This window comes from Thalassospira profundimaris WP0211, assembly GCF_000300275.1.
Lineage (GTDB): Bacteria > Pseudomonadota > Alphaproteobacteria > Rhodospirillales > Thalassospiraceae > Thalassospira > Thalassospira profundimaris.
On record NZ_AMRN01000007.1, the window covers coordinates 172,850 to 284,540 of the forward strand.

104 protein-coding genes and 1 tRNA gene (1 of these 105 only partly in view) are annotated in these 111,691 nt (G+C 54.8%); 25 read left to right on the forward strand and 80 right to left on the reverse strand.

Features of this window, described 5'->3' with window-relative positions:
- On the forward strand, nucleotides 1-503 hold the 3' end of the coding sequence (locus TH2_RS14220; protein ID WP_008891132.1) for a threonine ammonia-lyase. 718 nt of this gene lie to the left of the window's left edge; the window shows 503 of its 1,221 coding nt (coding positions 719-1,221); the start codon falls outside the window, past its left edge; it ends in the stop codon at nucleotides 501-503.
- A 91-nt stretch (nucleotides 504-594) separates the two neighbouring features.
- Here TH2_RS14220 and TH2_RS14225 read toward each other — a convergent pair whose 3' ends face one another.
- On the reverse strand, nucleotides 595-1,077 hold the full coding sequence (locus TH2_RS14225; RefSeq protein WP_008891133.1) for a flavin reductase family protein: 483 nt from the start codon (nucleotides 1,075-1,077) through the stop codon (nucleotides 595-597).
- A 256-nt stretch (nucleotides 1,078-1,333) separates the two neighbouring features.
- Here TH2_RS14225 and motA point away from each other — a divergent pair, with 256 nt between their 5' ends.
- From motA to TH2_RS14245, 4 genes are all read left to right on the forward strand, one after another.
- Nucleotides 1,334-2,188 carry a flagellar motor stator protein MotA gene (gene motA / locus TH2_RS14230; RefSeq protein WP_008891134.1) on the forward strand — a complete coding sequence of 285 codons (855 nt, stop codon included), beginning with the start codon at nucleotides 1,334-1,336 and terminating at the stop codon, nucleotides 2,186-2,188.
- A gap of 40 nt (nucleotides 2,189-2,228) precedes the next feature.
- Nucleotides 2,229-3,203: a flagellar motor protein MotB gene (locus tag TH2_RS14235; protein ID WP_008891135.1), complete on the forward strand. Its 975-nt coding sequence runs from the start codon at nucleotides 2,229-2,231 to the stop codon at nucleotides 3,201-3,203.
- Nucleotides 3,204-3,322: 119 nt separating this feature from the next.
- A complete protein-coding gene (locus tag TH2_RS14240; RefSeq protein ID WP_008891136.1) occupies nucleotides 3,323-4,063 on the forward strand; it encodes an arginyltransferase in 741 nt (246 codons plus the stop codon).
- Between the two features lie 184 nt (nucleotides 4,064-4,247).
- A complete protein-coding gene (locus TH2_RS14245; RefSeq protein WP_008891137.1) occupies nucleotides 4,248-5,342 on the forward strand; it encodes a TRAP transporter substrate-binding protein in 1,095 nt (364 codons plus the stop codon).
- 147 nt (nucleotides 5,343-5,489) lie between these two features.
- Here the strand turns inward: TH2_RS14245 and TH2_RS14250 are convergent, their stop codons facing one another.
- From TH2_RS14250 to folK, 15 genes are all read right to left on the reverse strand, one after another.
- A complete protein-coding gene (locus tag TH2_RS14250) occupies nucleotides 5,490-6,863 on the reverse strand; it encodes a TRAP transporter large permease (RefSeq protein ID WP_008891138.1) in 1,374 nt (457 codons plus the stop codon).
- A complete protein-coding gene (locus TH2_RS14255; protein ID WP_040823968.1) occupies nucleotides 6,863-7,408 on the reverse strand; it encodes a TRAP transporter small permease subunit in 546 nt (181 codons plus the stop codon). The genes TH2_RS14250 and TH2_RS14255 overlap by 1 nt, the downstream gene beginning before the upstream one ends.
- A 237-nt stretch (nucleotides 7,409-7,645) precedes the next feature.
- Complete coding sequence (gene parC, locus TH2_RS14260; RefSeq protein WP_008891140.1) at nucleotides 7,646-9,889, reverse strand: DNA topoisomerase IV subunit A; 2,244 nt, start codon at nucleotides 9,887-9,889, stop codon at nucleotides 7,646-7,648.
- Between the two features lie 130 nt (nucleotides 9,890-10,019).
- Entirely contained in the window at nucleotides 10,020-10,775 is a 756-nt protein-coding gene (gene recO, locus TH2_RS14265; protein ID WP_008891141.1) for a DNA repair protein RecO, read from the reverse strand.
- Between the two features lie 9 nt (nucleotides 10,776-10,784).
- A complete protein-coding gene (locus TH2_RS21295) occupies nucleotides 10,785-10,952 on the reverse strand; it encodes a hypothetical protein (RefSeq protein ID WP_156518943.1) in 168 nt (55 codons plus the stop codon).
- Nucleotides 10,952-11,182, reverse strand: a complete 231-nt coding sequence (locus tag TH2_RS14270; RefSeq protein WP_008891142.1) for a hypothetical protein — start codon at nucleotides 11,180-11,182, stop codon at nucleotides 10,952-10,954. The genes TH2_RS21295 and TH2_RS14270 overlap by 1 nt, the downstream gene beginning before the upstream one ends.
- A 49-nt stretch (nucleotides 11,183-11,231) precedes the next feature.
- Nucleotides 11,232-12,170 (reverse strand): GTPase Era, encoded by a 939-nt coding sequence (gene era / locus TH2_RS14275; RefSeq protein WP_008891143.1) that lies wholly within the window; start codon nucleotides 12,168-12,170, stop codon nucleotides 11,232-11,234.
- Nucleotides 12,163-12,846, reverse strand: a complete 684-nt coding sequence (gene rnc / locus TH2_RS14280; RefSeq protein WP_008891144.1) for a ribonuclease III — start codon at nucleotides 12,844-12,846, stop codon at nucleotides 12,163-12,165. The genes era and rnc overlap by 8 nt, the downstream gene beginning before the upstream one ends.
- Nucleotides 12,846-13,592: a signal peptidase I gene (lepB, locus tag TH2_RS14285; RefSeq protein ID WP_008891145.1), complete on the reverse strand. Its 747-nt coding sequence runs from the start codon at nucleotides 13,590-13,592 to the stop codon at nucleotides 12,846-12,848. The genes rnc and lepB overlap by 1 nt, the downstream gene beginning before the upstream one ends.
- Nucleotides 13,593-13,617: 25 nt before the next feature.
- Entirely contained in the window at nucleotides 13,618-14,013 is a 396-nt protein-coding gene (gene acpS / locus TH2_RS14290; protein WP_008891146.1) for a holo-ACP synthase, read from the reverse strand.
- A complete protein-coding gene (locus tag TH2_RS14295; RefSeq protein WP_008891147.1) occupies nucleotides 14,014-14,763 on the reverse strand; it encodes a pyridoxine 5'-phosphate synthase in 750 nt (249 codons plus the stop codon). It lies immediately after the preceding gene.
- The gene (locus TH2_RS14300) at nucleotides 14,760-15,422 is read right to left on the reverse strand and encodes a DUF2062 domain-containing protein (protein WP_231959728.1); all 663 of its coding nucleotides are present in this window, start codon (nucleotides 15,420-15,422) and stop codon (nucleotides 14,760-14,762) included. Before TH2_RS14300 ends, TH2_RS14295 begins: the two co-directional genes overlap by 4 nt.
- Before the next feature lie 179 nt (nucleotides 15,423-15,601).
- Complete coding sequence (locus TH2_RS14305; RefSeq protein WP_008891149.1) at nucleotides 15,602-17,746, reverse strand: RelA/SpoT family protein; 2,145 nt, start codon at nucleotides 17,744-17,746, stop codon at nucleotides 15,602-15,604.
- A 141-nt stretch (nucleotides 17,747-17,887) separates the two neighbouring features.
- On the reverse strand, nucleotides 17,888-18,220 hold the full coding sequence (gene rpoZ / locus TH2_RS14310) for a DNA-directed RNA polymerase subunit omega (protein WP_008891150.1): 333 nt from the start codon (nucleotides 18,218-18,220) through the stop codon (nucleotides 17,888-17,890).
- A 109-nt stretch (nucleotides 18,221-18,329) separates the two neighbouring features.
- Nucleotides 18,330-18,878, reverse strand: a complete 549-nt coding sequence (gene folK / locus TH2_RS14315) for a 2-amino-4-hydroxy-6-hydroxymethyldihydropteridine diphosphokinase (RefSeq protein ID WP_008891151.1) — start codon at nucleotides 18,876-18,878, stop codon at nucleotides 18,330-18,332.
- 200 nt (nucleotides 18,879-19,078) lie between these two features.
- Between folK and TH2_RS14320 the strand changes: the two genes are divergently transcribed.
- The 3 genes from TH2_RS14320 to recQ all read left to right on the forward strand — a co-directional run bounded on the left by TH2_RS14320 (nucleotide 19,079) and on the right by recQ (nucleotide 22,265).
- Complete coding sequence (locus TH2_RS14320; protein WP_008891152.1) at nucleotides 19,079-19,687, forward strand: LabA-like NYN domain-containing protein; 609 nt, start codon at nucleotides 19,079-19,081, stop codon at nucleotides 19,685-19,687.
- An 84-nt stretch (nucleotides 19,688-19,771) separates the two neighbouring features.
- A complete protein-coding gene (locus TH2_RS14325) occupies nucleotides 19,772-20,413 on the forward strand; it encodes a uracil-DNA glycosylase (protein WP_008891153.1) in 642 nt (213 codons plus the stop codon).
- 19 nt (nucleotides 20,414-20,432) lie between these two features.
- Entirely contained in the window at nucleotides 20,433-22,265 is a 1,833-nt protein-coding gene (gene recQ / locus TH2_RS14330) for a DNA helicase RecQ (RefSeq protein WP_008891154.1), read from the forward strand.
- Between the two features lie 41 nt (nucleotides 22,266-22,306).
- Here the strand turns inward: recQ and TH2_RS14335 are convergent, their stop codons facing one another.
- Both TH2_RS14335 and TH2_RS14340 read right to left on the reverse strand, forming a co-directional pair.
- Entirely contained in the window at nucleotides 22,307-22,798 is a 492-nt protein-coding gene (locus TH2_RS14335; protein WP_008891155.1) for a glutathione peroxidase, read from the reverse strand.
- A gap of 64 nt (nucleotides 22,799-22,862) precedes the next feature.
- Nucleotides 22,863-23,522: a sulfite oxidase-like oxidoreductase gene (locus TH2_RS14340; protein ID WP_008891156.1), complete on the reverse strand. Its 660-nt coding sequence runs from the start codon at nucleotides 23,520-23,522 to the stop codon at nucleotides 22,863-22,865.
- A gap of 116 nt (nucleotides 23,523-23,638) precedes the next feature.
- Here TH2_RS14340 and TH2_RS14345 point away from each other — a divergent pair, with 116 nt between their 5' ends.
- Nucleotides 23,639-24,538, forward strand: a complete 900-nt coding sequence (locus TH2_RS14345) for a DUF2971 domain-containing protein (protein WP_008891157.1) — start codon at nucleotides 23,639-23,641, stop codon at nucleotides 24,536-24,538.
- 137 nt (nucleotides 24,539-24,675) lie between these two features.
- Here TH2_RS14345 and smpB read toward each other — a convergent pair whose 3' ends face one another.
- Both smpB and dapA read right to left on the reverse strand, forming a co-directional pair.
- Nucleotides 24,676-25,152, reverse strand: coding sequence for an SsrA-binding protein SmpB (smpB, locus tag TH2_RS14350; RefSeq protein WP_008891158.1), 477 nt, complete (start codon nucleotides 25,150-25,152; stop codon nucleotides 24,676-24,678).
- 17 nt (nucleotides 25,153-25,169) lie between these two features.
- Entirely contained in the window at nucleotides 25,170-26,051 is an 882-nt protein-coding gene (gene dapA / locus TH2_RS14355) for a 4-hydroxy-tetrahydrodipicolinate synthase (RefSeq protein ID WP_040823975.1), read from the reverse strand.
- 208 nt (nucleotides 26,052-26,259) lie between these two features.
- On the opposite strand from dapA, the gene TH2_RS14360 reads away from it, so the two are divergent.
- Together TH2_RS14360 and TH2_RS14365 are read left to right on the forward strand one after the other, a co-directional pair.
- Complete coding sequence (locus TH2_RS14360) at nucleotides 26,260-28,296, forward strand: lytic transglycosylase domain-containing protein (protein ID WP_008891160.1); 2,037 nt, start codon at nucleotides 26,260-26,262, stop codon at nucleotides 28,294-28,296.
- Nucleotides 28,297-28,391: 95 nt separating this feature from the next.
- Nucleotides 28,392-29,090 (forward strand): haloacid dehalogenase type II, encoded by a 699-nt coding sequence (locus TH2_RS14365; protein ID WP_008891161.1) that lies wholly within the window; start codon nucleotides 28,392-28,394, stop codon nucleotides 29,088-29,090.
- Between the two features lie 136 nt (nucleotides 29,091-29,226).
- Here TH2_RS14365 and TH2_RS14370 read toward each other — a convergent pair whose 3' ends face one another.
- Both TH2_RS14370 and TH2_RS14375 read right to left on the reverse strand, forming a co-directional pair.
- Nucleotides 29,227-29,682, reverse strand: coding sequence for a bactofilin family protein (locus tag TH2_RS14370; RefSeq protein WP_008891162.1), 456 nt, complete (start codon nucleotides 29,680-29,682; stop codon nucleotides 29,227-29,229).
- Nucleotides 29,642-30,967: a M23 family metallopeptidase gene (locus tag TH2_RS14375; protein WP_008891163.1), complete on the reverse strand. Its 1,326-nt coding sequence runs from the start codon at nucleotides 30,965-30,967 to the stop codon at nucleotides 29,642-29,644. The genes TH2_RS14370 and TH2_RS14375 overlap by 41 nt, the downstream gene beginning before the upstream one ends.
- 222 nt (nucleotides 30,968-31,189) lie before the next feature.
- On the opposite strand from TH2_RS14375, the gene TH2_RS14380 reads away from it, so the two are divergent.
- On the forward strand, nucleotides 31,190-31,684 hold the full coding sequence (locus tag TH2_RS14380; RefSeq protein ID WP_040823978.1) for a phosphatidylglycerophosphatase A family protein: 495 nt from the start codon (nucleotides 31,190-31,192) through the stop codon (nucleotides 31,682-31,684).
- 30 nt (nucleotides 31,685-31,714) lie between these two features.
- Entirely contained in the window at nucleotides 31,715-32,215 is a 501-nt protein-coding gene (locus tag TH2_RS14385) for a CinA family protein (RefSeq protein WP_008891165.1), read from the forward strand.
- A gap of 3 nt (nucleotides 32,216-32,218) precedes the next feature.
- Here the strand turns inward: TH2_RS14385 and TH2_RS14390 are convergent, their stop codons facing one another.
- The 12 genes from TH2_RS14390 to tpiA all read right to left on the reverse strand — a co-directional run bounded on the left by TH2_RS14390 (nucleotide 32,219) and on the right by tpiA (nucleotide 45,786).
- The gene (locus tag TH2_RS14390) at nucleotides 32,219-32,683 is read right to left on the reverse strand and encodes a type II toxin-antitoxin system RatA family toxin (protein WP_008891166.1); all 465 of its coding nucleotides are present in this window, start codon (nucleotides 32,681-32,683) and stop codon (nucleotides 32,219-32,221) included.
- A gap of 49 nt (nucleotides 32,684-32,732) precedes the next feature.
- Nucleotides 32,733-33,731 (reverse strand): lipoyl synthase, encoded by a 999-nt coding sequence (gene lipA, locus TH2_RS14395; RefSeq protein ID WP_008891167.1) that lies wholly within the window; start codon nucleotides 33,729-33,731, stop codon nucleotides 32,733-32,735.
- A gap of 125 nt (nucleotides 33,732-33,856) precedes the next feature.
- Entirely contained in the window at nucleotides 33,857-35,254 is a 1,398-nt protein-coding gene (gene lpdA / locus TH2_RS14400; RefSeq protein WP_008891168.1) for a dihydrolipoyl dehydrogenase, read from the reverse strand.
- 95 nt (nucleotides 35,255-35,349) lie between these two features.
- A complete protein-coding gene (locus TH2_RS14405; RefSeq protein ID WP_008891169.1) occupies nucleotides 35,350-36,687 on the reverse strand; it encodes a pyruvate dehydrogenase complex dihydrolipoamide acetyltransferase in 1,338 nt (445 codons plus the stop codon).
- Nucleotides 36,688-36,751: 64 nt separating this feature from the next.
- Complete coding sequence (locus TH2_RS14410) at nucleotides 36,752-38,206, reverse strand: pyruvate dehydrogenase complex E1 component subunit beta (protein WP_008891170.1); 1,455 nt, start codon at nucleotides 38,204-38,206, stop codon at nucleotides 36,752-36,754.
- Nucleotides 38,207-38,259: 53 nt separating this feature from the next.
- Nucleotides 38,260-39,273, reverse strand: a complete 1,014-nt coding sequence (gene pdhA, locus TH2_RS14415; protein ID WP_008891171.1) for a pyruvate dehydrogenase (acetyl-transferring) E1 component subunit alpha — start codon at nucleotides 39,271-39,273, stop codon at nucleotides 38,260-38,262.
- A 558-nt stretch (nucleotides 39,274-39,831) separates the two neighbouring features.
- Nucleotides 39,832-40,191 (reverse strand): FtsB family cell division protein, encoded by a 360-nt coding sequence (locus TH2_RS14420; RefSeq protein ID WP_008891172.1) that lies wholly within the window; start codon nucleotides 40,189-40,191, stop codon nucleotides 39,832-39,834.
- A gap of 316 nt (nucleotides 40,192-40,507) precedes the next feature.
- Nucleotides 40,508-41,779 carry a phosphopyruvate hydratase gene (gene eno / locus TH2_RS14425; RefSeq protein WP_008891173.1) on the reverse strand — a complete coding sequence of 424 codons (1,272 nt, stop codon included), beginning with the start codon at nucleotides 41,777-41,779 and terminating at the stop codon, nucleotides 40,508-40,510.
- 104 nt (nucleotides 41,780-41,883) lie between these two features.
- The gene (kdsA, locus tag TH2_RS14430; protein ID WP_008891174.1) at nucleotides 41,884-42,741 is read right to left on the reverse strand and encodes a 3-deoxy-8-phosphooctulonate synthase; all 858 of its coding nucleotides are present in this window, start codon (nucleotides 42,739-42,741) and stop codon (nucleotides 41,884-41,886) included.
- A 58-nt stretch (nucleotides 42,742-42,799) separates the two neighbouring features.
- Nucleotides 42,800-44,428: a CTP synthase gene (locus TH2_RS14435; RefSeq protein WP_008891175.1), complete on the reverse strand. Its 1,629-nt coding sequence runs from the start codon at nucleotides 44,426-44,428 to the stop codon at nucleotides 42,800-42,802.
- Nucleotides 44,429-44,554: 126 nt separating this feature from the next.
- Nucleotides 44,555-44,896: a preprotein translocase subunit SecG gene (secG, locus tag TH2_RS14440; RefSeq protein WP_008891176.1), complete on the reverse strand. Its 342-nt coding sequence runs from the start codon at nucleotides 44,894-44,896 to the stop codon at nucleotides 44,555-44,557.
- A gap of 134 nt (nucleotides 44,897-45,030) precedes the next feature.
- Nucleotides 45,031-45,786 carry a triose-phosphate isomerase gene (tpiA, locus tag TH2_RS14445; protein ID WP_008891177.1) on the reverse strand — a complete coding sequence of 252 codons (756 nt, stop codon included), beginning with the start codon at nucleotides 45,784-45,786 and terminating at the stop codon, nucleotides 45,031-45,033.
- Nucleotides 45,787-46,127: 341 nt separating this feature from the next.
- On the opposite strand from tpiA, the gene TH2_RS14450 reads away from it, so the two are divergent.
- Both TH2_RS14450 and trpE read left to right on the forward strand, forming a co-directional pair.
- A complete protein-coding gene (locus TH2_RS14450) occupies nucleotides 46,128-48,023 on the forward strand; it encodes a peptidyl-prolyl cis-trans isomerase (protein ID WP_008891178.1) in 1,896 nt (631 codons plus the stop codon).
- A gap of 94 nt (nucleotides 48,024-48,117) precedes the next feature.
- Nucleotides 48,118-49,617 carry an anthranilate synthase component I gene (trpE, locus tag TH2_RS14455; RefSeq protein WP_008891179.1) on the forward strand — a complete coding sequence of 500 codons (1,500 nt, stop codon included), beginning with the start codon at nucleotides 48,118-48,120 and terminating at the stop codon, nucleotides 49,615-49,617.
- 151 nt (nucleotides 49,618-49,768) lie between these two features.
- Here the strand turns inward: trpE and TH2_RS14460 are convergent, their stop codons facing one another.
- The 3 genes from TH2_RS14460 to TH2_RS14470 all read right to left on the reverse strand — a co-directional run bounded on the left by TH2_RS14460 (nucleotide 49,769) and on the right by TH2_RS14470 (nucleotide 56,060).
- Complete coding sequence (locus tag TH2_RS14460) at nucleotides 49,769-53,239, reverse strand: DUF4062 domain-containing protein (protein ID WP_008891180.1); 3,471 nt, start codon at nucleotides 53,237-53,239, stop codon at nucleotides 49,769-49,771.
- On the reverse strand, nucleotides 53,232-54,344 hold the full coding sequence (locus tag TH2_RS14465; protein ID WP_008891181.1) for a hypothetical protein: 1,113 nt from the start codon (nucleotides 54,342-54,344) through the stop codon (nucleotides 53,232-53,234). The genes TH2_RS14460 and TH2_RS14465 overlap by 8 nt, the downstream gene beginning before the upstream one ends.
- A 492-nt stretch (nucleotides 54,345-54,836) precedes the next feature.
- Nucleotides 54,837-56,060, reverse strand: coding sequence for a divergent polysaccharide deacetylase family protein (locus TH2_RS14470; RefSeq protein WP_008891182.1), 1,224 nt, complete (start codon nucleotides 56,058-56,060; stop codon nucleotides 54,837-54,839).
- A gap of 271 nt (nucleotides 56,061-56,331) precedes the next feature.
- Here TH2_RS14470 and TH2_RS14475 point away from each other — a divergent pair, with 271 nt between their 5' ends.
- The 5 genes from TH2_RS14475 (at nucleotide 56,332) to lexA (ending at nucleotide 60,146) form a co-directional block, all read left to right on the forward strand.
- Nucleotides 56,332-56,904, forward strand: a complete 573-nt coding sequence (locus tag TH2_RS14475) for an anthranilate synthase component II (protein WP_008891183.1) — start codon at nucleotides 56,332-56,334, stop codon at nucleotides 56,902-56,904.
- A 44-nt stretch (nucleotides 56,905-56,948) separates the two neighbouring features.
- Nucleotides 56,949-57,983 (forward strand): anthranilate phosphoribosyltransferase, encoded by a 1,035-nt coding sequence (gene trpD, locus TH2_RS14480; RefSeq protein WP_008891184.1) that lies wholly within the window; start codon nucleotides 56,949-56,951, stop codon nucleotides 57,981-57,983.
- Nucleotides 57,980-58,777 carry an indole-3-glycerol phosphate synthase TrpC gene (gene trpC, locus TH2_RS14485; RefSeq protein WP_008891185.1) on the forward strand — a complete coding sequence of 266 codons (798 nt, stop codon included), beginning with the start codon at nucleotides 57,980-57,982 and terminating at the stop codon, nucleotides 58,775-58,777. The genes trpD and trpC overlap by 4 nt, the downstream gene beginning before the upstream one ends.
- A 19-nt stretch (nucleotides 58,778-58,796) precedes the next feature.
- On the forward strand, nucleotides 58,797-59,276 hold the full coding sequence (moaC, locus tag TH2_RS14490) for a cyclic pyranopterin monophosphate synthase MoaC (protein ID WP_008891186.1): 480 nt from the start codon (nucleotides 58,797-58,799) through the stop codon (nucleotides 59,274-59,276).
- Between the two features lie 162 nt (nucleotides 59,277-59,438).
- Nucleotides 59,439-60,146 carry a transcriptional repressor LexA gene (lexA, locus tag TH2_RS14495; protein ID WP_008891187.1) on the forward strand — a complete coding sequence of 236 codons (708 nt, stop codon included), beginning with the start codon at nucleotides 59,439-59,441 and terminating at the stop codon, nucleotides 60,144-60,146.
- A gap of 86 nt (nucleotides 60,147-60,232) precedes the next feature.
- Here lexA and TH2_RS14500 read toward each other — a convergent pair whose 3' ends face one another.
- Entirely contained in the window at nucleotides 60,233-62,233 is a 2,001-nt protein-coding gene (locus tag TH2_RS14500; protein ID WP_238538708.1) for a ComEC/Rec2 family competence protein, read from the reverse strand.
- 279 nt (nucleotides 62,234-62,512) lie between these two features.
- Between TH2_RS14500 and gltX the strand changes: the two genes are divergently transcribed.
- Together gltX and TH2_RS14510 are read left to right on the forward strand one after the other, a co-directional pair.
- On the forward strand, nucleotides 62,513-63,919 hold the full coding sequence (gltX, locus tag TH2_RS14505) for a glutamate--tRNA ligase (RefSeq protein ID WP_008891189.1): 1,407 nt from the start codon (nucleotides 62,513-62,515) through the stop codon (nucleotides 63,917-63,919).
- Nucleotides 63,920-64,029: 110 nt separating this feature from the next.
- On the forward strand, nucleotides 64,030-65,337 hold the full coding sequence (locus tag TH2_RS14510) for a citrate synthase (protein ID WP_040823987.1): 1,308 nt from the start codon (nucleotides 64,030-64,032) through the stop codon (nucleotides 65,335-65,337).
- A 100-nt stretch (nucleotides 65,338-65,437) separates the two neighbouring features.
- On the opposite strand, the gene TH2_RS14515 is transcribed toward TH2_RS14510, so the two are convergent.
- From TH2_RS14515 to rpsB, 16 genes are all read right to left on the reverse strand, one after another.
- Nucleotides 65,438-65,878, reverse strand: a complete 441-nt coding sequence (locus TH2_RS14515; RefSeq protein ID WP_008891191.1) for a VOC family protein — start codon at nucleotides 65,876-65,878, stop codon at nucleotides 65,438-65,440.
- A gap of 75 nt (nucleotides 65,879-65,953) precedes the next feature.
- Complete coding sequence (gene lpxB, locus TH2_RS14520; RefSeq protein WP_008891192.1) at nucleotides 65,954-67,120, reverse strand: lipid-A-disaccharide synthase; 1,167 nt, start codon at nucleotides 67,118-67,120, stop codon at nucleotides 65,954-65,956.
- A complete protein-coding gene (locus tag TH2_RS14525) occupies nucleotides 67,110-67,973 on the reverse strand; it encodes an LpxI family protein (RefSeq protein ID WP_040823989.1) in 864 nt (287 codons plus the stop codon). The genes lpxB and TH2_RS14525 overlap by 11 nt, the downstream gene beginning before the upstream one ends.
- On the reverse strand, nucleotides 67,954-68,757 hold the full coding sequence (gene lpxA / locus TH2_RS14530; protein ID WP_008891194.1) for an acyl-ACP--UDP-N-acetylglucosamine O-acyltransferase: 804 nt from the start codon (nucleotides 68,755-68,757) through the stop codon (nucleotides 67,954-67,956). Before lpxA ends, TH2_RS14525 begins: the two co-directional genes overlap by 20 nt.
- A 2-nt stretch (nucleotides 68,758-68,759) precedes the next feature.
- Entirely contained in the window at nucleotides 68,760-69,209 is a 450-nt protein-coding gene (gene fabZ, locus TH2_RS14535; protein WP_008891195.1) for a 3-hydroxyacyl-ACP dehydratase FabZ, read from the reverse strand.
- A gap of 11 nt (nucleotides 69,210-69,220) precedes the next feature.
- Entirely contained in the window at nucleotides 69,221-70,240 is a 1,020-nt protein-coding gene (lpxD, locus tag TH2_RS14540; RefSeq protein WP_008891196.1) for a UDP-3-O-(3-hydroxymyristoyl)glucosamine N-acyltransferase, read from the reverse strand.
- A complete protein-coding gene (locus tag TH2_RS14545) occupies nucleotides 70,240-70,818 on the reverse strand; it encodes an OmpH/Skp family outer membrane protein (protein ID WP_008891197.1) in 579 nt (192 codons plus the stop codon). The genes lpxD and TH2_RS14545 overlap by 1 nt, the downstream gene beginning before the upstream one ends.
- Nucleotides 70,819-73,113, reverse strand: coding sequence for an outer membrane protein assembly factor BamA (gene bamA, locus TH2_RS14550; protein ID WP_040824076.1), 2,295 nt, complete (start codon nucleotides 73,111-73,113; stop codon nucleotides 70,819-70,821).
- 26 nt (nucleotides 73,114-73,139) lie between these two features.
- The gene (gene rseP, locus TH2_RS14555; protein WP_008891199.1) at nucleotides 73,140-74,243 is read right to left on the reverse strand and encodes an RIP metalloprotease RseP; all 1,104 of its coding nucleotides are present in this window, start codon (nucleotides 74,241-74,243) and stop codon (nucleotides 73,140-73,142) included.
- Between the two features lie 38 nt (nucleotides 74,244-74,281).
- Nucleotides 74,282-75,445, reverse strand: coding sequence for a 1-deoxy-D-xylulose-5-phosphate reductoisomerase (locus tag TH2_RS14560; RefSeq protein ID WP_008891200.1), 1,164 nt, complete (start codon nucleotides 75,443-75,445; stop codon nucleotides 74,282-74,284).
- A gap of 39 nt (nucleotides 75,446-75,484) precedes the next feature.
- Nucleotides 75,485-76,381: a phosphatidate cytidylyltransferase gene (locus tag TH2_RS14565; RefSeq protein ID WP_274517102.1), complete on the reverse strand. Its 897-nt coding sequence runs from the start codon at nucleotides 76,379-76,381 to the stop codon at nucleotides 75,485-75,487.
- Nucleotides 76,290-77,030: an isoprenyl transferase gene (locus TH2_RS14570; RefSeq protein ID WP_008891202.1), complete on the reverse strand. Its 741-nt coding sequence runs from the start codon at nucleotides 77,028-77,030 to the stop codon at nucleotides 76,290-76,292. Before TH2_RS14570 ends, TH2_RS14565 begins: the two co-directional genes overlap by 92 nt.
- A 2-nt stretch (nucleotides 77,031-77,032) precedes the next feature.
- On the reverse strand, nucleotides 77,033-77,596 hold the full coding sequence (frr, locus tag TH2_RS14575; RefSeq protein ID WP_008891203.1) for a ribosome recycling factor: 564 nt from the start codon (nucleotides 77,594-77,596) through the stop codon (nucleotides 77,033-77,035).
- Nucleotides 77,597-77,598: 2 nt separating this feature from the next.
- A complete protein-coding gene (pyrH, locus tag TH2_RS14580; RefSeq protein ID WP_040824079.1) occupies nucleotides 77,599-78,330 on the reverse strand; it encodes a UMP kinase in 732 nt (243 codons plus the stop codon).
- Between the two features lie 166 nt (nucleotides 78,331-78,496).
- The gene (tsf, locus tag TH2_RS14585) at nucleotides 78,497-79,420 is read right to left on the reverse strand and encodes a translation elongation factor Ts (protein ID WP_008891205.1); all 924 of its coding nucleotides are present in this window, start codon (nucleotides 79,418-79,420) and stop codon (nucleotides 78,497-78,499) included.
- 87 nt (nucleotides 79,421-79,507) lie between these two features.
- The gene (gene rpsB, locus TH2_RS14590; RefSeq protein ID WP_008891206.1) at nucleotides 79,508-80,287 is read right to left on the reverse strand and encodes a 30S ribosomal protein S2; all 780 of its coding nucleotides are present in this window, start codon (nucleotides 80,285-80,287) and stop codon (nucleotides 79,508-79,510) included.
- A 280-nt stretch (nucleotides 80,288-80,567) separates the two neighbouring features.
- Here rpsB and TH2_RS14595 point away from each other — a divergent pair, with 280 nt between their 5' ends.
- Both TH2_RS14595 and TH2_RS14600 read left to right on the forward strand, forming a co-directional pair.
- Nucleotides 80,568-81,095, forward strand: coding sequence for a TetR/AcrR family transcriptional regulator (locus tag TH2_RS14595; protein ID WP_238538709.1), 528 nt, complete (start codon nucleotides 80,568-80,570; stop codon nucleotides 81,093-81,095).
- Entirely contained in the window at nucleotides 81,092-82,225 is a 1,134-nt protein-coding gene (locus TH2_RS14600; RefSeq protein WP_008891208.1) for an MFS transporter, read from the forward strand. Before TH2_RS14595 ends, TH2_RS14600 begins: the two co-directional genes overlap by 4 nt.
- An 81-nt stretch (nucleotides 82,226-82,306) precedes the next feature.
- Here TH2_RS14600 and dnaE read toward each other — a convergent pair whose 3' ends face one another.
- The 25 genes from dnaE to TH2_RS14725 form a co-directional block, all read right to left on the reverse strand.
- Nucleotides 82,307-85,792 carry a DNA polymerase III subunit alpha gene (gene dnaE, locus TH2_RS14605; protein WP_008891209.1) on the reverse strand — a complete coding sequence of 1,162 codons (3,486 nt, stop codon included), beginning with the start codon at nucleotides 85,790-85,792 and terminating at the stop codon, nucleotides 82,307-82,309.
- Nucleotides 85,793-85,881: 89 nt separating this feature from the next.
- Nucleotides 85,882-86,616: an ABC transporter ATP-binding protein gene (locus tag TH2_RS14610; protein WP_008891210.1), complete on the reverse strand. Its 735-nt coding sequence runs from the start codon at nucleotides 86,614-86,616 to the stop codon at nucleotides 85,882-85,884.
- A complete protein-coding gene (locus TH2_RS14615; RefSeq protein WP_008891211.1) occupies nucleotides 86,609-87,859 on the reverse strand; it encodes a lipoprotein-releasing ABC transporter permease subunit in 1,251 nt (416 codons plus the stop codon). Before TH2_RS14615 ends, TH2_RS14610 begins: the two co-directional genes overlap by 8 nt.
- Nucleotides 87,860-87,975: 116 nt before the next feature.
- The gene (gene proS / locus TH2_RS14620) at nucleotides 87,976-89,301 is read right to left on the reverse strand and encodes a proline--tRNA ligase (protein ID WP_008891212.1); all 1,326 of its coding nucleotides are present in this window, start codon (nucleotides 89,299-89,301) and stop codon (nucleotides 87,976-87,978) included.
- 150 nt (nucleotides 89,302-89,451) lie between these two features.
- Nucleotides 89,452-89,919, reverse strand: a complete 468-nt coding sequence (locus tag TH2_RS21300; RefSeq protein ID WP_193386508.1) for a hypothetical protein — start codon at nucleotides 89,917-89,919, stop codon at nucleotides 89,452-89,454.
- Nucleotides 89,920-90,446: 527 nt separating this feature from the next.
- Nucleotides 90,447-90,686, reverse strand: a complete 240-nt coding sequence (locus TH2_RS14630) for a DUF1467 family protein (protein WP_008891214.1) — start codon at nucleotides 90,684-90,686, stop codon at nucleotides 90,447-90,449.
- Between the two features lie 109 nt (nucleotides 90,687-90,795).
- On the reverse strand, nucleotides 90,796-91,200 hold the full coding sequence (gene mce, locus TH2_RS14635) for a methylmalonyl-CoA epimerase (protein ID WP_008891215.1): 405 nt from the start codon (nucleotides 91,198-91,200) through the stop codon (nucleotides 90,796-90,798).
- Nucleotides 91,201-91,304: 104 nt separating this feature from the next.
- Nucleotides 91,305-92,981: a ribonuclease J gene (locus TH2_RS14640; protein ID WP_008891216.1), complete on the reverse strand. Its 1,677-nt coding sequence runs from the start codon at nucleotides 92,979-92,981 to the stop codon at nucleotides 91,305-91,307.
- 73 nt (nucleotides 92,982-93,054) lie between these two features.
- Nucleotides 93,055-93,849, reverse strand: a complete 795-nt coding sequence (locus TH2_RS14645) for a type III pantothenate kinase (RefSeq protein WP_008891217.1) — start codon at nucleotides 93,847-93,849, stop codon at nucleotides 93,055-93,057.
- A gap of 43 nt (nucleotides 93,850-93,892) precedes the next feature.
- Nucleotides 93,893-94,651 carry a biotin--[acetyl-CoA-carboxylase] ligase gene (locus TH2_RS14650; RefSeq protein WP_008891218.1) on the reverse strand — a complete coding sequence of 253 codons (759 nt, stop codon included), beginning with the start codon at nucleotides 94,649-94,651 and terminating at the stop codon, nucleotides 93,893-93,895.
- Nucleotides 94,652-94,653: 2 nt separating this feature from the next.
- Nucleotides 94,654-96,093 carry an NADH-quinone oxidoreductase subunit NuoN gene (gene nuoN / locus TH2_RS14655; RefSeq protein WP_238538710.1) on the reverse strand — a complete coding sequence of 480 codons (1,440 nt, stop codon included), beginning with the start codon at nucleotides 96,091-96,093 and terminating at the stop codon, nucleotides 94,654-94,656.
- 11 nt (nucleotides 96,094-96,104) lie between these two features.
- The gene (locus tag TH2_RS14660) at nucleotides 96,105-97,622 is read right to left on the reverse strand and encodes an NADH-quinone oxidoreductase subunit M (protein WP_008891220.1); all 1,518 of its coding nucleotides are present in this window, start codon (nucleotides 97,620-97,622) and stop codon (nucleotides 96,105-96,107) included.
- A gap of 6 nt (nucleotides 97,623-97,628) precedes the next feature.
- A complete protein-coding gene (nuoL, locus tag TH2_RS14665) occupies nucleotides 97,629-99,632 on the reverse strand; it encodes an NADH-quinone oxidoreductase subunit L (protein ID WP_008891221.1) in 2,004 nt (667 codons plus the stop codon).
- 7 nt (nucleotides 99,633-99,639) lie between these two features.
- Nucleotides 99,640-99,948, reverse strand: coding sequence for an NADH-quinone oxidoreductase subunit NuoK (gene nuoK / locus TH2_RS14670; RefSeq protein WP_007089416.1), 309 nt, complete (start codon nucleotides 99,946-99,948; stop codon nucleotides 99,640-99,642).
- Entirely contained in the window at nucleotides 99,948-100,556 is a 609-nt protein-coding gene (locus TH2_RS14675) for an NADH-quinone oxidoreductase subunit J (protein WP_008891222.1), read from the reverse strand. The genes nuoK and TH2_RS14675 overlap by 1 nt, the downstream gene beginning before the upstream one ends.
- An 83-nt stretch (nucleotides 100,557-100,639) precedes the next feature.
- Complete coding sequence (nuoI, locus tag TH2_RS14680) at nucleotides 100,640-101,128, reverse strand: NADH-quinone oxidoreductase subunit NuoI (RefSeq protein ID WP_008891223.1); 489 nt, start codon at nucleotides 101,126-101,128, stop codon at nucleotides 100,640-100,642.
- Nucleotides 101,129-101,159: 31 nt separating this feature from the next.
- Nucleotides 101,160-102,173 (reverse strand): NADH-quinone oxidoreductase subunit NuoH, encoded by a 1,014-nt coding sequence (gene nuoH, locus TH2_RS14685; protein WP_008891224.1) that lies wholly within the window; start codon nucleotides 102,171-102,173, stop codon nucleotides 101,160-101,162.
- Nucleotides 102,174-102,260: 87 nt separating this feature from the next.
- Nucleotides 102,261-104,321 (reverse strand): NADH-quinone oxidoreductase subunit NuoG, encoded by a 2,061-nt coding sequence (gene nuoG, locus TH2_RS14690; protein WP_008891225.1) that lies wholly within the window; start codon nucleotides 104,319-104,321, stop codon nucleotides 102,261-102,263.
- Between the two features lie 27 nt (nucleotides 104,322-104,348).
- Nucleotides 104,349-105,629: an NADH-quinone oxidoreductase subunit NuoF gene (nuoF, locus tag TH2_RS14695; protein WP_008891226.1), complete on the reverse strand. Its 1,281-nt coding sequence runs from the start codon at nucleotides 105,627-105,629 to the stop codon at nucleotides 104,349-104,351.
- Nucleotide 105,630: 1 nt separating this feature from the next.
- Complete coding sequence (gene nuoE / locus TH2_RS14700) at nucleotides 105,631-106,293, reverse strand: NADH-quinone oxidoreductase subunit NuoE (protein ID WP_008891227.1); 663 nt, start codon at nucleotides 106,291-106,293, stop codon at nucleotides 105,631-105,633.
- A complete protein-coding gene (locus TH2_RS14705) occupies nucleotides 106,290-107,468 on the reverse strand; it encodes an NADH-quinone oxidoreductase subunit D (protein WP_008891228.1) in 1,179 nt (392 codons plus the stop codon). Before TH2_RS14705 ends, nuoE begins: the two co-directional genes overlap by 4 nt.
- Entirely contained in the window at nucleotides 107,468-108,097 is a 630-nt protein-coding gene (locus TH2_RS14710) for an NADH-quinone oxidoreductase subunit C (protein ID WP_008891229.1), read from the reverse strand. Before TH2_RS14710 ends, TH2_RS14705 begins: the two co-directional genes overlap by 1 nt.
- Before the next feature lie 19 nt (nucleotides 108,098-108,116).
- A complete protein-coding gene (locus TH2_RS14715) occupies nucleotides 108,117-108,659 on the reverse strand; it encodes a NuoB/complex I 20 kDa subunit family protein (RefSeq protein ID WP_040823994.1) in 543 nt (180 codons plus the stop codon).
- Nucleotides 108,650-109,015, reverse strand: a complete 366-nt coding sequence (locus TH2_RS14720; protein WP_008891231.1) for an NADH-quinone oxidoreductase subunit A — start codon at nucleotides 109,013-109,015, stop codon at nucleotides 108,650-108,652. The genes TH2_RS14715 and TH2_RS14720 overlap by 10 nt, the downstream gene beginning before the upstream one ends.
- A gap of 284 nt (nucleotides 109,016-109,299) precedes the next feature.
- Nucleotides 109,300-109,376, reverse strand: a tRNA-Asp gene (locus TH2_RS14725).
- A 311-nt stretch (nucleotides 109,377-109,687) separates the two neighbouring features.
- On the opposite strand from TH2_RS14725, the gene fliG reads away from it, so the two are divergent.
- Complete coding sequence (gene fliG, locus TH2_RS14730) at nucleotides 109,688-110,707, forward strand: flagellar motor switch protein FliG (RefSeq protein WP_008891232.1); 1,020 nt, start codon at nucleotides 109,688-109,690, stop codon at nucleotides 110,705-110,707.
- 121 nt (nucleotides 110,708-110,828) lie between these two features.
- Here the strand turns inward: fliG and TH2_RS14735 are convergent, their stop codons facing one another.
- The gene (locus tag TH2_RS14735; RefSeq protein ID WP_193386509.1) at nucleotides 110,829-111,509 is read right to left on the reverse strand and encodes a hypothetical protein; all 681 of its coding nucleotides are present in this window, start codon (nucleotides 111,507-111,509) and stop codon (nucleotides 110,829-110,831) included.
- Between the last annotated feature and the right edge of the window lie 182 nt (nucleotides 111,510-111,691).

The window sequence follows — 111,691 nt, forward strand, 5'->3', positions numbered from 1 at the left end:
TTGAAATCTGCAAGGAAAAACTCGATGACGTCGTTCTGGTCGAAGAAAGCTCGATCGAACGCTCCATCCAGATGATGATCGAGATCGAAAAAAGCGTTGTCGAAGGTGCCGGTGCGGCCCCGCTGGCCGCCCTGCTCGATCATCCGGATCGCTTCAAGGGCAAGAAAGTCTGCCTGATTATCAGTGGTGGCAACATCGATACCCGCCTGCTGGCCCAAGTTCTGATGCGCGGCATGGCCCGTGAAGGCCGCCTTGTTCGTGTCCGGATCGAAATTCCGGATGTGCCGGGCGCACTTTCAACGATCAGTGCCTTGATCGGCGAAGAAGACGCTAACATCATTGAAGTCTATCACCAGCGTCATTTCTATGACGTGCCGGCAAAACAGACCGATGTCGACATGGTGCTTGAAGTGCGCGACACCCAGCACGGGCAACAGGTGATCGACCGCCTGATCAAGGAAGGATTCGGTGGCCGCCTGCTTGGTAACACGTCGCTCGACTAGGAACCCCTGTATCCAGAAACGACAAAGGGCCGTTGGTGTGTCACCACGGCCCTTTTCTTTTGTGAACTACATCACATCGCAAGTGACAAAGTTATTCACCCAGCGTGCGATACCGCCCACCATAATACAGCAACGGCGCACCGGTTTCGCCCATCACCAGTTCCTGAACATGACCAACGATGATGCTGTGATCACCGCCTTCATGAAGGGCGTGACGTTCGCAGGTCAGCGCTGCAACACTGCCTTTAAGGCGCGGCATGCCAAGGCTGTCATCTTCATATGCGACCTTGTCCCACCCATCCTGCCCGGGGGCTGAAAACAGCTCGGACACCTGCTTTTGGCTCTGGCTCAGGATATTGATGCAAAACCGTTTGGCATCCCCCGTGAACAGCGCGTGAGTCGCCGCACGGTGATCAACCGAAAACAAAACCAGCGCTGGATCAAGCGACACCGAGGCAAAGCTGTTGATAGTAATGCCCGCTTTTGCACCGTCTTGGGCGCGGGTGGTTACAACGGCAACGCCGGTTGTGAATTGACCAAGGCAATCGCGAAAATCGCGCGCAGAGAAAGACATATTGAAGGAAGCTCTCGTATACCAATATGGATGGGTGACGCGTCCCGAATGGAGCTTGGGGAAAATGGCGTCTATTCACCGCGCTGTCAAACCTAACTCGCAGCTAATTTAAACGCGATGTTAATAAGATTAAAACTTAATAAGAGCATATAGATATCAGAAACACGTTCTGCACTGCCGCAGAAGGCAGATGTTTCGATGAACTCGGGGTTGATCGTTCAGGTATCTGGCTTGGGGTAGCGGAGAAGAAAAAAGAATGTTCTTGATCATTGGTTATATCGTCGTAGTCGGCTCTGTCTTGGGTGGCTATCTGCCGCATGGCGACTTTGGCATTCTTGTACAACCGCTTGAAGTTCTGATCATTTTCGGGGCTGCGTTTGGTGCCTATTTGACTGCCAACCCGCTTGGCATCGTGAAGAAATCCTTCACCTACACCATTCGCGCCATGAAAGGCCCAAAGAAAAAGGCCGCCTATCTGGAACTTCTGATCTGCCTTTATGCGATTTTCCGCCTTGCGAAATCCAAAGGCGATCTTGCGCTTGAAAGCCACGTTGAAAACCCGGAAAGCTCCAGTCTGTTTTCCAATTTTCCGATGCTGATGAAAGATCATCATGCGATGGAATTCATGTGTGACTATCTGCGCCTGCTTACCCTTGGCACGACCAACGCCTATGAACTCGAAGCCGTGATGGATCAGGAACTTGAAACCCATCACGAAGAAGAACACGCAGTTGCGTCTGCTGTGCAAACGGCTGGTGACGGCCTTCCGGCACTTGGCATTGTTGCGGCTGTTCTTGGCGTTATCGTCACCATGAGCTCGGTGACTGAACCGCCTGAAATTCTTGGTGGCCTGATTGCTGCGGCCCTTGTCGGTACCTTCCTTGGTATTCTCGGTGCCTATGGCTTTGTCGGCCCGACCGCATCGATCATCAAAAACACCGTGGACGCAGACGGCAAATATTACAGCTGCATCAAAGCCGCCCTGGTTGGTCACATGCAGGGATATGCCCCGCAGGTCTCGGTGGAGTTCGCACGTAAAACCCTCCCGCATAATCTTCGACCCAGCTTCAAAGAGCTTGACGAAGCGCTGCAAGACGCGCCCACGGCTTGATTTTGCGATAAAAGATCTGGTTTAGAGGACAACGCAGCAAATGCCCGATATCGTCATAAAAAAGATCAAAAAAGGTGGGCACGGGCATCATGGTGGTGCCTGGAAAGTTGCCTATGCCGACTTTGTGACGGCGATGATGGCATTCTTCCTGTTGCTGTGGCTGCTTTCCAGCGCGACCGAGGAACAGCTGCAAGGCGTGTCGATGTATTTCACGCCCGAGACCATCTCGCAAAATGAATCGGGTTCTGGTGGCTTGCTGGGCGGCACCAGCCTGGCCGAAGAAGGTGCACTGCGTTCCGAATTCGGATCACCGTCGATCAGCATGGAAATCCCGCCGGTCGAAACACCGGAAGAACGCGAAGCCATCCGTGTGGCCCAGATGGAAGAACAGGAATTCAACGAGGCCCAGGAAGAACTCCTTAAGGCAATCGAAGCCAACGAGGAACTTCAGGGCCTTGAAAAGAACATCCGCATCGAAAACACCGATGAGGGACTTCGCATCCAGATCCTTGACGAAGACGGCACCGCCATGTTCCCGAGCGGTAGTGCCGCCATGGCCGATCATACCCGCCTTCTGCTGCAACAGGTCGCAGGCGTGATTGAAAACATGCCACAGGATGTCTCGATCGAAGGCCATACCGATGCCGTGCCGTTCAACCGGACAGATGGCTATTCCAACTGGGAACTGTCAGCCGATCGTGCGCTGGCCACCCGTCGTGCACTTGAAGACATGGGGCTTGAAACGGGACGCTTTGCCAAGGTTGCCGGTCTGTCGGACACCGACCCGCTCCTGCCCGAGGCACCGGAAAATGAAAGCAACCGTCGCATCAGCATCACCTTGCTGCGTGGCACCGGCGAACGTTCCGAACTTGAAGGCACCGGCGAAGCTGGCCAAAACGGACAAACTGCACCGACAGGTGCAGCACCCGCTGGCCCGGCACCATCGCCTGCACAACAACCGGCACAGGGTGAAAACCAGCGCCGCCCGACCTTCTCGGTTCCATCACAACGGTGATTTGAAATCCGGCAACAGAAATCGGTGCCCTTTTGACCGTCAGGCCTTTAAACTGTCATAAACAACACCTAATCTCATAGAATAGTTCTCTTTGATGTGACCGGGACTGATCGGATCAAATGACAGTTAATCAGCGGCGCCTGACCCAGCACTATTTTATGACCGCACCGATGCCGTGCCCATACCTGCCCGGCCGGTTCGAACGTAAACTGGTCACGGAGTTGCGCGGGCCCGAGGCCAACAACGTCCATGATCTGTTGTCACGTGCAGGCTTTCGCCGCAGCCACTCAATCGCCTATCTGCCGGCCTGCAGTGATTGCAATGCCTGTGTTCCGGTGAGGGTCCGCTGTGACGGGTTCGAACCCAGCCGGTCTTTCCGCCGCATCAAGAACAGAAACAGCGATCTTGTCCGCAAGGTGATGCCGCCGTCCGCGACACAAGAACAATACCAGCTGTTTAGCACCTATCAGGACGCCCGGCATGGCAATGGTGACATGGCGCGCATGGATGCCCGTGATTACCGCGCAATGATCGAAGACAGCACAGTGGAAACCTCGATCTTTGAATATCGTCGCGCGGATGACAGCCTGATTGCTGTGGCGCTGGTTGATATTCTGGCCGATGGACTGTCTGCTGTTTACAGCTTCTTTGACCCGCAAGAAGACCGTCGCGGACTGGGCACTTACATCGTGCTTGATCTGATCGACGAAGCCAGAATGCTCTCCCTTCCGCATGTGTATCTTGGCTACTGGATCGGCGATTGCCGCAAGATGTCGTATAAGATGCGCTTCCAGCCCCTTGAAGGATTCCGCGATGGTCAATGGGTCTCGATGGAAGACGCTGATAGTGACGCGGACTAAGCTGTAAAAGTTCGCATTCTGCACCAATTGCGCGAACCACTTTCCCCGATTAGACTAAAGTACCATACAACAACTCGATCCTCGGTTGCCTGCCCGTAAAGACGCATATAAGCTTCGTCTCAAAGCTGATCATCCAGCTTTTACAGATAAATCATGAGCTTGCATCTTTGGGAGGTTGTAACCAATGAAACGTCGCCAATTTCTTTCCGGCGCTGCCGTAGCAGGTGCGACTGCTGCTGCCGCGTCAACTTTCGCCAAACCGGCAATTGCCCAGGACGTCCGCGAATGGCGGATGGTCACCACCTGGCCGAAAAACTTTCCGGGCCTTGGCACCGGCGCAAACCTTCTTGCTGAATACATCACCAAGGCATCCGAAGGTCGCCTGAAAGTTACCGTTTTTGGCGCAGGTGAAATTGTTCCGGCATTCGAAGCCATCGACGCTGTTGGCAACGGCACCGTCGAAATGGGCCACGGCGCGCCTTACTACTGGAAAGGCAAAGTCGACGCGACCCAGTATATCGCAGCAATGCCGTTCGGTCTGAACGCACAGGAACAGAATGCGTGGTTCCAGTGGGGTGGCGGTCAGGAACTGGCTGATAAGGTCTATGCGGAACTGAACTGTAAGTTCTTCCCGTCGGGCAACACCGGCACCCAGATGGGCGGCTGGTTCAACAAGGAAATGAACACCATTGACGACTATAAAGGTCTGAAAATGCGTATTCCGGGCCTTGGTGGCGAAGTTGTCAAAGCCGCTGGTGCCAACGTTGTGAACCTTCCAGGCGGGGAAATTCCGCCGGCACTTCAGTCGGGCGCGATTGACGCAACCGAATGGGTGGGTCCGTATAACGATCTGGCCTTTGGTCTCTATAAATCGGCCAAATACTACTACTATCCGGGCTGGCACGAGCCGGCGACCGTTCTCGACAACTTCATCAACCTGGATGCATGGAATGCACTCCCTGATGATCTGAAAGCCATTGTCGAGCAGGCAAACCGCGCTGTGAACCAGATGGTTCTGTCGGAATTCACCGCACGTAACGTTCAGGCACTCGACACCCTGCGCAACAAGCACGGCGTTGATGTTCGTCCGTTCTCTGACGACATTCTGACCGGCCTTGGCAAACTGTCGGGTGAAGTTCTGCGTGACCTGGTTTCGTCGAACCCGCTGTCACAGGAAGTCTTCGAAAGCCTTATCGCCTTCCGTACCCAGTCGATCGCATGGTCGAAATTCTCGGAAGCGGCATTCGCACAGGCACGTGTCCTGCCGTTCAAATACTAAGTTTTCCGAATTCGGAAAACGACAAAGGGCTGGCATTTGCCAGCCCTTTTTATTTGGCCTGCTCCAAACTTATCAGAGCCGGCCACTGAAACAAAAAAGGCACCCAGAACGGGTGCCTTTTTCTTTGATGATATGTCGCCGTCGTTCTTAGAACAGAACGCTTGGAAGCCAGGTTGCCAACCACGGGAAGGCAGCCACAAGGCACAGGCCAAGCATCTGGATAACCACGAATGGTACAATCCCGCGATAGATATCCCACGTCTTGATCGCCGCCGGGGCCACACCGCGCAGATAGAACAGCGCAAAGCCGAATGGCGGTGTCAGGAAGCTGGTCTGAAGATTGATTGCAATCATCACACCCAGCCAGACCGGATCGACATCAAGCTTAAGCAGGATCGGGCCGACAATCGGGATCACAACAAACACGATCTCGATGAAGTCGAGGAAGAAGCCCATGACGAACATCAGCAACATCACGACCAGCATCGCACTGAACACACCACCCGGAAGGTTGTGCAGCAGTTCTTCAACCAGATGATCACCACCCAGACCACGGAACACCAGCGAGAACACCGACGCACCCAGAAGGATGACAAACACCATCGCGCTGACCTGAACCGTCTGGCGCACCACATGGCGCAGCACAGGCATATCAAGACGGCGATAGAACGCAGCCAGAATGGTCGCACCGACCGAGCCGAATGCGGCAGATTCCGTCGGCGTTGCAATCCCGGTCAGGATTGAGCCCAGAACCGCCACAATCAGCAATGCCGGTGGCAGCAATGCGCGCAGCACTTCACCCCAAAGGCCTGCCGGGCGTTTGCCTTCGACCAGTGCTGGTGCTGATTCCGGATCAATCAGGGATTTGATGATGATCCAGCCGATATAAAGCCCAACCAGCATAATTCCCGGAATGAAGGCACCGGCGAACAGATCCATCACCGAAATCGGTTCCGGTGCCCAGTTGCCCAGCGCGCGCTGCGCTTCGGCATAGGCCCCCTGCAAGATATCACCCAGCAGAACCAGAACGATCGACGGCGGAATGATCTGACCCAGCGTACCCGATGCACAGATCACACCGGTCGACAGTTTCGGATCATAACCGGCTTTTTGCATCGCCGGCAGGCTGAGCAAGCCCATGGTCACAACCGTCGCACCGACAATACCGGTGGATGCCGCAAGCAACATACCGACGATCACGACCGAAATGCCAAGGCCGCCACGCATGGTGCCAAACAGCATGCCCATCGTGGTCAGAAGCTTCTCGGCGATCCGTGCGCGTTCAAGCATCACGCCCATGAACACGAACAACGGGATCGCAACATAAAGCTCGTTGGTCATCACACCGAAATAGCGTGACGGCAAAGAGCCCAGAAGCGGCATATCGAATGTGCCCATGGCGTTGCCAATAAGCGCAAAAGCAAGACCGGTGCCCGCAAGTGAGAAAGCAACCGGAAAACCAAGAAGAAGCACGCCGCAAGCTACGGCGAACATCACCAGGCTAAGAATTTCCCCCGTCATCAGACGCCCTCGTGCTCTTCTTCTTTGATTTCAAACTCTTTGTGACCGGTCAGGACCAGAACACTGCGCGCTGCCAAAGACAGCCCCTGCAGCAGCATCAGGACACCAAAGACCAAAATCACAGACTTATAAAGGAACAGTCCCGGAAGCCCGCCGGTTTCATGCGATCCTTCCAGACGGTGCCAGCTCGTGACAACGTAAGGATAGCTGTACATCAGGATCATGATGACGACGGGTGCAAGCAGGAACAGGGAACCAAAAAGGTCTACCCATGCCTTGTAGCGCGCAGATGCCGGACGATAGAAAACGTCAACACGCACATGCCCCCCATGCAGCAGCGTGTAACCCGCGCCGACCATGAACATGATGCCGTAAAGCCACATATAGCTTTCCTGCATCGACACCCAGCCGACCGCAAAGCCATAACGCAACGTTGCCACCAAAAACGTGATCACCACCATGGGGATCACCAGCCAGGCTACTCCGCGTCCGATCCAGTCATTAAGACTGTCAACGGCGTGGACGAAATTTCCCAGAAATCTCACTTTTCACTCCCAAGCCCTTTTTTGAATCTCACAGGAAAATTGCGGGCTTCCTGTTAAACAGGTTGGGAAGTTACAGATTAACCACCGAAAACGCTATATCTTTTGCACCGAATTTCGGCCATTTCTGCCGGGAAATGCAACAAATCACAGGCAGTGCATCAATTTTCGTCATTCAGGCAAAGAAAAAGCCGGATGGCTTGGCACCAACCGGCTTTTATCAAGGCGTTTTAACACCCGTTATTCAAACTTGTTGGACCGCGGGAAGCCATTTGGCGGCAGGCGCCCTGCCCCGGCCCGTTTGCCAATCCATTCGGCCAGTTCGGTGACTGTGCGGGTACGACCTTCGCTGCCACCCATCGTCCAGCTGAGACCCTCTTCAAGGTTAAACAGGATGAGGTCCGAAAGACCGCCCTGACGGTATTTCTGCAAGATCACACCGCGGCCACGGGTCATTTCCGGAATTTCCGAAACCGGATAAATCAGCAATTTGCGGTTATCCCCCAGAACGGCAACATGGTCTTGCTCAACCGGCAGGAAGATCTTGGCAACTTCGCCAGTTCCAAGGTTAAGCACCTGTTTGCCGTTTTTGGTCTGCGCAACCACTTCTTTCTCGGCAACCAGGAAGCCACGTCCACCGGAACTTGCCACCAGAAGGTTACGACCTTCCTTGTGCACCACCATCGAAACAATGTCATGTTCCTGCGGCAGATCGATGGAAAGACGGATCGGCTCCCCATGGCCGCGCCCGCCTGGCAGTTTGTCACACGACATGGTGTAACAACGCCCGGCCGTCGACAAGATCAGAAGCTTGTCAGTGGTAAATGCCTTCAGCGCAAAGCGATGCTCGTCACCATCCTTGAACTTCAGGTCGCTGATATCGGCGACATGGCCCTTAAGCGCACGCACCCAGCCCATTTTCGAACAGATGACCGTAATCGGTTCACGTTCGATCAGTGCTTCCAGCGGAACTTCGATTTCTTCCGGTGCATCGCCAATCTCGGTGCGGCGCTTTCCAATGGCAGTCTTCTTGCCAAAGTTTTCACGCATCACCTCGATCTCGTCGCGGATTTTCTCCCAACGCAGGCTCTCGCTGGCCAGCAGCGCTTCAAGGCCCTGCTTTTCCTCGGTCAGTTTGGCATGCTCGTTCTTGATTTCCATCTCTTCGAGCTTGCGCAACGACCGCAGACGCATGTTAAGGATCGCATCGGCCTGCACTTCGGTCAGGTCAAACGCCTTCATCAGGGCGTTTTTCGGCTCATCCTCATAACGGATGATCCGGATCACTTCATCAAGGTTCAGATAGGCAACAAGATAGCCTTCCAACACCTCAAGACGGTGATTGATCTTGGCCAAGCGATGGTTGGAACGACGGATCAGAACATCCTGACGATGCGCCAGGAATGCGCGCAGAACTTCGCGCAAGTTCATCACCCGTGGCGTGTTATCGCCGTCCAGAACGTTCATGTTCAAGCCAAACCGGATTTCCAGTTCGGTATTCTTGAACAGCATTTCCATCAGGTGTTCCGGCTCAACCGCACGGGTACGTGGTTCCAGAACCAGACGAATGATATCGGTCGACTCATCGCGCACATCGTTCAAAAGCGGCAATTTCTTTGCCACCATCAGATCGGCGATCCGTTCAACCAGCTTGGCTTTCTGAACCTGATAGGGAATCTCGGTAATCACGACCTGATAAAGACCGTGGCTAAGCTTTTCGACTTCCCATTTCGCACGCAGGCGGAATGATCCACGCCCGGTCGCATAGGCTTCGAGAATGTTTTCACGCGGCTCGACCAGAACGCCACCGGTCGGGAAATCCGGACCCGGCACACAACGCACAAGCTGCGCAATCGAAGTTTCCGGATCATCAATCAGTTTGATCAGGGCCGTGCACAGTTCACCGGCATTGTGCGGCGGAATGTTGGTCGCCATACCCACAGCAATGCCCGAGGCCCCGTTGGCCAAAAGGTTCGGGAAAGCAGCCGGCATCACAACCGGTTCTTTTTCCTCGCCGTCATAGGTCGGGCGAAAATCAACAGCATCTTCGTCAAGGCCATCCATCAACGCCGCGGCAACCGCTGTCATGCGGGCCTCGGTGTAACGCATTGCCGCAGCATTATCGCCGTCAATGTTGCCGAAGTTGCCCTGACCATCAACAAGCGGATAACGAACCGCAAAATCCTGTGCCAGACGTACCAGCGCGTCATAGACCGACTGATCACCATGCGGGTGATATTTACCGATCACGTCACCGACAACACGCGCACATTTCTTGAACCCCTGTTCCGGGTTCAGTTTAAGCTGACGCATGGCGTAAAGAAGACGACGATGCACTGGCTTAAGGCCATCACGCACATCAGGCAGGGAACGCGACATGATTGTCGACATCGCGTAGGCGAGATATCGTTCGCTCAGCGCGTCTGCAAGCCGGGTTTCCCGGATTTGTCCGGCACTGGCCGGATCGGAAGTCTTGGTGCTCATGAACGATTTTTCTTGTTGCTTGTCAAAATGGACATGTGCAAGTGCGTTCGGACCCGAACACCTTACGTTATTGGCAACATACTACGCCGGGCATGGTCTTGGTCAACATATGGCGCGCAAATTGCCTAATTTATTTTTCTGCTCCGATATCCGTGCGCCAGACATGGCTGACAAGACGGTCCCGCGCAGCAACAGGTTTGATACCTTTTGCCTCGAAAATATCGCGGTGAATGAAAAATCCGGTCAGTTTCAGACCATCGCGCAGTTGTTCTAATAAAGACATTTCCTTGCACGATTGAGACGCCCGCCCAGAAGCAAGAAAGGCCGGCAATGGCAACATCCGGTCACGATACGCCTGCCCTGATGCCTCGCCAACGGCGCGGCCGCTTTTGGGGGATACAAAGGCAAGGTTTTCAGTCTCGTTGGTTGCGGCACATCGATCCAGTGCCAAGCCGTAACCGAGCTCTTCCAGTAACCCGACTTCCCAACGGATATAGGCAGGCAACCATTGCTCGGACTTAAGGGCCGAAATCAACGCGACGGTTCCGCGATACAGATCCGGATGGGCTTCGCGTTCCGGAAGCGTCGCGTCCAACATCGCACAGGCCGAACTCATCGCCATCAAGGGGCCAGCATGCAACAAAAGATCTGCAGCATGCGCGCCGGTCAGTTCACAGCGAAATTGCCCAAGATGTTCGGCCAATCGGGCGGACCACCCCACCCGAATTTCATTACCGGGCTCAAGGGTGCCACGCATGGATTTGCTGGTCGCGCCGCGCACCAGACCGGCATGGCGGCCATAATCACGGGTCAGGACAGAAAGACGGACTGAATTTTCACCCAGCTTGCGTGTCGAAAGAACGATACCGTCATCCCGCCAATCCATCCGCGTACCTTAGAAAAAGCCACTAGGTACAATGAGGCGGGTGACAAGGAAAAAGAACCCGAGCAGGCAGGACGCAAGACTAAACAACGCCAAACCGAACACAACCTTGCGCAGGATCGGGCGGTTCGGGATTTCTTCGATGGCATCAGACAGTGGATCAGATGAGTCATTACGCATTAGGTCGGGCCTCCACCCGTCATGCGCCAGAACAGGCCCAGCACAAAGACGGCGATCGCAATCAGAAGTGCAATCAGGTTAAGTGGTTTGTGCAGGAACGATTTTTCACGTTGCACAGACGCACTGGAATTGCGGTTGCGGAACGGACGTCTGGCGACGCGCGCAACAATCATTGCGGCAGCAGCGCCAACAATGATCATGACAATTCCCCAGACGGATCCGATTTCCATTACTTACCCGGCAATTTGTGGTCACTCGATATGGGACCAGTCAACGCGATCAGGCGTTGTGATCAAGACCCCACATGGCAAAGCGGTTGGGATCATCGCCCCAGTTTTCACGCACCTTCACGAACAGGAACAAATGTACCCGGCGTTCGAAAATGGCTTCAAGTTCCTTGCGGGCATCGCTGCCAAGCGCCTTGATACGTTTCCCGCCCTTGCCAAGGATGATTGCCTTCTGGCCCTCACGCTCGACAAAGATGGTCTGCTCAAGCTTGACCGATCCATCCTTGCGCTCTTCCCAAAGCTCGGTCTCGACCGTTGCTGAATAAGGAAGTTCCTGCTGAAGCTGGTAATAAAGCTTTTCACGGGTAATTTCGGCCGCAAGCAGTCGCAGCGGCATATCCGAAACATCGTCTTCCGGGAACATCCAAGGGCCATCGGGCATCTTGGCGGCAAGGAAATTCACCAGATCCTGCGTGCCCGCACCCTTTTTGGCCGAAATCATGAAGACGTCGGTAAAGACTTCATGGGCAAACAGGTCCTGCGACAAACGCAGAAGCTTTTCCTTGTCCGATACCTTGTCGACCTTGTTCAACGCAAGGATCGCCTTGCGGTTCTGTTCCTTAAGCGTCTTGATGATGGCCAGGTCTTCGTCCGTGATGCCGCTTCCGGCATCAATCACCAGAACAACAAGGTCCGCGTCATCTGCCCCATTCCAGGCGGCCTTGACCATCGCACGGTCAAGACGGCGTTTGGGCGCAAAGATGCCCGGTGTATCAATGAAAACAATCTGCGCGTCTTCGGTCATGACGATACCGCGCACGCGCGTTCGTGTCGTCTGGACCTTCGGCGAGACGATGGACACTTTCGTACCAACCAACTGGTTCAAAAGTGTCGATTTGCCGGCATTCGGCGCACCAACGAGGGCCACAAAGCCACAACGTTGCTGATAAGGTAATCTGTCTTCGGCCACCGGTGTGGGAACCTCATTCATCACTAAGTTTATCCAACATCAATTTCGCGGCGAGTTGTTCCGCTTCGCGTTTCGATTTGCCTTCGGCACTGACACTGTCACCGTCGCCGGTCGTCAGTTCGATGGTAAATAACGGCGCGTGGGCCGGGCCTTCACGGCCGACCATCTCGTATTTCGGTAACGGCTTGCCCCGCCCTTGCAGCCATTCCTGCAATTGCGTTTTGGCATCCTGCGGCGGCTTGTTGGCTTCATCCAAAAGCGGCGTCCACAGCTTTTCAATGAAACGCCGCGCCGGTTCAAGACCACCATCAAGATAGAGTGCGGCAATCACCGCCTCCATGCAATCAGATAAAATCGCCGGATTGGTATCAGCCCCTGCTGCGCGTTCACCCTTGGCCATCTGGATGTGTTCACCCAGTTTGATCTGTTCTGCCACGCGCGCCAAAGTCTCGCGGCGCACCAGTGCGACAAAACGTTTGGCCATCGCACCTTCGCGCTCGCGCCCGAACCGGGTGTACAGCATCTCGGCCACGACAAGACCCAGCACACGATCGCCAAGGAACTCAAGGCGCTCGTTGCCGCCGCTTAGCATATCCTTGCCCTTGGCGGCACTACGATGGGTCAGCGCCACACGCAAAAGGTCGGGATCGGAAAAACCGTGATCAATCTCGGCGATCACCGGCAGGCCGTCGCTCATCAGTTAACCCCCTGGAACAGGCGATCAAAACGGATGCTGCCAAGGTCATAAACCGGCTGGGAGCTGTCCTTGGAATAGAACAGGAATTCTGCGCGACCAACCAGGTTTTCAATCGGAACAAACCGGAAGCGCGACGGGAAGGCACGGCTGTCTGCCGAATTGTCGCGGTTATCACCCATCATGAAGAAATGACCTTCGGGAACGGTGAAAGCTTCGGTGTTGTCGCTCGGTCCCTGATCGCCAAACATCTCAAGAATGCGATGCACACGGCCATTTGGCAGGGTTTCGATATATTGCGGTACTGCGGCTGATCGCCCGCCACCATCGGTCAGGATGTAATCCTCGATACGCTCGCGCTCGATCATCTTGTTGTTGATGTAAAGACGGCCTTCCTTGACCTGAACCGTATCGCCCGGCAGGCCGATCACACGCTTGATGTAATCCTGCGAGGTATCAGACGGCAGTTTAAAGACAACCACATCGCCACGTTCCGGCTCACTTTCAAATACACGGCCCGGAATGATCGGCAGGCTGAACGGCATGCTGTGCTTCGAATACCCATAAGAGAATTTCGACACAAACAGGTAATCCCCCACCAGCAAGGTCGGGATCATCGAGCCAGACGGAATATTGAACGGTTCGAAAGCAAAGGTCCGAACCATAAGTGCAATGACAATGGCCCAGAAAACGGTCTTCAAGGTGTCTAGCAAACCACCCGTTTTCTTCTTATGCACAAGCTTTTCCATTCCGTGTTCAACCAATCAATTTTTGTCAATCTGCCGAAATCACAACGACCGCATTGGCCATCGGATATTCGTCCGTCAGGGTCACATACACAGAGGCAGTTTTCCCATCCGGGGTCAATTCTTCAAGTCGTGCTTGCGCACCTTGAATCAAAACCATATCGGGCTTGCCGCTGGGCTGATGTACCACACCCATGGTGTTATGATAAACACCGCGACGAAAACCGGTTCCAAGCGCCTTTGAACAGGCTTCCTTGGCGGCAAACGCCATGGCAAGCGACGAGGCAGTCCGGTGCGGCTTTCGTTTGGCACGCGCAATCTCGATATCGGTAAAGACACGCTTCATGAAACGCTCACCATGGCGTTCAAGAGTAGCCTCTATCCGACGGATATCGCATAAATCTGTGCCAATCCCAATGATCATTTACGCATAACCTGCCTGCGTGCGTGCTTCATCCATCAAACGGCGCATTTCGGCAATCGCCGCTTCAAGCCCGACAAACACCGCCTCACCAATCAGGAAATGCCCGATATTAAGCTCGGCAATTTCCGGCATGGCGGCAATCGGCTTGACGGTTTCGAAATTCAAACCGTGACCGGCGTGAATTTCAAGTCCGATCCCTGCCCCATATTGCACAGCATGGCGGATACGGTCCAGTTCGCGGGCACGTTCTTCGTCGGTCTTCGCATCGCAATAGGCCCCGGTATGGATTTCCACCACCGGCGCGCCAAGGCTTTTGGCCGCGTCAAGCTGTGCTTCGGATGCCTCGATAAACAGTGAAACGCGAATGCCGGCATCACCAAGGTCCGAGACAAAACGTTTCAGATGATTATGCCCACCTGCTACATCCAGCCCGCCTTCGGTGGTGCGTTCTTCGCGTTTTTCCGGCACCAGGCACACGGCATGCGGCTTGGTCTGAATTGCGATGGCCAGCATTTCATCGGTTGCCGCCATCTCGAAATTAAGCGGCAAGTCAACTTCTTCGCGCAGGCGCTGCATATCCGCATCACGGATATGGCGACGGTCTTCGCGCAAGTGTGCCGTAATCCCATCCGCACCAGCCGCCTTTGCAAGCTCTGCTGCCCGCACCGGGTCGGGCAAATCGCCGCCGCGGGCGTTTCGAATGGTCGCAACATGGTCAATATTGACCCCGAGGCGCAGCTTCGCATTCATGATGTTTCATCCTGCTTTTTGGTGGCGTGCTTTGCGGCGGTTCCGATCTTTTCCTTGGCACTTTCAAGCATCGGGCCAAGGCCATGACGCTCGGTCTTTTTCATCCGGCGCAAGATGCGGTTATGGCGATAAATCACAACCGCACGGCGGATCGGGAAATAAAACAGTATCCAGATAACAATCGTTGTCGGAATACAGCCAACCACCATCGGCCAGATGATATCAACAATGCTGGCCCAAAGTTGCCCCAGTGCCTGCTGATCACTGACATCCCAATTGCCGAAAATAAGCCCGCCGCCGACATAGTTCAGGCCCAAAACAACAAATTCCCACAGCACCGCCATATCGAAATGCACTGTCGAACTTGCCGAATGCGCGCCAAGGATCCAGTTGCCACAGGTATAAAGCCATAACCAGATAAACGGAAACGTCCAGGGATTGCCAACCACTGTGCCCAAAAGCGACGCCACCACGTTACTGCGCGTCAAAAGGCTCAGCAGTGTCGAGATGACAAAGTGGAACCCGATAAACGGCGTGAAAGACACCGCCGCCCCAATCGCAAATCCCGATGCGATGCTATAGGGCGATCCGGGCAAACGGGCGACGCGATGGGCAAAATACTGTGACGAACGACGCCATCCGCCGCGCGGCCATACCACGTTGCGTACACGCTGAAAGGATGAAGGTTTGCTGCGGCGCCGAAACATGCGGGGTCAGTTCTGGATCTAATCACGTAATGCTGTAAAATCTTGAAGCATATGCGTAAGTGCTGACTGCGCGATTGGCAAGGCTTTTGCGCCAAATTCGCCTAAAAGGTGAAGGCGTTTACAGTTCGCCGTCACCCGCGCGCGCGTTCAACGGCATTGACCACCGGTGTGGCACGCAATGCGGCAATGATATTGGTCAGGTGTTTGACATCGACCACATCGATATCAATCAGCATTTCAAAGAAGTCTGTCGTGCGATTGGTAAAGCGCAGATTGGTGATATTGCCATGGTTCTTGGCAATCACACTGGTAATAGAACTAAGCGCGCCCTGCTCATGCCCCACGGTCAATCCAAGGCGGCCGATGAAGTGTTCCGGTTCGCCCTCGTTATCCCACCCGACATCAAGCCAGCGTTCCGGCTGCTCGGTAAAGGTTTCCAGCGTATCGCAGTCAATCGTATGGATCGTCACACCCTTGCCGGTTGTGACAATCCCGACAATCCGGTCCCCCGGCAGCGGATGGCAACAGCCAGCATAATGCACGGCCATACCGGGAATAAGGCCCTTGATCGGGATGGCGTGATCGTGTTTGCGGGCGCGCACCTTATCAAGTGGCACAACCTTGCGCACCGTTTCCTTGTCCTTGGTGCCCGGGAACACGGCATGAACAACTTCACGCCCGGTATGATGCCCGGCCCCGACAAGGGTCAAAAGCGCATCAACCGATGGCTGCTTGAAGATTTTAAGAACCCCTTCAAGCGCCTTGTCGGAATAGTCATAGCCTTCCTGGCGGAACGCCTTTTGCAGGATCGCCTTGCCAAGATCCTTGTACTGGTCTTCTTGCTGCTGGCGGATAAAGCGACGAATTCGCGCCCGCGCCTTGCCGGTAACAACAAACCGTTCCCAGGTCGGATTCGGCGTTTGCGCCTTGGAAGTGACAATCTCGACCTGATCACCGTTATTAAGCACCGTGCGCAACGGCACCATCGCCCCATTGACCTTGGCCCCGACACAGGTATCGCCGATGTGGGTGTGGATCATATAGGCGAAATCGACCGGGGTCGCGCGGGCCGGAAGGGCAATGACATCGCCCTTCGGGCTAAAGCAGAACACCTGATCCTGGAACATCGCAAGCTTGGTATGTTCAAGGAATTCTTCGGGCTCGGACGCATGTTCCAGAATATCAAGAAGGTCACGCAGCCAACGATACTGCACCCCTTCCTTCTGCTGCCCGGTCGGTGCTTCCTGCTTATAGGCCCAGTGTGCGGCCACACCGTTTTCGTTGACCTCGTGCATCTGGCGGGTACGGATCTGCACCTCGATCCGGTGATTTTCCGGGCCCAGCACCGTGGTATGGATCGAACGATATCCGTTGGGTTTGGGCGTCGAGATATAATCCTTGAACCGGCCCGGAACCACTTTGTAATTGGCGTGCAGATAGCCCAGCACTTCATAGCAATTGGGCATGTCATCGACAAGAACGCGAAACGCCATGATGTCAGACAGCTCACCAAAGGTGATGTTCTTGCGCTGCATCTTCTGCCAGATCGAATAGGGCCGCTTTTCGCGCCCGTAAATGTCGACCTTAAGCCCCTGGCGCGAAATGACTTCGGTCAGTTCGGATACAATCCGGCTGACGACATTGTCATCCTTCTCACGCAGGAATTCCAGACGTGCCAGGATCGAGTCCCGTGCTTCGGGATTGATATGCTGGAAGGCCAGATCTTCAAGCTCTTCCTTGATGTCATGCATACCGATGCGTTCGGCAAGCGGAGCATAAATCTCAAGCGTTTCAGCAGCGATCCGCACGCGCTTTTCCGGCTTGGAGATATAATGCAACGTCCGCATATTGTGCAGTCGGTCTGCAAGTTTGACCAGCAACACGCGAATGTCTTCAGACATCGCCAAAAGCAACTTGCGGAAGTTTTCCGCCTGCTTGGAATCTGCTGATTTAAGCTCGATCTGGGTCAGCTTGGTCACACCATCGACCAGCTTCATGATGTTGGTCCCGAAAAGCTTGGTGATCTCTTCAGGGGTCGCATCGGTATCTTCGATGGTGTCGTGCAGAAGCGCCGTGATGATCGTGTCGCAATCAAGCTTGTAATTGGTCAGAATGCCTGCGACTTCAATCGGATGGGAAAAATACGGGTCACCGGATGCGCGCTTTTGCGAACCGTGCTTCTGGGTCGCATAGACATAGGCCCGGTTCAGCGTGGTTTCGCACGCATCGGGGTCGTATGCCTTAACCCGTTCAACAAGTTCGTATTGCCGCATCATTCAGGGGCGTCTCCGCAGTTTCTCAAGGGGATATAATCCATCCCCTTTCATAAGATAGTACGATCTGGACAAAAAAAAGCCACGGAAGATAAACACCGTGGCTCTTCTTTTGGAAAGGTTCAGATCAAAACCAGTCTGACCTTATTCTTCTTCCGACGGAGCAACAACGCCAGCGGAAGCTTCTTCAACAGCTTCAGCAACCAGTTTCGGACCGAAATCGTCTTCGGTTTCTTCCGGCTCATCGGCTTCAACATGCCGCTGCAGACCCTGCACCATGCCATTGCGCAGATCGTCAAAATCAACCGTTACTTCGGCGATTTCACGCAGCGCAACAACCGGGTTCTTGTCGTTGTCACGATCAATGGTCAGTTCTGCACCGGCCGAGATGTTGCGTGCACGCTGAGCTGCAAGCATTACAAGCTCAAAGCGGTTCGGAATCTTGTCAACGCAATCTTCGACGGTAACGCGCGCCATAAATGTCTCCAGAAATACTTTTGGGGTGTCCAGACCGAGCTTTATAGCGTCGGATCACGTGTGTTGCAACAGCGAAACCACTCTTTCGATCAGGTTTTCGCATGCTTTATCAGCCATTCGTTTGTTTGCGAATCTGCTGATCGGCCGGCAGATCCGAAATCAGATCGTCTACTGTGCGGCTCAAAACCGGGTGAACCCAGTCGGCAACCACATCCCGCAAAGGCAGCAAGACGAACGCCCGCTCCGCCATGCGCGGGTGCGGCACCTGAATGCCGCCCTCCTCGCGCACCAGTTCCCGGCCATAGGCAATCAGGTCAAGGTCAATGACACGCGCGGCATTGCGTTCCCGCCGGACACGCCCGAATTCGGCCTCAACTTCGTGCAAACGTTCAAGCAGATCGTGCGCAGACAGTTCCGTCGAAATGCGTGCAACACCGTTTACATACCAAGGCTGATCAGAAATCGGCACCGGTGCGGTTTCATAAAACGATGATACCTGATCAATCGAAATGTCGCCATTTTCGGCCAATCGACGCAGTGCGGCTTTCAATGTTTGTGCAGGCGCACCATATTCTTCGGTAGGCAAATTTGCACCGAAAGCAATCAGGATAGCGTCATCCGCGATCATGCTGGTGTCTGACGGTGAAGAATTGCGCACAAAGAAGACCTTCGGTTCGGTGATTGGGCGTATGACAAGGTTCGGAAAGACGGCATATCTAAGGGAGCCACCCTGCTCTGTCCACGATATTTTCGCCTTTCTTTGTCCCGCAGGCCACGGTAAAGATTGAAGGTCTGTTTTTAAAAGTTCCGGATTTTAGGAACTCTAATAATTAAATTTGATGTTTGAGGAATTTAACGATGATTTTTTACCCGCAAGAACGCATCGGGTTATTTATCGACGGCTCCAATCTTTATGCCGCTGCCCGTGCCCTTGGTTTTGACATTGATTACAAACGCCTTCTGGATCTTTTCGCCCAGAAAGGTCAGCTGATCCGGGCCTTCTACTACACCGCCCTGATTGAAGATCAGGAATATTCCCCGATCCGCCCGCTTGTCGATTGGCTGGACTATAACGGCTACACCATGGTCACCAAACCGACCAAGGAATTCACCGATGCCGCCGGTCGCCGCAAGATCAAGGGCAACATGGATATCGAGTTGGCAATTGACGTCATGGAAATGGCGCAACACCTTGATCATGTTGTTATTTTCTCGGGCGATGGCGATTTCCGCCGTCTGGTTGACGCCGTGCAGCGCAAAGGTGTGCGCGTCACTGTTGTTTCGACCGTCAAATCAAACCCGCCGATGGTTGCCGACGAATTGCGCCGTCAGGCCGATAACTTTATCGAACTGACCGCCCTTGAAGGCACGATTGCGCGTAAGGTTCAGCAACGCCGCGACGACGATCACCCCGATATCGACGATCATCCTGAACATCCCGATCTCGAAGAATTCGATTACGATTGATCGCGACACTGCGTCGCACGTCACCCTGCCCTGATCACCACCGGTTACAGCCCGCACTGTAACCGGCAAAACGTCAGACTTGCCATGACCGCCTATCAGCAACCCGATATCGACTGTCAGCTTTGCCCGCGCCTTGTTGAATTCCGCCGCAAGAATCAGGAAAAATTTCCCGAATTCTACAACGGGCCGGTGCGTCCGTTCGGGCCGCTTGATGCGCGTCTTCTGATCGTCGGCCTTGCCCCCGGGCTTAAGGGGGCCAATGCCACTGGCCGTCCCTTCACCGGCGATTACGCTGGTGATCTTTTGTATGACACGCTTAAAAAGTTCGGTTTTGCCAAGGGAACCTATGACAAACGCCCGGATGATGGCCTTGAACTGCTTGATTGCCGCATCACCAATGCGGTGAAATGCGTGCCCCCGGAAAACAAGCCCACCGGGCCAGAGGCCAATACATGCCGCCCGTTCCTGATCAGCGAATTTGATGCCATGAAGAACCTGTCGGCCATCCTTTGCCTTGGTCAGGTGGCCCATCAGGCGATGCTGCGCACCTTCGGGCTCAAGCTTTCATCGCTGAAATTTGGCCATGGCGCGTCGCATAAAATGGAAAATGGCATCACATTGTTTGATAGCTATCACTGTTCGCGCTACAACACCCAGACCTATCGCCTGACGCCAGAGATGTTTGAAAACGTCTTTGCCGGAATTCGCGCACATCTGGACGGTTAATTTGCCCGATACATTGCCCATGCCCGACCTTCTCGACCGACCTGTACAACGTCAGCCGATTGACGTTCTGCAAGAAGTGTTCGGCTATGACAGCTTTCGCGGTCAACAGGCTGAAATCATTGATCATGTTATCGCGGGTAATGATGCACTTGTCCTGATGCCAACCGGCGGCGGCAAGTCGCTTTGCTATCAGGTGCCCGCCCTCTGCCGTCCGGGAACGGCTGTTGTCGTATCCCCGCTGATCGCCCTGATGAAGGATCAGGTCGATGCGCTTAATCAGTTGGGCGTCAAGGCGGCCTTTATCAATTCGACCCTTGCCCCCGATGCCGCGCGCGAAATTGAAACGCGTGCCGTCGATGGTGATATCGATCTTCTCTATGTGGCGCCGGAACGCTTTGCCTCTGACCGGTTTTTAAACCTGCTCGACCGCATCAGCATTTCCCTGTTTGCGATTGATGAAGCCCACTGCGTATCGCAATGGGGCCATGATTTCCGCCCGGAATATCGCCGCCTTGATTTGCTGCCAACCCGCTTTGCCCATGTGCCGCGCATTGCACTTACCGCAACGGCCGATACCCCCACCCGCAAAGACATTGCCGAAAACCTGCATCTGACCGATGCACAGTGCTTTATCACCGGCTTTGACCGCCCGAACATCACCTATCGCATTGAAACCAAGGGCAATGCCAAGCAACGCCTGCTGTCGTTCCTTAATCGCGAACATGCCGAAGATGCCGGGATTGTCTATTGCCTGTCACGACGCAAAACCGAAGACGTCGCGCAATGGCTTTCGGAAAATGGTCGTCCAGCCCTGCCGTATCATGCGGGTCTGGCACAGGAAACACGCCAACTTCATCAGGATCGCTTCCTGCGTGAAGACGGGCTGATCATCTGTGCCACTGTGGCGTTTGGTATGGGGATCGACAAACCCAATGTCCGCTTTGTCGCCCATCTCAATCTGCCCAAAAGCATGGAAGCTTATTATCAGGAAACCGGGCGTGCCGGGCGTGATGGACTGCCGGCCAATGCGTGGATGAATTACGATCTGTCCGATATCGTTTCGATCCGAAGCATGGTGGCCGGTTCCGACGCGCCCGAAGCCCAGAAACGCATTGAATCGCGTAAACTCGATGCGCTGGTTGGGCTTGCGGAAACCACCCGTTGCCGCCGTCAGGTGATCCTGTCCTATTTTGGTGAAGACCGGCACGAACCGTGCGGCAACTGCGATACCTGCCTTGAACCTGTTGATACCTGGGACGCAACCCAGGCCTCGCGCAAGGCGCTGTCGGCGGTGTATCGCACCGGCCAACGCTTTGGCCCGGCGCATGTGATTGAAGTCCTGATGGGCCGCAAGACCGAAAAAATTCGCCAAAACGGCCATGACAAGCTTTCGGTCTATGCCATTGGCAAGGATATCGCCCAGCCGCAATGGCGCTCGGTCTTCCGACAGCTCCTTGCCATGGGATATCTCGAAGTCGATGTCGAAGGACATGGTGGCGTCTATCTGACCGAGGAGTCCCGACCGGTTCTGCGCGGCGAAAAAGTCGTCGAAATGCGCAAGGACCCGGGCGAAAGCAAACGCGCCATGACCAAACGTCTGCGCGATTTTGATACCGAATTCGAAAACGAGCAAGACCGCGATCTTTGGGAACGGCTGCGCACGCTGCGCCGCGAACTGGCAACCAGCCAGAATGTGCCGCCCTATGTGATCTTCAGTGACCGGACACTTTGGGAAATGGTGCGTTTCAAGCCCCGCACCCTTGAAGATATGGCATCTATCAACGGTGTCGGCGTCAAAAAGCTTGATCAGTACGGATTGGCATTTCTTGATGTCATGGACGGACGGCGGTAATCCGCCGTCCCGTCATCAAATCATCTTTTGGCAGTTTTGCCCTAAAGGCTTGCGCGAATGGCGCTGACAATTTCCTCATCTTCCGGCTTGGTCCGGCTGTCAAAGCTTTGAATAAGCTTGCCATCGCGGCCAATCAGATATTTGTGGAAATTCCATTGCGGGGCGTTTTCCGCCCCCAATTCCTGCTCCGCCCACTTATAGAACGGGTGCGCATCCGGGCCCTTGACCGTGGTTTTTGATGTCAGCGGGAAGTCGACATCAAAATTGACCTCACAGAAATCAAGGATATCGGCATCCTCGCTATATTCCTGCCCGCCAAAATCGGCCGACGGTACGCCAAGGACAACAAGCCCCTCGTCACGGTAGTCTTCCCACAGTTTCTGCAGGCCGGTATATTGTGGCGTAAACCCGCACATCGAGGCGGTATTTACCAGCAAAACGACTTTGTCGTTATACTCTGAAAGATGGATTTCACCGGCATCAATCGCCGGGAAAGAAAAGTCGTATGCAGATGGCGCATCATCCGATGCCATTGTCTCCCTCCAGGACAAACTCACGACAACAATAGTAAAGACAAAGAATACAACGAATTGCCGCCTATTCATAGCGCTGCTCCGTCCATGGGTCGGCATTGTTGTGATATCCGCGTTCTTCCCAGAAGCCCGGCTTGTCATCGCGGGCAAAGGTGATCTTTTTCACCCATTTGGCACTTTTCCAGAAATAAAGCTTCGGGATCACAACACGCAGCGGCCCGCCATGCTCTTCACTCAGCGGCTCACCTTCCCAGTGATGGGCCAACAGCACGTCATCATCCAGAAACTGCTCGATCCGGACATTGGTCGTATAGCCGTCATGGGCGGTAAACAGGACGTGACGCGCAGCGGGTAATGGATCGACAAGCTCTGCCAGCGTTGTGGCCAACACGCCCTGCCAGTGATTTTCGTATCGCGACCAACTGGTCACACAGTGAATGTCGTTTTTGGCCGTCACATGCGGCAAATCAAGCAGATCGGAAAAGCTCAGTGTCACCGGCTTTCTGACCTGCCCGTTGATTTCAAGCTGATAGTCATCCGCTGACACATGCGGCGTGATACCAATATCCAGAACCGGCCAATCCGTGACAAGGCGCTGCCCCGGCGGCAAACGGTTCGCACGCTCGGTATCCGGCGCGCCGGTCATCAAGCGTCCGTCTTCGGCCCACTTGCGTTTGGCCGCAATCAGCTTGTCCTTGATCTTGCCTGAAAAGCGACTGTCCAAGAGATTTCCCCCATGCCAGTAAGCTTAGCTAACATCACGTTCCTCATCGTCCTTTACCCACCCCAGGAAAACCACTTACCATAAAGAATATATTTTCCGTTTGGGGCTGCTTACTAATGGCAAAATGGCAAGACGATACGCGGCTAGTACACTACACAAACGCCACAGGTATCAAGGGTATCCTTGAAACAAACACATTATGGGCTACGCACTTCCGGTTCTTAAACGATGAACAAGAAATCGTCTGCTTCACTGAATACCTCTCAGAGAAACTATATAAATTATCCAAAGAAAAAAAAGAAAAGTGGCGAAAGTATAAAATTCGAGAAATGTGCGAACGCATTCACGAAAGATTTTTTGGACTCAGGAATGGATTAAACCGATCATTCTTAAATACGTATATCACTTCTTTTTGCCTCTCATCTAGAATGGACCCGTATTCACAAGAAAATGGCCTTCTAAGCCAATGGAGAGGATATGGCCGCGACGGTGGTTATGCAGTCGAATTTCTAGCAAAAGACATAGAAAAACTAATACGGAAAAACAGGGACAAGTTTAACTATATCAGGCTTAACAGTGTTATTTATCAGGGACAAGACGAGCGAGCTGAAAAACTTCTAGGAAAAGACATCAATGGTTTGTACCGCCTCCTCAAGAACTTGAATTTCAAGGAAACAGATCCTACCCGCAAACTAGCTTCTGTATTTGAGGGTTACATAAAATGTGCATGTAGATTCAAACACCAAGGCTTTGAAGAGGAAAAAGAGGTTAGAATAGCATCGTCAATCTACTGGGACGAAGGGAAGAGCAAAGGCGAACAATACCGGGTCAAAGACGGATTTTTGATCCCATACATTACTTTATTCCAACAAACAGACGAAGACGACTGTCTGCCTATAAAGCGGATAATAGTTGGGCCACATAGAAATCAAGAGAAGCACGCCAACGCAATCCGTCACATGATTAATGAGGCTGACATAGAAATATACTGCTCTAAGACCCCGTTTATTGGTTAGTGTGCTGGCACGAGCAACAGCCAACAAAAAAAACACTCGCCACAAAAAAATGGCGCCAACATGTTCACCATGTCAGCGCCATTTAATCTTTCTTCACATGCTCTCGGCAAGTCACTTAGCCGCGACGGATATGGCAATCAGCCAAAGTCGCGCATCAAACGCGCCTTGTCGCGCTGCCAGTCACGTTCTTTGACCGCTTCACGCTTGTCAGCCTTTTTCTTGCCCTCGGCGATGGCGAGTTCAAGTTTCGCAATACCGCGTTCATTGAAATACAGTTTGACCGGAACAAGGGTGAAGCCCTTCTTGTTCAGGGCATCATGCATCTTGGTGATTTCACGCTTATGCAAAAGCAGCTTGCGCGGTCGGCGTTCTTCGTGGCCGAACGGCATTTTGCTTTGATATTCAGGGATATAAGCGTTGATCAGCCACACTTCGCCGTTCTTCGCTTCGGCATAAGATTCCTGAATATTCCCTTTGCCATCGCGCAGCGATTTAACTTCGGTACCGCGCAGGGCGATGCCGGCTTCAAACGTTTCCGTCAGGAAAAAGTCAAAGCGGGCCCGCCGGTTCTGCGCGACAATCTTGTTGTTACTTGTTTCTTTCTTGGGTGCCATAAGACGCTTGTTATCGCTTACTGGCCGAGAATACCAGCATTCTTAAGTGCGGCTTCGACCTTGCGTTTGGATTCTTCGGCAATCTCGACCATCGGCAAACGCATATGGCTGCCACACAGGCCAAGAAGCTCTGCTGCGTATTTCACCGGTCCGGGGCTGGATTCACAGAACATCGCCTTGTGAACCGGCATCAGTCGATAGTTCAACTCCTGAACTTTCGAAATGTTCCCCGCAGCCCAGGCCGCATGCAGATCAGCACACAATTTCGGCGCGATGTTCGATGTGACGGAAATGCAGCCATGACCACCCTGTGCCAGGAACGGCACAATCGTGCCGTCTTCACCCGACAGCTGGCAGAAATCGGCACCCGCCGCCAGGCGGGTCAATGCCGGACGTTCCAGATCGCTGGTCGCATCCTTAACACCGACAATGCGCGGCAATTTGGCCAGCTGCGCCATGGTATCAACATGCATATCGACGATCGAACGGCCCGGAATGTTGTAAATCACAATCGGGATATCGGTCGCGTCATGAATTGCCTTGTAATGCGCATACAGGCCTTTCTGGGTCGGCTTGTTGTAATACGGCGTTACCACAAGTGCGGCATCCGCACCGGCATTCTGCGCATGACGGGTCAGCGACACCGCTTCTGCGGTCGAATTCGAACCCGTGCCCGCAATCACAGGACCGCGGCCTTTGGCAACTTCAAGTGCCAGTTCGACAACGCGATGATGCTCGGCATGGCTAAGCGTCGGAGATTCACCAGTGGTTCCGACAGGCACAACACCTGTCGTGCCCTGTTTAAGCTGCCAATCCACAAAAGACTGGAACGCCTTTTCATCAATCGCACCATCTTGCGTGAATGGTGTGATCAAAGCTGTGATTGAACCCTTAAACATAGAGATCTCCAAATTCGGGATATATTGAAAGCGGTCGCGAAAATAGCCGCTGTTGGGGTTTCCCGCAAGCACTGTATCCAATAATCCGGGCGATCCGGGATCGGGTCTGAAAATTCCCGTCAGGACTGTTTGGCTTTTATCAAATTCGCTGCCATAATGCCCGGCTCGAGAGAGCATTCGTTGCCGCAAGGCACAAGGGGAACATCACATGGCGCAAGCGTCTTTCCGCAAGATTTCGATCTGCGCATTGGCACTGGGCTTTTCGATCTTGATACCAGGCAGTTATCAGGTGCAGGCCGCAACGAATGAAGACAACGTTCTTCAGACGCAGCCGCCCTCGCCGCTGTATTCTGCTGTCAGCCGGGCGCGCCTGAACGCCTTTCTGGACGCGGTTGAAGATGGCAAGACCGACATTTTCGAACAACTCCTGACCAACTTCGATGATCCCCTGCTGCAAAAGGCGGCGGAATGGATGCTGCTGACCGCCCCCAATTCCGGGCACAGCTTCGAAGAAATCACCGCCTTCATCGATGCCCATCCGAAATGGCCCAATCAGGCGCTGCTGCGACAGCGCGCCGAAGAAGCCATGACCGATGCCGTGCCCGATGACGAAATCCTGGCCTGGTTCAAACGATCCGCCCCCGTGACTGCCGACGGCGCAACCCGCCAGATCAAGGCGTTGCTGGGTGCCGGACAGGAATCGGCGGCCATCGCACTGGTCCGTCACAGCTGGATTAACGAGAATTTCGGCAGCGGTCAGGAACGTCGCTTCCTTGATCGCTACGGCGAATATATTGATCAGGAAACCCATCAACAGCGCCTTGATCGCCTGTTATGGGAAGGTCGCCTGACGACGGCCGCGCGCATGATGAAATATGTCAGCGACGATTACCGTCGCCTGGCCGAGGCCCGCGCCGCCCTGCGCGCCATGAGTGGCGGTGTTGACGGTGCGATCAATCGTGTTCCTGAAAAATACCGCGATGATCCCGGCCTGATTTACGAACGCGTGCGCTGGCGCCGCAAGAAGGACCGCGATCAGGATGCGCGTGATCTTCTGCTCTCGCAGGCCAATGATCTCGCCTATATCTCGATCCGGCCGCAATATTGGTGGCTGGAAAAGGCCATTCTGGCCCGCCGCGCCCTGCAAAAGGGGCACATCACCGATGCCTATCGCCTTGTCGCCAACCATGGGCAGGTTGATCCGGGCGATATCGCCGAGGCCGAATGGTATGCCGGCTGGATCGCGCTTGAATTTTTGGGCGATGCCGACATCGCGCTGACCCATTTCCAGAACCTTTATGATGTCGTTCAATATCCGATCAGCCTGTCGCGTGGTTCTTACTGGGCCGGACGCGCCAACGAGGCGCTTGGCGATCAGAAACGCGCCAAGGAATGGTACGCAATCGCGGCCGAACATGCCCATACCTTCTATGGACAGCTCGCCATCGACAAACTAGGAAGCAAGCCATCCTATTCGGTTGAACAACCCGTCCCGACCGCCGAACAACGCGCCGAATTCGAAGCACAGGAACTGACCCAGGTCGTTCGCAAGCTCGGCGCGATGGGGCTTGGCAATATCATCCGTCCGTTCATCATGGCCCTGGTTTACGAACATGATGAACCGGAATACCTCGCCATGGCGACCGATCTGGCGCGCGAATATGGCCGCACCGATCTGGGCATTCTGGCCGCCAAACGCAGCATCCGGACTGGCAGCGGCTATCTTGACGCCGCCTACCCGATCCATGAACAGGTCCCGCTTGGCCGTGCCCCCGATCCGGCACTGGTCCATGCCATCATGCGTCAGGAAAGCCTGTTTAATCCGCAGGCGGTCTCGTCTGCTGGCGCACGTGGATTGATGCAGCTGATGCCCGCCACGGCAAAGCGCATGGCACAGTCGCTCAAGCTTGATTACGACACCGATCGCCTGATCGAGGATCCGTCCTTCAACATCGCGGTCGGCCGCGCTTATCTAAGCCGCCTTCTTGATCGTTGGGATGGTCAGGAAGTCCTGACGATTGCCAGTTACAATGCCGGGCCGACCCGTGTGCGCCAATGGATCAACGAATATGGCGATCCGCGCGACCCGGATGTCGATCTGGTCGACTGGATCGAAATGATCCCCTATAGCGAAACCCGAAACTATGTTCAGCGTGTGATGGAAGGAACTTATGTCTATCGCCGGCGTTTTGCCCGGGACGAGATCGCAATGGGCCAAAGCGACGCAGCACAAGATACCGAATAAGGACAGTTGGGGGTATCTTCCGCCTGTCCTGATTTGCGCCTGCGCGCAATTGCCCCATATTTGATCAACACTGCTTGTCAGAAGAGGTCAGCAATATGTCCGATAACGCACTGTCTTCCTGCCGTGCTTTTGTTTTCGATGCCTATGGCACCCTGTTTGATGTCGGCTCTGCCGTCGCCAAATTGCGCGACAGCGTCGGCGACGAGGCAGACCACCTTTCATCCCTCTGGCGACAAAAGCAACTTGAATACACCTGGCTGCGCAGTCTGATGGGGGACTTTGCCGATTTCTGGACTGTGACCGGTGATGCGCTCGATTACGCGCTTGATCAGATTGGCAAGAAGGATCCGGTGCTGCGCGCCAAGCTGATGGAAACCTATCTGTCGCTTGATACCTTCCCCGAAGTCGTCGAAACGCTGAAAACACTTAAAAGTCAGGGTCACAAGCTTGCGATCCTGTCCAATGGTGCCAAGCATATGCTGATCTCGGCGGCCAAATCGTCAGGCATTCTGTCGCTGTTTGATCAGATCATCTGTGTCGATGATCTTAAAACCTACAAACCGCACCCGGATGTCTATCAGCTTGCCGTCGACAAGCTTGAAGTCGAACCGGCGGAGATTTCGTTCCAGTCGTCAAACGGCTGGGACATTGCCGGAGCCGGGCATTTCGGGTTCCGCACCGCCTGGATCAATCGCGCGCATAGCCCGGCCGAACGCCTGTCGCATACCGCCGATGTGGTGCTGAACGGCCTTGATGAGTTGCTGCCACTGGTTGGCGAACCGCAAAAGGCATAACGCCGGGCAGCTCCAATCACGCCCAAACATGAAAAAGGCAGGCCCGAAACCGGTGCCTGCCTTTTTTGCTTTGCTGTCGGTTTTTCCTATGGCCGGACCCGCCACCTAAAAACCGCAACACAAATCACTTAAGTGATTATTTGTTTTCTTTCTTCACGTTGGCAGCAACCACCTGCCCCGCCTGGATCACCGTCAGGCCGCCTTCGTCGGCAGCGCTTTCGATGCGGCGGCAATGGCCCTCGATATGGGCACCCGGCTCGATGGAAAGGCTTTCGTGAAGAATATCACCGATCATGCGGGCGGTATCGGAAAGGGAAACGTCCTTTGCCCGGACCTGACCGATAACAGTGCCGCAAATGCGGATTTTGTCGGCAACGATTTCGCCGCGGACTTCGCCGCTTTGACCGATGGTCAGGGTTCGTGTGCGAATATCGCCATTGACCGAACCATCAACCTGAACATCGGATTCCGAAATCAGATCACCCGTCACACGAAGATCGGCATTGATGACCGACAGGCCACCCTTTTTCTCGGCGCCGTGTGAACCACTTTTATTCGTTGTTTGTGTCGTCTTGCTCGCTTTTGAAAACATAACGTCCCGCCTCAATAAATTTTACAGGATTGACCGGCTTATTATTGACCAGAACTTCATAATGCACATGGCTACCGGTACTGCGGCCCGTGCTTCCCATCAAGGCGATATGGTCCTGGTACTGCACTTCGTCGCCCTTCTTTACGAGGACCTTGTATAGGTGGCCATAACGGGTTCGAATACCGTTTCCGTGATCAACTTCGACCATCTTCCCGTATTTGCCACTCCATCCCGCATGCACCACTTTGCCCGGTGCGGTTGCAAGAATTGGTGTCTTGATCGGTCCGGCAAGATCAACACCGGAATGAAAAGCCCAGCGACCATTGATCGGGTCTTTTCGTTTACCGAACGAGCTCGATAGATAGTATTTCGCCGCCGGTTCCCCGATTGGCGTCTTCTTGATCCTGTCATGCAGGTTGGCAAGGTGATCCATACGATCATTCAGCGCCAACGCCGTATTGACAAATTCCTCGTCCTGCGGGTGTTCAGGCTCAAACGCCACGAACGGGCCACCAACACCGGGCTGCTGCGGCTTCATCGGCGGCAGAACAAATGTTTCCGGCTGCAGGCCGGTCATTTCAAGCACATTCTCAAGCTCGAGAATGGTGGTATCTGCCGTCTGGGCCACCCGCTGCATGGCTTGCTGCTGGATCGAGTGCAAATCAGCAATACGCTGACGCGCTTCGCTCAGTTCACCCTGAAGCTTTTTGGACCGCTGCAAAGCCTGATCACGTTCGCGCATTACACGCGACATGACGGTTTCAACCGTTTCCAACTCATCGCGCAGCGCAAGGTTGCGGTTGGTGATCCCGTCAATCTGCCCCTGCAACGCGTTCATCTGGTTATCCATCGACGTGCGAAGCGATGAAATCCGGACTTTCTCCTTCTCGCTATCGGCAAGCTTGGAGGTATAATCCTGTACCCGCGCCTGAAGCTGCAGGTTCTTTTCCGCCATCGACAACAGATTACGATGGGTATCTTCCATCTGGGATGTAATCTCGCCAAAACGGCGCTGACTTTCGGTAACCCGGGCGATCAGACGGTTGTACGACAGCTCGCTTCTGAAAAGCTGCTCTTCACGCATTGTAAGGCGCTGATCAAGGTACCAGCTATAACCTGTAACGCCGACCGTCCAGGTGATGGCTGCTGCCCCGAATGAGGCCAGTGCGACCTGCGCGTATTTTCCAAGCCGAAGCTGGTAAACGGAATCATTGGAACGGATAAGCAACTGCCGATCCGGAAACCATTTATCCACCAACCGACGAATGCGTTCAAACGCCGACATATTCAGTGTCTAACCCCTAGTTGCCCGTATGCACGTCCGGTTACCCCGGTTATGCAGAGTTTCTTTGACCCCACCTGAGACATTTTCGCCTTTTCTTTACGCTACCTGTAACTCGGCCTGCAAGCAAGCCCGTTAACACATCCTTAATCGCAAAATTTTCACCTTCTGCTCATATGCTGTGTTACCTATGGCCATCTTCCACATCATATGCGTTTGCTGAGAATGGCGTTTTCCCGATTTATGATCACCTTTGCCGCAACCTGGTTTTATAGCGGCAAAAGCCCAAAGGCACCCGGCACGGCCGGATCGTTTGCAGCCCTGCCCTTTGGCTGGCTGATCTGGGTTTACGGCGGAAACACGGCATTGATCATCGCCAGCATCGCCGTTTTTGCCATCGGTATCTGGGTCGCCCATCTGTACAGCAACATGCTGGGTATCCATGACGCCGGCGAGATCGTCATTGACGAAGTGGTCGGTCAATGGATGTGTCTGCTTGTCGTGCCGCTTGGTGCGGTCTGGATGGATGCTGTGTGGCTGTTGATTGCCTTTTTGGCATTCCGCATATTTGACGTCATCAAGCCTTGGCCGATACGCTGGGTTGACCGGCGTGTGGGCGGCGGGTTTGGCATCATGTTTGATGATGTCCTGGCCGGCGTTTTTGCCATGATTGCGCTTGTCGGCGTTGTTTACCTGACTGGCGACCTGACAGGCTCCTGACTGGCACCTGATGGACGAAAGATCGTGATGATGAATGACCCTGATCTTCTGAATGCGGCAAGTGCCCTGATCGCGCGCTGCAAGGCCAAGGGCGAAATGATCGCCACGGCCGAATCCTGTACTGGTGGTCTGATCACCGGCACCCTGACCGGCGTTGATGGCAGCTCATCGGTGGTCGATTGTGGCTTTGTCACCTATTCGAACGAGGCCAAACACAGCCTGATCGGCGTTGGCAATGATCTTCTGGCCGACCATGGCGCGGTATCGGAACAGGTTGCACGTGCCATGTGCGAAGGTGCGCTTGATCGCGCCCCCAATGCCACCATCGCCGTTTCGGTTACCGGCATTGCCGGTCCGGGCGGCGGAACAGACACCAAACCGGTCGGGCTTATTCATTTTGGCTGTGCGGCCAAGGGGCGTGAAACCATCACGACCCACACGGTCTTTCCGGGTGATCGCCATACCGTGCGCAAGGCAACGGTCATTAAGGCCTTTGCCCTGATCGAAGAAATGCTGGATCGCAAGGAATAGGAATCAGGCCTGATTTTCCGATGTCGGCAAGTTCGGCTCGCCATACACTTCGCGCGCACGGGTTTCAAACGCACCGACCATCATCTTGACGGCTTCGTTAAACACGACGCCGATCATTTTCTGTAGAAGTGCTGATCGAAACTCGAAATCAACAAAGAAATCAAGCGACGTGCCGCCGTCTTCATCCTCTTCAAACACCCAGTGATTGTTAAGGTACTTGAACGGCCCCTGCAGATATTCGACATCGACCCGGTCCGGGCGCTGCAGGGTGACTTTCGATGTGTATTTTTCGCGAAACATCTTAAAGCCGATCACAAGATCCGCCTTAAGCACATTGCCTTCACGCTTGCGCACCCGCGATGCGACACACCACGGAAGGAACTCCGAATAGGAATCGATATCCGCGACAAGATCAAAGAGTTGTTCCGGCGTATAGGGCAGTTTCCTGCGCTCTGCATGCGTCGGCACGCGATATCTCCCTTGATCGTCGTGGTCTGTGGCTAAACGGGTGAAAGGATTACTGTGCCGCCGTTACGGTCTGTTCCGCCTTGGCTTTGGCAGCATCGGCAGCAGCCAGCTTCTTCTCGCGCGCTTCACGAAGCTGCTCGAAGTCGCGGTCCGCGTGATAGCTCGACCGTGTTAGCGGCGTTGCCGACACCATCAAGAAGCCCTTGCCACGTGCCATCGATGCATATTCGTTGAATTCATCAGGTGTCACAAACTTGTGGACCGGCTCGTGCTTGAGCGTCGGCTGCAGATACTGGCCAATCGTCAGGAAGTCGACATCGGCCACACGCAGGTCATCCATTACCTGTGCCAGTTCCTTGCGCTCTTCACCCAGACCAACCATCAGGCCGGATTTGGTAAAGATCGTCGGGTCAATCTGTTTGACGCGATCAAGAATACGCAGCGACTGGTAATAGCGCGCCCCCGGACGGATATTGGTATAGAGCCGCGGAACGGTTTCAAGATTGTGGTTGAACACGTCCGGACGGGCCTTGGCAACGATTTCAACTGCACCAGGCTTGTCACGGAAGTCCGGGGTCAGGATTTCAATCGTGGTTTCCGGCGACTTGTGACGGATCGCCTCAATCACGCGGGCAAAATGCGCTGCCCCGCCATCGGCGAGATCATCACGGTCAACAGACGTGATCACAACATGCTTAAGCTGCATGTCGGCAACCGCCATCGCCAGGTTTTCCGGCTCGAACGGGTCAAGCGCGTTCGGCATCCCGGTTTTGACGTTACAGAACGAACATGCACGCGTGCAGGTATCGCCCATGATCATGAAGGATGCGTGTTTCTTCTGCCAGCATTCGCCGATATTCGGGCATGCGGCTTCTTCACATACAGTATGAAGGTTCAGGCCACGCGCAAGGTCGCGGGTTTCCTGATACCCCTTGGAGGTCGGAGCCTTGACCCTGATCCAGGACGGTTTGCGCCCCGACGGGCGATCTGGCCGTTTCTGTTTTTCCGGGTGACGAACGGGTTTCTGTTCGCTGGGCGCCGTCGACATAGAGTTACCTCCGAAGGATTGGACGGGCGGCAATTTGCCGCCACGCCGCGCATTTGTCAAACCGACATTCGTAAAAGGTGATCATACCGGGCATGTCCGCCCGGCACGACAAAATATCTCAAGCTCTAGAAGTGGATCGCACGGCCATAGGCGTCAAGGACCGACTCATGCATCATTTCCGAAAGCGTCGGATGCGGGAAGACCGTATGCATCAGATCTTCCTCGGTCGTTTCAAGACCCATCGCAACCACAAAGCCCTGGATCAGCTCGGTCACTTCGGCACCAACCATGTGCGCACCAAGCAGTTCACCGGTCTTGGCATCAAACACGGTCTTGACCAGACCTTCTGCCTCGCCAAGGGCGACCGCCTTGCCATTGCCAATGAACGGGAACTTGCCAACCTTGACTTCATAACCGGCGTCTTTGGCCTTGGCTTCGGTCAGGCCGACACTTGCGACCTGCGGATGGCAATAGGTGCAACCCGGGATCTTGCGCGGATCAAGCGGATGAACGCCTTTGACGCCGGCAATCTTTTCAATGCAGATGACACCTTCATGCTCTGCCTTGTGTGCGAGCATCGGCGGACCGGCAACGTCACCAATGGCATAGATGCCCGGTTCCGCGGTTGCCGAATATTCGTCGGTATCAATCACGTTGCGATCAACCTTGACCTTGGTGGTTTCAAGACCAAGACCTTCGGTATTGCCGATCACACCAACGGCCGAAATCACGCGATCAACGGTCAATTCCTGTTTCTTGCCGTCCTTGGTTTCAACCGTGACAACAACGTTATCGGAATTGCGCTTAAGGTTCGCGACCTTGGCTTCGGTCAGGATCTTCATCCCGTCCTTGGTCATCATCTTCTGTGCCAGGCCTGCGACTTCCTTGTCTTCAACCGGCATGATCTGCGGCATGATTTCCACCACGGTCACATCCGCACCCATGGTGTGATAGAAGCTGGCAAACTCGATCCCGATGGCACCGGACCCCACCACAACAAGGCTTTTGGGCATCTTGTCAGGCGTCATCGCCTTTTTGTAATCCCAGACAACCTTGCCGTCGGCCTCAAGACCCGGCAATGAACGGGCGCGCGCACCGGTCGCGATGATATAATTCTTCGCGGTATAGGTGCCCTTGTCCTTGCCTTCGACCACGATCTTTTTCGGGCCGTCGAACTTGGCTTCACCGTTGATCACGGTCACCTTGTTCTTTTTCAGCAAATGACCAACACCACCGGCAAGCTGCTTGGACACACCGCGCGAACGCTGGATAACCGCATCCAGATCAAAGGACGGCTTTTCACATGAAAGGCCATAATCCTTTGCGTGGTGCATGTTGCGATAAACTTCGGCCGAACGCAGCAGCGCCTTGGTCGGGATGCAGCCCCAGTTCAGGCAAATACCGCCAACATGTTCACGTTCGACAACAGCCGTTTTCAGGCCAAGCTGGGCCGCACGGATTGCGGTTACATAACCACCCGGGCCTGCGCCAATCACGATTACGTCGAAATTGTTATCCGCCATCGTAGGATCTCCTTCGCCTGCCCACTAATGGTTACAGGTCTTTTAAATTCAAATGCTTGCGGGGACTTATTAAAGCCCCCGCACAACTTTGGACCCTAGAGCAACATGCTCAGCGGATCTTCAATAAGCTTTTTGAATTCGGCCATGAATTCCGCACCGACTGCGCCATCGACCGCGCGATGGTCAACAGAAAGGGTGCAGGTCATGACAGTGGCGATTGCCAGTGCACCGTCCTTGACGACCGGGCGCTGTTCACCCGCACCAACTGCAAGGATGCAGCCCTGCGGCGGATTGATAATCGCCGAGAAGTCCTTGATGCCGAACATACCCAGGTTGGAGACCGAGAAAGTCCCGCCCTGATAATCTTCCGGCTTCAGTTTGCCGTCACGTGCCTTGCCAGCCAGAGCCTTCATCTCGCCTGAGATTTCAGCAAGGCCTTTCGAACCGGCATCACGAACAACCGGCGTGATCAGGCCACCTTCAATGGCAACCGCCACCGAGATGTCCTGTTTCTTGCACTGCAGGGTCGCTTTGTCGGTCCAGATGGAGTTCGCAGCCGGAACCTTTTTCAGCGCCAGCGACACCGCACGGATGACGAAGTCATTGACCGAAATCTTGACACCCTCGCCCGCCTTTTCATTCAGCTGCTTGCGGGTGGCCAACAGATTGTCGAGTTCGCAATCCACCGTCAGGTAGAAGTGCGGAACCTGCTGCTTGGATTCGGTCAGGCGACGCGCGATGGTTTTGCGCATGCCGCTGTTCGGAATTTCTTCGTATTCCGGAAGACCGGTAAGATCCGGGTTCCAGCCAGATGCGGACGGTGCACTTGCCGCTGCCGGTGCATCTGCCGATTTCTTGTCTTCGGATGCGGCGGATTTTTCGGCCGGTTTCGACGACAGAGCCGCCTCAATATCGCGTTTCACGATACGACCACGCGGGCCCGAACCGGAAACATCCGAAAGCTCGACACCTTCGTTGGCTGCAATACGCCGCGCAAGCGGGCTTGCCTTGATGCGCTTGCCACCGGAAACCGGGGCAGCCGGTGCCGGTTTGTCGTCACCAGAAGCCGATTTTTCGGCTGTTGCTGGTGCCTTTTCCGCTTTGGCGTCGTCCTTGGCCGGCGCACTTTCACCGCCACCAGACGTGCTGGCAGCAGACGTGTCTGCACCTTCAAGCGCGCTTTCGTCTTCGTCTTCCTCAAGCAGCAACGCGATAACTTCATTTACCGCAACGTTTTCGCTGCCTTCAGAAACAAGGATTTTACCGATCTTGCCTTCGTCGACGGCTTCGACTTCCATCGTGGCTTTGTCGGTTTCGATTTCGGCGATGACGTCACCCGATTCAACGGTGTCGCCTTCCTTGACGTGCCATTTCGCCAAGGTGCCTTCGGTCATGGTCGGCGACAAGGCCGGCATCAATACTTTTACAGGCATGAACGCATTCTCCCGGTAACGGGGCGGCGCGGTATAACCCGCGACCAGCCCCTGTCCGTCTTACTTAGCGATAGCAAACGGCCTTGGCCGCGGCGACGATGTGGCTGTCCTGCGGAAGCGCAAGCGCCTCCAGGTTGGCAGCATACGGCATCGGAACGTCTTCGCCGGTTACACGGGCAACCGGTGCATCGAGGTAATCAAATGCATGTTCCATCGCGACAGACGCGATTTCCGCACCAATACCCGAGAAGTGCCAGCCTTCCTCAACAGTCACCAGACGGTTGGTCTTCATGACCGAACGCACGATGGTGTTCACATCCAGCGGACGGATGGTGCGCAGGTTGATGACCTCTGCCGAGATGCCCTGCTCAGCCAGTTGCTCGGCCGCCTTAAGCGCCTTGCCCACCATGATCGAGAAAGCAACGATGGTAACATCGGTCCCTTCGCGTTCGATCTTGGCCTGACCAATCGGCAGGACGAAATCTTCGTCGTCAGGCACTTCAAAGCTCTGACCGTACATGATTTCGTTTTCAAGGAAGACAATCGGGTTCGGGTCACGAATAGCCGCCTTCAGAAGGCCTTTGGCATCTGCTGCCGACCACGGTGCAACAACCTTGAGACCCGGGCAATGTGCATACCAGGATGCATAGCACTGCGAGTGCTGGGCACCGACGCGCGATGCGGCACCGTTCGGGCCACGGAACACGATCGGGCAACCAAGCTGGCCACCGGACATGTACAGCGTCTTCGCAGCAGAGTTGATGATCTGGTCAATCGCCTGCATTGCGAAGTTAAAGGTCATGAATTCCAGAACCGGCTTAAGGCCCATAAAGGCCGAACCGGTTGCAAGGCCGGTGAACCCATGCTCGGTGATCGGGGTGTCGATCACGCGCTTGTCACCGAATTCATCAAGCAGTCCCTGGGTAACCTTGTAGGCACCCTGATACTGCGCAACTTCTTCACCCATGACGAAGACGTTTTCGTCAGAACGCATTTCTTCGGCCATTGCATCGCGCAGGGCTTCACGAACGGTCTGGGTTTTAAAGCTGGTATAAGTCTTTTCGTCCTGGGTCGCGTTCATCACGCTCATTGCGCGCGGCTCAGCGTCAGAACGTTCAATCGCACCACTGGCAGAAACCGGTGCGGCATTCGAAGATGCCGATGCCGGGGCTTTGTCAGATGATTCTTCCTTGGAAGACTCTTCTTCTTTTGCCGGTGCGGCGTCTTTCTTGGGTTCAGAGGACGCAGAAACGTTATCAAGTGCGGACGCGTCTTCGTCTTCTTCAAGGATATAGGCAATCACCTGATTGACCGCGACATTCTCGGTACCGGCTTCGATAACGAGCTTACCAATGGTGCCCTCGTCTACGGCCTCGACTTCCATCGTGGCTTTGTCGGTTTCGATTTCTGCGATCACGTCACCGGATGCGACAGTGTCGCCTTCCTTGACGTTCCATTTGGCAAGTGTGCCTTCGGTCATGGTCGGCGACAGGGCCGGCATCAAAACTTCAATCGGCATTGTTCCCTCTCTCCCGGGAAATATCGTTCAAAAGCGGTTCGCAGAGCTTGCGATCACGCGTCGATCAGAATGTCGGTAAACAGTTCGGAAACATCCGGTTCCGGGCTGTTCTGCGCGAACTCGGCCGCTTTTGCGACTTCGGCTTTAACTTCCTTGTCGATGTCTTTCAGACCGGCTTCATCAATGATGTCGCCGTCGATCAGGAGTTTTTTGACCATATCAATCGGATCGTGCTCTTTACGCATTTTGTCGAGCTCGTCCTTGGTACGGTATTTCGCCGGGTCGGACATGGAATGCCCGCGATAGCGATAGGTTTTCAGCTCAAGGATATAAGGGCCCTTGCCTGAACGGCAATGTTCCACAGCGCGCTCACCAGCAGCCTTGACCGCCAGAACGTCCATGCCATCAACCTGCTCACCGGGAATGCCATAGGCCTTACCGCGTTCATACAGATCCGGGCTCGACGAGTGGCGCTGGGTCGAGGTGCCCATCGCATACTGGTTGTTCTCGATGCAATAAATCACCGGAAGCTGCCAAAGGGCTGCCATGTTGAATGCTTCATAGACCTGGCCCTGGTTGACGGCACCGTCACCCAGATAGGTCATGCAAACCTTGTTTTCGCCACGGTATTTGTAGCTAAAGGCAATACCGGTTCCGAGCGGAACCTGCGCACCCACGATACCATGACCACCATAGAAATTCTTTTCCTTGGAGAACATGTGCATCGAGCCGCCTTTACCGCGGGAATACCCGCCTTCGCGGCCCGTCAGTTCGGCCATCACACCGGCGGCATCCATGCCGGTTGCAAGCATATGTCCGTGATCGCGATAACTGGTGATAACACCATCTTCGTTCGATGCGGCGGCCTGCATGCCGACAACAACGGCTTCCTGCCCGATATAAAGGTGGCAGAAACCGCCAATGAGACCCATGCCATACAGCTGACCGGCTTTTTCTTCAAAGCGACGGATCAGAAGCATTTCACGGTAATATTTGAGGAGATCGTCACTGCTCGCCTGATTGTCGGCGCGCGTCGTGCCGCGTTTGCGTTTTGGTGTGGTCGCCATGTTTCCTCCCGGTGGATGGCTATCGCTTAAGCATCATGTATGAGTGCTTAATTCGGTACTGGACCACCGAAATGACTACCGAAAACAGACCACAAGGGCAAGCAATCTAACCTCGATTAAACTGTTGTTTTGCAACGCACAATCACAAATAAACCTGATTTCAGTTAATCTTTGAGTTTACGCGTTTTTACAGAGTTGCAGGATTTTCAGCACCTTGGACGCCTGCTTTAAAACTCGTTCATTCCCCTGCGTCACAAATGCTATGCTTTCGCGGGGATAATACCGCATAGCAGCGCAAAACGGAAAACAACCGAAAGAATGCATTGTATATCAATGACCTCTACTTGGTTTGGCAAAATAGCGCCCTAAACCAGAAGTCAGTTTAAACAACGACTTACCCGTTTGCGATTATTGCTGAACACAATTCACAACCCAAAATTTCTGTCAAACTGTGATCTGGTCAACAGTACAGAGCCATTTTACGCAGGGAAATACGATTGTGCCGCCAGCGGATTCTTTCGCACCAAATCCCTCACCCACTCAAAGCAGGCATCAGGCTCAGTTGGCGTCGGCTGCGGCTGCTGCCGTGATGACATCGCTATAGCCATCATGGTGGAAGATGATCACATCGTCTGGATGGGCGGCATTCAGCATCGCACGTGCCCGCTCATCAAGCAGATCCGGATCAAGGTGGCTGGCACGCAGCGAAAGCACATGCTGTTCAAGCAACTTGCGTCGCTCGGTCGTTTCTTCAAGAACCTGGGTGATCTGGCTGACGCGGTCTTGCATCGACCAGTAATTCAAAAGCCCGCGTTCGCCTTCGACGCTATGGAAGATGAAATACGCCATAACGGTAAATGCGATTACCGGTGCGACAGCCTGTTTCAGGCGAAGAATGACCGGTGAACTGGACGACATTTACCTTATGCCCCTTGCACATCTGTGCGACGTGATGACCAAATATCTCGTTCCGGCTACATAACGTAAAAACCACATACGTTATTTCGCTTGTCTGACAAAGATTTACCATCGGACAAGTCGGGAAAACCGGCAAGATTACCCGCAACCATGCGCATATTCGGGTAAAAATAGAGTTAAGCAATCTGCGCAAAGCTGCGCGATTACGCTCAATTCACTAATCCTGATATTCGAATTTATCGCTTGTCGCACATACAAAACAGGCCGCCTCCGGATAAGGAAGCGGCCTGTTACGCAGTCGAAATATCAGCAGCCCTTACTTCAGGATCGAACGACCCGGGAAGTGTGCACCGGCATCAAGAAGTTCCTCGATGCGGATCAGCTGATTGTATTTTGCCATACGGTCCGAACGCGACAGCGAACCGGTTTTGATCTGACCACAGTTGGTGGCAACCGCAAGATCGGCAATGGTCGCATCTTCGGTTTCGCCCGAACGGTGCGACATCACAGCGGTGTAACCGGCACGGTGTGCCATCTCGACCGCTTCCAGCGTTTCCGAAAGCGTGCCGATCTGGTTCACCTTGACCAGGATCGAGTTGGCAACGCCCTTCTTGATGCCATCTGCCAGACGTTTCGGATTGGTGACAAACAGGTCATCACCGACAAGCTGGGTCTTGGCACCGATGGCGGCCGTCAGTTCAGCCCAGCCATCCCAATCGTCTTCGGCCATGCCGTCTTCGATGGAGAAGATCGGGTATTTACCCACAAGGTCGGCCCAGTATTTGACCATCTGGCTCGGATCAAGCGATTTGCCCTCGCCGGCCAGAACGTATTTGCCGTCCTTGAAGAATTCGGTCGATGCCGCGTCAAGCGCCAGGACAACGTCTTCTTCCGGGCGATAGCCAGCAGCCTCGATGGATTTCATGACATAGCTGATGGCAGCCTCGGTCGATGCGATGTTCGGCGCAAAGCCGCCCTCGTCACCCACGTTGGTGTTCAGGCCATCTGCCGACAATGCCTTTTTCAGGTTGTGGAAGATTTCCGCACCCATGCGGATCGCGTCCGAACAGGTCTCGGCCGAAACCGGCATGATCATGAATTCCTGAACGTCGATCGGGTTGTCGGCATGCTCGCCGCCATTGATGATGTTCATCATCGGCACCGGCAAAGTGCGGGCAAACGACCCACCGACATAACGATAAAGCGGAAGACCGGCGTCTTCGGCAGCAGCCTTGGCCGTTGCCAGCGACACGCCCAGAATGGCGTTTGCGCCCAGACGGCCTTTGTTTTCGGTGCCATCAAGGTCGATCATGACATTGTCGACGGCAAGCTGGTCTTCAGCATCCATGCCAGCCAGCGCTTCAAAGATTTCACCGTTTACGGATGCAACCGCCTTGGTCACACCTTTGCCAAGGTAACGGTCTTCCTTGTCGCGCAGTTCGACGGCTTCGTGTGCACCGGTGGATGCGCCCGAAGGAACGGCAGCACGACCAAAGGCGCCATTTTCCAGGGTGACATCAACTTCGACCGTCGGGTTACCACGGCTGTCAAGGATTTCGCGGCCGCGAATATCGATAATAGCGGTCATGACAGAAACGTTCTCCTCACTGGTAGGAACCATACCTGACCATCAGGCATGCAGGTTACAGCAAAAAAGAATGCCGCCAATCACGTGCTGGCGGCATTTGTTATTTACGCGTCAAACATATCCAGACGAACCGGATTGGCTTTTGCCACCTTGTCCAGTTCCATCAGAACCGAAAGAACTTCGGGAAGCTTGTTCAACGGGATTTGGTTCGGGCCATCGGAAATGGCCGTCGCCGGGTTATCGTGGGTTTCGATAAACAGTGCTGCGATACCCACCGCAACGGCCGCACGGGCAAGAACTGGCGCGAATTCGCGCTGGCCACCTGACGAGGTGCCCTGTCCGCCCGGCTGCTGAACCGAATGGGTGGCATCGAAGACAACCGGATAGCCCTGACGGGCCATGGTGGGAAGTCCGCGGAAGTCCGTGACAAGCGTGTTATAGCCAAAGCTGGTGCCACGATCACAGAGCATGATGTTTTCATTGCCGGTCGCAGCCAGGTTATTGGCCACATTGACCATGTCCCAAGGGGCCAGGAACTGACCCTTTTTGACATTGACCGCACGGCCCGTTTTGCCAGCCGCCTGCAACAGATCGGCCTGACGGCACAGGAATGCCGGGATCTGCAGGATATCGGCAACCTCGGCCACCGCCGCACACTGATCAGGCAAATGCACGTCGGTCACGATCGGAAGCCCGGTGACTTCCTTGACCTCGGCCAGGATATCGAGACCTTCCTTAAGGCCGACACCGCGTTTGGACGTGGTGCTGGTCCGGTTGGCCTTGTCAAACGAGCTTTTATAAACAAGCCCGATGCCAAGCCCTTCGGACAGTTCCTTAAGGGCTGTGGCCATCTCGAGCGCGTGCTGACGGCTTTCGATCGCGCACGGGCCTGCCAGAACGGCAAACGGCTTGTCGTTGGCGATTTCGATATTGCCGACTTTGACGGTTTTAATTTCGGTCATTGCACTGACTTTCTGTCGATCACTTGTGGCTGTTTGTTCTGGCAATCAGATACCAGGCTTATACCAGACGGCTGCGCTCTTTGGCGGCCTTGATATAGGAAACAAACAGCGGATGCGGATCCAGCGGACGCGAACGCAGTTCCGGGTGGAACTGAACACCGATGAACCACGGATGATCCGGATATTCGACGATTTCCGGCAAACGACCATCCGGCGACAGCCCAGAGAACTTAAGACCCTTCTCTTCAAGCTGGCCCATGAAGTTGACGTTCACCTCATAACGATGGCGGTGACGTTCAAGAACGGTTTCGCTGCCATAAATCTCACGCGCACGGGTGCCATCAACAAGCTTGCACTCGTAGTTGCCCAGACGCATGGTGCCGCCAAGGTCATCGTCATCAGAACGACGCTCGACCGAGCCACCATCTTTCGCCCATTCGGTCATCAGACCGACAAGCGGGGTTTTGGTCGGACCAAATTCGGACGAGGACGCATCCTTAAGCCCGGCAAGGTTACGCGCCGCTTCCAGAACCGCCATCTGCATGCCAAAGCAAATCCCGAAATACGGCACCTTGTTTTCACGCGCATAGCGGGCCGCAGCAATCTTGCCTTCGGTGCCACGCTCGCCAAAGCCGCCCGGCACCATGATCGCATCAAGCTTGGACAGGATTTCGTTGACGTTGCCTTCTTTTTCCAGCTCGTCAGACGCAATCCATTCCAGTTTGACGCGTACCTTGTTGGCAATACCGCCATGGGTCAGTGCTTCGGTCAGCGACTTATAGGCATCGGGAAGCTGGATGTATTTACCAACAATACCGATGGTAACCTCACCTTCCGGGTTGCGGATGGTGTTGCAGATATCTTCCCACGGCTGCAGATCGGGTTCCTGCGCCTGCAGGCCGAAGTGATACAGCACTTCGTTATCCAGACCATACTGGTGATAGCTGATCGGCACCTGATAGATGTTGTCAACGTCATAGGCCGGAATAACCGCCGCTTCACGGACGTTACAGAAACGCGCAATCTTGCGGCGTTCATTGATCGGAATTTCACGATCACAACGGCACAGAAGAATATCTGGCTGAATACCGACACTCTGAAGTTCCTTGACCGAGTGCTGGGTCGGCTTGGTCTTAAGCTCCCCGGCAGACGAAATATAAGGAACAAGCGTCAGATGCATGAACAGTGCCCGGCCATCGCCAAGGTCGTTGCCCATCTGACGGATGGCTTCAAGGAACGGAAGACTTTCGATGTCACCAACCGTGCCGCCGATTTCGACCAGGACAAAATCCTCGGTCGCATCCGACATCACGAATTCCTTGATCGCGTCGGTGATGTGCGGAATGACCTGCACAGTCCCGCCAAGGTAATCGCCGCGACGTTCACGCGCGATCACGTTGGAATAGATACGACCGGTGGTGACGTTGTCGGACCGGCGCGATGACACGCCGGTGAAACGTTCGTAGTGGCCAAGATCAAGGTCGGTCTCCGCACCGTCTTCGGTCACATAGCATTCGCCATGCTGGTACGGGCTCATGGTGCCCGGATCGACGTTGATATACGGATCAAGTTTACGCAGACGAACTGTAAAGCCGCGTGCCTGCAGGGATGCCCCCAAAGCAGCGGAAGCCAGACCTTTGCCCAGCGAGGAAACCACGCCACCGGTAATAAAGATAAAACGAGTCATTATCTTGGCCTCATCTCAAAGCACAAAGCCTCGGTTCGATGCCATTCAGTGCATCACGAACCGGGGAATTCAACAATCAAAAATTGAGGCGGCAAGTTTGCCGCCTCAGGTCGTCGGTTAATTTGTTTATCGGGTCGGGGCCGCGGGACCGGTGTCCTCGGCGGGCTCGGTGACCGCAGGGGCCGGTTCCGGCGCCTGATCAAGGATCGAAGCCGGCTGGGTGTGGGTATTCGACTGAAGGGCAAGAATGATGCTGGTGATCATGAATGCGCCTGCCAGGATAGCAGTAGTACGGGTCAGCAGGTTCGCAGCGCCGCGTGAGCTCATCACGCCGAAACCACCGCCGCCGCCTCCGCCGCCGCTGTTACCGCCGATACCAAGCCCACCGCCCTCGCTGCGCTGCACGAGAATCACAGCGATCAGGCCGAGCGCAAGAAGAAGGTGGATTACCAGAATGACTGTTTGCATGGTGTCGAAACTCTTGTCCTAATCAACCGATCCAAACGCAATTCGGCCCGGATCGGGCATAAATTTGATGCGTATTTAACGCGTTTTATGGCTGTTGGCTAGACCATATTAAACAAAATCTGCACCGCAGTCGGTCAGGCACAAGATTCAATAATCTGCCAGAAATCTTCAACCTTAAGGCTGGCCCCGCCGACAAGTGCACCATCGACATCTTCGACAGCCATCAATTCCTTGGCATTCGACGGCTTGACCGAACCACCATACAGAATTCGGAACTCATTGCCATCCTCGAACCGCTTGACCAGTTCAGCACGGATCGCCGCATGCACCTCGGCAACTTCGGCAACACTTGCAGTGCGCCCCGTGCCAATCGCCCAGACCGGCTCATAGGCAACAACAGTGTTTTTCGCGGTTGCCCCTTCGGGAAGCGATACAGCCACCTGCCCGTTCACAACCGCAAGCGTCGCGCCAAGATCACGTTCTTCTTCGGTTTCACCGACACAAACAACGGCGATCAAACCGGCATCATGGGCGGCAATCGCTTTTTTACGAATATCGGTAGAGCTTTCACCATGATCCGCGCGGCGCTCGGAATGGCCGACCAGAACATATTGTGCACCAATGTCGGCAAGCATCGTCGCTGCAACATCACCGGTATGTGCCCCCGATACCGCAGCATGGCAATCCTGCCCGCCAACAGCAACGGCACTCCCGTGGGTAACGCCCACCACGTCCGAAAGAAGTGTTGCCGGCGGGCAGACCAGAACGTCACAGCCAAGCGCCCCTTTTTCTTTCGCCTTTGCCGCCAGGCTTGACGCCAGCGCAAGACCGTCTGCACGCAAACAGTTCATTTTCCAGTTTCCGGCAATCAGGGGACGGCGTTGGGTCATGGGAGCTACCTCGTGCTGATCTGGTTCACATTCTGTCCGTGTATCAAGGCCATAACAGCCAGTTTACGGCTGATACGATTTGTTACAGGACCTGTTTCGACGCGGGTTTTAGCATGCCATGCCACCGGGGCCAAGTACCCGAAAACGTCCCTGACGGGATTTGTGATGTGATTGCAGTCATCTTCTATACAATCGCCTGTTGCCGCTGATAACACTCGCCATTAAGATGCGCGGCAAATTTGCTCGGCCCGTGTCATCTGGCGCGCCGCCTGAGCGATCAATAATGAAACGACGTCAAAGCACGTTTTTGGCGTCAAACCACGGATTGTTAGGCTTATCATATGCTTGCTGGCATTCGCACATTTTCGAAATCAATCTTCGCCAAGATCATCTTCGGCGTGATTGCACTGAGCTTCGTGATCTGGGGCCTGAACGCATCGATGCTCAATCTGGGCACCTCGCGTGAAGTTGCCGAAATCGGCAGCCAACGGATCACCCCGGTCGAACTGGATCGCGCCTTCCAGCGTAGCGTGCAGAATATGCAAAACATGTTCGGACCGAACTTCAACCAGCAGCAGGCCATTCAGATGGGCCTTCTGAACAATACGGTGCAGTCGCTCGTATCCCAGAAGATCCTGCGTGAAGATGCCAAAAACATCGGTATCGGCATCAGCGACGAAGCCGTCCGTGATCAGATCTTCTCGTCTGACAGCTTCAAGGACCCGACCACCGGCCAGTTCAGCCGTGACCGCTTCCTGCAGGCCCTGTATCAGGCTGGCTACACCGAAAACGAATTCATCAACGGTGTCCGTGGCGACATGATGAGCCAGCAGGTTGTAAGCAGCCTGACCAACCCGGCAACGGTACCAGACATCATGGCACGTCAGATCGTCGCTTACCGCAATGAACAGCGCAGCGGTTCGTTCTTTACACTTAACAAGGACGCCTTTGCTGACATCGCACCGGCTGATGACGCGACCCTTCGTGCCTATCACGAAGAAAACGCGGCCCAGTTCACCGCACCGGAAAGCCGCAATGTCACCCTTGCAACGCTGAGTGCCGCTGACCTGATTTCGACCGTCACCGTAACCGACGAAGAAATCACCGACGCCTATGCGCAGCGTGAACCGGAATTCCAGACCCCGGAAAAACGCACCGTCGAACAAATCCTGTTTTCGCCGAACGAAGAACAGACCGCCCGCGAAGCCTATAAGCGCCTGACCGAAGGTGCAGACTTCATGACGGTCGCCAAAGAAGACGCCAACATGGACGAAGCCATGGTCAAACTTGGCCAGTTCACCGCGAATGACATCCTGCCCGATCTCCGCGATGCGACCTTCTCGCTTGACGAAGGCGGCATCTCCGAGCCGGTCGAAACCGCCCTTGGTTGGCACATCATCCGTGTTCCGTCGATCACCCCGGGCAGCACCCAAAGCCTCGATGAAGTCCGCGACATCATTGTTGACGGCCTCAAACAGTTCAAAGCCGAAGACGCCATTTATGATCTGGCGGCCACCTTTGACGAAGAACTCGGTGCCGGCACCCCGATCGAAGACGCCGCACGCGATGTTGGCGCAAAGACCTACAAGCTTGACGGCATCGTCCGTGGCGAAGGCCTTGCAGGTCAGAACGTTGACGGCGCAGACGAAATCAACGCCAAAATCTTCGAGCTCGAAAACGGCGAGGAAAGCTTCCTTGAAGAAACCGCTTCGGGCACGCGTTATGTCGTTCGTGTTGAAAACGTAACCCCGTCGGCCCTGCGTCCGTTTGACGAAGTCCGCGACGAAGTTGTTGCCGCATGGACCGCCGAAGAACGCCAACGCCTGATGATGGAAAAGGCCGAAGAACTGGCTGGCAACATCAACACGTCCGGTGCTGATCTCGCAACCCTCGCCTCCGAAGACGGCGCAGACGTTCGTGAAACCGGCCTGACCCGCCGTACCGGTCGCGGTCTTTCAGATGACGTCAACCCGGCGGTTGCCGCTGCCCTCTTTACCCTTGAAGACGGCAAGGCCAAAGCCGTCCAGACCGGCGAAGACGTCATGATCGTCAAGCTTGATGAAATTCAGGCCGCCGACATCAACACCGCCGATGCCGCACCGGTAAATGACGAACTCAAGGAAGCGCTGAACGAAGACATCCTTGCGCAGTATCTCAACTACCTGAACGAGGAAATCTCGGTCAGCGTCAATAACAGCGTGATCAACGAGCTTTATCAGCCGACCGCTGCAAACTGATACGCATCCAGGGGCGACCGGAAAATCCGGTCGCCCTTTTTCTATCTCAAAGACGCCATCGCCAAACCGACCATGCCCAACCATCGGACAGATCATGGAAATCAAACCGGATTTCACCAGTTTCAAGCAAAACTACGATAACGGCATTTCGCAGGTTCTCTGGACCGCGCTGACCGCCGATCTTGATACGCCAGTCTCGGCCTTTCTCAAGATCGCCGAAGGCATGCCAAACACCTATTTGCTTGAATCTGTTGAAGGCGGATCAGTCCGCGGGCGTTATTCCTTCCTCGGGCTCAAACCCGACCTGATCTGGCGCTGCTTTGGTACCAAGGCCGAACTCAATCGCCGTGCGATGGCCGATGCCGATGCCTTTGTGGCCGAGGATGACGCCCCGCTTGACAGCCTCAAGAAACTGATCGCCGAAAGCCATATCGAACTGCCTGACAACTTGCCCCCCATGAGTGCCGGTCTGGTCGGTTATATGGGCTATGACACTGTGCGTCTGATGGAAAAGCTGCCCGACAGCAACAAGGACGAGCTTGATGTGCCCGATGGCATCTTCATCCGCCCGACCGTCACGGCAAGTTTTGACACCATCGAAGACACGGTAACCGTGGTAACGCCCGTGCGCCCGGAAAGCGGCATTTCGGCTGATGCGGCCTATGATCTGGCCTGCGCGCGGCTTAATGACGTGGTCCAGCAGTTCCAGCGCAACCTGTTTATCGACCGCCGCTCCAAATCCGTGCCAGACACCCTGCCCGACCCAAAGGTCAGCGTCACCGAGGCCGGATTCCACGACATGGTCGAAAAGGCCAAGGATTATATCCGTGCGGGCGACATCTTTCAGGTCGTGCTGTCGCAACGCTACACACTGCCCTATCAGCTCCCGCCCTTTGCCTTTTACCGGGCTTTGCGTCGCATCAACCCGTCGCCCTTCATGTTCTATCTCGATATCGGCGGCTTTCAGGTCGTCGGTGCCAGCCCGGAAATCCTGGTGCGGCTCCGCGACGGCGAAGTCACCATTCGCCCGATTGCCGGAACCCGTCGTCGCGGCAAAACGCCCGATGACGACAAAGTCATGGCCCAAGACCTGCTCGACGATCCCAAGGAACGCTCAGAACACCTGATGCTGCTCGATCTTGGCCGCAATGATGTCGGGCGCGTCTCCAAACCGAGCACGGTTCGGGTCACCGACCGCGAACAGATCGAATATTATTCCCACGTCATGCATATCGTCTCAAACGTCGTCGGCCAGATTGACGAAACCAAATATGACGCCATGGACGCGCTCAAGGCCGGCTTCCCCGCCGGCACCGTTTCGGGTGCGCCAAAAGTCCGTGCCATGGAAATCATTGATGAACTGGAATCGGTCCGGCGTGGCATCTATGCCGGCTGTATCGGCTATATCTCTGCCGACGGTTCGATGGATACCTGCATTGCGCTCCGCACCGCCGTCATCAAGGACGAGAAAATCCACATTCAGGCCGGTGCCGGTGTCGTCGTCGACAGCAAACCGGAACTTGAACACAAGGAATGCCAGAACAAGGCCGGTGCGCTCATGGCCGCCGCCCGCGAAGCCCATCGCTTCGCATAGTTCGCGACCTTACAAACAAAAAGGGCTGCAGTCATCCTGCAGCCCTTTTCTCATGAAAACATCCTGCAGAAAGCTTAGGATCACAGGACTTGACCCAAGTCGCATTCAAATCCGCGAAAGAGCACCATCACTAGTCAGTCGGCCGCTGGACTCAGGAGATTGTCTCCCGGACCAGTGAGACAATCTTCGGTCTGATCTCGTCCTCATTCACCTGGCTACGAAGGAATTGATAGATCAATTCCACCAGCGTCAGGCCGAAGAGACGTTGCATTGAGCCACTGACGCCTTCGCCGGCCACGGCTCTCTGCAGGAAATTGCTCCCGAGGAAAATCATTGTCGGCGTCCTGCCGAAGTCTTCTGTCCGGCTGACGACCACATCATCTTCAGCTACGCGCTTCTCAAGATCGAACATTTCGTTCGCCATCTTTTGAATATCTCGTGGCATCTCGTCATAGCTGGCGATTTGTACACTTAATTCGACGACGTCAGGTCTACCAACGATTTCACCGAATTCATTCTCGAAGGCCTTAAGAAACAGGGCAAGGGCTTGCGCCGCCGCAGCCTCTGCCGCTGAGTCACCTAGCGGCATGATACTTAGGGTCACGGGTGTCTCGAATTCCAGCACGACCGTCCAAACGCTATCACCATGTGCGGTGTAGCGAACGTCAAACCCATCGACCAACCTGGTCAGCGCTTTCGAGAGCCTTTGATGGATGTCAAAACTGCGGCTGTCCTGCAATAGGAATGGTAACAAGAAGCCGGCGTACAATGGCCGCCAGTTGTCAGCGGGTTCATCCTGCGGCAGGCTTTCAAGAGCATCTACGTAAGCCTCTAAGAGCACCGGGCGCAACAAAGGAGGAAGTTGCGTCCGAACGGTTTGCAAGTGGCGGCCCATCATGCGAACTGAGAATTCTTTCGGCGCACCTTCAAGCAACGGGCTGATCAATGCAATGAACTGATCTCCGATCGATGCCTCAGTGTCGAGTGTAGCGCCAAAGGCATTTGCCACCTTGTTGAGATAAAACCGCACGTCCTCATCAAGAGAATATTCTGCGCCTCGTATGATGGCGTGATCGTATCCTGGGCCATCTGGCACCAGGCGAAAATGCTCAGCTGCTGAAAAGTAAGCGCTCGCTGCGGCCCGGCGGTTGCCAAGTTCCATCTCTGCCTCTCCAAGCTCAACATAGGCTCTGGCGATCGCTTCCTGATAAATCGTGCCTTTCAAGAGGCCTATCGCATGCAAGGCAAATAACTTTGCTTGCTCAAATCTGTCGGGAACAACCGCTGCGCTTTCGTAAAGATCATTGAGCATTCCAGCCCGAAGCCGCGAGCTGTCTGCTTCAATATCCCGGCGCCCGCAACGCTGCGCATGCTTTCCGCCGTTGTCATAGGCATCAAGTGCAGACTGAACGTCCTTCTTGTCGCGATAGACATTGCCGAGGTTGACGTAGGTCAGAGCGGTTAGAGATTCGTCACCAAGTTCAATAGATAGTGCGATCGTCTCTTTGGTAACCTTCTCAGCATCATTGAGGCGGCCGGATATTCGGTAGCGACGGCTAAGGATGTTATTGTACCAAGCTCGCTGGCGACGAGGATCGACACTTTCATTTGAGCGTTGTTCTATACGATGGGCGAGCTCATCGACCTCAGCATCGTGTCCGGAAAGGCTGGCAAGCGCCGCGGCGAGATTGCGCTCGGTGAGATCTACGCCGTATTCGTCACCTACCTCTTGAAATTCGGCAAGCGTAGGCCTGAGAACTTCAACCGCGCGCTCAAAATCCTTTGCACTGATAAAGATGGCGCTGAGCTCCAGACCTATCCGCGCAGCATCCCAGATTGCGCCGGACGTTCGGTATCGCCCTCGCGTCTCTTCAAGTCCGAGAACATCATCCTCAGCCAGCGTTCTGCGGGCACGCGATGAAAGGCTTACTTCTGCGACGCGAGCCTGTTCTTCTGGCCCTAAATTGGCCGCAAGCTTGTCGGCTTCATCGAGCAATTCAGCGGCGCGCGAAACCTCGCCCAGAAGCTCCATTGGATAAACAAGCGACAACATGAGTTCGAGTGCATCCGTGCGCCGTTCCGTATCAAGCGCCTGAACAAGCAGTTTCTCCGCGATATCGCGGCCGAGCCGGAAATCGCCAACTCTCGAGGATTGGTGCAGGGCGGCAGTCGCATACTCATCAGCTGAATTGTCAGGCAGGAGCGACACAACTCGGTACAGGAGCCGGAAATCCCCCCGTTCCTCAAAGACCGCTTGCAGCCGTCCGACGTAAAACCGCAGGCGCTGAGGAGTCTGGGAGATCTCTTCTCGCATCGACGCGGCAATATCATCATGCGAGAGCCGGAAACCTGTCGGGCTATCGTCAATAAGACGCTTCACACCTTGGAGCTGTTGGTAAAGTCCCTCGATGCTTAGGCTTTCATTACCGACGAGGCTTAGAAGCTCGTCAGCTCCCAACGGCGCGGGGCTAAGCGCAAGATAAGACAGAAGCTCTCGCGTTAAGGTTGTCATTGGAGCGCCGTGCTCTTCGCGTGCTTGCAAGAGACGTTGAATTTCGAGTGGCGTGCTTGCTGCTATCTCTCCGCTCTTAGCGATATCCCCGCCAAGCATCCGCGAAATCTCGCTCGCCTCCAGCGCAGGAACTGCGAAGATAGGAAGCCCTTCGACCGGCTCGCGTACTGTGAGGATAATCCGCTTTGCTAGCGTCGCACCGCCCCCTTGTTCTACGGCCTTCAAAAGCTCAGGAATAAACTCACACTCATCCACGACGAGTGTGATTTGTTTCGCCTCCGCCCAAGCGGTAGCGAAGCCGAGAATGGCTCCTTGCAAAGTAGAATAAACAAGGCCATTCAGGAGGTTGCCTACTGCTCCTGCACAAACCGAAAACAGGTCGAGGGGAGAAAGACCATTTACCCGAACGTAAATCGCCTGCTCTTGCTCTGCATGCTGCGCCACTAGTGTTGTTTTACCGATACCCGCCCGCCCATAGACGCAGAGAATTGGGTTCTTCTCTGATTCGGCCTTGAGGGCCGACAGCGCCTCAGGGCGATCCACTAGTTCTCCCTGCCGTCTCACCGCACGATCCAGAAGGTCTCGCGGGGAGTTTGCGAGCACGCCTCTCGCCACTTCGGGACGGATGACGAAGCGGGTAATCTCCGATGTGACGTCGTCCTTAATCCGACCTTCTAACTCTTCCGGGGTGTTGTAGTACCAGACCGTCACGTTAGACGAAGCAGCGTCAATTAGACGCGTCAGTCTCTCGTCACGGCCACTAGCGTCTGCAAAGACATAAAGGAGGAGCGGGATTCCGTGCTCCTTAGCAAACTGGTATTCGTCCTCGAGCCCAGAGATGCCCATCCCGCCGACTGAATCGATGTACCCGTAGCCGTCCCGGTAAATAGCAATCATGAGCTGTGAGTCTCGAAGCCGAGGCAGGTAAAGATTGCGCGGCTTGATACTGCGCGCACCAAGGTGCTCAAATAGAACCGGATTGTGATTGATGCTCTGGATTGCTCTGCGTGCGGCTGCGCGTTCTGCCTTACACTCCTGCAGACGTGAACTGACGAACACGTCGAGCTTGTCTTGCGTTAACTCCTTTGACCAAGCCTCAGGCTTACCCATATCCAAGCCTCATGAACAATTTCTGGTTGGTCGCAAACTTGGCCGACACGTTTGCGCCGTGGTGCCGCAAAGTGTACTCCACATCGAGCGTCAGCTGGCGAAAAACGGCCGTTAAATCTAATCCGCTAATCGTGTCGGGAGGTTCTGCGATTTCAACTCGGTGGCCAACACGCTTCCACCACTCCTCATCTAAGTTGGCGACGCCAACATAGTGGTCCTGACTATCGGTCCATTCCCTACTAAGAAGAATGTTGATTGCTGCTTGCTCAACCTGACTCTTGGAAATCGGTGTAGATGTAAGTGCTTCAATCTTTTCCGTCAGACCCTGCCTGTGGATGCGCGTGCGTGATACCGGAAAAGCGCTATTTATGACGTTGGCTCTCGCGGCTGCCACATCCTTCGGCGTTCCCTTTCGAGGCCCGAAAGGGCCGCTCTTTCGTTTTGTATGCCGAACGATATCGAAAAACCAGTGATCCGGGTTCTCCTCCTCGGTCTGAATCGTCAGCCCAAATTTGACAAAGCTAAGAGCACCCTCGAGCGGCTTGATAGTGTCGAACTGCGGCACGCCAGCGACGAATTTTGCTGTCGCAAACCCTACCTTAATCGGAGCAATTTTGGACTTCAGGTTGTCTTTCCATTCGAAAAGCATGGGGTTGGTCGTGTCAATACTCTTGATCCAGGTCGCACCTGAAAAAATTGGTTCGACCAAGGCACTATCCTTGACCATACGCATCATCATGCGGGCGTAGTTGGGCTGCATACCCAGTAGGTAGCCGCCATCATTTTTTAGGACGATGTCGATGTCCACGGAGTCGCCGTCGTCGGCGCAGCCCCACGATTCCAGACATTTGGTAGCGGCACGCAGCTCACCCTCCAGCTCGGCCACGAAAGTTAGGCGCGGGATCGGAGCCGGATAACCCCCGGCTCTATCAAATCCATACGCACAGCCAACGACGTTGGCCGTCGTCATGTGATTATTCAGGTCAACACTTGAGGTGCTGGCGTACATTACGCGCTGAAGAAAGCCGAAATCAAAACCACGGGCGGCTGAGCTCCTTGACAATGACTTCTGTTTCTTTTTCCTATTTCTCTTTTTCTTTCTCATTTTGGAGAACTCTAACTAAAAAAACGAGGACTTCTCAGCAACCTATCATTTAATTCCAATATTCGCGTGATCATGTTGGCGCTACCTAGACTCTCCTCTGTGTATTACGGTTCGAGTCAATTTGAAGCAGTCAACCTGAGAGGCACATCCGACTATTCTCGGACAGGGCTATGGCAAAAGCATAGCTCTGTCTGCAACCACCGGTCATCCACCCTCACGCAATGAAAGGCTATCACACGCAAGAAAACCATTGCACCGTGATTGTTTGTGGCAGGTCGGATGAACACACTTCCATTCGCGCTATAGCGTGTGATCGGCAGCATGAGCGAACCTAACTAAACTTGTGCCCCATCTCATCGAGAAACATCAACTAAGAACCAACGCTCCAAAAGCAAAAAAGGCCCGTTTAACCGGACCTTTCTCGATTTATGCGTCACAGAGTCTAAAGTTATGTGTCGCGTTTCCAGCTTTATGCTTCAATTCACATTACCCCTAACCTGTCACACTCCGCATCGACCGGCGCAGGACATCGGTAATCGGCACCAGCACAAAGCCCTTGGCCTGAATTTCGGGGATCCATTTGTGAAGCGCCCCGATTGTAAGATCGCGCGGATGCCCGATTGCAATGGCAAAGCCCTGTTTGCGGGCGACATTTTCGGTACGGGCCAACATATCGGCGATCTTGGCCGCATCATCGGCATCATCAATAAAGATATCACGCGTAATTGCCGGGACGCCAAAGCTGCTGGCCGTTGAATAGCCGACCGAGTCTGCGCTGGTCCGGCTATCAAGGAACATCAGGCCGCGTGACTTCATGACTTCCATGACAACACGCATGCGTTCGGGATCGGCGGTAAATTTGCTGCCCATGTGATTGTTCACACCGACATAGCCATCAAACCGATCCAGCATCCAGGACATCTCGTTCAGGATAGTCTGGCGGTCATAGCTTGCCAGCAACGCATGCGGCCCCGGATCAACCGATGCGGATGACGGCTCCATCGGCATATGCAACATCACTTCATGACCGGCCTTACGCGCGGCATTGACCTGCGCCTGCAAATCACGGGCATAGGGCAGATAGGAAATCGTGATTGGCCCCGGCAGATCGACCGTCTTGGCGGTGCGCGGCTGATCAAGGCCGGCATCATCAATCACAATCGCAATCACCGGTTTGTCACCAGTGTCCTGTGTCAGCGCGGCATATTTCTGCCACGGCTGATTTGTCGGGCCAACGGTTGCAACCGGAACATCATTGCCACTGTCGCCAGGAAGGATATCCCCACCCTGGTCCGGTTTGCGTGCGGCCGGTGCCGGCACAAAGTCCGTCAGTCCCTGCCCGCCTTGCCCGGTGGATCGGGTGGTTTCATTGTTTTCGCCGACCAGATATCCGGTGCGTCCACGCTCGGATACGTTGGCATTTTCCGAAAGCTTGTAATCCTTGCGAAGCTTCGGGGTCGGTTCCGGCTCGGCCAGGGCATAATTCGGTGCGCCTTGATCCGCTGCGCGGCCAAATTCATCCGACGCACGATCAAGTTCAAGCATGCTGCCAACCGCAATAATGGCCGACAGCGTACCCGCAACAAAGGCCCCGCCCAGCATCAGGCGACCAATGCCACCCGATTTCTTTTTCGGGGCGGTCTTTTTACGAGTGGATTTCTTGGGTGCCGCCTTCTTACGTTTGGCGGTCGGTGCCCGGGTTGCCCGGCGTGCCACGCTGTGGTCTCCAGTATTCGTTTGTTGGGATGCTCGTAGCGGCTGTTTCGTTCACTGAACGACCGCTTCCCATGTTGTGATTATACACCGATCAAGTCGGTTTGTGTTTTCACGTTTTTAAAACGGTTCTGGTTAGCGCACGGTTAAAAGATCGTAACCATCTTCACCAATGCCATCAAATAGCGAAAAAAGCCTTGCTCTGCTTCTGCTTGACGTAGCGACAAGGGCGTTTATTCTCTGGCAACTTTAATGTGCACAGGCCTTTCCTCCGATGTATCTCCTCATCGACAATTACGACAGTTTCACATTCAATCTGTGGCACTATCTGCGCGAACTCGGCCCGGAGGTCGAAGTGCGCCGCAATGATGAGATTACCGTGGATGCGGCCATGGCGCTCAATCCCGAAGGCATTGTGATTTCGCCCGGTCCTTGCGATCCGGAACGGGCCGGTATCTGCCTTGATCTGATCAAGGCCGCCGCAGGCAAGGTCAAATTGCTTGGCGTCTGTCTTGGTCATCAATCTATCGGTCAGGCCTTTGGCGGCAAGGTGATCCGTGCGCCCGAATGCATGCATGGCAAGACCGATGCGATGAAGCATTCCGGCACCAGCGTTTTTAAAGGCCTTCCCAGCCCGTTCGAAGCCACCCGCTATCACTCGCTGGTGATTGAACGCGAAACTTTGCCCGACAGCCTTGAAATAACGGCCGAAAGCGGAGATGGTCTTATTATGGGCGTGCGTCACAAAACCCATCAAATTCATGGTGTCCAGTTCCATCCCGAAAGCATCGCTTCGGAACATGGCCACGCCCTGCTTAAAAACTTTATCGACTATACCGGTGCTTAGGCCCATGCCGAACCCGCACCGGACCGCAAACCAAGGAAGACCCGATGTCGACTGATCATGATCTGAAGCCAATTCTGGCCAAAGTCGCAGATGGCGAAAAACTGACCGAAAGCGCGGCGGAGGCGGCCTTTAATGTGCTGATGTCGGGTCAGGCGACACCATCGCAGATGGGGGCTTTTCTGATGGGCTTGCGCATTCGTGGCGAAACCGTTGATGAAATCACCGGTGCCGCCCGTGTCATGCGCGAAAAGGCAACCGGCATCATTGCCCCGGAAAATGCGGTCGATACCTGCGGCACCGGTGGTGATGGCAGTGGCACCTATAATATCTCGACCGGGGCTGCGATTGTGGCGGCCGCCGCGGGTGCCACCGTTGCCAAGCACGGCAACCGCGCCGCTTCGTCCAAATCCGGGTCTGCCGATGTTTTGATGGCGCTTGGTGTTAATCTTGACGCCGATATGAAGCTTCTGGAAAAGGCGCTTCGTGACATCAATCTTTGCTTCATGATGGCGACCCGTCACCATTCCGCGATGCGTCACGTCATGCCGACCCGCGTTGAAATGGGCACGCGCACCATCTTTAACCTGCTGGGACCGCTGGCCAACCCGGCCAAGACCAAACGTCAGGTTCTTGGCGTTTTTGCCAAACAGTGGGTCGAACCGATTGCCAATGTGCTCAACCGTCTGGGATCGGTGCATGCATGGGTTGTTCATGGCCACAGCGGTCTTGATGAAATCTCGACCACCGGCCCGACCTATGTTGCCGAGGTCAAGAACGGCAAGGTCACCACATTTGAAATCAGCCCAAGTGATTTTGGGCTCGAAACCGTAACGCTTGATGACCTCAAGGGTGGTGATGCCGATGTCAATGCCAGGGCGATTACCGACCTTCTGGCGGCCAAGAAAAGCCCGTACCGCGACATCGTTCTGATGAATGCGGGTGCGGCACTAGTGGTCACCGGCATTGCCAGCGATCTGGCCGACGGCATCAAAAAGGCTGCAGACGCCATTGATAGCGGCAAGGCTGCCGAAACCCTGCAAGGGCTTGTGAAGATTACCAACGAAGGAACCCCGGCGTGAGCGACGTACTAGCCAAAATCTGCAACGACAAACGCGATCACGTTGCGGCCTGCAAGGCGCGCAAGACGCTTGCCACCCTCGAGGCCGAGGCAAAGGCACAATCCGCCCCGCGTGGTTTTATCAGAGCACTTGAAACCAGTGTTGCCGATGGCCGTTATGGTCTGATTGCTGAAATCAAAAAGGCATCCCCCTCGAAGGGACTGATCCGCCCGGACTTCAATCCGCCGGAACTTGCCAAGGCCTACAAGGCCGGCGGGGCAAGCTGCCTGTCGGTTCTGACCGACATCCCCTATTTCCAGGGCGATGACAGCTATCTGGTCGCGGCCCGGGCCGCAGTCGATCTTCCGGCCCTTCGCAAGGACTTCATGGTCGATCCTTATCAGATTACCGAGGCACGTGCGCTTGGCGCGGATTGCATCCTTCTGATCATGGCAGCCCTTGAAGACAGCTTGGCTTCTGAGCTTGAAGATGCCGCGCACAGCCTTGGCATGGATGTCCTGATCGAGGTGCACAACGCCCCGGAACTCGAACGTGCGCTCAAGCTCAAATCGCGTTTGCTGGGGATTAATAACCGCAACCTCAAAACCATGGAAATCTCGCTCACCACGACCGAGGAACTGGCAAGCATGGTCGGCGATGATCGGTTGCTGGTGGCTGAAAGCGGCCTGTTTACCCCTGATGACCTTGCCCGTATGGCAAAGGTCGGTGCGCAATGCTTCCTGATCGGCGAAAGCCTGATGCGCCAGGACGACGTCGCAACCGCCACCCGCAACCTGCTCGGCCTTGCGGCCTGATCAATACTGGACAGAACCAATGGCAGACAAGCTTTCCCATATTGATGCCGGTGGCAACGCGGTGATGGTCGATATTTCGGCCAAGGCAGAAACTGCGCGCACCGCGATTGCCAAGGCACGGGTTCTGATGTCTTCCGAAACGGCAAAGCTGATTGCCGCACGCGGCCATAAAAAGGGTGATGTTCTTGGCATTGCCCAGCTTGCCGGGATCATGGGGGCGAAAAAGACCCCCGATCTGATCCCGCTCTGTCATCCCCTGCCCCTGACCTCGGTCACCGTCGATCTGGAACTGGCCGAGGGTGTCGATGCGGTCGATATCACCGCCACCTGCAAGACAACCGGCAAGACCGGTGTCGAGATGGAAGCCCTGACTGCTGCCTCGGTCGCAGCACTGACGGTTTTTGACATGTGTAAGGCGGTTGATAAAAGTATGAGGATTACCGATTTGCGGGTCACCCGAAAAGAAGGTGGCAAGTCGGGCACCTTCATCGCGGACTAGCTTCCTGTCCCTTCAGGTCGCCTACTATTCATATTTTTTGAAGGATCACGGTGATTATTCGGTTTTTCCGTCAAATCGCACAGAGCCGCTTGACCCGCGAAAAGAACTAAAGTAGAACATCTATGTATCCTTTTTGTTCTTTTTACAGGTTCGGGAAATATCATGCTGACGCGCAAGCAATATGAGTTGCTGGTCTATATAGACAATTACCTTCGCGATCACGGGATTTCGCCCTCTTTCGATGAAATGAAAGAGGCCCTGAACCTTAAATCCAAATCCGGCATTCACCGCCTGATCACAGGCCTTGAGGAACGCGGCTTTATCCGCCGCCTTGCGCACCGTGCACGCGCGCTTGAGGTCGTCAGACTTCCGGAAAACAGCGATGATGACGCCCCGGAAACGCCAAACAATGTGACCTCGCTTGCCAGTGTGCGAAAGGCCGCGCATCGGCCAACCACGGTGCCAACCGCCTTCTCGGAAGCCGGAGAATCCGTTGGTTTGCCGCTCTATGGCCGGATTGCGGCCGGTACACCGATCGAGGCCCTTCGCGATCAAACGACCATGGTACAGGTCCCGGCCGCCCTGCTTGGTGCCGGTGATCACTATGCCCTTGAAGTATCGGGGGATTCGATGATTGATGCTGGCATTCTTGATGGTGACACGGTCCTGATCCAGCGCTGCGAACAGGCCCATGACGGTACCATCGTGGTGGCACTCGTCGATGACAGCGAAGCCACCCTGAAACGCCTGAAACGTGGGCGTGGTGAAGTTCTGCTGGAACCGGCCAATGCGCGCTATGAAACCCGCGCCCTGTCGCCAGATCGTGTGCGCATTCAGGGCCGTCTGGTCGGGTTGCTGCGTCAGTACTGATTGATTGCGCGACGTTACAAACAAAAACGCCCGGTGCACACGCCCGGGCGTTTTTGTTTTCTGCTATTTTGAGTGAGATCAGGTTCTTAGCGCCCTGCTCTGCCGCCGATGATGATCCAGGGCCAATTGCCGGTTTCCGCACGGACGGTGTTGATTGCAGGCTTTTCGCCAGCCTCAGACGGCAGCTTGATCGCAACACCGCCCTGCCACCAGAGAACATCATCATCGATTATCACGCGCGCGCCAGAGGCCTGACAGGTGGTGGGCAAATCGGTTTTCAGGCTGACAATGATATCAGCGTTGCGGCAGGCATAAAACGGATTGGCAATCCGGCTTGCGACGATGATCCGTGACCGAACGATGTTAGCGCTAACACCAAGGGAGCACGGGTCGTTCTGGCAGGCCTGTACGCGGCTTTGTTCCTGTTCGGGGCGAATGCCAAAGCGGCTCATCCAGATGCCTTTTTGAAAGTCATTCAGCCGTTCGGATGTGTGCAAGATACCGGCATCAGGATCATAGACAGCCCAGCTTTCGCGGTCGCCCGATATCAGGATTTCGGGCTCTTTGTGCAGTGCCTGAAAGATGATGGCGGCAAAAATCAGCGGAAGGACCGGCACGATCATCACCTTGTCGCGCCAGATAACGATCCAGGCCAAGGCAAACAGCCCCAAGGCAACCGCCAGCATATCAAGGCCCGAGACATACCAAAGCCCCCAGTCCTGTGCGGCAACCAGTTCGGCGGTTTCCAACAATACCGTCAATCCGGGCTTCATCGCGGCCAGTGAGAGCCCCGATAACCCAATCGGGATCAGCGCCAGCGTCACGACGATCCAGGGCATCACCCAGAATGCCATGACCGGAATGGCGACCAGATTGGCGAAGACACCGAGCATCGAAATCCGGCCAAAATGATAGCCGATGATGGGCGCAGTCACCGCCGTCACGATCAGACTGGTCAGCAGCAAACCGGCAAGATAAAGGCCAGTACGCTCGTACCAGGACAGCATCCCTTGCCGATCCAGCCAGCGCCGCCCCGGCCCGTCATAAAACGCAACAAGTGCGCCAACGGCGGCAAAGGAGAGTTGGAAACTGGCGCCAAGCGCCGCATCGGGCCGCAGGATCAAAACAATGATCGCGGCCACGCCCACAAGGCGCAGCGATATGGCACGGCGATCCAGCAGGAGTGCCAGCCAAACCACAAGCAACATGACAAAGGCGCGCTGGGTCGGAATGGTCGCCCCGGATAATCCGAGATAGACAAGCCCCGCCAGCATGGCCGCCATCGCCGCCCATTTCTTGATCGAATAACGCAAGGCAATTGATGGAATGGCCGCCAACCCGAACCGGATCAGGAAAAACACCGTCCCGCACAGCAATCCCATATGCAGACCGGAAATCGCCAACAAATGCGCAAGGCCGGATTTGCGGAGGTTATCGGCAATATCCGGGGTCACTTCGCCGCGTTCGCCGATGATCAGCGCCTTGGCAATGCCGGTTTCGGGGCCTGTCATTTCATCGCTGATGACGTTTGAGATATATTGACGCGCTGTTTCAATACCGACCAGCAATGCGTTGTTGTTTATGTCTTTTTGATTTTCCAGAACTTCGAACTGTCGTCCAAAGACAAATCCGGAAGCGGCAATATCGCTGAAATAGAGATTACGTGCAAAATCCGGGTCGCCGGGAACAGCAGGTGCGCGCAAGGGAAAGAGACGTGCGTTCGCACGGATCTGGTCGCCAATTGAAAGCGCACTATCGCCCAGAAAGCTGAGCCTTACATTCCAGTCCAGTTGGTCTTGGGCAATGCCGACAATCTCGGACGGCTGCACGGTGGCGCGGATGCGTCCATTCCGCGGTTCCAGCGCAATGATGGTGCCGGTAACCTCGGTCGTGTAGAGCGTTTTTGTCGGGATATTATCCGGGCCAAGTTCGGTATGGATGGCACTTGTCAAAGCCCCGAACGCCAAACTGGCAAGCAGTTGAAATGCGAAGGCCAGAGTGGCAAGCCGCCGCGACATCCAGAAACCGCAGCCCAGCAGAATCACCGCCAGAGCAATTTGACCAAGCCCGATACGCGCAGGGAGCAAGAAATACCCGGCGCAGCCCAACCCAAAGAAGATAACCGAGGACAGAAACCATTTATTTCTTTGGCTTGTTACAACAAAATTAATTTGTGAGAAAACACCCACAAATAATTGTTTTAATTTAACTTTACCTGTCGCCGTACGACGAATGTCCAATAGCCCGCCTGCCGCATAGTTTCTATCTAACATCCGCTGTGGTGCAACAGCGTGTCATTTGTGCTATAGCCTGCACGCCAAAAGTCCTCAGGACAAGCGACAACATCCAAATAACGGATAGATTGAATGACGGTTGTTACCCGTTTTGCCCCGTCTCCGACCGGGTTTCTGCATATCGGCGGCGCACGCACCGCACTTTATAACTGGCTATATGCCAAACATACCGGTGGCAAGTTCTTGCTCCGGATCGAGGATACCGACCGTGAACGTTCAACGCCCGAGGCCGTAGACGCCATTTTTGACGGCTTGAACTGGCTTGGCCTGACCGCAGACGAAGAGCCGACTTTCCAGTTTGCCCGTCGCGACCGCCATGCAGAAGTCGCCCAACAGCTTCTTGATGCCGGGAAAGCGTATTATTGCTATTGCTCCCCCGAGGAGCTGACCGCCATGCGCGAGAAAGCCCGCGCAGAAGGCCGTCCAATGAAATATGACGGTACCTGGCGCGATCGCGATCCGTCCGAGGCACCGGAAGGTGTCAAACCGGTGGTCCGCGTCAAGGCCCCGCAGGAAGGCGATGCCGTGATCAATGATCAGGTGCAGGGCGAAGTTCGCGTCGGCAACGAGCAGCTTGACGATTATGTCATCCTGCGCGGCGACGGAACGCCCACCTACATGCTTTCCGTCGTGGTTGATGACCATGACATGGGTGTTACCAACGTCATTCGTGGTGACGACCACCTGACCAACGCATTCCGTCAGAAAGTCATTTATGATGCCATGGGTTGGGACGTTCCGACCTTTGCGCATATCCCGCTGATCCATGGTCCGGATGGCGCCAAGCTGTCAAAACGCCATGGTGCGCTGGGTGTTGATGCTTATCGCGATGAAATGGGCTTCTTGCCCGAGGCATTGAACAACTATCTTCTGCGTCTTGGCTGGGGCCATGGTGATGATGAGGTCATTTCGACCGAGCAGGCGATTGAATGGTTTGACATCACCGATGTCGGCAAAGGGGCTGCGCGCTTTGATTTTGCAAAGCTGACCAACCTTAATGGCATCTACCTGCGTCAGGCCGATGACAAACGCCTTGCAGACGAGGTTTCGCCGCTGATTGCCAAGCAAATTGGCGTCGATGCGCTTGATGCATCGCAAAAAGAAATCTTGATCAACGGCATGGCAGGCCTTAAAGAAAGGGCCAAGACTCTTATCGAGCTCGCCGACTCTTCGGCTTTCTACGTTACCGATGGCATTACGTCCGTTAACGAGAAAGCCCAGTCCCTGATTGATGGTGCACCTGAAGGTCTGTTCAAGGAACTGGCCAACAGTCTTGAAGCGCTTGATAGCTGGACCGAAGAGGACGTTGACGCAAGTGTTCGCGCCATTGCCGATAAGTTTGAGTTAAAGCTTGGCAAAGTTGCGCAGCCCTTGCGGGCGGTGCTTACAGGCTCCAACTCTTCACCAGGCATTTTCGAAGTAATGATTGTGCTTGGCAAAACCCAAACGCTGAAACGCATTCGCCATTTTGATGCATAACAACAGCGAATTAAGAAAAACTAATAACCCGTTTGCGCTTTGTGCGCCGCAGCATTATGCTGCACACAACTTGAAACCGTGTTCGTTCAAACAGGGAAGGAAAAATAGTCATGGCATCTAATCCCAAGACTTCCCACACCGTGACAATGACCGACAATGCCACTGGCAAGTCGTTCGATATGCCGGTGATTGAGGGCAGTGTAGGCCCGTCTGTGATTGACATCCGCAAGCTGTATGCTGAAACCGGATATTTCACCTATGATCCGGGCTTCACTTCGACCGGCTCTTGCCAGTCGGAACTGACCTATATTGATGGCGACGTTGGTATTCTGCGTCACCGCGGTTATGCAATTGATGAACTTGCAGAAAATGCCGACTTCCTCGAAGTCTGCCATCTGCTGCTTTATGGTGAGCTGCCGAATGCCACCGACAAAGCCAAGTTCGAGAATGATATTACCATGCACACCATGGTCCACGAACAGATGCGCAATTTCTATAACGGTTTCCGCCGTGATGCACATCCGATGGCGATCATGTGTGGCGTTGTTGGCGCATTGTCCGCGTTCTATCATGACAGCACCGACATCAACGATCCGAAGCAGCGGATGATTTCGGCCTATCGCCTGATTGCGAAAATGCCGACCATTGCGGCGATGGCGTATAAATATTCCATCGGTCAGCCGTTCCGTTATCCGAACAACAAGCTCGGTTATGCAGAAAACTTCCTGCAGATGATGTTTGGCAACCCGTGTGAAGACTATGAAGTCAATCCGGTTCTGGCCAAGGCAATGGATCGCATCCTGATCCTGCATGCCGACCACGAACAGAATGCGTCGACCTCGACCGTTCGTCTGGCCGGTTCTTCGGGTGCCAACCCGTTTGCATGTATTGCGGCTGGTATCGCATCCCTCTGGGGTCCGGCACATGGTGGCGCAAACGAAGCCGTTCTGGTCATGCTCAACGAAATCGGCGATGTGAAAAACATCCCGGAATACGTTGCAAAAGCAAAAGACAAGAACGATCCGTTCCGTCTGATGGGCTTTGGTCACCGCGTTTACAAAAACTACGATCCGCGCGCCAAGGTCATGCAGGAAACCTGCCACGAGGTTCTTAAAGAACTCAACATCAGCGACCCGCTGCTTGACGTTGCCCAGGAACTGGAACGTATCGCACGTGAAGACGAGTACTTCATCGAGAAGAAACTCTATCCGAACGTTGACTTCTATTCGGGCATCATCTTCAAGGCGATGGGCATCCCGGTCAGCATGTTCACCGTGCTGTTCGCTGTTGCACGTACCGTTGGCTGGATTTCCCAGTGGAAAGAGATGATCGAAGATCCGTCTCAGAAAATCGGTCGTCCGCGTCAGCTGTTTACCGGTGTTGCAGAACGTCCGTTCGTTCCGGTCGACAAGCGCTAAGCCGCGTCGACATCGACAGATCAAGGAAAAGGCCCGGAATTTTCCGGGCCTTTTTGTATTTGTGAGGCAGCTTTAACCTGCCCCACGATATTTTCCGGGCTTACCAGCTTCCGGTGTTTTCCATGCTGGCCCACGGTTCAGCCGGGGCGAGGCTTTCGCCTTTTTGCAGGAACTCGATGGAAATGCCGTCCGGGGAACGAACAAACGCCATGCGCCCATCACGCGGCGGACGGTTGATGGTGACACCCGCATCCATCAGTTTCTGACAAAGCGCATAAATATCGTCGACTTCATAGGCCAGGTGCCCGAAGTTACGACCACCGGAATAGCTTTCCGGGTCCCAGTTGTAGGTCAGTTCAAGTTCCGGGGCCTTGACGGATTTGGCACTTTCGACGTCCGCCGGCGGTGCAAGATAGATCAGGGTGAAACGGCCCTGCTCGCTCTCGATCCGGCGGGTCTCTTTCATGCCAAGAAGGTCGCAATAGAATTTCATCGACTCATCGACATTCTCGACACGTACCATCGTGTGCAGGTAGCGCATAACACTGTCTCCGTTTTCAATTAATCAATGCGAAGAAACTAATTGCAATGCGGGTTTGATGCCACCCGTAACAGGTTATTTTTTGGCGATGATTTTCAAAATCTGCTCGGCGGCCTTTTCGCTGGGCGGTCTGTCACCAAATCCCAGCAAGGTGCAGGCTTTATCAAATCCGTCGATCTGTGCGGCCCGTTCAGGGCTATCAGCCATCAGGGTTTCAAGAACCGGAATGATCTTTTTGGCCTTGCATTTGTCTTGCAGGAATTCCGGGATCAGTTTTTTGCCAAGGACCAGATTAACAATGGTGACCGTATCGATCTTGATCAGGCGTTTTGCAATCCAGCCCGTCACTGCATTGACCTGATAGGCAATGACATGCGGCACACCGGCAATTGCGAGCTCCAGCGAGACGGTGCCTGATGCCGCCAGCGCACAGTCGGCCGCCGAAAACGCGTCATGGCGTTCCTGATCGGTTGCGACAATAATTGGATCGAGTGGCCAGGATTTCATTTCTTCGGTGACGGTGTCGACGACCTTGCTGACCGTTGGCACGACGATGCGTGCATCGGGGTATTTCGAGGCAACATCATCAATGACCTTGCGAAACACCGGCAGGAGGCGTTTGACTTCGGAATTACGGCTTCCGGGCAGAACGGCCAGAAGCTTTTGGTTCGGGTTCAGGCCATGTTGAGCGCGGAACCGCTCACCATCGCCGTCATGGCGTTCTTCGACCGCTGAGTGGCCGATAAAGGTGGTTGGCAGGCCTTCTTTCTCGAAATAGGGCGGTTCAAACGGCAAAAGTGCGAGAAGATGATCGAGGAAACCCGCAATCTTCTTTGCCCGGCCTTCGCGCCACGCCCAGACCGAGGGGGCAACATAGTGCACCAGCGGGATGCCCTTGCCTTTCAGCTTCTTGCCGACCCGAAAGCTGAAATCCGGGGCATCAATGGTAATCACGACATCGGGTTTCTCGGATTTGGCAAAGTCTGCGGTTTGGGAAATGCGTTTGAGCAGATGTGGAATATGCGGCACGACCTCTGTCAGGCCCATGACCGACATTTCGTTCATCGGAAACAGGCTTTTGAGGCCTTCACGCTCCATGCGTGGACCGCCAACACCGATAAAGCGAATATGATCCTGTTTGGCCTTAAGGGCCGCCATCAGGCGTCCACCCAGTTGATCCCCGGATGCCTCGCCAGCCACAAGCATGATTTTTGGGCCAAGCGGCGCGGTTTCATCCGCCATTTTGGCGTTCCTCGTCCGGGAGGGACAGACCAACGACAAACAGGCCCAGCGCATCAGCGCGCGCAATCACCGCGGCGCGGTCAATGATCATGGTCCCACCGGCAAGCAATGCAATGCCACGCAGGCCAGCTTTATGGGCCTCTTCGACGGTTTTCATGCCGATGGCCGGCAGATCAAGGCGTTTGTCCTGTTGCGGCTTGGCAGACTTTACCAGCACCCCGCCAACACCATCACGGCGGTATTTGGCGGAACGGCGCACCATTTCGTCCGTGCCTTCGATCGCCTCAAGGGCCAGAACCAGCCCCTGTTGCACGACACATCCCTGCCCGACATCAGCCTGCCCCAGTGTTCGGGCGACTGCCAGGCCATGGCGGGCATCGGTCATTGCCTGTTCATCGGGTTTGACGGCCCCAAGAACGCCTTCCTCAACCGCGAGATCGCCAAGAATTTCATGGGCGCCCAAAAGCCGGAAGCCCTCGCGTTCGAGTTCCTTGCCGACAAGGCGAAGCAATCCGTCATCGCCAAGCGCGTTGGTGCCTACTTTCATCAAAAGCTTTGCTGCCCTCCAATCCGGGCGGATGGAGGAAAAGCTTGGACGTGCGACCTTGCCTGCCAGAACCACGTCCTGACAGTTTTCCTTGCGCATGGCATCAAGGATTTTCGATGCTGCGCCAAGGCGGGCCGTTACATTCGGGTATTGATCAAGGTCGGCATCATCGGCATAGCCATCAAGCTTGACGATGCAGACATCGCGGCCCATTGAAATGGCCGCGGACGCCAGACGGGCGGGAAGCGCCCCGCCCCCGGCGATAATCCCCAATTTCGGCTGCGGATTATCCTGCGGAGCTGTCATATTTTGGCGTGCATACGGACCGCATGCTTTCCGCTTTGAGGAAATTGATGATTTCCATCACCGGGCCGACGCCCTCAAAATCCTTGGCGACTTCTTCGACACGTTCGGCAAGCGTGCCTTCCTGTGCAAACAGAAGACGATAGGCTTTGCGGAGCGAATGGATGGTTTCACGGTCAAAACCGCGGCGTTTCAGGCCGATGATATTCAGGCCTGAAAGATAGGCACGGTTGCCGATGACAGAACCATAAGGGATGACGTCGCTTTCGACCCCGGTCATGCCGCCGATCATGGCGTGCTTGCCGATACGGACGAACTGGTGAACAGCCGAGAGACCGCCAACGATTGCGAAGTCTTCGACCACCACGTGGCCCGCAAGCGTGCCGTTATTGACCAGAATGCAGTGGTTGCCGACATGGCAATCATGGCCGACATGAGCCCCGGTCATCAGAAGGCAATCGTCACCGATGGTGGTTTCCATACCGCCACCTTCGGTGCCCGGATTAAGAGTTGCGCCCTCGCGGATTTTGGTGCGTTTGCCAACGATCAGGCGGCTGTTTTCGCCCTTGAATTTCAAGTCCTGCGGGGCATGCCCCACAGAGGCAAAGGGATAAACTTCGCACTGATCTCCAAGGGTGGTGTGACCTGCGACCGCCACGTGGCTGTGCAGTTTGACACCATCACCCAAGACAACATTCGGACCGACCACGCTATAGGGTCCGATTTCGACATCCTGACCAATCTGCGCGCCATCTTCGACAACGGCGGTTGGATGTACTTTTGACATTATCAGTTATCCCGGATCATCGCGGCGATGGTTGCCTCGGCAACGACTTGGCCGTCGACCTTGACCTGGCTTTCGAACTTCCAGACCGGGCCGCGGCTTTGTTTTTTGGTCACGTGGATGTGCATGACGTCACCCGGGGTTACCGGTTTACGGAAACGGGCGTTATCGATGCTCATGAAATAGACCAGCTTGCCTTCGGCATCCGCGCCAAGGGTCTGAACGACCAGGATGGCTGCGGTCTGCGCCATGCTTTCGATGATCAGAACGCCCGGCATGATTGGCTGCTGCGGGAAATGACCAGTAAATTGCGGCTCATTCATCGTCACGTTCTTGATGCCGGTGGCACGGACATCGGTTTCGATGTCGATGACCTTGTCAATCAGAAGGAACGGATAGCGATGCGGAATCATTTCCAGAATGCGCTGGATATCGACACTTACCAGTTCGGTCATGTGTGTAGCCCTTATTTCTTTTTTCGTATCAGACGCGACAAGGCGACCGTCTGTTTATGATATTCCATGACCGGAACGGCGGGACTTCCGCCCACAGTTTCCCCCGGCCCCACATTTTTCATGACACCCGACTGGGCTGCGACTTTCGCGCCATCGCCGATTTCGAGGTGTCCTGTAATGCCTGCCTGACCGGCAAGCACGACAAAATTGCCAATCTTGGTCGAGCCCGAGATCCCGACTTGCGAGACAACAACACAGCCCATGCCAAGTTCAACGTTATGGCCGATTTGCACCAGATTGTCGATACGACAGCCGTTACCAATAACAGTATCGGGCCCTGCCCCACGGTCAATCGTGCTGTTTGAACCGACTTCGACGTCATTGCCAATGACAACCCGGCCCAATTGCGGAACCTTGGCGTGCCCTTGCGGCCCCATGGCAAAGCCAAAGCCGTCCTGCCCGATGCGGGCACCGGGATAGATCAGGCACAGGTTGCCAATCAGGCTGTGGCTGATGGAGGCATTCGCACCCACCTTACAACCCGCACCGATGACAACCCCGTCACCAATGACAGCATTGGATGCGATTATGGTCCCATCGCCGATTTCGCAATTGGCACCGATGACGGCACCGGCATCGACCTGAACACCTTTGCCAAGTTTGGCAGACGGGTCGATCACCGCATGATCGGAAATGATGCCAGTACCGGTTTCGAACGGATAGAACGCGGTCGCGGCTTTGGCATACGCACGGTACGGGTCCTTGGTTACGAACAACACCATGCCTTCGGGTGCGCGCTCGACAAACTCAGGGCGCACAAAGCACGCCCCTGCCTTGCTGCTGACAAACGCATCAAGATATTTGCGATTGTCAAAGAAGCTCAGGATATCGCCACCTGCGTTTTGCAGTGGCGAGACGTCCTGAAAGACCCGTGTTTCGTCGGGCGCATTGACCGGCGTTGTTTCCGTCAGTGCGGCGATTTCAGCAACACTGAAGGGGCCCTTGCGGCTGAAAAAACGGGCATCCGCCATCAGGAGCCTTCCTTGAATTCAACCGTGATGGTTGGAACCTCGGCATTTGCGCGATCGAAAACTTCCTTGGTCGCATCCATGGTGGTTGCAAACAGAACGGCTTGACCACGATGCAGGACAAGGTTCGCACCACGTTCTTCAGCAATGCTTCCGATGATTTCATTCAGGGCTTGCGAGAATTTGGACTGAGCTTCCGCTAGGGCTTGATCGAGAACACGGCTGCGGGCTTGGGCAAATTTCTGGAAATCAGCAACTTTTTGCTGAAATTCCTTCTGTTTGCCCTGGAACACGTCAGCAGCCAGCAGCGTGCGTTGCTGAGCCAGTTGTTTTTCTTCCTCGCGCAATCCCTGTTCGCGGGTTTCGATTTCCTTTTGATAGGCAACCTGTCGATCGCGGATTTGTTTGCGGGCATCCTGCATGGCAGATGCTTCACGCATGATACCTGCGACATCGACAATCATAACGGAGGCAAAGTTATCCGGGTTCGGTTCTTGCGCCTGCGCAACATTGGCATGCGCAGTGAAACCGATAAGAGCGGAGAGAACCAGCAAATTACGGAGCGATTTGATCATTTTCATTTAGAATCTCGTTCCGAAGTTAAGTCGGAACATTTCCTCTTTGTCGTGATCTTCTTTTGTGACGGCCTGAGAGATGTCCACACCAATCGGGCCAAACGGCGATTCCCAACCTACACCGACACCAACAGAGCTTCTTAGAGAGCCCGTATCATATATTTCGCCAGGACGGGCACCGTCGACGTCCTGCCCGGAACCGAAATCACTAAACACGCGACCGGTCAAAGCAAACTCGGAGGGCAGCCCGAGCGGGAAGTCCAGCTGAACGGTTCCAGTGTAGTACAGTTTGGAACCCAAAGCATCCCCGGTCGCGATGTCACGCGGGCCGACACCAGCAGCTTCGAAACCACGCAGGTTTGAACCACCGACAGAAAAACGTTGAGAAATACGGGTATCATCATCGAACCCGAAGATATAGCCTGTTGAGCCACGGGTTGAGAGCACCCACTCATGCTCGCGATCCAGCGGGTAGTAATACCCACCCTCAACACGCGACCGCAAATATTGCTCATCACCGCCAAGACCGGCCAAATCATTTGACAGACGAGCAAAATAACCCTCTGTCGGCGAAATCGAGCTGTCACGTTCATCATAGGTCAAAGTATGACCAATGGCAGACTCAACAAATTCGGTCTCTTCAGCCAACAGGAGGCGTGATGCACTATTACGATTAATGTTGGAATAGCTGTTTTGCTCCAGGGTATAGCGGAAGGCGTGGGACAGTTCCTCGCTGTAGCGGAAGCCTGCACGCAGACGACCACCGGTCTGCTCTTCATCATAAGAGCTTTCGTCCTGATTATCCTCTTCACGGCGGTAGACATCAAACCCTGCCGCAATTTCCCGATCGAGGAAATACGGCTCAGTGAAGGACAGGTCGATCTGCTGATCAGAAGAACCAAGCGTGAAGTTCAGGCGCAAATCCTGGCCTTTGCCAAGCAGGTTGCGTTCTCGAATACCGAGTTGTCCAAACGCGCCGTCATCGGTTCCGTAACCTGCACCAATGGAAAACTCACCAGTGGATTTTTCTTCGACATCGACCTCGATCACGGTCTGATCAGGCGAGGCACCCGGCAGAGTTTTGACGTCGACAGATTTAAAGAAGTTGAGGTTTTCGATGCGTTGTTTGGAGCGCTGCATCTTGGAACTGCTGAAAGCATCGCCTTCGACCAAGCGGAATTCGCGACGGATCACCTCATCCAACGTCCTGACGTTGCCGACAACGTTGATGCGTTCGACATAGACCTTTGGTCCTTCGGAGATATTGAAGGTGATGTCAATTGTGCCGGTTTCGCGGTTGCGCTGCACATTTGGACGAATATCAATGAAGGCGTAACCTTGGTCCCCGACACTGTCGGTCAAAGCGTCAACCGCATCGTCCACGAGGTTGGCGTTATACCATTCGCCGCTTTCAATTTCGATCAGCGGCATCAGGGTTTCAGGATCAATCTTGTCGATCTGTGAGACGACATTGATCTCGCCAAACTGATAGCGCTGCCCCTCGCTCACTGTATAGGTGACAAAGAAGTCGGAGCGATCAGGCGTCAACTCGGCAACCGAAGAGAGAACCTGAAAATCGGCATAGCCGGCAGAAAGGTAAAACCGGCGCAAAAGTTCGCGGTCAAAGGTCACACGGTCGGGATCGTAGTTATCGTCGGCCGTCAGGATCTTCCACCACGCACTTTCAGTCGTGCGGATTACGTCAGACAGTTCACCGTCATCAAAAGCCTTGTTGCCGACAAAGTTGATCTTGCGGATCCCGGTGGCATCCCCTTCATCAATCTCGAACGCCAGATCGACACGGTTCTGGTCAAGCTGGATGACCTTGGGCTCAACCGTTGCGGCGAAACGTCCGCTGCGGCGATAAAGCTCCAGAATACGTTGAACGTCGGCCTGAACCTTGGTTCGGGTGTAAACAACGCGCGGGCGCAACTGTAATTCTGCACTCAGGGTATCGTCTTTAAGACGCTGGTTTCCTTCAAACGCAATGCGGTTGATGATCGGGTTTTCAACGACATTTACCCGCAAAATTCCCCGATTGAAGGAGAAGGACACGTCGGCAAACAGGCCGGTTGAGAAAAGCGCCTTGAGCGAACTGTTTATTTTCTGGATGTCGTAGGAATCGCCCGGTGAGACGGTGAGGTAGGCATTCACCGTCGCCGTTTCGATACGATTATTGCCTTCGACTTCAATGTCGCGAATCAGACCCGATTGGGCATGCACGGCCACAGGAACAATCAATGGCGCCGTTCCGCCAAGCAAGGCCGTAATGACAACGGCCGCTTTTACCTTACGCAGCAAGTTAACCCCCCTGTTGCTGTCATGCATTAGCCAGCAAGTCCTTTGAGGAAACTAAAGACACCCAATTGCGTCAAATCGTTCCACGTTGCGAAAATTATTAAGCTGAATACCAAACCCGCGCCGATACGGAAACCATATTCTTGTGCTTTTGCCCCCAATGGCTTACCGCGAATTGCCTCAATCGCGTAGAACACAAGATGACCACCATCCAGGACCGGAACAGGCATCAGGTTGATCAACCCAAGGCTGATGGAAAGATAGCCCATAAAGAACAGAAGCGGCGCGATGCCCCCTTCGGCCACCTGTCCTGACATCTGCGCGATCCGGATCGGCCCGCCCAGTTCAGAGCTATCACGATCACCACTGATCATTTCACCGAGCGCCGAGAAGGTCTGCGTCGTCAGTGAATAGGTCGTCTCAAACGCGCGACCGACCGATTCAACAACCCCGGTACGGCTCGTCTCAAAGTCACCAGCGGTGATGCCGAGGCGTCCGACCGTCGCAGTCATACCACCCTCGTCGACTTCGACGGCTTCGGGCGTTACGGCAAGATCAACGATTTCGCTGTCGCGTTGGACCGTCACGGAAATCGGTTGCCCGGGATTTGCACGCACAATGTCAGAAAGCTCAGAAAACCATTCAACCGACTGACCGTTGATCGCCGTGATACGGTCATCAGCCATGAGGCCCGCGCTAGATGCCGGGCTGTTTTCAAGAACTTCGCCCACAACCGGCAAGGCACGCTGTTGTCCGACAGCGGCAAACAGGAAGGTAAAGACGATAATGGCAAAGATGAAGTTGGCCAAAGGTCCGGCAAAAACGATGGCCGCGCGTGCGGCGACCCCTTTGTGATGGAAGGCGTGTTTTGCTTCTTCGGCGTCAAGGTCATCGCGACCACCGGCACTGGCAGGGTTCATATCGCCAAACATTTTGACGTAACCACCAAGCGGGATCAGGCTGACTTTCCAGCGCGTGCCTTTTTTATCCTGCCAACCAAAAAGTTCGGGGCCAAACCCGATTGAAAAGGCTTCGACCTTCACGCCGTTTTTGATTGCCACCCAGTAGTGACCATATTCGTGAACGAACACGAGTACCGAGAGCACAAAAAGAAAAGCAAGTAAGGTTTCCATCAAGAATTCCCTAAGCCGGTGAAACCGGCAGTTTCAATCTAAGAAGCCGACACAAGGCACGCCGAGGTTTCCCGGCGCACCATTGCGTCTGTTTCAAATACCTGTTCAAGACTGGTCAGCGGTTCGCTTCCAAGCCTTGTCATGACCTTTTCGACAGTCCCGGCAATATCAAGGAAGCCGATTCTGTCGTTAAGGAACGCTTCGACGGCGACTTCGTTGGCAGCGTTCAGAACAGTAGGCAGCGTGCCACCTTCCTGCAAGGCCTGTCGTGCCAGACGAAGAGCCGGGAAACGATTTGTATCCGGCGCCTCGAAGTTCAAACGCCCGATCGTGGCAAAATCAAGACGCGGTGCGTCCACTTTGATCCGATCCGGCCATGAAAGCGCATAAGCGATCGGTGTGCGCATATCGGGAGATCCCAGCTGTGCGAGCACGGAACCATCAGGATATTCCACCATACTGTGAACAACTGACTGCGGATGAACAACAATTTCAATCTGTTCCTCGGCCACCGGGAACAGATGCCAAGCCTCTATCAGCTCCAACCCTTTGTTCATCATGGTCGCAGAATCGATAGAAATCTTTGCGCCCATTTCCCAATTCGGATGCGCCAAAGCCTGTACCCGGGTGACAGATTGCATGTCCTTTAACGACCATTCCCGGAATGGACCGCCCGACGCGGTTAGAAGGATACGGTCGATGCGCGTTTCTTCGCGATCCTCGAGAACCTGGAAAATTGCACTATGTTCGGAATCAACCGGGATCAATGTCGCACCATGCCTGGAAATTTCCGCCGTCATCAGGGCGCCAGCACAAACCAGCGTTTCCTTATTGGCAAGTCCGATGCGCGCACCGCGGCGAATGGCAGCCAGCGTCGGTTTCAGGCCAGCTGCCCCAACAATTGCGGCAATGACGATGTCAGAGGAACGTTCAGCAGCCTCGATCAGCGCGTCTTCGCCGGCCGCGATTTCAATACCCCTCCCCGCCAGGGCATCACGAAGGTCAGCAAAACAGGAAGAATCGCCGATCACGGCGCATTTGGCACCAAGTTCGATGGCGGCCTTGGCCAATGCATCGACATTGCGATGCGCCGTTACAGCTTCGACAACATATTTGTCAGTGTGGGACTTCAAAACATCAACGGTGCTGGCCCCGATGGAACCGGTAACACCAAAGACACTGACGGATTTCTTCAAAGTCATCAAACACCTGTAAAGACAGCAGCCCGAGGATTGGCCGCCTTAACGCAGAGAAAGCCCTGCGAAACAGATAATAGCAAAGGCCACAGGAAACACCGACAACATCCCGTCAGCACGATCAAGCAATCCGCCATGGCCCGGGATCAAGTGACTGCTGTCCTTGACCTTGAAACGACGTTTGAGTGCGGATTCACCAAGATCACCGATTTGGGCAATGATCGCCAAAACCATACTGACCGCGACAATCGCCCAATTAATCGCACCGGAACTGAAATAGGTGACCAATCCACCAATCAAACCGGCACAGACCATGCCACCGATCAGCCCCGCCCACGTTTTCTTCGGGCTGAAGCGTGGTGCGAGTTTTGGTCCGCCGATGGTCTTGCCAAAGGCATAACCGCCTGTGTCGGTCGCCCAGACAAGGAAGAACAGCCACATAATGATCAGAAGACCGTCGCCATCCTGGGTACGCAGCCAAAGCGCTGACAATGCAGCAACCGAGATGTACAAAACGCCAAACCCGGCAAGCAACCAGTTTGCGCCCGAGCGGGCCGCAGCAATAATCACACCGATAGCAATCGGCATGACAATATATTCTTCCTGACCAGCGACATACATTATCATCGCAACCGCAAGCGCAACGGCGGTAACAACCGATATGCCGTTATGGTGGTTCGGGGCGCACATCCGCGACCATTCCCACATCATCCCTGCAGAAAACACAAACAGTAATATGTCAAAATAGGGAGATCCGAACCAGACCGCCGCAACGGCCACTGGTGCCATAACCATCGCGGAAAGAACGCGTGGTAACAGGCCGGAATTGGTATCTTTTTGATCTTGTGTCTCAGATGACGGCACCAAAACGCCGCTCCCGCCCGGCAAAATTATCGATAGCTTTTTCGAGATGGCTGCGATCAAAGTCCGGCCAAAGCACATCTTCAAAGACGAATTCAGTATAGGCCGACTGCCAGAGCAGGAAGTTGCTGATCCGCTGTTCGCCACTGGTTCGGATCAGAAGATCCGGGTCCGGAATACCGGCTGTCGACAAGTTTTGTTCGATCAGGTCTTCGGTAATCTCGTCGGCGGACAGTTCACCGGCTGCAACCTTGGCGGCAATATCGCGCACAGCCTGCGTGATTTCAGCACGCGCGCCATAGCTCAGTGCGATGGTCAGGTTCAGGCGCGTATTGTCGCGTGTTTGATCTTCGGCCTTGGCCAGAAGTTCACGGATATCATCAGCAAAACGCGAACGATCACCGATGATGCGAATTTTGATACCATTTTTGTGCAAAGTGGATAATTCGCGCTTCACAAACAGGCGCAGCAACCCCATCAGATCGCTGACTTCGCTTTCCGGACGCTTCCAGTTCTCGGTCGAGAAGCCATAAAGCGTCAGATACTCGATCCCAAGTTCGCCTGCGGCTTCGATGGTGCGACGGACGGCATCGACACCGGCGCGATGCCCCATCGTCCGCGGTCGGCCACGCCCGCGCGCCCAGCGCCCGTTGCCATCCATGATGATGGCAACATGACGCGGCACACAAAGCGCATCTGAAGGTTGAGTTTGCGAAGAAAGCACAGCCATAATCAGACTTGCATGATTTCCTGTTCTTTGTGGGCGAGTGCTTCGTCGATCTCGCCGATGACCTTGTCGGTCAGCTTCTGGACTTCTTTTTCTTCGTCGTGCATCTCGTCCTTGGAGATGTCTCCGTCCTTTTCCCATTTTTTCAGCTGATCCATGCCATCGCGACGGACGTTACGAACCGAAATCTTGGCCTGCTCGGCATATTTGCCGGCAACCTTGGAAAGTTCGGTACGACGTTCTTCGTTAAGTGCCGGGATCGGAACGCGAACAAGCGTGCCATCAGCAGCCGGGTTCAGGCCAAGGCCCGAATCACGGATGGCTTTTTCGACGGCCTTGACCATCGACTTGTCCCAAACCTGAACCGAAAGCATACGGGATTCTGGAACACTGACCGATGCCACCTGATTAAGCGGGGTCGGAACGCCATAGGCTTCAACCATGACCGGTTCCAGAAGGCTCACACTGGCGCGCCCGGTACGCAGACCGGTGAACTCCTTGTGCAATACTTCCACAGCCCCTTCCATACGGCGGGACAGGTCCTTTTTTAGGCCAGCAACGTCAGACACGTTCAGTCTCCATTCGAAATAATCGTAAACGTCCCCTTCGCAGAAACAACGTCTGCGAAGGCACCCGGATTATGCAAAGAAAATACAATAACCGGAATATCATTTTCGCGTGCCAAAGAAATAGCCGATGCGTCCATAACACGCAAATCTTTGGACAGAACTTCCATATAGGTCAGAGAGTCATAGCGTTCTGCCGTCGGGTCGGTTTTCGGATCCGCAGTGTAGACACCGTCAACCTGGGTGCCCTTGAGCAACGCATCACAGCCCATTTCAACCGCGCGCAAGGCAGCAGCAGTATCGGTGGTGAAGAACGGGTTACCAGTGCCCGCAGCAAAGATCACAACCCGGCCCTTTTCCATGTGACGGACCGCGCGGCGGCGCACATAGGGCTCACAGACAGAAGACATCGGGATGGCGGATTGTACGCGGGTCTGAACGCCATGGCGTTCCAGCGCGTTCTGAACAGCAAGGGCGTTCATGATGGTGGCGAGCATGCCCATATAGTCGGCGGTTGCACGTTCCATGCCCTGGGAGGCACCTTTCACACCGCGGAAAATGTTCCCGCCGCCGATCACCATGCAGACTTCAGCACCCATGTCATGAACGGCTTTGATTTCGCTGGCAATCCGGTCAACAGTTTCTGGATCGATACCGTATTGCTGTTTACCCAAAAGCCCCTCGCCCGAGAGCTTCAAAAGGACGCGACGAAACTTCAATGGGCCGTTTTCTGCCATGTCGGATTGCCTCTTAAATGCCGATGTAACGCATTGCCCGAACGCGGGAAATGCAGAATTCAGATATAAAAAGACCGGCGAGTAACAGGGCGGATATGCGCTGCCGACCTCGCCGGTCTGGATCATACACGAAATGGTGGCAAACGCACCATTCCGAACAGATGTTTTATTTGTTCAGCTGCTCAGCAACTTCGGCAGCAAAGTCTTTTTCTTCGCGTTCGATGCCTTCACCGAGTTCGAAGCGAACAAAGCCCTTAAGGGTGATCGGCTTGCCAGCTTCTTTGGCAGCGTTCTCAATCACGGTTTTGACTTTGTTTTCACCGTCAATCACGAAGGTCTGCTCAACCAGAACAACCTGCTCGTAATATTTACGGATACGACCTTCGATCATCTTTTCGATGATTTCTGCCGGACGGCCGGATTCTTTGGCCTGTTCGGTCAGAACAGCTTTTTCACGCTCTACCAGTTCCGGATCAAGATCATCGACGGTTGCCGATGCCGGGTTGGTTGCAGCAATGTGCATCGCGATCTGTTTGCCAAGGCCTTCGAGAACGCCAGCGTCTGCTTCGGATTCAAGCGCAACCAGAACACCGATCTTACCCAGATCAGTGGCAACAGCGGAGTGAACGTAGGAAGCAACAACACCTTTGTCGACAGCCAGACCAGCCGAGCGGCGCAGCGACATGTTTTCGCCGATGGTGGCGATCATGTGGGTGACCTGCTCTTCGACGTTACGCGAGGTACCCGGGTAAGCAGCAGCTTTGAGGGCATCGATATCGCCGTTAGCAGCAACCGCCTGATTTGCGATTTCGCCAACAAATTTCTGGAAGTCTTCGTTACGCGAAACGAAGTCGGTCTCGGAGTTCAGCTCGACAACTGCACCTTTGGTGCCATCAACTGCAACAGCAACCAGACCTTCGGCAGCAACACGGCCAGCTTTCTTGGCAGCAGCAGCAAGACCTTTGGTGCGCAGCCAGTCAACAGCTGCTTCAAGGTTACCATCGGTTTCGGACAGCGCTTTTTTGCAATCCATCATGCCAGCGCCGGTGGTTTCGCGAAGCTCTTTAACGAGAGCAGCGGTAATAGCCATTTTTAAAGCCCCTAAGTACGCGATCAGGTTAACACCTAACAAAACGGCGGCATGCTAGCCGCCGTTTCATCAGGTACAAAATGAAACTTATGCGGAAGCTTCTTCTGCAGCTTCGGAAGCAGCAGCTGCCTCGGCCGGAACTTCTTCCGCTTCGCCAAGGTCTGCACCAGAAGCAGTCATTTCTTCCTGGATGCCGTCCAGAACGGAACCAACGAACAGATCGCAATACAGCTGGATTGCGCGGATCGCGTCGTCGTTGCCCGGAACCGGGAACTGAACGTTTGCCGGATCAGAGTTGGAGTCGAGGATCGCAACAACCGGGATGTTCAGGTTTTTGGCATCCTGAATAGCAAGCGATTCTTTGTTGGTGTCGACCACGACGATAATGTCGGGAAGACCACCCATGTCCTTAATGCCGCCAAGAGCGCGCTCAAGCTTGTCGCGCGAACGGGTCAGGTTCAGGATTTCTTTTTTGGTCAGACCTTCTGCACCAGCGTTCAGGATCTCGTCCTGTTCTTTGAGGCGCTTGATCGAGTTGGAAACGGTGTTCCAGTTGGTCAGCATGCCGCCGAGCCAGCGATGGTTCACATAGTACTGGCCGCAACGCTTTGCAGCGTCTGCGATGATCGGGGAAGCCTGACGCTTGGTACCGACGAAGAGAACACGACCACCCGAAGCGGTTACGTCACGAACAGCCTGCATCGCGCGATGCAGCATCGGAACGGTTTCCTGCAGGTTCAGGATGTGAATGTCGTTGCGGGCACCAAAGATGTACGGTTTCATCTTCGGGTTCCAACGGCGGGTGTGGTGACCAAAGTGGACACCAGCTTCCATGAGCTGGCGCATGGTAAAGGTTGGCAAAGCCATGATAATTCCTACCTTTTTCCGGTTAATACCTCCGCGGAAGGGAATTCCATACACCATGTATGAAACACCGGATGGACGAGTTGCCATATGACGGCAGTCGCCGCTCTTCCGCGTGCGATGTTCGAGGCGGCTTTTAGCCCCCCCGGAAACAGAATGCAAGCCCAAAAAGCGCTGCTCTCTGCACCTTCGGACCAACAGCCGATAACATAACAAAACATGGCCAAAGGACAAAAACCTTTGACAGATGTAAAACGATCGTTTTACATCTGTGCGCATGAACATGAAAACCAAACTTCTTACATCCGCAGAACAGCTGTTTGATCAACATGGCTTTATGGCCACCAGCATGGATCAGCTGACCAAGGCCGCCGAAATGTCGAGCCGGACTCTTTATAAGCATGCCGGTGACAAAAACGGGCTGATCCAAGCGGTTCTTATGGAGCGCGACCGGCGTTTCTTGCAGATCATTGACGTTAAAAGCATTGATGATCTGTTTGAGGCACTGCAAAGCTGGGCGGAGACCGAGGGGACGCGCGGCTGCCTGTTCCTGCGTGCATATGGTGAAACCGGCGGTGAGACGCCCGAAATTGCCAAAACCGTGATGGCACATAAGGCGGCCTTCCATGCGCAAATAGCAGGGATCCTGAAAACCGAGCTTGGTGCCAATGATCCAAACCTTGAGCTGCTGACAGAGCAAATCCTTATCCTGATCGAGGGCAGCACGGCGGCCGCCATTTATCGCGGCGCAGAAGCCTTCAAATCCGCACATAAAGCTGCATCGGCACTGATTGCGCAGGCCATAAAATGACAAAAGCATTCAGCATTGGTGCAACCGGGTTTGGCCTGATCGCGGTTTGTTATGGCTTTGCACGGTTTGCGTTTGGGTTGTTTTTGCCCGACATTGACCAGCAGCTATCATTAGGCGCGACTGTTTCCGGGGTGATTTCAGGTGGATCTTTTCTGGGCTATTGCATTGCGATTATTGCGTCAGCCGTTCTGACAGAGCGGATTGGAGCGCGCCTTGTCGCCGTTGGCGCATCTTTGGTCGCCGCCATTGGCATGATTGGAATTGCCACAGCCCCAAATGCCATCTGGCTGGCGTCGGCGGTATTGATTGCCGGATCAAGTACGGGTCTGGCATCCCCCCCTATGGCCGCCGCTGTTGCAGCCGCAGTACAGAAAAATCAACAGAATAAAACAAACGCAACAATCAATGCCGGAACCAGCGTGGGTGTTGCCCTATCTGGCCCTATTGCACTTCTGATGACAGGGGAATGGCGTTTGGCCTTTGCCGGGTTTGCCTTTGTTGCCGTTGTGATGGCAATGATCGCCGGCTTTAGCCTTCCAGCCACACAAACGAAACCGCGTCAGCATCATCGATGGCCGCAACTTGATGGGAATATCTGGCGTTTGATCATTGCAGCCTTTCTGATGGGGGCTGCAAGCACGGCGCTTTGGTCTTTTGGCGGAAAACTTGCGAGCTTCAGGCTTGGCTGGCAGAACAGTGATGTTGGCATTCTGTGGATTGCCATCGGATCGGCGGGCATCGCCGGGGCGTTTTCGGGCAACCTTGTTGCGCGCTTTGGCCTAGGTCGCACACACTGGTTATTTTTGGGGTTGATGTCGGTCGGTATGTTTGCCGTCGGATTTGAGGGAACCAGTGCCCCCATCACATTTATCGGTGGTGCACTGTTTGGCGGGGCTTACGTTCTTTTGACCGGGGTGTATCTGATTTGGGGTGTCAATGCCCTGCCCGACCGTCCTGCCACAGGGTTGATGATCGGCTTCCTGATGATTGCGGTCGGTCAGACCGCCGGTGCGCCGATTTTCGGGCTGATCATGGATACGTTTGGGCCGACATATGCGGTGCTTTCCTTTGCTGTGCTTGGCCTTTCAGCCGGGTTGGCCCGCACCGGCCAGAAAGTCGTGCTCGCCTGAGCATCAAACAAGCAAAAACAGCCCGGCGCCAAATACACGGCGGCGGGCTGTTTTGCTTTGAAGAACTGTTTGCCTTGGCCCCTAGATTTCCTCGGCAAATTCCACACCGGGAATCGCGCCAATTGCACCGATCAGGGATGGCCCGACCTTGTAGTTTTCTTCAAGCTCGATCTCGGCCATGCGACCGTCATCACAGACCGTTGACAGGCTGACAAGACCACGCCCCCGGCCCGCCTGTTCAAGCAATTGACGGATTTCCGCGACGGGATCAGGGCGGTTCAGACGAATGCGAATGCCTTCGGCAGCACCGGCGACTGCCTGTTCGAGGTCTTCGACGCGCTGCCCCTGAATGCGCAGTTGGCCTTCGCGCATTTCAGCAGAAACGTTAAGCAATACCGGGCGTCCGGCATTAATGATTTCCTTGTAGGCCGCCCATGCCTCGGCCCAGAAGGCGACTTCGAAACTGCCGGTCGGGTCAGAGAACATGACAAAGGCGAATTTCGAGCCGTTCTTTTTCGAGATCATTTCGCGTGCATTGATCAGGGTTCCGGCCAAGCGGATGGTGCCCTTGTTGGATGCACGCATGCGGGCCGGTAATTCCTTGATCGGGGCGATGCCGATGCGCTGGATGCTTTTGCCAAATGTATCAAGCGGATGGGCCGACAGATAGAACCCAATGGCCGAGAATTCCTCGGTCAGCTTTTCCATCGGCACCCAGTCGCGTTCATCAGGCAGACGGATCTGATCCTTGCCAAAGCCGCTACTGTCACCAAACATCGAAATCTGATCATCGTTACGCGCATGCATTTCACGCTGGGCAACGGCGATGACCTTATCGACATTTTCAAACATGACCTTGCGGTTGGACGCGAGGCAATCCAGCGCCCCGGCGCGTACAAGGTTTTCAAGCAGGCGTTTATTGACCGCGCGGCTATCAATGCGCGATGCGAAATCGGTGATGTCCTTGAACGGTCCGTTGGCTTCGCGTTCGGCCACCAGGCTTTCCATCGCGGCATCGCCGACATTTCGAACCGCGGCCAGTGCATAACGGATCTTGCGCACGCCATCGTGGTTTTCGACCGAAAACGCGACTTGGGAATTGTTGACACAAGGCGGCAGGATTTCAATTTCAAGCCGTTCGACTTCCTGTTTGAAAATCGCCAGCTTTTCGGTGTTGTGCATATCAAGCGTCATCAACGCGGCCATAAATTCGACCGGGTAGTTCGCCTTGAGATATGCCGTCTGATAGGCCACCAGCGCATAGGCCGCCGCGTGGGATTTGTTAAAGCCGTAGGATGCGAATTTGGCGACCTGATCAAAGATGTCAGACGCCTGCCCGCGATCAACGCCGTTCTTTTCCGCGCCATCGACAAACAGGCTGCGCTGTTTTTCCATTTCCTCGGCGATTTTCTTACCCATTGCACGGCGCAACAGGTCAGCGCCGCCAAGTGAGTAGCCCGCCATGATCTGGGCAAGTTCCATGACTTGCTCCTGATAGATCATGATGCCATAGGTTTCTTCGAGGATCGGCTGCAACATCGGGTGCATGTAATCAGGTTCTTCCTGACCGTGCTTACGCGCGATGTAATGCGGAATGTTATCCATCGGCCCCGGACGATACAGCGCCACGACAGCGATAATGTCCTCAAGCGTATCGGGCTTTAGCCCGCGCAAGACGTCCTGCATACCCTGAGATTCAAGCTGGAACACGCCAACGGTTTCGGCGGCTGACAGGAGCTTAAAGGCCGGGCGATCATCAAGCGGAATTGCACTGATATCAAAGTCTTGCGGGACGTCTTTTCGAAGACGCATCAAATTGACGGCCTCGATAATCACCGTCAGGGTCTTAAGACCAAGGAAGTCAAACTTCACCAGACCCGCATTTTCAACATACTTCATGTTGAACTGGGTAACCGGCATGTCCGAACGCGGATCGCGATAGATCGGGACCAGTTCATCAAGGTCACGGTCACCGATCACCACACCTGCCGCGTGGGTCGATGAGTTACGATAAAGGCCTTCGATCTGCATGGCGATCGACAGCAGACGATCAATATCCGGGTCCTCGCGCGCGATGCGGCGAAGGTCCGGTTCCATATCAATGGCTTCTTTCAGCGGGATCGGCTTGGCCGGATCGCCCGGGATCATTTTACAGATCTTGTCGACATAACCATACGGGATCGACAAAACGCGCCCGACGTCACGCACAGCGGCCTTTGCCTGCAACTTACCAAAGGTAATGATCTGGGCAACGCGGTCATGGCCGTATTTTTTCTGAACGTATTCGATCACCTCGCCGCGCCGGTCCTGACAGAAGTCGACGTCAAAGTCAGGCATCGATACACGTTCCGGGTTCAGGAAACGTTCGAACAGAAGCGAAAAGCGCAGCGGATCAAGGTCGGTAATTAAAAGCGCATAGGCCACGAGCGAGCCCGCACCCGACCCACGGCCCGGTCCAACCGGAATTTCGTGATCCTTTGCCCACTGGATGAAGTCGGCAACGATCAGGAAGTAGCCCGGGAAGCCCATCTGATTGATGATGCCCAGTTCGTAATCAAGGCGTTCCCAATAAGGCTTGGCGATTTCTTCCTTTTCCGCATCCGACATTTCATCGGTGAAGACGTATTTTTCCAGACGGCCTTTAAGGCCTTCTTCGGACATATGGCGGAGTTCGTCGACCTCGGTGCGGCCCTCGCCGCAATCAAAAGGCGGCAAGATCGGGTCGATCTTTTCCACATGCCAGGAGCAACGTTTGGCGATCAAAACCGTATTGTCGCAGGCCTCGGGAATATCGGCGAACAGATCGCGCATTTCAGCCGCCGACTTGAAGCGGTGATCCGGGGTCAGTTTCCAGCGATCTTCCTGACCAACAACCGCCCCCTGCCCGACGCAAATAAACACGTCATGGGCTTCGTACATATCGACCGTCGGGAAATAGCAGTTATTGGTCGCGACCAGCGGCACATCATGATCATAGGCCAGCTTGATCAGGCCGGGTTCGACCTGTTCTTCAAGCGGTTCGCCATGGCGCTGCAATTCGATGTAAAGGCGGTCACCAAAGATGTCCTTAAGCTCGGATAAGCAGCTTTCGGCCTTTTCGAGCTGTTCTTCACCCAGCAACCGCGCAAGTGGCCCGGTCGGGCCACCGGTCAGGCAGATGATGTGGTCGGCATATTTGCGGATATGTTCGTAAAGGGCTTTTGGCTCGCTGCCGGCTTCGGACGTCATGTGGGCGCGCGAGACGATTTTCAGCAGGTTGAAATAGCCTTCCTTGTTCTGGGCAATCAGAACAAGGCGATCTGGCATCGGTTCGCGGGCGATTTTGCCGACAGCGGGTTTGTCGCCATAACGTTCCACGCCCATCTGCACGCCAAGGATCGGCTGAATGCCGGCACCGCTGAGCGCACCGGCAAAATCAAGCGCGCCGAACATATTGTCGGTATCGGTCATCGCCACAGCCGGTTGGCCGTCCGCAGCACAGAGTTTGGCAAGCTCCTTGGTCGTGATCGCACCTTCGGCCAGCGAATAGTTGGTGTGTACACGAAGATGGACGAAACCATTTTCCATCGGAGCCAGACCTCTGAAATATAAGAAAAATGCAGGAGTGCCGCGCCCATCACAGGCGCGGCAAAACCAGCTTAAAGAATTTTGATCGCTTAGGGAAGATCAGCGGGATCGAGTTCGATCAAATGACCGTCGCGCAAAGTCACAACCCGATCCATCTGGCGTGCCAGTTCCGGGTTGTGGGTCGCAATCAACGACGCCAGACCGGTTTCACGCACCAAAGTCATCAACATGCCAAACACCGTTTCGGCGGTTTGCGGATCAAGGTTGCCGGTGGGTTCATCGGCAAACAGCACATCAGGCACATTGGCCAGCGCGCGGGCAATCGCAACGCGCTGTTGCTCACCACCTGAAAGACGCGCAGGACGATGATCAGCACGTTTTTCAAGGCCAAGACAACGCAGCAATTCCAGCCCGCGTTCTTCGGCCTCGGCCCGTTTCAGGCCTTTGATCATTTGCGGCATGACGACATTTTCAAGGGCTGAAAATTCCGGCAGCAAATGATGGTACTGATAAACAAAGCCGATGTGGCTGCGGCGCATTTCAGTGCGCGCCAGATCAGACAGATCCGTGCTGCGCTTGCCCCCGATGGAAACCAGTCCGCCATCGGGCTTTTCCAAAAGACCGGCAATCTGAAGCAGGGTTGATTTACCCGCCCCTGACGGCCCGACAAGGGCAACGATTTCGCCCTGATGGATTTCGAGATCAACCGATTTCAGAATTTCAAGCTGATCGGGGCCCTGATTGAAAATGCGATCAATCTTTTCTAGGCGCAGCACGACTTTGCGCGCGCGCTGTTCGGCGGTTGTTTTCAACAGATCACTCATAACGCAGGGCCTCCACCGGATCGAGGCGCGATGCCCGCCATGCCGGATAGACCGTGGCAAGGAAGGACAATGTCAGCGACATGATGCAAACCATAACGACCTCGCCGACATCCATGTCGGCAGGGAGCTGCGACAGGAAGTAAATCTCGGCATTGAAAAGGTCAGTCCCGGTCAGGCTTTGAATAAACTGACGGATATTTTCGATGTTCAGGCAGAACAGAACCCCAATGACCAGACCCGAAATCGTACCCAGCACGCCAATTGAGGCCCCAGCCAGGAAGAACACCTTCATGATCGATTGGCGGGTCGCGCCCATGGTGCGCAGGATGGCGATATCGCGGCCCTTGTCCTTTACCAGCATGACCATGCCGGAAATGATGTTAAACGCCGCAACAAGGATGATCAGGGTCAGGATCAGGAACATAACATTGCGTTCAACCTGAAGCGCGTTAAAGAACCCGGCATTGGATTGTTGCCAATTGACCAGACGCAAGGATTGCCCGGACAAGCTTGTCAGCAATTCATCCATCGTGTCATCAAGTGCGCCGATATCTTCAAGCATCACTTCAAAATGGGTGATTTTTTCCGGCAAGCGGAAATAGACCTGAGCGGCCTCAAGCGGCATAAAGATAAAGCCGCTGTCATACTCATACATGCCAATGTCAAACAAGCCCGCCACGGTATAGCCGCGCACACGCGGCACGGAACCGAACGCGGTGACATTGCCCTTGGGCGAGATCAGGTTGACCGTATCGCCAACGCCCACGCCAAGCTTCATGGCCAAACGTGCGCCCATGATTACGGTGTCTTCGCCCTTGAAGTCATCCAAGGATCCAAAAACGATATTATCGGCGATGGTTTCGCGTTTCTTGACATCTTCGGGGCGCATGCCGCGCACAATGGCACCGGACGCGCGGCCATTTTTCGATGCCATCACCTGCCCTTCGACCACGGGCACGGTCAGAACCACATTGCCGTTTTTGGCAATCTCGTCTTCGATCTTGGTGTAGTCACCAAGGCCGCCATTACCCTGTGCATAGACCGAGATATGGCCGTTCAGCCCGAGAATTCGGCCAAGCAGTTCCGCCCTGAAACCATTCATCACCGACATGACAATGATGAGTGTCGCAACACCCAACATGATGCCGAGCAAAGAGAAGATGGCGATGACGGAAACAAAGCCTTCCTGCCGACGTGGACGCAGGTAGCGAAAGGCCACCATACGTTCGAACGGACTGAACATGGGCAATCGATCCTTGTGGAAGCGGGTCAGGAAAAAGGTATGAACAAAGAACTTAGCGTTCAAACCGAAAATGGCAACGGGGCAGCACAAGCTGCCCCGTCCGAAAGCATATTTTATCAGGCGCTGAGCTGATTAAGCGCCGCTTCGAAGGTGACTTCGGTTTTCTCACCCGATTTGCGGTTCTTGAGCTCGACAACACCGTTCTTGAGGCCTTTGGGGCCAATAACGATCTGCCAGGGCAGACCGATCAAATCCATATCGGCAAACTTGCCACCGGCACGAATGTCACGGTCATCATAAAGGACCTCGATCCCGGCATTGGTCAGCTTGGCATAGGCATCTTCGCAGGCCGCATCGCATTCATCGTCACCGGTACGCAGATTGATCAGACCAACCTTGTACGGCGCGACAGATTCCGGCCAGATGATGCCGTTTTCATCGTGGGATGCTTCGATCAATGCACCGACAAGGCGCGATACGCCAATGCCGTATGAGCCCATCTGAACCGGAACTTCGGTGCCATCCGGACCAAGGACGGTTGCGCCCATCGGTTCGGAATATTTGGTGCCGAAGTGGAAGATGTGACCGACTTCGATGCCGCGCGTGGTGACGAGATCATCACCAAGTGCGGTAACCGCCTCGTTGGCAGCATCGTGCATTTCTTCGGTCGCGGCGTAATCTTCAAGCGTGCCCTGCACCCAGTTTTCAAGGCCGGTACGATCATTCAGATCGACACCTTTGCCCGTCAGGTCCTTGTCGAGCCACTTCTTGTCGCAGAAGACTTCACTTTCGCCGGTATCGGCCAGAATGATGAATTCGTGGCTAAGGTCACCACCGATCGGGCCGGTATCGGCCACCATCGGGATCGCCTTGACGCCCAGACGGGTGAAGGTCCGGCAATAAGCCAGGAAGATCTTGTTATAGGTGTGACGCGCGCTTTCGTAATCGATATCGAACGAATAAGCGTCTTTCATGTAGAATTCGCGCCCTCGCATCACGCCAAAGCGCGGGCGGATTTCGTCGCGGAATTTCCACTGGATATGATAGAGCAGCTGCGGCAGCTGTTTATAAGAGCGCACATCCTTGCGGAAAATGTCGGTGATCGCTTCTTCGTTGGTCGGACCAAACAGCATCTTGCGATCATGACGGTCGGTGATGCGCAGCATCTCAAGACCGTAATCATCATAACGACCACTTTCCTGCCACAGCTCGGCCGGCTGAATGGTTGGCATCAGAAGCTCGTTAAAGCCGATCTTGTCCTGTTCTTCGCGAACGATCTGTTCGATCTTTTTAAGAACACGGTGGCCGAGTGGCAGCCAGGAATAGATCCCTGCGGTCAGCTGACGCACCATACCGGCGCGGAGCATCAAACGATGGGACGCAATCTGGGCTTCCGAAGGGGTTTCCTTCAGGGTCGGCAGAAAGAACTGGGAAAGACGCATCAATGCCTCGTGATGATCAGATCTGAATATTTGGGTCTGTAATAACCTTGCCCGGAAAATGCGACAGCAGCGCCCGAAACGCAAGCCGGAACTTGCTTTATATCATCGATGGCTGGTTAAGCGCCAAAGATGGCAAAACAACGACGGCAATCAACGAAAGCCCGCCTTGCGGCAGGCATCAATCAGTTCAGCGTTATTGGCATCATCGCCAAGCGGCTGATCATTGAAATAAACCCGCCCGTTGCGATAGGTGATCTTGCCGATATTCTGTTCGCCGCTGACCCCGTCCGGCACGGTGATCCCGGAATATTTAAAGAAGTCGATGGTGACCGGAAATTCGATTTCCTTGGGCAGCGACTTCAAGATGTTGCTGCCCCCGTTTAAATCGGCCGGGGCAACCGCATTCCCGCGCACATCAACACCCGGCTTGTACGCCACATCGTCGTCGGGGACGTGGGTAACCAGTTCCTTGCAGGCAGCACGCGTAACGATGATCGTTGGTGCCGGTGCCTCATTTGTTTCTGCAGCATCATCCGCAGCACCGCCATCCGTTTGTTCTGTTGCAGAGGGGAATGGGGATTCGTCCTGCGCCTTGGCCGTGATGAGTGGAGACACCATCAGCATCACCGCAGTGATCGGCGCCAATAGTCTGATTTTATGACCAAATTCGGCTTTTGAGATAGATTGGACCAATGAAAACTGGGGCATGATTTAGTTTCGTCCTATCTGTGTGCAGTGCAGCAACGATTCATTTGTGAAGTTTGGTCAAAACATCTTGCATAAAAACGAAACATGTGGCTTTTTAGTCGTCCGCTAACGGCGCAAGATCGTTGCGGAAGGCGTATCGCAGCCGCTCATAATATTGCGGGAGGCTTTGTTGCCAATAAGCATACAAGAAGCAGGCGCGACGTCGAAATAAAACCTGTGCATAAGCCCAGGTCTTAGGAGGAAGTATAAAAAGATTACGGGAAAACAGCTATAAAAATAGCGTCTTAGCAAGATCCTTGTGATCTTGCTTTTTTTTGCCCCTGCCCCAATCGACGCGCCAAGCCATGATTTTTCTGCAGGGCTTGCGCCGCGCCAAACGACAAAACCCCGCACAAAATGTTGCGGGGTTTTATATTTTACGGATTGGGTCAAACGCCTTATTGCGGCGGTCGGACTTCGATCATGCCGCTGGTGATGACAAACCATGCGACCACCCACAGGATTGCCGAAATCAGACTGGTAGCGAGGATCTTTTTCCACATGTGCGGCTTTTCCGGTGCGCCGCTGTCATGGCCCGGTTCAACATTTTCGACCCGCTTCACGCCGACCGGCAGCACCATGAACAGAACCAGCCACCAGATAACGATGTAAACGAGAAGTCCGGAAAACCAGTTCATAGGGGTGCCTTCGGGTTGGATGCAGCATCTGAATGTTTAAAAGACGATAGAAACGCCCGACCTGTTTTGCAAGGCCGGACGTTGTGCGGCGGATCTCGTCAGGGTTAGATCAAACCTGTTCGAGTTCGACCAGGGTTCCGTTGAAATCCTTGGGATGCAAAAACAGAACCGGTTTGCCATGGGCACCGATCTTGGGTTCACCGTCACCTAGCACGCGCGCACCACTTGCCTGCAGCTTGTCACGCGCAGCCAGAATGTCATCGACCTCGTAGCAGACATGATGAATGCCGCCCGACGCGTTCTTCTCAAGGAAACCCTTGATCGGGGAATTGTCCCCCAACGGATACAGCAGTTCGATCTTGGTATTGGGCAGTTCGACAAACACAACCGTCACGCCGTGATCGGGCTCGTCTTGCGGCTCCGAGACCTTTGCGCCCAGAACATCGCGATATTGCGCAATCCCGGCCTCAAGATCCGGCACAGCAATCGCAACGTGGTTCAGCCGTCCAATCATGGTGTTCTCCTAACGTCTTTAAACTGCCCGATTGACGACAATCTAGGATAGCTGCGCGTTCAGAGACAACTGCGCTTTTGGTCGAATGCCCGTTACTTGGCGGATCATCCCTGCTCTTTCACGCGCGCCAGATGCACTTCGATCAGCGGGCGTTTGCCCATGCGTTGACGTACCGGACGGCGCAAAGCCTGACGGACGGCAAGGATTACCGTGGCATCATCCATGACTTCTTCGTCATTCAGCTGATCAATACGATTGCCGATTTCGGCCGCAAATTGATCCAGACGGGTTTCTTCGCCGGGCTCGTCAAACAGGCTGGGTGCGGTGATCATCGGTTCATTGACCATTTCGCCAAACTGGTTGAGCACCACGGTCACGAACATCACGCCGTTCCAAACGATGCGATTGCGGTTACGGAAGGTATCGGCATCGCGTTTAAGCAACCGACCGCCATCAAGGGCAAGAACACCGGCCTCTGCCACGCCGATAACGTGGGCATCGCCGGGCGCCAGCCGAATAACCGTGCCGTCATGCGGGATCACCTGTTCGGGGATCTGGCATTCCGCACCAAGGGCAGCCTGTTCGCACAGATGGCGGGTTTCGCCATGCACCGGCACCAGAATTTTAGGGCGGGTCAGCTGATACATGCGGGTCAGGTCTTCGCGGCCCGGATGGCCCGATACGTGGATCGGTTCATCACGCGCGGTGATGACTTTGACGCCACGGCGGATCAGCAGGTTCTGGATATAGCCAATCGACTTTTCATTGCCCGGAATTTCACGCGCCGAGAACACAACTGTATCGCCCGGATCGAGTTGAACCGTCGGATGATCGCCCTTGGCAATGCGCGACAATGCGGCACGCGGTTCGCCCTGTGACCCGGTGCAGAGCAAAAGAACCTGATCCTTGGGCACTTCCATGGCGTCTTCGTCGGTCAGCAGGTTCGGATAGCCTTTGAGGTAGCCGACTTCACGCGCGGCCTCTGTCACGCGGTTAAGCGACCGACCGGCAAGCCCGACACAACGGCCGTTTTCGTGGGCGGCCTCGATCACCGACTGTACACGGGCAACGTTGGTGGCAAAGCAGGCAACGGCAATGCGGCCTTGCGGATGTTCAGCGAACAGTTTGGACAGGTTCTTGGCGACGTCGCCTTCGGAGCCTGTTTTGCCCTCCGAGAACACATTGGTCGAATCACACACCAGTGCCATGACGCCTTCGTCGCCCAGTGCTTCGAGCTTTTTGACATCCGATGCCTCGCCGATCTGGGGATCGGGATCGAACTTCCAGTCGCCGGTATGGACAATCAGGCCTTTGGGGGTTCTGATGGCAAGGGCGTTGGGTTCCAGGATCGAGTGCGTCATGGTAACGAATTCGATATCAAAGCAACCAAGCTGGAACCGCCCGCCCAGTTCGATCACATGGATCGGCACCTGATCGGCAAAATCGGTTTCAGACAGCTTGGCCTTAAGGAATTCGGCGGCAAACGGGGTCGCGTAAATCGGGCATTTCAAGCGCGGCCACAGATACGGCACAGCGCCCAAGTGATCTTCGTGCGCGTGGGTCAGAACCAGGCCAAGCAGCTTGTCCTTGCGTTCCTCGATAAAGGTCGGGTCGGGCATGACCACATCGACGCCCGGCAGGCCTTCCTCGCCGAACGAAACCCCCATATCGACCATCAACCATTGATCGTCATAGCCATAAAGGTTCAGGTTCATGCCAATTTCGCCGGAACCTCCGAGCGGCACGAACAAAACCTCATCTTTTGGCAAATACAAATCCACGGAAGCTATATCCTTTGTTTTCGGCGCATCAATTACATGCGGGATAATCGTTCCCCTTGCGTCACGCAAGTCTTTATCCTGTAGGGCGTTCGGTCTGCTGGCTGTTGCGACGATAGATCATCAACAAACCCAGCATCGTCAGATCACCATGCAGATATTCAATTTCATCAACCGCCTTGGTAAAAAGCGGTGCAAGCCCACCGGTTGCGACGACTTTCATCTGATCGACATTTTGCTGCTGGCGGATACGCGCAAGCAACCCTTCGATCATCGAGACATAGCCCCAATAGACCCCTGACTGCATGGCTTCGACCGTGTTTTTGCCCACCACACTGCGCGGGGCTTCGATCGCGACCATCGGCAACTGGGCAGCGGCCATATGCAGGGCCTTGATCGACAGGTTGACCCCCGGCGCAATCACACCGCCAAGGTAATCACCATTGCCGTCGACCACGTCAAAGGTCGTGGCCGTCCCGAAATCAAGCACCACCAGCGGCCCGCCAAACAGTTCATGGGCGGCAATCGCGTTGACAAGGCGGTCAGCGCCGACCTCGCTTGGTCGGTCCATGATGATTTTCATATCAAGATTGACCGCAGGATCACCGACAACCATCGGTTCGACATTGAAATAGCGGCGACACAGGGTCTTGAGGCTGAATTCCGCAGCCGGAACCACGGTGGCGATAATCGCCCCTGTAATCGCATCCTTGGGCACGCCAGACAGCGTGAAAAGATGGTGCAACCACACGCCCAACTCGTCCGCGGTGCGTTCGGTGGTGGTGGAACAGCGCCACTGGCCCTTGATGGTATCGCCATCAAAAACCGCAAAGACGATGTTGGTGTTCCCGGCGTCAATCGCAAGCAACATGATGCTTACAAGCCTCCGCTACAAAGCAAGCTATTTGGTTATATCAGGCGGCAAAGAACACTTCACCAGCCCCGATGCGGTGCTCAAGACCGCTGTCTTCTCTTAGGATAAGTTCGCCACCCTCTTCAAGCCCGACGAAAGTTCCCTGAAGTTCGCGTTCGGTCAGGCGGGCGACAACCGGTTTGCCAATGCCATATCCGCGCGCCAGCCAGGCTTCGCGGATCGGTGCAAAACCGTCCTGTTCCCAGATCGGCAACCAGTGCGCAACGCGCGCAACATAGGTTGAGACCAGATCCGTAACCGACACCGGGGAGCCCAGCGCCGCCAACGAGGTTGCCGGGCGTTCGGCATCGTCGGGGAAAAAGGCGACATTCACCCCTGCCCCGATCACAAGATAGTCGGTTGCTGAGCCCTGATTGGAGGCACTTTCAAGCAGGATACCGCAAATCTTGCGATCATTGACCATCAGGTCATTGGGCCATTTGCAATCCGGGCGCACCATACCGCCGGTGACGGTTTCAACCGCCTCGGCCATGGCAACAGCAATCAGGAAGGTCAGACGGGCGGCTTCGGCCAGTGAACAGGTCGGACGCAGCAACAGCGACGAATACAGATTACCCACCGGTGACGACCAGGCACGGCCACGGCGGCCACGGCCAGACGTCTGGGTTCTGGCTATAACAAGGGCGCCACTTTGGGCGCCCTTGTCTGCGAGGCGCTTGGCCTCTTCATTCGTGCTGTCGATCGTATCCCTTTCGTGAAGGGTGAAACCTTCGGGAAGACGGATCGTTCGCAATGCCATTCTTACATCCCAAACAGCGATGCCGCGGCAACAGCTGCGCTATCCATCAGCGGGTTCGGGAAGAAGACGAAGGCCAGGATGATGATCGTGGCAACCGCCATGATGACATTCATCTCGGTACCATTGCGATCAAAGCCTTCGACCGGCTCGTCGAAATACATGACCTTGATGATACGCAGGTAGTAATAGGCACTGACGACCGAGGTCACCAAACCAATAACTGCAAGCGTCACAAGACCGGCATCGACGGCTGCCTTGAAGACATAGAACTTGCCAAAGAAGCCAGCCAGCGGCGGGATACCTGCCATCGAGAACATGAAGATCGCAGTGATCGCGGCCATCAACGGCTTGGTTTTCGCAAGACCGGCAAGATCGGTGATTTCCTCGTTCATACGGTCGTTACGACGCATGCACAGGATGACGGCAAAGGTGCCAAGGTTCATGACAAGGTAGATACCCAGATAAACCAGAACACCGGTGACACCTTCCTGCGTGCCTGCGGCCAGACCGACAAGTGCGAAACCAACGTGACCGATGGACGAATAGGCCATCAGACGTTTGATGTTTTCCTGACGCAGGGCTGCAAAGGAACCAACCGCCATCGACAGAATGGAGATCAGGACAATGATCTGCTGCCAGTCTTCAACAGCACCGCCAAACGGACCAACGGCAACGCGGATGAACAGTGCCAGACCGGCAATCTTCGGGGCAACCGCAAAGAAGGACGTGACCGGGGTCGGCGCACCTTCATAAACGTCCGGGGTCCACATGTGGAACGGAACGGCGGAAACCTTGAAGCACAGACCGGCAAAGATGAAGGCCAGACCAACCAGCGCACCCAGCGGCAGTTCACCACCGACAAGGGTATTGCCCAGAACGGTGAAGTTCGTGGTGCCGGTAAAGCCATAGACCATCGACATGCCATACAGCAGGATGCCCGAGGCGATCGAACCGAGGATGAAGTATTTCAGACCCGATTCCGTCGAACGCACGGTGTCACGGCGGATGGCAGCGACAACATAAAGTGCAAGCGACTGCAGTTCGAGGCCAAGATACAGCGACAGCATATCGGTTGCCGATACCATCGCCATCATGCCAAGGGTGGCAAGAGAGATCAGGATCGGGAACTCGAAGCGTGCCATGTTTTCACGCTCGGCAAAGTTCATGGCCATGATAATGCCGGTTGCAGAACCGATCAGGATCAGGACCTTGCAGAACTTGGCAAACGGATCAGCACTGAACTGACCAAAGAATGCCGAACCACCATCACCCATTACCACCAGTGCGATGGTAATGACCTGGGCGGCCACTGCCAGCAAGGATACGGTGCGGAAGGATTTGTCCTTGCCGGCGAAAACCCCAAGCATCAACAGCGCCAAGGCAGAAACTGCCATAAACATTTCGGGCAGCGCGGCCCCGAGGTTGAGCATAGAAACTCCCATGTTCATTCCCCTCAATTCGCAGCCAGCTGGGCGGCTTGTGCCGCTGCAGCCTGGGCCGTTTCGACCTGGTTGACGAGGTTCTCAACCGAGACATGCATGATGTCGAGGAAGGAGACCGGATAGACCCCCATCCACAGAACGATGATCACCAGCGGTGCAAAGATAATCCATTCACGCGGGCTCAGATCGAGGATGGTTTTCAGGTTCTCTTTGGTGAGTGCCCCGAAAATAATCCGGCGATAGAGATACAGCGCATAGGCCGCACCAAGGATCAGACCGGTTGCCGCAAAGAAGGCGACCCAGGTGTTGGCTTCGAACGCACCAAGAAGTGCGAGGATTTCACCAACGAACCCGCCCGTACCCGGCAGACCAACCGATGCCATGGTGAAGAACATGAAGATCAGTGCGTAGCTCGGCATACGGTGGACAAGACCACCATAAGCGTCGATTTCGCGGGTATGGATACGGTCATAGACCACACCGACACACAGGAAGAGTGCACCGGAAACCACACCGTGGCTGAGCATCTGGAAGATCGACCCTTCGATACCATGCTGGTTAAAGGTGAATGCACCGATGGTCACAATCCCCATATGGGCGACCGACGAATATGCAATCAACTTTTTCATGTCCTGCTGCGCAAGGGCGACCAGCGACGTGTAGATGATTGCAACAATCGACAGCGTGAAGACGAGCGGTGCGAAGGTTTCAGATGCCAGCGGCATCATCGGCAGCGAGAAACGCAGGAAACCGTAACCACCCATTTTCAACAGCACGCCAGCCAGGATCACAGAACCAGCCGTCGGTGCCTCAACGTGGGCATCGGGCAGCCAGGTATGGACCGGCCACATCGGTACCTTGACGGCAAACGATGCAAAGAAGGCCAGCCACAGCCAGAGCTGCATATTATAATCGAAGCCGTATTCCATCAGGGTCGGGATATCGGTAGTGCCCGCTTCGAAATACATCGCAAGCAGTGCCACCAGCATCAGGACCGAACCAAGAAGGGTATAAAGGAACAGCTTGAACGCGGCATAAACGCGACGCTGACCACCCCAGACGCCGATGATGATGAACATCGGGATCAGGACGCCTTCGAAGAACAGATAGAACAGCAGACCGTCAAGGGCACTGAACATGCCGACCATCATCGTTTCAAGAACGAGGAAGGCGATCATGTATTCCTTCACGCGCTTCTGGATGGCTTCCCAAGCCGACAGGATACAAATCGGTGTCAGGAAGGTCGCCAGCAGGACGAACAGAACGGAAATACCGTCAACGCCCATGTGATAGGAAATGTTCAGACCCGGCATCCAGTCCGCCTGCTCGACGAACTGGAAATCTGCGGTCGTTGCATCGAAGTTCACCCACAGCATCAAGGATACGAGGAACGTGAACCCCGAGGTCCAAAGCGCAACCCAACGGGAATTGCGGGCAACAGTCGCCTCTTCACCATTGATCAGTAGCAGCAGGGCTGCACCGACCAGCGGCAGGAAAGTGACGATCGAAAGAATTGGCCAATCACTCATCGCCCGTTAACCCATCTTCCAAATTGTGTAGGAGACCAGCGCTGCAATGCCGATCAGCATCGCAAATGCATAGTGATAGACGAAACCACTCTGAATGGCGCTGACGCGACGTGCGATGTTACGGCAAGCAGCTGCCACACCATCCGGACCGCAACCATCAATGATGGCACCATCCCCTGATTTCCAGAAGCCATAGCCCAAAGCAAAAGCCGGCTTGACGAAAATCTTGTCATAGAGCTCGTCGAAGTACCATTTGTTCAGCGCGAAGCGGTAAACACCGTTGAAGGTGTTGGCCAGCGTGCGCGGAAGCGACGGTACGAGCTTGTACATGACAATCGCAAGCGACAGACCGGTGATCATGGCAACAAACGGTGCCCATTTCACCCAACCCGGAACATGGTGTGCATTTTCCAGAGCGTTGTGACCTTCAGCCATGAAGAGTGCGCCATTCCAGAAGGTCAGCATTTCTTCAAAGTCGCCGCCACCGAACCAGTCCTTGGCGAACCAGCCGGCAAAGACAGCACCGACGGTCAGGAACAGGAGCGGACCTGTCATAATCGCCGGGCTTTCATGCACGTGCGCCATGGTGCGTTCATCGGCACGCGGTGCGCCGAAGAAGGTCAGGAAGATCAGACGCCAGCTATAGAACGAGGTCATCAGAGCCGCAAGGATACCCGCCCAGAACGCATACAGGCCAACGCCGGTATGTGCCCCATAGGCGCTTTCAAGGATAAGGTCCTTGGAATAGTAACCCGCGAAGCCCGGAACACCAGTAATCGCAAGCGTCCCAATCACCATCACAGCAAAGGTCAGCGGAACCATTTTGGCGATGCCGCCCATCTTGCGCATGTCCTGTTCATCAGACATGGCATGGATGACCGAACCGGCACCAAGGAACAGAAGCGCCTTGAAGAAGCCGTGCGTCATCAGGTGGAAGACACCCGCCGAATAAGCCGACACGCCGCAAGCAAAGAACATGTAGCCCAGCTGCGAACAGGTCGAATAGGCAATGACGCGCTTGATGTCGTTCTGAACACAGCCGATGGTCGCAGCGAAGAACGCCGTCGATGCACCAACGATGGTCACGATCATCAGGGTGGTTTCAGCATATTCAAAGATCGGCGACAGACGCGCGACCATGAACACACCGGCCGTCACCATGGTTGCCGCGTGAATAAGGGCGGAAACCGGGGTTGGGCCTTCCATTGCATCCGGAAGCCATGTGTGCAGACCAAGCTGTGCCGATTTACCCATCGCGCCGATGAACAGCAGGAAGCAGGTGATCTCAAGGGCTGAGAATTCATGGCCCAGGAACATCAGGGTCGTGCCCGCGACTTCTTCGGCATTGCCAAAGATGACGTCGAACTGAACGCTGTCGAACAGGACATAAACCGCAAAGATACCAAGGGCAAAGCCGAAGTCACCGACACGGTTGACGATGAAGGCTTTCATCGCAGCCGCCGACGCCGACGGTTTGGAATACCAGAAACCGATCAGAAGGTACGACGCCAGACCAACGCCCTCCCAGCCGAAGAACAGCTGGATCAGGTTGTCGGCGGTAATCAGCATCAGCATCGCAAAGGTGAACAGGCTGAGATACGCCATGAAGCGCGGCTTGTCCGGGTCATGCGACATATAGCCGATGGAATAGATGTGAACCATCGAGGACACGCCGGTGACAACAATCAGCATCACACAGGTCAGCGTATCGATACGCAGCGACCAGGACGCATCAAAGCTGCCCGACGAAATCCAGGTAAACAGTTCAATCACAACCGGGTTGCCACCCAAGGCAACATCGACAAAGGCAAAGATCGAAATCACAAAGGCAATCACGACACCGGCAACGGTGACCAGCTGTGCCAGACGATCCGACGAGGACACACCATGATGGTGATGACCATGGCCGTCATGCGGGGCATCCTTTGCGGTCGACATGGCGCCGACCAGCGTGATGGCCCCGGCAAGGATTGCCGCGATCAGGGGCAGGAATACAATCAACGGATACATATCTGCCTTACCCCTTCATCATGTTGATGTCTTCAACCGCGATGGTGCCGCGGTTACGGAAATAAACGACCAGGATCGCCAGACCAATTGCCGCTTCAGCCGCAGCAACCGTCAGAACGAATATGGTAAATACCTGTCCGACGAGGTCGCCGAGGAACGACGAGAACGCGACCAGATTGATATTGACCGCCAGCAGCATCAGCTCGATCGACATCATGATGATGATGACGTTCTTGCGGTTCATGAAGATGCCGAAGATCCCGAGTGTGAAAAGGATCGCCGCGACGGTCAGATAATGTGCAAGACCGATTTCCATCAGATCCCCCTTCCGACCGGAACTTTTTTGACTTCAAGCGTATCAGCGCGGGTACGCTTGACCTGCTCGGAGATTTTCTGACGACGGACACCTTCACGGTGACGCAGTGTCAGGACAATTGCGCCAATCATCGCAACAAGCAGAACCAGACCAGCCGCCTGGAAGATGTATGCGTAATCGGTGTAGATCAGTTGACCGAGTGCTTCGACGTTGGTCAGACCTGCCGGTGTCGGCTGCGCGAGAACCGCGACCGCCTCGTCGGTTAGGGTCCAGCCAGCGCCAACCAGTGCCAGTTCGACAAACAGAACAACCGCGATCAGAACGCCGATCGGCAGATAGTTCAAAAAGCCCTGACGCATTTCGACAAAGTTAATGTCGAGCATCATGACGACGAACAGGAACAGGACTGCAACCGCGCCGACATAGACGACGACCAGCAGCATGGCGAGAAACTCGGCACCCAGCAGGACGAAAAGTCCGGCTGCGTTAAAGAATGTCAAGATCAGCAACAGTACCGAATGCACCGGGTTGCGAACGGTCACAACCGCAGTCGCGGACAAGACCGCGACGGTAGCAAACAGGTAAAAAGCCAAAGCCTGTACGACCATAAGGTACCCCCTTGGCGAACCGTTGCTGCCCCAATGGCTTACAACGGCCCATGAACTCTCTTTCTAACGATCAGACGCGACACTTACCGATAAGGTGCGTCTGCCTCCAATCGTGCAGCAAGCTCGGCTTCCCAACGCTCGCCGTTTGCCAGCAGCTTGTCCTTGTCATAGAACAGCTCCTCGCGGTTTTCGGTTGCGAACTCGAAGTTCGGACCTTCGACGATGGCATCCACCGGGCAGGCTTCCTCGCAGAAGCCACAATAGATGCATTTCGTCATATCAATGTCGTAACGCGTGGTACGACGCGAACCATCGTTGCGCGGTTCGACCTCAATGGTGATGGCCTGTGCCGGGCAAATGGCTTCGCAAAGTTTGCAGGCGATGCAACGCTCTTCGCCGTTCGGGTAACGGCGCAGTGCGTGTTCGCCACGGAAACGCGGGCTCAGCGGACCTTTTTCGTACGGGTAGTTGATCGTCACCTTGGGCTTGAACATATATTTCAAGGTGAGCGCCATTCCCGAAACGAGTTCCGCGAGCAGGAAGCTCCGGGCCGTCCGATCAATAAATGACATCGTTTACCTCTCTCTTTCCGATGCGCGGCGATCAGGCCGGGACCTTGTCAAAAACAACGAGGAACGTGGCAACCAGCATGACCCATGCGAAGGACAGCGGCAGGAAGATTTTCCAGCCCAGACGCATCAGTTGGTCATAACGGTAACGCGGGAAGGTTGCACGGACCCACAGGAAGATGAACAGAACGAAGCAGATCTTGATGATGAACCAGATTGCGCCCGGGATGAATTCGAGGAACGGCAACGGCGCGCTCCAGCCACCCAGGAACAGAATGGCGCACAGGCCACTCATCAGGATCATGTTCGCGTATTCACCCAGGAAGAACAGCGCAAAGGTCATCGCCGAATAGTCGACGTTATAACCCGAGACCAGTTCGGCTTCCGCTTCGGGAAGGTCAAACGGTGCGCGGTTGGTTTCTGCCAGAATGGATACGATGAAGACGATGAACATCGGGAAGTGATAAACGAAGTTCCACTCCCAGATACCACCGACCTGCCCGCGGACAATGTCGCTGAGATTCAGCGAACCGGTCGTCAGCAGAACCGAGATGATGATCAGGCCAATCGAAATCTCATACGAAACCATCTGGGCGCCGGAACGCAGCGCACCAAGGAAGGCGTATTTGGAGTTCGATGCCCAACCGGCCATCACGATACCGTAAACACCCAGCGAAGAAATCGCGAAGATGTAAAGAATACCGACATTCAGATCGGCCAGAACCATACCCTCGTCGAACGGAATAACCGCCCAGGCAATGATTGCCAGAATAAAGGTCAGCATCGGGGCGATGATGAACACGCCCTTGTTCGCGCTGCTCGGAATGATTGTTTCTTTCAGAAACAGCTTCAAACCATCGGCAAGCGGCTGCAGAAGGCCAAACGGCCCCACAACGTTCGGGCCCTTACGGAGCTGAATAGCACCGATGACCTTACGCTCGGCGTAGGTCAGATAGGCGACAGCACCCAGCAACGGCAGGACAATCGCCAGAATTTTGGCGACGATCCAGACGAGCGGTTCAATATATCCGTCCCAAAGAAGTTCCATCGGTCAAACCGTATCTTTTGCGTTTCGTCCCAAAATTGGGACACCCCCTTGCGGGATGAGCGACGATCAGATCGTCGCTCCCCTTACTCAGGCAACCTTCTCGGCAGCCGCATCCTTGACAAAGGCCTCAGTACATTTGGCCATCGTCACCGAAGCACGGCTGATCGGGTCGGTCATATAGAAATTGCGAACCGGCGATACGAAGCCATCAGACTTCATGTCACCTGACACACCGAAATCGGTCCATTCTGCCTTGGTCGGAACGTTCAGCGACGCAAAGGTCGGGCTGAGTTCCACCATACGCGAGCGAACGGCATCGATATTGTTGTATGGCAGGGTCAGATCCAGCGCACCGGAAAGTGCACGAACAATCGCCCAGTCCTCACGCGCGTCACCAACCGGGAAGATCGCACGCCAGCCCTGCTGGGCGCGGCCTTCGGTGTTGACATAGGTGCCATTCTTTTCCGTGTAAGCAGCACCCGGCAGGATCACGTCGGCTGCCTGTGCACCGGCATCGCCCATCGCACCCTGGTAAATGACAAATGCCTTTTCCAGTTTGCTCATGTCGACTTCGTCGGCACCGAGAAGATAGACAACCTCGATATCGCCTTTGGCAGCACCATCGAGAATGTCATTGGTTACCAGACCGCCCTCACCCGGCACGAAGCCAAGATCAAGGCCGCCAACACGTGATGCCGCAGTGTGCAGAACGTTAAAGCCGTTCCATTCACCGGAAACCATGCCGTATTTCTCGGCAATGGCGCGGGTGGCAGCAAGAACCGCGTCACCGTCTTCACGGTTAAGCGCGCCCATACCGACAATGATCATCGGCTTTTCAGAAGCCTTGAGAACCTTGGCGAACTCGTTCTTGCCATCCAGGATTTCGTGGAGGGTTTCCGGACCGGCACCAAGATAATCGTTCTTGTAGGTCGGATCCCACTTTTCACCAATGATGCCGACCTTGAAATCGCCAGCTGTCGTGCGCCAGCGTTTGCGCAGACGGGAATTGATGATCGGCGCTTCGGCACGAACATTGGCACCAACGATCAGGCAGGCATCTGCCTCGTCAATACCGGCAATCGTGCTGTTGAAGATATAGGAGGCACGCGGACCACCGATCTTCGATCCGTCCTGTCGGCAATCAAGGTTCGGCGAACCAAGTTTACCCATCAGATCTTTCAGCGCGGTCATCGATTCACAATCGACCGTGTCACCCGCAAGAGCGGCAATTTTCTTGCCATCCAGGCCAGAAACCTTTGCCTTGATCGCAGCAAATGCTTCGTCCCAGCTTGCCGGCTGCAGCTTGCCATCCTTGCGAACATACGGACGGTCAAGGCGCTGACGTTTCAGGCCATCAATGGCGTAACGGGTTTTGTCCGAAATCCATTCTTCGTTGATGTCTTCGTTGGTGCGCGGCAAAACGCGCATCACTTCGCCGGTACGGGCATCGATACGAATGTTCGAGCCAACCGCGTCCATGACATCGACGCTATCAGTTTTCTTGAGCTCCCACGGACGCGCGGTAAAGGCATACGGCTTGGAGGTCAGAGCACCGACCGGGCACAGGTCAACCAGGTTGCCTGAAAGCTCGGAGTTGATGGAGGCTTCGATATACGGTCCGACTTCGGTGTCCTCGCCACGGTAAACAGCACCCATGGTGCCGACACCGGCGACTTCCTCGGAGAAGCGAACGCAACGGGTGCAGTGGATGCAACGGGTCATGATCGTTTTGACGATCGGGCCCAGTTCCTTGTCCTTTACCGCACGTTTTTTCTCGGCGTAACGTGACGAGTCAAAACCATAGGCCATGGCCTGGTCCTGAAGATCACATTCACCACCCTGGTCACAAATCGGGCAATCCAGCGGGTGGTTGATCAGCAGGAATTCCATCACGCCGTTGCGTGCCTTTTTCACAAGGTCGGAATCGGTTTTGATCACCATTCCATCTGCCGCAGGCATGGCGCAGGATGCGACCGGTTTCGGCGCACGTTCCATTTCCACCAGACACATACGGCAGTTGCCGGCGATTGACAGGCGTTCGTGATAGCAGAAACGCGGGATTTCCTTACCGGCCTCTTCACAGGCCTGAAGGACTGTCGCCCCGGCTTCTACTTCAACTTCAATACCGTCAACTGTTAGTTTCGGCATGTCTCAATCCCTCTCAACAGGCCTCTCTCAGGCCGCGATCCGTGCGCGATATTCCTTGATCCGACGTTCCATTTCGGGACGGAAGTGACGGATAAGGCCCTGAATCGGCCATGCAGCAGCATCGCCAAGCGCACAAATGGTGTGGCCTTCGACCTGTTTGGTCACATCCCACAACAGATCAATCTCATCGAGCGTGGCTTCGCCGCGAACCATGCGCGTCATCATGCGCATCATCCAGCCGGTACCTTCACGGCACGGCGTGCACTGACCACAGCTTTCATGCTTGTAGAATTCCGACAGACGCGCGATCGCGTAGACAATGTCAGTCGACTTGTCCATGACGATGACAGCAGCGGTCCCAAGACCGGAGCCGACTTCACGCAGACCGTCAAAGTCCATCAGAACGTCATCACAGACGTCTTTGGGCATCAGCGGAACAGATGAACCGCCCGGAATAACCGCAAGAAGGTTGTCCCAGCCGCCGCGAACGCCGCCGCAATGCTTTTCGATCAGTTCCTTGAGCGGGATGCTCATGGCTTCTTCGACAGTGCACGGCTTTTCAACGTGACCGGAAATGGCAAACAATTTGGTGCCGTGGTTGTTTTCACGGCCAAACCCGGCGAACCACGAACCGCCACGACGCAGAATGGTCGGAACAGCAGCAATCGATTCGACGTTGTTCACCGTGGTCGGGCAACCGTAAAGGCCTGCGTTCGCCGGGAACGGCGGTTTCAGGCGCGGCTGACCCTTTTTACCTTCGAGGCTTTCGATCAGGGCGGTTTCTTCGCCACAGATGTAAGCACCGGCACCGAGATGCAGGTAAAGGTCAAAGTCCCAACCCGAACCACAGGCGTTTTTACCGATCAGACCAGCTTCATAAGCCTCGTCAATCGCGCGCTGCAGGTTGGATGCCTCGTGATAGAATTCACCACGGATATAAATATAGGCCGCATGCGCATTCATCGCGAAGCTGGCCAGAAGGCAACCTTCGACCAGAGTGTGCGGATCATTGCGCATGATTTCGCGGTCTTTACAGGTCCCCGGCTCGCCTTCGTCGGCATTGACGACAAGGTAGCTCGGACGACCATCGGATTCCTTGGGCATGAAGGACCATTTGAGGCCGGTCGGGAAGCCTGCGCCCCCACGACCACGCATACCGGATGCTTTCATCTCATCGATGATCCAGTCGCGGCCTTTTTCGATCAATGCCTTGGTACCATCCCAGTTGCCACGGGACTGCGCGCCTTTAAGGCCGAAATCCTGGAAACCATACAGGTTGGTAAAGATACGATCCTTATCCTGCAGCATATCAGGCGTCCCCTTCGCTTGCATCAGCATCCTGCGGGGCTGCGCCGCAGCCACAGAATGCCTTCAGAACCTTCGGACCATCGATCGGCTCGCACCCTTTGCGGCCGCTCTGCGGACCGGCTTTCGGCTTCTCGCCCTTTTTGAGGACATCGAGGATGGCCTTGGTCGTTTCCGGCGTCAGGTCTTCGTAATAATCGTCGTTGATCTGCATCATCGGTGCGTTGACACACGCCCCAAGGCATTCGACTTCGATCATGGTGAACTGACCGTCTTCGGTGGTTTCACCAACGCCAATGCCGAGTTCCTTTTTGCAGGTATCGACAACGTCGGCAGAACCGCGAAGCCAGCACGGCGTCGTGGTGCAAACCTGGATGAAGTTCTTACCCACCGGGGCAAGGTTATACATCGTATAGAAGGTTGCGACCTCGTAGACGCGAATGGCCGGCATTTCGAGCATGTCGGCAATGTAATCCATTGCGACGGTCGGAACCCAGTTACCTTCGGTCTGACGCTGTGCCAGATCAAGCAGCGGCATGACCGCGCTCTGCTGGCGGCCTTCCGGATACTTGGCGATGATCTTCTTTGCCTTTTCCTGATTTTCAGGCGTGAAAGCAAAGCTGGTCGGCTGAAGCTCTTTCGGAGCTGGTCTTCTCAAATGGCTCATCGGTCAATCTCACCGAACACGATATCTAGCGACCCGATATTGGCAACGACGTCGGCCAGCATGTGACCTTTGGACATGAAGTCGATGCCTTGGAGGTGCGGGAACCCCGGGGCGCGGATTTTGCAGCGATACGGACGGTTCGAGCCATCCGAAACAAGATACACACCAAACTCGCCTTTCGGTGCCTCGACCGTGGCATAGCATTCCCCGGCCGGTACGTGGAAACCTTCAGTGAAGAGTTTGAAGTGGTGAATAAGGGCTTCCATCGAACGCTTCATTTCGGCGCGCGACGGCGGTGCCACTTTGTTGTTTTCAACAATGACAGGGCCATCCGGCATATTTTTGATGGCCTGCTTGATGATTTTCAGCGACTGCCACATTTCCTCGAAACGGACAAGGAAGCGGTCATAGCAATCGCCGTTCTTGCCGACAGGAATGTCGAAGTCGAATTCTTCGTAAGAGTCATAGGGCTGCGATTTGCGCAGATCCCACGCCAGACCCGATGCACGGATGTTCGGACCGGTGAAACCCCAGTCAAGGGCCTCTTCGGCGCTTACGATACCGATATCAACCGTACGCTGTTTGAAGATACGGTTGCCGGTCAGAACGCGGTCGAAGTCTTTCATAAAGATTTCGTACTGGTCTGCCCATGCGTCGATATCATCAAGCAAGCCTGCCGGAAGATCGGCAGCAACGCCACCCGGACGGAAGTAGTTGGCGTGAAGACGGGCGCCACAGGCGCGCTCATAGAATTCCATGAGCTTTTCACGTTCTTCAAAGCCCCACAGAAGCGGGGTCATCGCACCAACGTCCAGTGCAAACGCGGTGAGGTTCAAAATGTGGTTCAGAATACGACCGATTTCCGCATAAAGAACACGGATATACTGCGCACGCTTGGGCACTTCGACGCCCATCAGCTTTTCGATGGCCAGGCAATATGCATGTTCCTGGTTCATCGGTGCGACATAGTCGAGACGGTCGAAATACGGAGTTGCCTGAATATAGGTCTTATATTCGATCAGCTTTTCCGTACCACGGTGCAGAAGACCAATATGCGGGTCGGAACGTTCGACGACTTCGCCGTCCATTTCCAGAACCAAACGCAGAACGCCGTGCGCCGCAGGGTGCTGCGGGCCGAAGTTCATGGTCATGTTTTTGATTTTTTGTTCGGACATCAGGCGTTGCCCTCCGCCTTTTCATCACCCGGAAGAACATGCTGGATGCCTTCCCATGGGCTTTCGAAATCGAAATTACGGAAATCCTGAACCAGTTTGACCGGCTCGTAGACAACACGCTTCTGTTCGTCGTCATAACGCACTTCGACATACCCGGTCAGCGGGAAGTCCTTGCGCAGCGGATGACCTTCAAAACCGTAATCGGTCAGAATACGGCGGGGATCCGGATGACCGGCGAAGAAGATACCGTACATGTCCCACGCTTCGCGCTCGAACCAGTCGGCGGCGCTGAACAGCGAAACACAGCTTGGTACCGGGGTGTCTTCGTCAGTACGGACCTTCACACGAATGCGCAGGTTATGCTTCAGAGACAGCAGGTGATAGACGACGTCAAAACGCTCAATGCGTTCCGGGTAGTCCGCACCACAAACATCAATCAGCTGCTTGAACAAGCAGCCGGTATCATCCCGAAGGAAGGTCAGAACTTTAAGGATATCATCGCGCTTGGCGACGATGGTCAGCTCGCCGTAACGAATCTCGCTTTCGAGAATTTCGTTGGCCAGCTGTGACGCCACCAGATCTTTCAGATCTTTCAAAGCAGCGCTGTTATCGCTGAGCAGTTCGCTCATGCAAGCCCCCTATTACGGATCAGCGTGTCAGGACACCGGTACGGCGGATTTTCTTTTGCAGCTGCATCACGCCGTAAATCAGCGCTTCGGCTGTCGGCGGGCACCCGGGAACGTATACGTCCACCGGCACAACACGATCACAACCGCGCACCACCGAATAAGAATAGTGATAGTAACCGCCGCCATTGGCGCACGAGCCCATCGAAATAACCCAGCGCGGCTCTGCCATCTGGTCATAGACCTTGCGCAGTGCCGGGGCCATTTTGTTGGTCAGGGTACCAGCAACGATCATCACGTCCGACTGACGCGGGCTTGGGCGGAAAACCAGACCATAACGGTCAAGGTCATACCGCGACGCCGCCGAATGCATCATCTCAACAGCACAGCAGGCCAGACCGAAAGTCATCGGCCACAAGGAACCGGTGCTTGCCCAGCTTGCGAGTTTATCGAGATTGGCAAGGACAAAGCCCTTGTCGTTCATCTCGTCAAACACGCCCTTAAGCATTGCATCCTGATCCGAACCGGGTGCCAGGGGTGCGCCTGAGTTGGTGCTCACTCCCATTCCAAAGCTCCCTTCTTCCATTCGTAGATAAAGCCGACCGTCAAAACAGCCAGGAAGATCACCATCGATACAAAGCCGAATGTTCCGATATCACCGAGGGTTACAGCCCACGGGAACAGGAAGGCGACTTCGAGGTCGAAAATAATGAACAAGATTGCGACCAGATAGAACCGAACGTCGAACTTGATGCGCGCGTCTTCGAACGGCGCAAACCCGCATTCGTATGCGGACAGTTTCTCGACATCCGGTGCCTGCTTGGCAAGAACCAGCGACGCGATGACGATTACCGCCGAAAGACCGACGGCGATCCCGATGAACACCAGGATCGGAAGATATTCCGAAAGAAGCTCTTGCATCTCTCTGACCTCTCAAGAACAGGCCTTTTGACCCGACCAGGTCCCCACCTGGCCAATTACGGCGCACCATAACGTATGCACCGCACAAGTTCCAGTCCCCAAGCACGTTGAACATGCTCTAAGACCGGAAACTTTCTAATCTTTTTACCGTTTACTATCGTCCGATATCGGGCTGGACGTCGAGATGATCAAGACCCAATCGTGCGAAGCAGCATTAGCAACACAAGAAAAGGCGACCGCGGAAAAGACAATTCGCCCTAAAAAAGACAACAGATGATGGATCATGGCGCGAGCGACGAGACTTGAACTCGCGGCCTCCGGCGTGACAGGCCGGCGCTCTAACCAACTGAGCTACGCCCGCAAAATGACCATCAATCGGCGCGCCTTTGTTAGACCACCCCCCAAACCAAGTCAAGCAGCTAGCAACGATTTCAACCCATTCGACAATTGCGCCCGCAAACATCACCCGCTGCGGGGTAATTTGGCCCCGAAATTGTACGGCATTAATCAATTTTGTACATTTAGGGCGCTTTATACCGATGGGGCTTTGCAAAGGGGTGTCGGCTTTTATAGAATTGTTGACAAATAACCCCTATCTTACGGTGCGATAGAGGCAGGTTCGGGCGTCAGGTTCCACCCCGAACAGAGTCATTACGACGGAGAAGACCACCCGTGGGGCGCGTAAAAGAAGAATACAGATCACTGGCCGGACCTGAAAAGGCAGCGATTCTCATGCTTGCTCTTGGGGAAGAGCACGCAACCAAGATGTTCAGCATGATGGATGACGAGGAAATCAAAGAGATTTCCCAAACCATGTCGAGCCTGGGTACGATCAACTCTAATATCGTTGAGCGCCTTTTCGTCGAATTCGCTGACCAGCTTTCTTCAACCGGGTCACTGGTCGGTTCGTTTGATACCACCGAACGCCTGCTTTCCAAGGTACTGCCAGAAGACCGCGTGAACGGCATCATGGAAGAGATCCGCGGTCCTGCGGGTCGTACCATGTGGGACAAGCTCAACAACGTGAACGAAGCGGTTCTGGCGAACTACCTTAAAAACGAATATCCGCAAACCGTCGGTGTGGTTCTGTCCAAACTCAAACCCGCACATTCTGCGTCGGTTCTGTCTCTTTTGCCGGAAAACTTCTCGATGGAAGTCATCATGCGTATGCTGCGCATGGAAGCGGTTCAGAAAGAAGTTCTCGATAACATTGAAAAGACGCTGCGCACCGAGTTCATGTCGAACCTTGCGCGCGGTTCGCGCGGTGACAACCACGAACTGATGGCGGATATCTTCAACAGCCTGGACCGCCAAAGTCAGGACAGATTTCTTACTGCGCTCGAAGAACGCAACCGTGATTCGGCCGAGAAGATCAAAGCCCTTATGTTCACCTTCGAAGACCTTGCGCGGCTTGACAACAACGGCGTTCAGACGCTGCTGCGTCAGGTCGAAAAGGACAAGCTTGCCCTGGCCCTGAAAGGGTCGACCGATCAGATGCGCGACCTGTTCTTCAAGAACATGTCCGAACGTGCCGGCAAGATGATGAAGGAAGATATGGACGCGCTTGGCCCGGTCCGTCTGTCAGACGTCGAAGAGTCGCAGATGATGATCGTCCAGCTGGCCAAGGAACTGGCCGCACAGGGCCAGATCGTCATTTCCGAAGGCGGTGCCGAAGACGAAATGGTCTTCTAGAGCCAAACAAAATGCCGCAACAGCACAAACACCAAAGGGACAGCCAACGCTGTCCCTTTTTTCGTTCGTCAGGCGCGATCAGATGGGGGAATATCCCACAAGCTAAGCCAACTACCCTGCCCTAGCCCAGAATGACGTTAGGGACCGGATCAGAGATCGACTGAATTTCCCAGCGCAGGCGGTTCTGACCGTTGATTTCACGGAATTCTGCCGCGTTGTGGCTGCGCACCCCTGCGGTCGTGCGGACCTCGATCTTACCGGTCATCTGGTAACCGAGTGCAGTCAGGCGGTCCTGATACTGATCAGGGACGAAGCCGCCCCGAATTTCAACGGTGTTTCGCTCTGAATTAAAGAACATTTCCAGTATGCGCGATTGCCGGCGGACAAAGACGAAGCTTTTTTCGCGCATGATGTTGCCACGCTTTTCATAGACCATGTTAAACACGCCGCGCCCGGTATAGGTCAGCTGTCTTACAGCCGAATCGCGCTTGAGATCTGCCAGAACCTTGGCGACCTTTTCCTTTTCACCCTCCGCATCCAGGCTCTTGTCCAGAAGGCCTTGGGTAATGTTTGGCTGTACCAGCAAACCGCGGTAGCTCAGCCGGTAATCGCCATTACGCTCCATGGACAGATCAATGGTGAAGGCCTCCGGCAAATAGCAGCTGGCAAGCATCAGTGGCAAACATAGAACGATCAGAACCTGTCGGCATATCGACCATGTTTGACGCGCGAAGCGCTTTGACATTGCTGCCGGGCTGATACGCTCAGGGCCAGACGGATGGCGGGCCGGATTGCTGTTCATCTTGAAGGTTCCGATTCTCTTGACCATGGCATCAACAGTGCCTGTCTGCCGACCAAGCGTCAACTTATACAAGCCCCTGTCCGAAGGACGATATGGGGAAGCAAAGCAACTGCTTACAGGAGGTCTGGATACGCAAAATCCGGAAACGAAAAAAGGCAGCCTTTAGGGCTGCCTTTATCATG

Coding starts and splice junctions, on each gene's coding strand:
- TH2_RS14225 (WP_008891133.1), bottom strand. CDS start 1,077: ATGTCTTTCTCTGCGCGCGATTTTCGCGATTGCCTTGGTCAATTCACA.
- motA (WP_008891134.1), top strand. CDS start 1,334: ATGTTCTTGATCATTGGTTATATCGTCGTAGTCGGCTCTGTCTTGGGT.
- TH2_RS14235 (WP_008891135.1), top strand. CDS start 2,229: ATGCCCGATATCGTCATAAAAAAGATCAAAAAAGGTGGGCACGGGCAT.
- TH2_RS14240 (WP_008891136.1), top strand. CDS start 3,323: ATGACAGTTAATCAGCGGCGCCTGACCCAGCACTATTTTATGACCGCA.
- TH2_RS14245 (WP_008891137.1), top strand. CDS start 4,248: ATGAAACGTCGCCAATTTCTTTCCGGCGCTGCCGTAGCAGGTGCGACT.
- TH2_RS14250 (WP_008891138.1), bottom strand. CDS start 6,863: ATGACGGGGGAAATTCTTAGCCTGGTGATGTTCGCCGTAGCTTGCGGC.
- parC (WP_008891140.1), bottom strand. CDS start 9,889: ATGAGCACCAAGACTTCCGATCCGGCCAGTGCCGGACAAATCCGGGAA.
- recO (WP_008891141.1), bottom strand. CDS start 10,775: ATGGATTGGCGGGATGACGGTATCGTTCTTTCGACACGCAAGCTGGGT.
- TH2_RS21295 (WP_156518943.1), bottom strand. CDS start 10,952: ATGCGTAATGACTCATCTGATCCACTGTCTGATGCCATCGAAGAAATC.
- TH2_RS14270 (WP_008891142.1), bottom strand. CDS start 11,182: ATGGAAATCGGATCCGTCTGGGGAATTGTCATGATCATTGTTGGCGCT.
- era (WP_008891143.1), bottom strand. CDS start 12,170: ATGAATGAGGTTCCCACACCGGTGGCCGAAGACAGATTACCTTATCAG.
- rnc (WP_008891144.1), bottom strand. CDS start 12,846: ATGAGCGACGGCCTGCCGGTGATCGCCGAGATTGATCACGGTTTTTCC.
- lepB (WP_008891145.1), bottom strand. CDS start 13,592: ATGGAAAAGCTTGTGCATAAGAAGAAAACGGGTGGTTTGCTAGACACC.
- acpS (WP_008891146.1), bottom strand. CDS start 14,013: ATGATCATTGGGATTGGCACAGATTTATGCGATATCCGTCGGATAGAG.
- TH2_RS14295 (WP_008891147.1), bottom strand. CDS start 14,763: ATGAATGCGAAGCTGCGCCTCGGGGTCAATATTGACCATGTTGCGACC.
- TH2_RS14305 (WP_008891149.1), bottom strand. CDS start 17,746: ATGATGCGGCAATACGAACTTGTTGAACGGGTTAAGGCATACGACCCC.
- rpoZ (WP_008891150.1), bottom strand. CDS start 18,220: ATGGCGCGCGTTACCGTCGAAGATTGCGTTGACAAGATTCCGAACCGC.
- TH2_RS14320 (WP_008891152.1), top strand. CDS start 19,079: ATGATTTTTTACCCGCAAGAACGCATCGGGTTATTTATCGACGGCTCC.
- TH2_RS14325 (WP_008891153.1), top strand. CDS start 19,772: ATGACCGCCTATCAGCAACCCGATATCGACTGTCAGCTTTGCCCGCGC.
- recQ (WP_008891154.1), top strand. CDS start 20,433: ATGCCCGACCTTCTCGACCGACCTGTACAACGTCAGCCGATTGACGTT.
- TH2_RS14335 (WP_008891155.1), bottom strand. CDS start 22,798: ATGGCATCGGATGATGCGCCATCTGCATACGACTTTTCTTTCCCGGCG.
- TH2_RS14345 (WP_008891157.1), top strand. CDS start 23,639: ATGGCAAAATGGCAAGACGATACGCGGCTAGTACACTACACAAACGCC.
- smpB (WP_008891158.1), bottom strand. CDS start 25,152: ATGGCACCCAAGAAAGAAACAAGTAACAACAAGATTGTCGCGCAGAAC.
- dapA (WP_040823975.1), bottom strand. CDS start 26,051: ATGTTTAAGGGTTCAATCACAGCTTTGATCACACCATTCACGCAAGAT.
- TH2_RS14360 (WP_008891160.1), top strand. CDS start 26,260: ATGGCGCAAGCGTCTTTCCGCAAGATTTCGATCTGCGCATTGGCACTG.
- TH2_RS14365 (WP_008891161.1), top strand. CDS start 28,392: ATGTCCGATAACGCACTGTCTTCCTGCCGTGCTTTTGTTTTCGATGCC.
- TH2_RS14370 (WP_008891162.1), bottom strand. CDS start 29,682: ATGTTTTCAAAAGCGAGCAAGACGACACAAACAACGAATAAAAGTGGT.
- TH2_RS14375 (WP_008891163.1), bottom strand. CDS start 30,967: ATGTCGGCGTTTGAACGCATTCGTCGGTTGGTGGATAAATGGTTTCCG.
- TH2_RS14380 (WP_040823978.1), top strand. CDS start 31,190: ATGGCGTTTTCCCGATTTATGATCACCTTTGCCGCAACCTGGTTTTAT.
- TH2_RS14385 (WP_008891165.1), top strand. CDS start 31,715: ATGAATGACCCTGATCTTCTGAATGCGGCAAGTGCCCTGATCGCGCGC.
- lipA (WP_008891167.1), bottom strand. CDS start 33,731: ATGTCGACGGCGCCCAGCGAACAGAAACCCGTTCGTCACCCGGAAAAA.
- lpdA (WP_008891168.1), bottom strand. CDS start 35,254: ATGGCGGATAACAATTTCGACGTAATCGTGATTGGCGCAGGCCCGGGT.
- TH2_RS14405 (WP_008891169.1), bottom strand. CDS start 36,687: ATGCCTGTAAAAGTATTGATGCCGGCCTTGTCGCCGACCATGACCGAA.
- TH2_RS14410 (WP_008891170.1), bottom strand. CDS start 38,206: ATGCCGATTGAAGTTTTGATGCCGGCCCTGTCGCCGACCATGACCGAA.
- pdhA (WP_008891171.1), bottom strand. CDS start 39,273: ATGGCGACCACACCAAAACGCAAACGCGGCACGACGCGCGCCGACAAT.
- TH2_RS14420 (WP_008891172.1), bottom strand. CDS start 40,191: ATGTCGTCCAGTTCACCGGTCATTCTTCGCCTGAAACAGGCTGTCGCA.
- eno (WP_008891173.1), bottom strand. CDS start 41,779: ATGACCGCTATTATCGATATTCGCGGCCGCGAAATCCTTGACAGCCGT.
- kdsA (WP_008891174.1), bottom strand. CDS start 42,741: ATGACCGAAATTAAAACCGTCAAAGTCGGCAATATCGAAATCGCCAAC.
- TH2_RS14435 (WP_008891175.1), bottom strand. CDS start 44,428: ATGACTCGTTTTATCTTTATTACCGGTGGCGTGGTTTCCTCGCTGGGC.
- secG (WP_008891176.1), bottom strand. CDS start 44,896: ATGCAAACAGTCATTCTGGTAATCCACCTTCTTCTTGCGCTCGGCCTG.
- tpiA (WP_008891177.1), bottom strand. CDS start 45,786: ATGACCCAACGCCGTCCCCTGATTGCCGGAAACTGGAAAATGAACTGT.
- TH2_RS14450 (WP_008891178.1), top strand. CDS start 46,128: ATGCTTGCTGGCATTCGCACATTTTCGAAATCAATCTTCGCCAAGATC.
- trpE (WP_008891179.1), top strand. CDS start 48,118: ATGGAAATCAAACCGGATTTCACCAGTTTCAAGCAAAACTACGATAAC.
- TH2_RS14460 (WP_008891180.1), bottom strand. CDS start 53,239: ATGGGTAAGCCTGAGGCTTGGTCAAAGGAGTTAACGCAAGACAAGCTC.
- TH2_RS14465 (WP_008891181.1), bottom strand. CDS start 54,344: ATGAGAAAGAAAAAGAGAAATAGGAAAAAGAAACAGAAGTCATTGTCA.
- TH2_RS14475 (WP_008891183.1), top strand. CDS start 56,332: ATGTATCTCCTCATCGACAATTACGACAGTTTCACATTCAATCTGTGG.
- trpD (WP_008891184.1), top strand. CDS start 56,949: ATGTCGACTGATCATGATCTGAAGCCAATTCTGGCCAAAGTCGCAGAT.
- moaC (WP_008891186.1), top strand. CDS start 58,797: ATGGCAGACAAGCTTTCCCATATTGATGCCGGTGGCAACGCGGTGATG.
- lexA (WP_008891187.1), top strand. CDS start 59,439: ATGCTGACGCGCAAGCAATATGAGTTGCTGGTCTATATAGACAATTAC.
- gltX (WP_008891189.1), top strand. CDS start 62,513: ATGACGGTTGTTACCCGTTTTGCCCCGTCTCCGACCGGGTTTCTGCAT.
- TH2_RS14510 (WP_040823987.1), top strand. CDS start 64,030: ATGGCATCTAATCCCAAGACTTCCCACACCGTGACAATGACCGACAAT.
- TH2_RS14515 (WP_008891191.1), bottom strand. CDS start 65,878: ATGCGCTACCTGCACACGATGGTACGTGTCGAGAATGTCGATGAGTCG.
- lpxB (WP_008891192.1), bottom strand. CDS start 67,120: ATGGCGGATGAAACCGCGCCGCTTGGCCCAAAAATCATGCTTGTGGCT.
- TH2_RS14525 (WP_040823989.1), bottom strand. CDS start 67,973: ATGACAGCTCCGCAGGATAATCCGCAGCCGAAATTGGGGATTATCGCC.
- lpxA (WP_008891194.1), bottom strand. CDS start 68,757: ATGTCAAAAGTACATCCAACCGCCGTTGTCGAAGATGGCGCGCAGATT.
- fabZ (WP_008891195.1), bottom strand. CDS start 69,209: ATGACCGAACTGGTAAGTGTCGATATCCAGCGCATTCTGGAAATGATT.
- lpxD (WP_008891196.1), bottom strand. CDS start 70,240: ATGGCGGATGCCCGTTTTTTCAGCCGCAAGGGCCCCTTCAGTGTTGCT.
- TH2_RS14545 (WP_008891197.1), bottom strand. CDS start 70,818: ATGAAAATGATCAAATCGCTCCGTAATTTGCTGGTTCTCTCCGCTCTT.
- rseP (WP_008891199.1), bottom strand. CDS start 74,243: ATGGAAACCTTACTTGCTTTTCTTTTTGTGCTCTCGGTACTCGTGTTC.
- TH2_RS14560 (WP_008891200.1), bottom strand. CDS start 75,445: ATGACTTTGAAGAAATCCGTCAGTGTCTTTGGTGTTACCGGTTCCATC.
- TH2_RS14565 (WP_274517102.1), bottom strand. CDS start 76,381: ATGTGCTTTGGCCGGACTTTGATCGCAGCCATCTCGAAAAAGCTATCG.
- TH2_RS14570 (WP_008891202.1), bottom strand. CDS start 77,030: ATGGCTGTGCTTTCTTCGCAAACTCAACCTTCAGATGCGCTTTGTGTG.
- pyrH (WP_040824079.1), bottom strand. CDS start 78,330: ATGGCAGAAAACGGCCCATTGAAGTTTCGTCGCGTCCTTTTGAAGCTC.
- tsf (WP_008891205.1), bottom strand. CDS start 79,420: ATGGCTATTACCGCTGCTCTCGTTAAAGAGCTTCGCGAAACCACCGGC.
- rpsB (WP_008891206.1), bottom strand. CDS start 80,287: ATGGCTTTGCCAACCTTTACCATGCGCCAGCTCATGGAAGCTGGTGTC.
- TH2_RS14595 (WP_238538709.1), top strand. CDS start 80,568: ATGAAAACCAAACTTCTTACATCCGCAGAACAGCTGTTTGATCAACAT.
- TH2_RS14600 (WP_008891208.1), top strand. CDS start 81,092: ATGACAAAAGCATTCAGCATTGGTGCAACCGGGTTTGGCCTGATCGCG.
- dnaE (WP_008891209.1), bottom strand. CDS start 85,792: ATGGAAAATGGTTTCGTCCATCTTCGTGTACACACCAACTATTCGCTG.
- TH2_RS14610 (WP_008891210.1), bottom strand. CDS start 86,616: ATGAGTGATCTGTTGAAAACAACCGCCGAACAGCGCGCGCGCAAAGTC.
- TH2_RS14615 (WP_008891211.1), bottom strand. CDS start 87,859: ATGTTCAGTCCGTTCGAACGTATGGTGGCCTTTCGCTACCTGCGTCCA.
- proS (WP_008891212.1), bottom strand. CDS start 89,301: ATGCGTCTTTCCCAGTTCTTTCTGCCGACCCTGAAGGAAACCCCTTCG.
- TH2_RS21300 (WP_193386508.1), bottom strand. CDS start 89,919: ATGGTGTCTCCACTCATCACGGCCAAGGCGCAGGACGAATCCCCATTC.
- TH2_RS14630 (WP_008891214.1), bottom strand. CDS start 90,686: ATGAACTGGTTTTCCGGACTTCTCGTTTACATCGTTATCTGGTGGCTG.
- mce (WP_008891215.1), bottom strand. CDS start 91,200: ATGATTGGACGGCTGAACCACGTTGCGATTGCTGTGCCGGATCTTGAG.
- TH2_RS14645 (WP_008891217.1), bottom strand. CDS start 93,849: ATGTTGCTTGCGATTGACGCCGGGAACACCAACATCGTCTTTGCGGTT.
- TH2_RS14650 (WP_008891218.1), bottom strand. CDS start 94,651: ATGGCATTGCGAACGATCCGTCTTCCCGAAGGTTTCACCCTTCACGAA.
- nuoN (WP_238538710.1), bottom strand. CDS start 96,093: ATGGGAGTTTCTATGCTCAACCTCGGGGCCGCGCTGCCCGAAATGTTT.
- TH2_RS14660 (WP_008891220.1), bottom strand. CDS start 97,622: ATGAGTGATTGGCCAATTCTTTCGATCGTCACTTTCCTGCCGCTGGTC.
- nuoL (WP_008891221.1), bottom strand. CDS start 99,632: ATGTATCCGTTGATTGTATTCCTGCCCCTGATCGCGGCAATCCTTGCC.
- nuoK (WP_007089416.1), bottom strand. CDS start 99,948: ATGGAAATCGGTCTTGCACATTATCTGACCGTCGCGGCGATCCTTTTC.
- TH2_RS14675 (WP_008891222.1), bottom strand. CDS start 100,556: ATGGTCGTACAGGCTTTGGCTTTTTACCTGTTTGCTACCGTCGCGGTC.
- nuoI (WP_008891223.1), bottom strand. CDS start 101,128: ATGTCATTTATTGATCGGACGGCCCGGAGCTTCCTGCTCGCGGAACTC.
- nuoH (WP_008891224.1), bottom strand. CDS start 102,173: ATGGAACTTCTTTGGGACGGATATATTGAACCGCTCGTCTGGATCGTC.
- nuoG (WP_008891225.1), bottom strand. CDS start 104,321: ATGCCGAAACTAACAGTTGACGGTATTGAAGTTGAAGTAGAAGCCGGG.
- nuoF (WP_008891226.1), bottom strand. CDS start 105,629: ATGCTGCAGGATAAGGATCGTATCTTTACCAACCTGTATGGTTTCCAG.
- nuoE (WP_008891227.1), bottom strand. CDS start 106,293: ATGAGCCATTTGAGAAGACCAGCTCCGAAAGAGCTTCAGCCGACCAGC.
- TH2_RS14705 (WP_008891228.1), bottom strand. CDS start 107,468: ATGTCCGAACAAAAAATCAAAAACATGACCATGAACTTCGGCCCGCAG.
- TH2_RS14710 (WP_008891229.1), bottom strand. CDS start 108,097: ATGAGCGAACTGCTCAGCGATAACAGCGCTGCTTTGAAAGATCTGAAA.
- TH2_RS14715 (WP_040823994.1), bottom strand. CDS start 108,659: ATGGGAGTGAGCACCAACTCAGGCGCACCCCTGGCACCCGGTTCGGAT.
- TH2_RS14720 (WP_008891231.1), bottom strand. CDS start 109,015: ATGCAAGAGCTTCTTTCGGAATATCTTCCGATCCTGGTGTTCATCGGG.
- TH2_RS14735 (WP_193386509.1), bottom strand. CDS start 111,509: ATGAACAGCAATCCGGCCCGCCATCCGTCTGGCCCTGAGCGTATCAGC.